Here is a 115,343-nt window from a genome sequence, read left to right on the forward strand (position 1 = left end):
GACGTGAAGGGCCGGGTGGTACCCAGCTCACCGGGGTCGACGAGGTCGTGGCGCGGATCCCCTCGGAGTTGCGAGGGTCGCAGGCGGCCGATCGCCGCCGCGATGGCCGGCGCCGCACCGTCTCCGGTGTAGGCGACTGCAACGACGACCAGGCCGGGGCCGAGGAAGCCCAGGGTCTGGAAGAGGGGGGATTGCCAGGTCGACTGCATGACGGCCAGGGCCATGAACAGGAATCCGCCGAGCAGGGCGCCGCTGACCGTGGTGATCCCGGCGATGACGAGGAGGAGGACGACCGGCAGGTTCGCCAGCATGCTGAACTCTCCGGCGTCGACCTGCTTGCGGTGCACGGCCAGTATCGCTCCGGCGAATCCGGCGACAGCGGACGACAGTGCGTAGACGGCCAGCTTGACCCGTGTGATGTCGATGCCCAGCGCCGCGCAGGCTGCGGGACTGTCCCGCACGGCGATGAGGCGCCGGCCGTACCGACTGGCGCGCAGGACCAGGAGTCCGGTGGCCAGGACGGCGAAGGATGCGGTGGTGAGGACCAGGAGCAGCCGGGCGGAGGTGAGGTGCCAGGTGGCGAGGACCTCCGGCGGGACGCCGATGGTGTTGCTGGAGGACTGGCCGAACAGTTCGGGCTGGGGGAAGATCAGCAGCTCCGCCATCCGCGCGAAGGCGAGTGAGGCCAGCGCCATGTAGAGGCCCTGGAGCCTGATGGCCAGCGACGCCATCGCGAGACCGGCCGTGACGGCGAGCACGGCCGCGGCGGCAAGGCCGAGCAGGATCCCGTTGTGGTCCGACACCCTCACCATGGCGAACGCGCCGATGCCCGCGAACGTCATCGGCGCCAGGGAGATCTCTCCGGCCCACCCGATCAGGGGGACCAGTGAGAGCATGATCAGCGAGGTGATGACGGCAAGGATGAGCCAATCGAGCGTCTCATCGGGGAGCACGAGGGCGAGGACGATCGAGAGCAGGATCAGAGCGGCCATGCCGAGGGCGCTGCTGCGCACACCCCGCACCCGGACCGGCGGGGCCCCCATGGGAATCCGGCCGAGCGGAATGCGGCGCTGCGGAAGCGCGAGCAGGACGATGAGGAGGAAGACGGTGGGGATCGCCGGACGGACGTTGCTCCACCTGCCGTTGAGGTCGAGGAACGTGATGGCGTAGGCGTTCAGCAGTCCGAGCAGGACGGCGCCGAGGAAGGTGAGGGGAAGGCTGCGCAGTCGGCCCAGGATCGCCGCCGCGAACGCATCGATGATCAGCAGGGTGAGCGGGACGACGGAGAACGGGATCTCGGGGGCGAGCATGATGCCGGCCAGGGCGGCCAGGCTCGATCCGAGGGCCCAGGCCGCCATGGTTGCCACGTTCGGTCTGGCCCCGTGCAGTGCGGCCAGCTCCTGGTCGTCCACGCACGCGCGCATGGCCACCCCGAAGCGGGTCCGGAACAGCAGGAGGCGCAGTGCGGCGGACACCAGCACGGCGAGTCCGATGGCGATCAGTCGGTGCCAGGTGACGACGATGCCCGCGAGGTGGAAGCCCGTGGTGCCGAAGAAGGGGGGAAGGCTTCGGCTGATCTCGGCGCTGGGCCAGAGCACGCCGACGATGCCGATCAGGGCGAGCATCAGTCCGACGGTCACCATCACCTGCTGCACCACCGGGGCGTTCCGGATGCGCCGCATGACGATGACCGCGCATCCCACGCCGAAGGCCGGGGCCGCGACGCCGAGGACGAGGGCCAGGCACAGCGGGGCCGGCCAGCCCTGGTTCACCCGGAGCTCCCAGTAGAGGAAGGCCATCAGCATGCCGATGGCGCCCTGCGCGAAGTTGAAGATTCCCGAGGTCACGTAGGTGACCACAAGGCCTGCGGCGGCCAGGGCGAAGATGGCTCCGACGGCGAGGCCGGAGACGGTGGCGGCGAACAGTGCAGGTCCGGTGAACGAGCCTGCCACCCAGGCCTGGGTGGCGACGAAGACGACCACGACCAGGCCGGCCACGGCGGCGGCCACCTTGTTCGCCGTGGTCCGTTCCCGGGCTCGCCTCGGGGGTCTCACTGTTCGAATGAGCGTTTCCTCATTCCACGGTCACGACATTGGCGGGGTCGCAGTTCAGGCCCTTGTCCGGATGGACCCGGACGAACTTTCCGTCGCGCACCTGCATGACCATGTAGCACGAGACCTCGGCCTTGTTCCCGATGTCCACCGGGCCCGTCATGCCGTCGGCGTCGAAGTCGTGGATCCCACGAATCGACTCCAGCAGGTTCGCCCGGGTGAGACCGTCGGGCCCCTTGACCGCGACGGTCTGCTCCACCGCCTCGCCGAACAGGAGACCGCTGATCCACGCGCCCTGACTGAAGCCGTTGACCGGTGCCTTGGGGTTGAACTTCTTGAGGGAGGAGATGAACGTCTGGAGGCCCGGATACTGGTCGGCCTCCTCGAAGGGCTCGAAGTAGTTGTAGACGTACTGCCCTTCGACGTCCGCGCCCCCCGTCCGCAGGAAGTCCGGGGTGTAGCACTGGAGCGAGCAGTCCCAGACGACCACCGAGTCGACGCCCTGGACCTTGGCCTCCCGGCGCAGGGCGACGGTCTGGTTGTAGTCGGTCCCCACCCGGACGTAGGTGGCACCGGAGTTCTTGATCGCCAGCGCGAAGGGGGCGTAGTCCGATTCGAGGCCAATGATCGAGAAGCTGCGCGCCTCGGTGAACCCGATCTGCAGCTGCCCCTTCCGGAACCCCTGGGCCTGCGCGAGAGCGCTGGGCGTTGCCGCGTTGTCGAGCCACACGCCGTCGCAGCACCTCTTGTCCTTGAACTCGGCGAGGTACCACCTCTCCGGTCCGAGGATCTGGCGGTGCGGCTGCTGCGACAGCAGCGAGAACGTGTTCGGTGCGGTGGCGTGTTCATCGGTCGGCGTCAGGTTCGCGAAGTCGGGGATTCCGCAGCCTGTCAGGTCGGCGACGTTGCTGTCGGCGATGGCGCTCGTGGCAACCATGGCCAGGTCGTTCTGGCAGGCCTGCCTCACCGCGTTGTGCCAGCCGTCCGCGGTGAGACGGGAGTCGTAGAAGTCGACGACCACCTTTCGTCCGGCGAGGCCGCCACCTGCGTTGACGTGCTCCGCCCACGCCCGCACTCCGTCCACCGCCGGCTGGAACAGCCCCGGGCGGACGGCGACGTTGACGTCGGCGACGACCCCGATGTGCAGTTCGGTCGGGGTGACGCCGGTGTCCGTCGCCTGTAGGGAGACGGAGGGCGACGGACTCGAGGAGGACTCACCGCTGCGGGTCGTGCAGGCGGCCAGGAGCAGGACCGCGACGACCGTCCAGAGCGACGAGCGGCCCACACGCGTAGACAGCATGGCTCCAGCGCTCCGTTCCCCTCGCCGACAGGTCGCGGCAAGGTTCCCGCAATCCGGCGCTCCGGCGAGGGACGCCACACCGGGATCACCCGTACAGCGGCGCTCCGTTTGACAACCCGTCCCCGGCGTAGGGCGCCGGGGACGGGTGGCGGCCTTGCTACGCCGCGAGAACCTCCGCGAGCAGCGGCGGGTCCGCGCCGGGCCGGGAGCAGGTGATGGCGGCCGTGAGAGCCGCGAGGTCCAGTGCGGCGGCCACCGCCGGGTCCAGTTCGGTGCCGCTCATGGCCGCCCGGAGGGTGCTCGGGTTCGAACCCAGCAGTCCGGCGGTGAGCAACCCTGCCAGGAGGCCTGCCATGAAGGCGTCCCCCGCACCGATGGTGTCGGCGACCTCGACTCGGCGCGCAGGCAGATCCCGCCGACCGGCCGGGCCCCAGTGGACGGTCGAGCCCTGCCCGCCCCGGGTGAGGACGACCATGGCGGGGCCGGAACGGGCCCATCGGGCCGCGACATCGGCCGGATCCTCACCGGGGTGCAGCCACGCCAGGTCCTCTTCGCTCGCCTTCACCACATCGGCCGAGGCGACCAGTCGCTCCACACTGGGGCGTTCGTAACCGGGTGGGCCGAGCAGCGCCGGCCGCAGGTTGGGGTCGTAGGAAACCGTGCGGTTCGCCCGGGCCGCGGCCACCATGTCCTCGACCCGGGCGCACCCCGGTTCCAGGGCGGTAGCGATCGATCCGGTGTGGAGGTGCCCCGGTCCTCCCGGGCCGTGCACGGCCGGCGGGTCCCAGTTGATGGCGAACCTGTAGGTGGCACCACCCTGTCCGTCGAGCGTCGCGGTCGCGGTGGACGTGGGACCGTCGGCGACCGAGCCGGGAGCGAGGCGCACCCCGCTGCGCCGCAGGTGCTCCTCGATCAGACGCCCGTGCGGGTCGCTCCCGATGTGGGTGACCAGTTCCACGGGGTGGCCCAGGCGGGCAAGGCCCAGGGCGACGTTGGCGGGGCTGCCGCCTGGGTGCAGGCGCTGCAGCCCGGTGGGTTCCTCCACGACATCGATCAGGGCCTCCCCCACCACGAGCACGTGCGGTCGGTTCAAGGGAGCACCTGGATCTTGCGGCCCTGGCCGGCCTTGAAGAGGTCCAGGGCCTGGGCGTAGTCGGCCAGTGGGAGGCGGTCGCTGATGAACACCTTCGGGTCCAGGACGCCGGAGGCGAACAGTTCGGCGGCCCGCTCGAAGCTGTGCAGCACGGCCATGGAGCCCGTGATGGTGATCTCGTGGTTGTAGATGCGGTAGGGCTCGATGACAGCCCGGGTCGCGTAGTCCGAGACACCGAACTGGAGGAACGTCCCGCCCTTGCCGACTCGCCCCAGACCGTCCTGGATCGCGGCAGCGCTGCCGGTGGCGTCGATGACGACGTCCCAGCCCCGCGGCCGGTCGATCTCGTCGGCGGAGGTCACCGCGTTGCTGCAGCCCAGGAGGCGGGCCGTGGTGAGCCGGTCGGCGTTGATGTCGACCATGTCGACGGTTGCGGCGCCCGTGCGCTTGGCGAGTTCGAGCATCATCAGGCCCATGGTGCCCGAGCCGTAGATCAGCACCCGGTCGGCCAGGCGGCTGCGCAGGACATCGTAGCCGCGGACTGCACAGGAGAGCGGCTCGATCAAGGCGGCGTCAGCCGTCTCCACATGCTCGGGGAGCACCACGCAGTTGGCGACCGGGGCTGCCACGAACTCGGCCGCGCCGCCGGGTACGGTGACCCCGATCGCGGCCCAGCGCTCGCACAGGTTCCCCCGGCCGAGCCGGCAGTAGTAGCACTCACGGCACGGCAGCGACGGGTCCACCGCGACCCTGGCGCCGATGCGGATCTCGGTGACGGCGCTGCCGACGGCCACGACCTCGCCGGCGAACTCGTGACCGGGCACGATCGGCAGGGTGGGTGCGAACTCGCCCTGGAGGATGTGGAGGTCGGTTCCGCACAGGCCGCAGGCCGTCACGGCGACCACCACGTCGCGGGGGCCCGGTGTGGGGTCCGCGACGGTGCCGAACTCGATCCGGCCGGGCTCGGCTATGACGACGGCCTTCACTTGACAGCTCCTAGGGACATGCCCTGGACCAGTCGGTCCTGGGCGGCGAATCCGGCGATGAGGACGGGGAGGGAGACCGCGAGGGCGGCGGCGCAGACCTTCGCCAGGAAGAGCCCCTGGCTGGTGACGAACGAGGTGAGGAAGACCGGTGCGGTGGTGGAGCGGACTCCGGTCAGCACCCGGGCGAAGAGCATCTCGTTCCAGCTGAAGATGAAGCAGATCAGCGATGTGGCGGCGATTCCGGGCGAGGCGATGGGGATGATGATCCGTCGGAAGACGGTGGGCAGGGTGGCGCCGTCTATCGCCGCCGCCTCCAGGATCGCGACCGGGATCTCGGCCAGGAAGGAACGCATCATCCACACGGCGATGGGTAGGTTCATCGAGGTGTAGAGGACGACGAGCAGCCAGATGTTGTCCAGCAGTCCCAGGTTCTGGGCCACCAGGTAGATGGGGAGCAGTCCCGCCACCGCAGGCATCATCTTGGTGGACAGGAAGAAGAACAGGACGTCCGACCACTTCCGTACCGGCCGCACCGACAGCGCGTACGCCGCCGGGATCGCCAGCACCAGCACGAGGAGTGTCGAGGCCACGCTCGCGGTGAGCGAGTTGACCAGGGCCGGCCACGGGCTGGTGCCGGTCGATGCGCCGAAGAACTCGCGATAGCCGTCCAGGGTCAGCGGCGCGGCCAGCGATGGCGGGTTGGTGGCCGCGTCCTCCTCGCCGTGCAGCGAGGTGAGGAGCATCCAGCCGATGGGCAGGGCGAACAGGATGCCCGCCGCCCAGGCCACCAGCCCCCACACGAAGCCGCTTCGGCGGCGGCCCGGGACCCTTCCGGCGCTGGTCAGGGTGGTCATGAGGTTTCCTCTCGCAGCAGGCCGGACACCAGCCGCAGGGCGAGCGTGGCCACGACGATCGTCCCGGCGACGACCACGACGCCGGCCGCCGAGGCCTGCCCGTAGTCGTGGGCCTTGTAGAAGCTCTCGTAGATCACGTAGGGCAAGTTGGCGGTGCCGAGGCCGCCGGAGGTGATGGTGAAGACGGCGTCGAAGTTCTGCACCACGTAGATGGAGCCGAGCAGAGCGGCCAGCTCCAGGTATCGCCGCAGGTGGGGCAGGGTCAGGTAGCGGAACGTCTGCCATGCGTTCGCGCCGTCGACGCGGGCGGCCTCGACCGCGTCCAGGGGCCTGCTCTGCAGGCCGGCCAGCAGGATGAGCATCATGAACGGCGTCCACTGCCAGATCAGGGAGACCGCCACGGCCCCCAGCGGCATGGAGCTGATCCAGTCCGGCTGGGGCGGGTTGTCGCTGCCGAACAGGCGCCACACGGCGGTCAGCAGGCCGTTGAGCAACCCGTACTCGGGGTTGTACAGGGCGTGCTTCCACAGCAGTGCCGAGGCCACCGGCACGACGAGGAAGGGCGCGATCAGCAGGGTTCGGACGGCTCCGCGGCCGCGGAAGCGGCGGTCGAGGAGCAGTGCCAGGACCAGGCCCAGGGCGAGGCTGACCAGCACGACGCCGGCCGTGAGCATGACCGTGGTCAGCATCGAGGAACGCAGGTCCGCGTTACTGAAGACCTCGCCGTAGTTGGCCAGTCCTGCGAACGCCCGCTGGTCGGGGTAGAGGGCGTTCCAGTCCATGAAGGAGATCGCGAGGGTGGCCACGAAGGGCAGCTGAGTGATGACCACCATGAAGACCAGCGCGGGCATCAGCGGCATGCGCGTGATCCAGGCGGCGGCCCGGCCGGCTCCGGGTGGGCTGGGTGCTCGGGAGGCCGTACGCGACGTCCGGCTCCGGGGAGGGTCGGTCAGGGTGCTTGCCACCGGTCCTCACCTGCTCCGGTAGGGCGTGGCGACCTTTTCCGCGAGCTGCTGGCCCTTGTCCAGCGCGGCGTCCACGGAGACGCGGCCGGCGATGGCCGAGGCGACCTCCTGCGACACCTTGGTGCCCAGGTCGGGGAACTCGGGGATGTCGACGAACTGGATGCCGGGCGCGGGCCGCGGCTGGACGCCGGGGTTGCGGGGGTCGGCTCCGGCGATCGCCGCTTCGGTGGCCTTCCAGAACGGTCCGGCCACCGCGCCGTACTCGGAGTTGCTGTAGGTCGAGGTCCGCTTGCCGGCCGGGACGCGGGTCCAGCCGAGTTCCTTGCCGACCAGTTCCTCGTAGGTACGGCTCGACGCCCAGGCCACGAACTTGGCGGACGCGTCCTGGTTCTTGCTCGCCTTCTGGATGCCCCAGGCCCAGGAGTACAGCCAGCCGGAGTTCTGGGTGCGCACCACCGGCGCGGGAGCGTAGCCGACGGCGCCCTTCACCTGTGAGTCCGTGCCTTCGAGCAGTCCGGCGGCCGACGTGGCGTCGTACCACATGGCGACCTTGCCCTGCTGGAAGGCGTTGAGGCACTCCGCGAAGCCTGCCTGCGGCGCGCCGGCCTCGCCGTGGTCGCGGACCAGGTTCACGTAGAAGTTCGTGGCTTCCTTGAAGGCGGGCGCGTTCACCTGGGCCTGCCAGTCATCGGTGAACCAGGTGCCGCCGAAGGTGTTGACCACCGTGGTGAGCGGGGCCATCACCTCGCCCCATCCCGGCAGGCCGCGCAGACAGATGCCCTTCATCCCGGGGTTGGCACCGTCCGCCTTGGCGGCGAGGTCGGCGACCTGCTGCCAGGTCGGGTGCTCCGGCATGGCCAGGCCCTTCGCCTGGAAGACGTCCTTGCGGTACATGAGGAAGGACGACTCGCCGTAGAACGGCTCCGCGTAGAGCTTGCCGTCCGCTCCGGTCAGGCTCGCCTGGACGGTCGGCAGGATGTCGCTCTGGTCGAATCCGGCACTCTTCGAGACCGTGTCGTCCAGCGGGGACAGCCAGCCGTTCTTCCCGTAAATGGGGGCTTCGTAGTTCGATATCGACGCGACGTCGTACGTGCCGGCCTGGCTGGAGAACTCCTGGCTGATCTTGTCCCGTACGTCGTTCTCGGGCAGCACCGTGAAGTTGACCTTGATGCCGGTCTCCTTCGTGAAGTGCGAGGCGGTGAGCTTCTGCAGGTCCACCATCTGGGGATTGTTGACCATCAGGACATTGACGGAGCCACCGCCTTCACCACCGGCGGACGGGCCTCCGGCCCCGGCGCAGCCGGACAGCAGCAGGGCGCTGCAGACACCCGCCGCGATCATGGCGGCCCCAGCACGGGCCCGGCTTCTTGCATTGTCGTTGTTCATGGGGATCGTCTCTCTGTGCGGGGGTGCGCCGGGGTGGCGGCGCGATGTTGGTGGGAGAACGCTGCGGCGATGGGTGGGCCGTCCGATTCAGACCCGTACGACCGTGGGTCCGAGCAGCGAGTAGCGGTGGGCCTCGGCAACCGACAGGCCCGTGTCGGTGATGACGGTTTCGAGTTGGCTGATTTCGGCGAACCGGGCGAAGCTGCTGACGCCGAACTTCGTGTGGACGCCGGCGAAAATGCACCGGCGGGCGGATTTGATGGCCTGCGCCTTGACATCCGCGACGACGGGGTCGGGGGTGGTGAGTCCGAATTCCCTCGATATGCCGTTGGCGCCCATCACGGCCACGTCGATGACGAACGAGGACAGCATCTGGGTCACCCAGGAGCCCACCGTGGCGAGGGTCCTGCCGCGGACCCGGCCACCCAGCAGGAGCACCGTGTTCTCGGGATTCTTGGTGAACGCCGCGGCGGTCGGCAGCGAGGCGGTGATCACGGTCAGCGGCCGGTCGGCAGGGATCAGTTGAGCCAGCAGCAGCTGGGTGTACCCCTCGTCCACGAAGATCGTCTCCGCCTGGCCGATCATGCGCGCCGCCTCGGCCGCAATGCGACGCTTGCTCTCCACGTGACGGGTCTCCCGCTGGGCGAGGTCGGTCTCGAACCCCGCGCTCTCCACCGGGTAGGCACCGCCGTGGGTGCGCTTCACCAGACCTCGGCGTTCCAGCTCCGTGAGGTCCCGCCGGATGGTCTCCGGCGCCACATCGAGGAGCTCGGCGAGCGCGGACACCTCGGACTGTCCGGATTCGCGGACCAGGGCGAGAATCCGGTGCTGCCGCTGCTCACCCCTCATGACCGTGCCTCCGCGTGACTGAAATGTGTCGAGGGGGTTTCGCCCCCGTTGCTTCCCTTGCGAGTTTTATACAGTCGGCTTTCTCGCCCGAGGCGCCCCACATTGGAATAAGATTTGCCCGTTTACGCCCGCATGTGACGCACGTCATGCGAGGTCAGGGCGGTAGTACCAGTTGTGGTTCAGCCCGCTTGCCGCTCCCTCGGAGTTTGTTTTCCTCCGCCGTCGCTGCCCGCTGCGGGCACGGGCGCCCCTCGCAGGAGTCGCAGGGACGCCACCGCACTCCTGTCGGCCCTGATCGGCGGGATCTTTCCGGGTCCAGGCCCCGTCCCGCACGACCTGCATGGATTGGGCCTACCCAAATCAGATGTTTTGGGGCAATCTGGACTAATACCAGCGCAGCCGAACCGTTGCCGAGCATCCCAGCCCTTGAGCCACCCCTAAGGCGTGGACCATGAAGCCCCAGGACCTCCTGCACACGCACATCGTCGCCTCCACCGAGACCGCGCTCCTGAAGCTCGCGGGCGAACTCGACATGGCCACGGCGCCACTCGTGGACCAGGCGGTTGCCGACTGCCTCGCCGGCGGCGTACTGCGGCTGAACATCGATCTCGCGGCGGTCACCTTCTGCGACGCCGCAGGGCTGCGGGCGCTCGAACGCGCGAACCGCGCGAGCGCCGCCCACTGCACGGTGTTCCGCCTGGCGGGCATACATCGCCGACTGCGGCGCACCTTCGGGCTCCATCTCGCGAGCGGCCTCATCGCTCCGGCGATGACCGATCTGACGCGGCTGCGCGGCGCAGCGCAGCGGACCACGGAGGACAGGATGGGCACCTCGACGCACGCGTGGGCGAGCCAGATCTGTCCCGCTCCGTGATTGGTCAGCAGCAGACGCGCGGCGGTCGCCGCCCGGGCGGGTGAGTTCCGGCCCGCCGGGACCTTCGGTCGGTCCGGAACGGCTCCCGTTTCCAACCGGCCGGTCCGCCCCGCACAACGCCAGGACGCCGGTCTTCGGACGTGTCCCGAAGACCGGCGTGGCCCGTCACTACAGATTCGCGCCGTCCGACCGGGTGGCCCCGGCGACGGGTCCACCGGACTGTGGTCCGCGAAGCTCACTTGACGGAGCCGGCCATGGCGCCTTGGACGAAGTAACGCTGGAACGAGAAGAAGACGATCACGGGGACCAGCAGGGAGAGGAAGGCGCCGGGGGCCAGCACGTCCAGGTTGCTGCCGAACTGCCGCATCTGCGACTGGAGCAGGACGGTGAGCGGCTGATTGTCGCTTCCCGCGAAGATCAGTGCCACCAGCATGTCGTTCCACACCCAGAGGAACTGGAAGATGCACAGTGAGGCCAGCGCCGGGGCAGCCAGCGGCAGGGCCAGGGTACGGAAGATCCGCCACTCGCCGCAGCCGTCCACCCGGGCGGCTTCGAGGATCTCGTGCGGGATCTCCAGGAAGTGCCCGCGCATCAGGAAGACGGCGAACGGCAACCCGTAACCGACGTGGAACAGCACCACCCCGGGGATAGTGCCGAACAGGCCCACTACGCCCATCAGCTTGGCGACCGGGATCAGCCCGATCTGGACCGGAACGACCAGAAGGCCGACCACCACCAGGAAGACGATGTCGCGGCCCGGGAACTCCAGCCAGGCGAAGGCGTATCCGGCGAGGGCGGCGACCGCCACGGTCAGCAAGGTCGCGGGGACGGCGATCAGGACCGTGTTCCAGAGCGCCCCGAGGACGTCGCCGCCCTGGAGGAGCGCGCTGTAGTTCTCGAAGCCCAGCTGCGACGGTGAGGTGAGGGCGGTCCACCAGCCGGAGCCCGCGCTGAGTTCCTTGGGGCGCAGCGATGAGAACAGCAGGCCAGCGGTCGGGGTGAGCCAGACCAGTGCGGTGAGCGCCAGGACCCCCTGCACGCTCCAGCTCCGGGTGAGCTTGACCAGTCGGGCTGGCAACGTCCCACGCCGCGTCGGGGGGGCATGGAGGGTGTCGTCGCTCATCGGATGCCTCCAAGGAGACCCCGGCCTTTGGGCCGGGGTGGGGGAACCTCCCGCTTGCGGGGGAGAATTGGCTTGCCCGCGTTGGGGATACCCCCTGCCGGAGGCCGGAGAAGGGTGCGGGGAAGTCGGACGGCAGTCAAGGCGACTTGGTGCGTTGATAGTTGATTGTTCGTCACGTGATCACAATCGGTAGTGTTGGCGTGTGATCCATGGGACCGTCCATGTGAAGCGGGCTTTTCAAGTACCGCTTCTATCCGACCGATGCGCAGGCGGCTGAGCTGTCGCGCACGTTCGGGGTGTGTGCGGAAGGTCTGCAACATGGCATTGCAGGCCCGCACGGAGGCGTGGACGCTGCGTGGGGAGCGAGTCAACTACGACGCCACGTCGGCAATGCTGACGGCGTGGAAGAAGACCGAGGAACTGGCCTACCTCCGCGAGGTGTCGTCGATCCCGTTGCAGCAGACGCTCCGCCACTTGCAGGGAGCGTTCGCCTGCTTCTGGACGAAGCGGGCGAAGTACCCGACGTACACCAGGTCCGCGTTCCGGTTCCGGGACGGCTCGCTGGCCTTGGCGAAGATGGCGCAGCCGCTGGATCGTGTGGTCCCGGCATCTTCCCGAGGAGGCGGTTCCGCCCACGGTGACCGTGTCCCAGGACGCGGCCGGGCGCTGGTTCATCTCCCTGGTGTGCGAGGACCGGCCGATCATGCCCGCCCCCGCGAACGCGGCAGTGGGCATCGATGCCGGGATCACCAGCCTGGTGACGCTCTCCGCCGGGGAGAAGATCACCAATCCGAAGCACGAACGCAGGGACCGCGAGCGTCTGGCCAGGGCCCAGCGGGAGCTGTCCCGCAAGGCCGAGGGTTCCAACAATCGGACGAAGGCCCGGCTGAAGGTCGCGCGGGTCCACGCCCGGATCGCGGATCGGCGCCGGGACTTCCTGCACAAGCTCAGCACCCGACTCGTCCGTGAGAACCAAACGGTCGTGCTCGAGGACCTCATCGCCCGGAACATGCTCAAGAACCGGCGGCTCGCCCGAGCCGTTTCGGACGCCTCGTGGACCGAGATGCGGTCCATGCTGGAGTACAAGGCCCATTGGTACGGCAGGGACCTGGTCGTGATCGACCGCTGGTTCCCCTCGTCCAGGCTGTGCTCGGTCTGCGGAACCCTGCAAGGCACGATGCCCCTCGACGTCCGCGAGTGGACGTGCGCCTGCGGCGCACACCACGATCGGGAGGTGAACGCGGCACTCAACATCCTGGCCGCCGGAATGGCGGTTACAGCCTGTGGATACGGTGTAAGACCTCAACGGAGTACTCCGGGCGGGCAGTCGTCGGTGAAGCAGGAAGTCGTCCCACCGCGGCGCACACGCGCAACGGCTCAGCCGCGAGGCTGAGGGGAACCCCCACCCTCCAGGGCATGGGGAAGTCAACGTCAGTTCCTCCGGAAGCGTCGGACGTTGAGGATCATGGCCGGCACCACCAGGAGCAGGAGCAGCACGCCGAGTGCGCTTCCGAGGCCCTGGTTGTTGCCGCCTCCGAAGGAGACCAGCCACAGTTGCAGGGCCAGGACGTTGGCGTCCTGTTGAACCGGGCCCGGCGCGATGATGTAGACCAGGTCGAAGATCTTCATGACGTTGATGACCATGGTCACGAGGACCACGCCGAGCACGGGTGCCAGCATCGGCACCGTGATGCGGCGGAAGACCTGCCATTCCCCCGCGCCGTCCATCCGGGCTGCCTCGAGGAGTTCTCGGGGGAGGTTGGCCAGGCCGGCGCCGATGATGACCATGGCGAAGCCGGCCCAGATCCAGATGTAGGCGCCGATGATCGCGGGAGTGATCAGTGTCGGGCCGAGCCAGTCGACGCCGTTGTACGGCAGGGCGAAGTCGGCCGCCGGGAGGACGACGGATGCCGTTGCTGTGGGCGCGGCGTCGAAGTGGAAGGAGCCGTCGGCCGCCGTCTTGGTGGCGGCTACCGTTCTTCCTTCGCTGAGCAGTTGGACGCTCACGTCGGGCAGCCCCTTCTTCCCGGGGTCCAGCTGTCCGGGTCTGCCGCCTCCGCCGGGGATGAAGTCGAGGAAGACGACGCCGTTCGTTCCGCCCGCTGCGGGGGGCAGTGCGGCCGGTCGGGCGGTCGTGGGCAGGTTGGTCGGTGCGACGCCCACCATCGGGAGCAGCAGCGTCCCGGAGCTCGCCGGGGCGCTCAGTGTTCCGTCCGGCCGCTTGCTCAGTGCGGTGTTGTCGCGCGGGTGGGCGCCCGGGAACAAGGCGTCGTCGTTGACGGTGTCGTGGATGGTGACGGCGGCGGCGTTGAGCACGCCGCGGTGCGGGTCCGCGTCGTAGACCAGGCGGAAGATGATGCCGGCGGCGAGGAAGGAGATCGCCATGGGCATGAAGACCAGCAGCTTGAACGCGGTGGACCAGCGCACCTTTTCGGTGAGGACGGCGAAGACCAGGCCGATCGCCGTGACCAGGGCGGGAGCGACGGCCACCCAGACGGCGTTGTTGCGGATCGCGGTGAGGGTGGCCTTGTCGTGGACCGCCTCTCCGTAGTTGCCGAGCCCGACGAAGTGGTCGCCGGAGGCGTCGTAGAGGCTGCGCACGACGGAGTAGCCGATGGGGTAGACCACCAGGGCGCCCAGGAGCAGGATGGCCGGGAGGATGAAGACCAGGGCCAAGGTCCGGCGCCGCCGCTTGGCGGCGGCGCCGGGGGTCTTGGACCGGTGGGAGGTCGTCGGCATGTCGTGATCAGCCCTTGTAGGCCTTGGCCGCGTCGGCTTCGAGCTTGTTCGCCGCGCCCTGGACGTCGGAAGGGTTGGCCAGGAAGTCCTGGAGGTCCTTCCACTCGCCGGAGCCGGCGGTGCCGCCGAAGGCCGCGGGTGCCTGGTCCGACATGTCGAAGCGGAAGGTGTCGCCGGCGTCGATCAGCGACTTGGCGAACTGGCGGGTGGTGTCGTCCGGGTAGAGCGAGAGGGCGACGGCACGGTTCGGGGAGAGGAAGCCGCCGGACTTGGCCCAGATCTCCGCTGCCTGGGGGCTGGCGAGGTATTCGACCAGCTTCTGGGCGGCGGTCTTGTTCTTGCCGTCCTTGAGGACGACCGCCGCGTCGCCGCCGCCCATCACGGGTGCCTTGCCCGTGTCCACGGCCGGGAAGGGGAAGACCTTGGCGTCCTGTCCGACGGTCTTCTTGAGGTCGCCGGAGATGACGCCGCCGACGAAGTCCCCCTCGTAGGTCAGGGCGGCCTTCGGCTGGGGGCCGAAGACCTGCTGCACGGAGGTCGGGAAGTCGGTCTGCAGGGCGCCCTTGGTGCCGCCGGCGACCAGGGCGGGATCGCCGAAGAGCTTGCCGAGTGTGGTGAGGGCCTTGATGACGGACGGGTCGGTCCACGGGATCTGATGCTTGGTCAGCTTGTCGTACATTTCGGGGCCGGCCTGGGAGAGGTAGACGTTCTCGAACCAGTCGGTGAGCGGCCAGCCAGCCTGGCCGGCGATCGAGAACGCGGAGGTGCCCGAGTCGGAGACGGCCCTGCTCACCTTGAGCAGTTCGTCCCAGTTGGCGGGCGGCTGGACACCTGCGATCTGGAGGGCGGCGGCATTGTACCAGACGGTGGACTTGTTGGCGGCCTTGAAGTAGAGGCCGTACTGCGTGCCGTCCACGGTGGCGAGGTCGGACCAGACGGAGGCGAAGTTCTTCTTGGCGGCGGCGGTGGTGGCCGGGGCGAGGGGCTCCAGCCAGCCCTGCTTGGCGAACTGTGCCAGCACGCCGGGCTGGGGCACCATCACGACGTCCATGGCGTCGCCGCCGGCGATCTTGCTGCCGACCAGGGTGGAGAGGTTGTCACCGGTGGATATGAAGGTGGTGGTGGCGCCGGTCTGGGCGGTGAAGGCGTCCAGCACCTTCTTGAAGTTGTCCTGCTCGGAGCCCGTCCAGACCGCGGCGACGGAGACCGTCTGGCCCTTCAGTTCCTGGCTTCCGGCGCTGGCGGTGCTGCCGGATCCGGTGCCACTGCCGCAGGCGGTGCCGGTGGCGGCGAGTACCAGGGCGACGGCCAGGGCGGTGGTGGTTCGCTGGAGCCTCATCGTTGAGTCTTTCCTTCGGGGGCTTGCGGGTGGTGGGTGTTCCGCCCGGGGGTGGCGCTGGTCCTCGGAGGTACAGGGCGTCAGGAGGTGGTGGTGGCCCACCAGGCGGCGGTCGCGGCCGGCAGGACGCCGGGCGGGCAGGGCCCGCTGGCGATCAGTGGGGCACCGTCAACGGGCGCGGGCACCGGGCCGACGCCGAAGTTGACGGCGCAGACCAGGCCGTCGCCACGGGTGAGGGCCAGCACGTCGGGCCCGCAGTCCAGCCACCGGATCGAGTCCGCGCCGAACTGCGGCATGGTCCTGCGCAGTTGGAGGGCCTCGCGGTACAGGTGCCAGAAGGATCCGGTGTCGGCGAGCACCCGCTCCGCGGTGTGGGCGGCGAAGTGTTCGGGCTGCGGCAGCCAGGGGCGGGCGGGTGCGTCGTCCGGGCTGAAGCCGAACGGTGCGTGGCCGCCGGACCACGGCATGGGGATGCGGCAGCCGTCGCGTATTCCGGTCCGGCTGCCGGTGCGGTGGAAGATCGGGTCGGTGATCAGTTCGTCGGGCAGGTCGGTGACCTCGGGCAGGCCGAGTTCCTCGCCCTGGTAGATGTAGGCGGCGCCGGGCAGTGCCAGCATGAGCAGCGCGGCGGCCGCGGCCCGGGCCGGGCCCGCGACCGGGTCGGTCCCGGCGAAACGGCTGACCGTGCGGACCTGGTCGTGGTTGTTGAGGACCCAGGTGACGGTGGATCCGGTGGCGGCGATGTCCCGGACCGCCTCGTCGACGACGCGCTGGACGTGCTCGCGGTCCCAGGGCGCGTGCAGCAGGTGGAAGAAGAAGGCCTGGTGCAGTTCGTCGGGGCGGACGTACTCGGCCTGCTGGGCGGGGGTGGGCACGGAGGCCTCACCGACCAGCAGGCGGTCCCGGCCGTCGCGGGCGGTGTACTCCTCGCAGATCGCCCGCCAGGCACGCCACACCTGGTGCACCTCGGGCTGGTTCCAGGCGAGGGGGTTGACGGAGTCGCGGGTGCGCTCGTCGGCCTCCGGGTCGGCGGAGTCGGGCAGCAGCGGGTGCTTGAAGAGCCCGGCGGCGACGTCGATCCGGAACCCGTCGACGCCCCGGTCGAGCCAGAAGCGCAGGATCCGTTCGAACTCCTCGGCTATGGCGGGGTTGCGCCAGTTGAAGTCGGGCTGCTCGGTCGTGAACATGTGCAGGTACCACTGGCCGGGGTTGCCGTCGGCTTCGACGACCCTGGTCCAGGCGGGGCCGCCGAACATCACCCGCCAGTTGTTGGGAGGGAGTTCGCCGGTTTCGCCGCGGCCGTCCGCGAAGTGGAAGCGGGCGCGCTCGTGGCTGCCCGGGGCCGCCGCCAGTGCCTGCTGGAACCAGGGGTGCCAGCTGGAGCAGTGGTTGGGCACGGTGTCCACCACCAGCTTGAGACCGAGCAGTCGGCACCCGTCGACCAGGCGCGCGAAGTCCTCCAGGTCGCCGTAGACCGGGTCCACCGCGCAGTGGTCGGCGATGTCGTAGCCGTGGTCGTGCTGGGGCGAGACGTAGAACGGGTTGAGCCAGACGCCGTCCACGCCGAGGCGCTTGAGGTAGGGCAGGCGTTCCCGCACTCCGGCGAGGTCGCCGATCCCGTCGCCGTTGGAGTCGCTGAAGCTGCGGACGTACACCTGGTAGATCACAGCGGCCCGCCACCAGCCCTTCCCCGGGAGGAGGGACGTGGTGGTGCGTGCCGACCGGTCGGGTGAGGTTCGGCGAACGGTCGGGCTGCTTCGTCCGGGGGCGCGGACGTGATCATCTTTCACCATCTTTCGGGGCCGCTGGACTCTGGGCTCGCCGTTGAGGGGCCCGAGCGACTACATGCATGTTAGGTATACAGCTGGGCGCACCAGTCTGTTAAGGGCCTAGGGCCCCCTATTTCAGCCAGGCTTCCGGAGCGCGGCTCACTCACGCGCTACCTAACGGTTATGTATTGGTGGTGCGTCGACTAACGGACGATGTCCCGTAGGTCCCCGGCGAGGCGGGCCAGCCCGTCCGCAGCCGTCCGGCGCCCGCGAAGCACCTCGTAGGCCGACTCGCTGAAGGCCAGGCTCAGCTGCTGGTACTGCGGTATCCCCGGCCGTGCCCCCGCCGACAGGATGGCCCGGCGCAACACGGGCAGGTAGGGGAAGCGGGCCAGCAGGTCCGGATCCGCGTAGAGGTCGGCCCAGACCGGCGGCAGCCCGCCCTCCGCCAGCACCCGGCGTTGAACCTGCCGCCCGGTGAGGTGTGCGATCAGCTCACGGGCCGTGCGCTGATGCCGTGAGAAGCGGCTGACGGCCAGACCGGAACCGCCGAGGACTCCGCTCCCGGGGCCGTGCGGTCCCGGCAGGGGAACGACGCCGAAGCGTCCGGCCACCCCCGAGCCGGATCCCTCCGCAGCCGGATAGACATAGGGCCAGTTGCGTAGGAAGAGCAGACGCCCGCTCTGGAACGCCTCCCGGGACTCCTCCTCCTGGTACTCCAGCGCCTCCTTCGGAATCCAACCCGCGCGCAGCCCGCCGGCCAGGAAATCCAGCCCTGTCCGCGCCTGAGCACTGTCGACCACCACCCCGCCGGATGCGTCGAGCAGGTCACCACCCGCTGAGCGCACCGCCTCCAGTGCGTTGACACTCAGCCCCTCGTACGGGCGCAGTTGGCCGCCGTACCCCGCCAGACCGTGAGCGGGGGCCACGGTCGCGGCCAGTCTCTCCAGCTCGGCCCAGGTGGTCGGCGGGCGAAGGCCGGTGCCAGCCAGGACGTCGCTGCGGTAGTAGAGCATCGCGGCGTTGGCGACGTACGGCACGGCGTACAGCGCTCCCGCGTACCGGCCGGCCGAGAGCACCGGCGGCAGGAAGTGCTCCAGCGGGAACTGCGCCGGGTCGAGCGGAGCGATCCAGCGCTGGGCTGCGAACTCGGCCGTCCAAACCACGTCCAGGTTGAGGACGTCGAACCGGCTGCCACCCCGTCCCAGTTCCCCCGCCAACTGCGCGTGCACCTCGTCGGCGGCCTCCGGCAGCTCGACCAGTTCCGCGGGCTCGCCGGGGTGGGCACGGTTCCAGTCGGCGAGCACGGCGCGCAGGTACCCGGTGGTGTCCCTCCCGGTGGCCAGGGTGACCGGACCGGCTCCGTCCGGGTCGCCGGCCCGCGCCCCGCCGTCCGCGAAAGCAGCCCAGGACAACCCGCCGGCAGCCGCCAGGAGCGACCCGCCGAGCAAGGCCCGTCCGAACTGCCGACGACCCGACTGCCGCCGGTCGTCGCGCACTTCGGCGGCCGGCCGGTTCGACATGGGAACCTCCCGAGCTCTCACAGGCGCCTGGGCACCGGCATTCACGTCTACATATACAACCCGAGCAGCCATGATGGACCCTCCGCCCCGTAATGTGTGCCCGAGGTGTGACCAGCGACCGAGAGGAGGTGGCGTTCCGGTGCGCCTACAGCTGCTGGCGCTGCTGGCCAGGCAGCCCGCCTACGGCTACGAGCTCAAACAGGACCTTGAGCAGACCTTCGGTGCGGCGTACCCTCAGCCGAACATCGGTCAGATCTACGTCACCCTGAACAGGCTGGAGAAGAACGGGCTGATCCGGGGCCGGGAAGTCCCCCAGGACGGCCGGCCCGACAAGAAGGTCTACGAGATCACCGAGGAGGGCACCAGCGAGCTCGCCCAGTGGTTCGCGGCACCCACCGAGGGCCCGCGCGTACGGGACGAGTTCTTCATGAAACTCATCCTGGCCCCCGGCACCGAGCTCGCCGACCAGCTGACTTTGATCAACAACCAGCGTCGACACTGCCTCACGGTCATGCGCGGGCTGAACCGGCTCGCCGGCGAAGACCGCGAGAACAGGGTCTCCCAGCTCCTCATCGAGGGCGCCGTCCTCCATCTGCAGGCTGACCTCGACTGGCTGGAACGCTGTCAGGAGGAGTTGACTTGAAGACCCCCGCACCGCTTCCGCCGCGGGCAGCCGACGACCTTCCCTCCCTGCTGGTCGCAGAAGGCCTCGTCAAGCACCATCTCAGCGGCACGACCGCCGTTCCCGCCGTGCGGGGCGTCGATCTGCGCGTGGACCGGGGCGAGTTCGTGGCCGTCACCGGCCCCTCCGGCGCCGGGAAGTCCACCCTGCTGCACCTGCTCGGCGGCCTGATCAGCCCCGACCAGGGCAGCCTGCGACTCGACGGCCGCCAGGTGGAACAGCTCGGCGAAGCCGACTGGGCGGTGCTCCGGCGCCGCCACTACGGCATCGTCTTCCAGAGCGGCAACCTGCTCTCCAACCTGACCGTCGCCGACAACGTCGAGTTGCCCGCCCTGCTGGCCGGCCTTCCCAGTCGCACCACGCGCACCCGCCGCCGCGAACTGCTGGACGAACTCGGCCTCGCCGACAAGGCGGCCAGCGGTCCCGGCTCCCTCTCCGGCGGCGAACGACAGCGGGTGGCGCTCGCCCGCGCCCTGGTCAACGACCCCGACCTCCTGCTCGCGGACGAACCGACCGGCAACCTCGACAGCCGCAGCACCCGCGAGGTACTCGCCCTGATCGCCCAGTACCACCGACGCGGCCGCACCATCATCCTGGTCACCCACGACGCCCGGGTGGCCAGCAGCGCCGACCGGGTGATCAGCCTGTTCGACGGCCGGATCGTGGACGACTGCCGGGTGGAGGACCCGCCCGAGGGCCACCGGTCCGTCGGCGTCCGCGGCATCATCGAACTCGGCGGCTGACCCGTGCGCACCGCCCTTCGCTGGATACGTGCCGATCTGCGCTCCCACCGGCTGCCCTCCGCCCTGGTCGTGATGGCAACCGCGGGCACCGTGGCCGCACTCCTGCTCGCCGCCATGCTGCTCGGCACCGCCGACCCCTGGCAGCGCCAGTTCCAGCAGGCCCAGGCCCCGCAGGTACGGATCGACACCGGACCGCCGCCCGCCGCGGACCAGGCCGGGGACGACGCCGCCCTCGCCGCGCTCTCCCGACTGCCCGGCGTCACATCCCTCACCCCCCAGCAGCACACGGCGGACGCAACCCTGATCGGCCTACGAAGGCCCGGCTCACCGCCGGAGGCGGGTACGGGCAGCGGCGACCGTCTTCCCCTCGTCCTGCGCGCGGACGTCCCGGGGGCGCCAAGGGCACTGATCACCGAAGGCCGCTGGCTGGACCCGACCGTCCTCAACGGCCTCGTCCTCGAACGCTCCAGCGCCGACGCCGCCTGGGCCCGAAGCGGCGACCAGGTCGCGGTGCTCGGAGCACGAGGTCAGCTCCTCAACCTCCAGGTGATCGGCGTCGCCGACAGCCCCGACCGGATCCGCTACCCGGAAGCCGGCTCGGGCCTCGGCTGGGTACTGCCCGAAACCCTCGACCTGGTCCAGCCCGACCCGGCCGCCCAGGGCCGCACCTTCGGCCTGCACCTCTCCGATCCGGACACCGCCAACTACGCCGCGCAGCGCGCCGTCAACACGATCGGCACCAACCGGGTGACCAAGCTCGCCACCTGGATGGACGCGCGTGCTTCCCGACAGCAGGACGACCAGGTGGTCGGCCTGTTGCTCGGGCTGTGCGGCCTGGCCGCCCTCCTGGCCGCCGCCCTGGCGGTCGCGGGCGCGGCCAGTGGCCGGATCCGCGGCCGGACCGGGGACATCGCGCTGCTCAAGGCGCTCGGCTTCACGCCCGGTCAGATAACGAGGATGTTCACCGGACAACACCTGATGCTGGCCGGCACCGGAGTGCTTCTCGGCGGTACCGCCGCAACCACGGTGGCGCGACTGTGGCCCGCTCTGGCCCACGGACCCGGCGCGCCGTACCGGGCGCTGCCCCTCGGCCTGCCGATCACCGGCACCGTCACCGCGGTGGCGCTGTCCGCCATCGGCCTGGGCGCGGCCCTGCCCGCATACCGGGCGGCCAAGGTGTCACCGGTACCGCCCGCCGACGACGCCCAGTTGGACAGCGGCACTCCGCGCCCCGCCCGCCTCGGGGCACTGCGGCGGCTTCCCCCGGCGCTGGTCCTCGGGCTCGGCAGCGCACTGCGCCACCGCGGGCAGAGCACCGTCACGGTGCTGCGCCTCGCCGTCCCGATAGTCGCCTGCACGCTCGCACTGAGTACCTGGGCCACCCTGGACGTCCTCGCCCAGACCTCCGGCGGCGGCATGACGGCAGCCACGCTCACGGTACGACCGGCCTCCGGCGACAGCACGGAGCAAACCGACGGGCTGCGCCAAGCCCTCGCCACCGACCCGGCCGCCACAGGGGTGTACCCCGGCACGGAACTGGAGGCGCTCGCACCCGGCCAGTCCGCCACGCTCACCCTGCGGGCACTCGGCACCACCGCCCAGCCCTTCCCGTTCGCGGTCGTCGAGGGCCGGGAGATCCAGGCGGCCGACGAGGCGGTGGCCGGGCAGGGCGCGCTGGACCTGCTGAACGCGGGAGTCGGCCAATGGGTCCGGGTGACCACCGCCGGAACTCCGCGCATCCTGCACATCGTCGGTCGCAACGTCGAGCCCGAGCGCGGCGGCCGCGTTCTCTCCACCAGCCTCGACACCCTCGACCGACCCGGCGACGCACCCCACCCCGCCTACTACCGGATGGTGCTGCGCTCCGGCAGCGACCCCGCAGAGGTCCAGCGCGAACTCCCGGGCCGAACCGGCCTCGGCGGACAGCTGGACATCCGGCCCACCCCCGACCCGGCCGCCAGGCTGGCGGTCCTGCGGGTGTCGGTCGTGGGGCTGGTCGTACTGCTGGCCCTGATCGCCCTTGCCGAGATCCTCACGGCCACCGCCGGCGGGCTGCGGGAACACCACCACGACCTCGGGCTGCTGCGTGCCATCGGACTGACCCCCCGTCAGGCCGGCGCGATGATGGCCACCCGGGGCGCCGCGCTCGCGGCGGGCGGAGTGGTACTGGGCACCGCGGTCGGCATACCACTGGCTCGTTGGCTGATCGACCTGCAAGGCCGGGAAGGGGGCATCGGCGAGGGCATCGCCCGTGCTCCGTCGATCGGTTCGCTGCTCGCCCTGGCCGCTGTGACGGCCGTGACGGCTGCCGCGCTCCCCGCGGTGGGGGTCGCCCGCCTGCCCGGTCGGCGCACCGAGCAACGCAGGTGACGCCGGCACCGAACCGGCAGGGCGTGTAACGGATTTCCTGCGTCCTACCGGGCCCCGCCACTGCCGGAGGCGGGTTCCTGTACAGCGAACAGGCCTGCTATCGCTGCTGCACAAGATCCGGGGTCCTCATCGGGAAGACCGGCACAACCATTTCCCCGTACACGTCGAGGGGCTGCCGGCTCGTCGCCAGGATCCGCAGAGGACACTCCCGAGCAATCCTCTCCGCCAGCACCGCACAGTCGTCCACCAGGTGCTCGCAGTTGTCGAGCACCAGCAGGACGCTTCGAGGCCTGAGGTGTTCGACGACTGTCTCGATCGCGGTCCGGGTCGACTGGTCCCGCAGGTCCAGCCGCTCGGCGACCCGGTGAGCCAGGAGTGACGCCTCACGCAGCTCGGCCAGTTCGACGAGGCACACCCCGTCGCCGAAGGCCCGTTGAACGGTCTCGGCAACCCGCCGGGCCAGCCGCGTCTTGCCCACTCCCCCGGGCCCGTGAGAGTCAGCAGATGGGAGGTCGCCAGCAGCTTCGTGACATCGGCAATCTGGCGGCGGCGACGGACGAAGCTGGTGGCATCCGCCGGCAGACGACCGGCACCCCGCTCACATTTGACGCGGACCCGAGAACCATAAAAATAACTCTACGTCCGCAACGAAGCTGGGCAAGCTGCCTGTCCTGCAACGATTTCTGTATTCCCGCAGGCTCCCTCTGGCTACGGTCCGTATCGGTCCTGCTCGGCGTCAGGACGTGCGAGGAGGGTCATCCCGCGCTGATGAGACGCCCGCGCCCATCCACATGCGCCCAGGGTCGGTCCCTCTCTCCACGGTCACACCGTGCCCGGTGCGATCGATCGCCGCCCACAGCACCCCTGCGGGGCACCTCTCACATACTGTCAGTAACCGATCCCTGATCGGATCGACTCAGCTTCATTGGCGCCCGGCTGGGCCCGTACCCGTAGCGCCAGGCACCGGCTGCTCGGCTCCGGGCTGGCCCTCGACCGATCTGCGGCCGACTCCTTTCATACCGACTGAGCTGCGACTTTACTCCCTGCACTACGCTGCATACCCGATCGGCTACCAGGAGCAAGGGGCGTCTCGTAGACCGACCACCACCTAGTACGCACGAACTCAGTAGACACCTACGTAGAACTCTCGATGTGACCGACCGTGTCCAGGGCCGAAAGTAAAGGCAAGAGCTCGAAGCATCACCCAGTCAGCGAGAACAACCACCCCCACACCTCCTGAGGTTGTGATCCCCATGACCAGCACCGGTCAGACCCCTCCCTCGCAGCAGGACTCAGGCTCCGAGCTCGTTCTGCCCCTGGCCCACGACGCCACCGCCCCGTCAATGGCCCGCCACGCAGCCCGAGGCTTTCTCACCGAGTCGGGACTGAACGAGGACGCCGTCTACGACGCCCTGCTGGTCATCTCCGAGATGGCGACCAACGCAGTCGAGCACGCCCTGCCGCCGGTCACCCTCCACGTGCAGCCCGTCCAGAACGACGGACACCCGGCCGTACGCATCGCCGTCACGGACGGCGGGCCGGCTGACGAACCCGGCGAATGGGCCGCCACCGGCACGACCGAGGAGCACGGCCGCGGTTGCACCATCGTCGAAGCTCTGGCGGCGCACAACGGCAGCGACTCGACAGAGGCATCCACTGCCTACTGGGCAACAGTGGAGTCCTGAGAGTCCGTACCCGGTCGCCACTTCTCCCGTCCTGTCATGCAGAGCAGACGTACCGAGCAGGCAGTCCTCACCTCCCACATCCAGGACCTCGGCGCAGGACCGTCCAAGCTTCACCGGCCGCGAGCCGAGCCCTGGCAGGACTCGGCAGCAGGCGTTCTCTCCACACACTGCCACCGCCCCGGGCTTCCAAACCCCCTCCCTCGGGAGGGGAGCCGCCACTTCACCACTCGGGTCACGGGCACACCGGCCCTGGAGTAGCGAGGTTCCGGATCGTCGACGGCACATGCTCGGGACTGCGTAACCCACCCCGCCGCTCGGAACCCATGATGCTCGTCGCCATGCCCGACCTCTTGACATCCTCCTCGTCCTAATGGACGGGGGTTCCTTTCGCGTGGGTCTGTACAGCCACTGACCGGTACAGACCCTTTCGCGTCTGCGGCACGGGCATCTGTGCCGGTCAGGTCGCCGAGGTGGGTTCTCCGTTCAACGGGCCGTGCCTGGCGTGGGATTGCCACGCCAGGTCTTACCGGCCGTGCAGGGGCGTTTGGCCTGTCCGCCTGCCCGGCGGCCAGGATGTTTCGAGCAGCGTTGAGGTCGCGGTCATGCAACACAGCGCACACCGAACAGGCCCACTCGCGCACGGCGAGGGGTTGGGGTCCGTCGCGGTGTCCGCACTGCGAGCTGAGCTGGGAGGACGGGAACGAGGGACGATGCCGATGGTGCGCCCGTATCGGGCGGCCTTGTCTTCGAGCAGCCGCCGAAAGGTGGCCGTCCGGCGTCGTGCACGGGCTTGGCCAGTCGGCCAGGGCCCAGGCCGCGCACGTTCAGGTCCTCCAGGTGGACGGCTTGGTTCTCGCCGATCAACTTGTTCGTCTGCTTGTGCAGCCAGTCGTTGCGGGTGTCGGCCATCTTGGCGTGCGCCTTGGCGGCCTTCCCGTCGGGCCTTCGCCCGGTTCTTGCTCCCTTTTGGCCTTGCGGGACAGTGCCCGCTGCGCGGCCTTGAGCTTCTTCTCGGTCTTGCGGAGGAAGCGCGGGTTGTCGATCACGGTGCCGTCCGGGAGGAGCGCGTACGTGGTCAGACCGAGGGCGATGCCGATCTCGGCATCCAGCCCGGGCAGGTTCTCGGGTTCCACGTCCACGACGAACGAGGCGTAGTACCGGCCCGAAGGGTCCAGCACGACCGTCACCGACGACGGACCGGACGGCAGCGCACGGGACCGCTTCACCCGCACGTCACCGATCTTCGCCAGGTTCAGATTCCCGTTGGACCGCAGGCGGAACCCGTTGCGGGTGAAGCGGAGCGACTGCCGACTGTCCCGCTTCGACTTGAACCGAGGCAGCCCGACCAGTCGTCCCCGGCGCTTGCCGGACACCGAGTCGAAGAAGTTGCGGTACGCGGTGTCCAGGTCACGCAAGGACTGAATCAGGGGATCGGCACCGACCGAGGCAAGCCATGCCCGCTCAGCGGTCTTCTTGCCGCCGTGACGAGCTGCTTCTGCAAGTCCGTGGACTTCGGATACGGCAGTCCGTCCTTACGGACCTGCTTCCGCGCCGCCAAGGCGTCGTTGTACACCACCCGAGCACACCCGAACGTCCGAGCCAGCGCTTGGCGCCGACCCGGCGTCGCATAGATGCGCTAGGAGTACCGGAGATATACAAGATCAACCTACCGGGAGCCACTGACAACCACTCACGTCAGAAATTCCGAAGATCACTCCGCCGCTTCACGGCTCCGAGCCAATCACCCAACCGCCCCGGCCTGAAGACCCGGGCATCCTGGGAGATCAAAGGTGAGCAGCCTCGGAGAATCCACACCGAACCGGTGAGCATGCCACAGGTCAGTCTTCATCCGAGTCTGAATTCTGGTTCCGCCCGACCTGGTGACCCCCGGCAGGGAATTCAAAATGCGGGTTGACGAAATAGAATGAACCGCTGTCCTCGCCGGCACGAAAATTGCCCGATCCGTAACCGGGGATAGGCTGCTCGTCGGCCCCGATAATGAAGGACCGGTCGATACCGCCCTCGAAGGCAACCTCCTCCTCCTCGCGGACGATATGCGGGTAGTCGTCTCCGTAGGTCATCTCGACATCGACCCCCTGCCCCGGCGCATCGATTTCGTAGTGGTACCCCCCGAAACGCCACAGATCATCCCTACGGCTCGTACTGACCCACTGAGAGCGATTGGGGCCGGTCCAGATATGGTCCATCAGGGTGACGTTCGAGTCCGGGATACGCGGTTGAAATCCGGTCTCGAATATTTCGTCGGGATTCCTGGTGTCATTCCTGTACAGCAGATCGTCGTCGTCGCGGACGACGTAGTGCTGATACATTTGAGAGTAGCCGGTATGGTCGTCACCTTCGCTCTCGCTCTCACTCTGGTGGTAATAGGTGTCGGAGCCTCCGCGGAGTCCGGGGCCGGGTGTCATGCCGAGGTTCTTTGCCAGGTTTCTGGCGGACTCCTCGCCGTCCCGGCGGAGAACGAAGGCCACTCGCTGCCTGTCTTCTTCGTGCAAGGCGCGTTCCCGTGTGGTGGCGGGGTCCGTTCCGATGAGGACCGGCGCTGCGACGAGGGGGTCCGTCCGGGACATCAGGTGCTGGTATTCCTGTTCGGGCAGCTTTCCCAGGGTGCGGACGATTGTGTCCATCGGGGGAAGTCCGAGCAGATCGTCGTTCAGTCGTCGATGTTCTGCTGGGTACGGTGTGCCGGCATGCCCGGTCGTGCCCTGGGCCGCAGGCTGCCACGCCGAGCCGTCTTCACGGGGCTCGGGGGCGGGGTGGTGGGTGGTGGGTGGGTGCTGGTCGTGGGGGGTGGCGGTCGGCTGGGTGGGGGTGTCCGATCGGGTGGTGCTGAGCGGTTGGTCGCTGGTCGTGGTGGTGGGTTCCTGCGGTCCGCCGTGCAGCAGGGCCCGCGCAGGGGTGTGGGCCGTGCTCGGCTCGTGCGACTGTGCGGCGGGCGCCGTGGGTAGTGCCTCGCGGGGTCCGGGCAGCGCCTGCTCCCACGCGGGCGGTTCCCGCACCGCGTCCACCGGCCGGGCCGGTGTCTCCACCACCGCATCCGCGGTCACCGCAACCGTCGCAAAGGCCTCCCTCGCTGGCGCACCGTCCACTCGGACACCCGGGCCTGGGGCCACCTCGCGAGGAGCGGCAGAGTCGGGGCCGGCGGCAGTGGAGCGGTCACCGGCAGCCACACTGACGGTTACGCCGTCCACGATCCCGGGTCTGCCGGTGGGCCAGCCGGTGTTCTCCGTGTGGTGCGTGGCAGTGTTGGTGGGCGGGCCGGCGTCCGGGGGTGTGGCCATCGCGCCGACAGGGGTGGTCGGCGCGATGGGGTGGCCGGCACGGGGAATGGAAACGTCCGGTCCGGTGATGTCCCGTGGGGAAGCCGTCTCCCCGGTCGGGTGCGGCGGTACCTCCCGCACACCGGCCGCGGCAGCGGGGGGCGGTGCGGGGGTCGTGATCGTGTCGCTCGTGCGGTCGGCCGGGTCTGTCGGTTCCAGGTGCGTCCACGACCGGGGGCCGCCTGTTGTGGTCGGCCTTTCGGAGATGGTCACTCCGACCTTGCGGGTGGCGACGAAGTCCTCCAACGCGGGCATCTCGTGCGCGCTGACGGGGGCGGCGAGGACGATCTCGCGCGGTAGCGCGGCCGCCGTCCGCGGTGCCCGCTGGAGCGCGCCCCACACCGACTCCAGCTGCCGCACCACCCCGCCGCCCGCCATGCCAGGAGTGCCCACCACCAGAGGCGGACCACCCAGCCCCGCACCCATGCTGCGGACCACGGACGCGAACGCGGCATCCCCCGGCCCGGCGCCGGCCGACTCCGGACGCGCCCACAACGCACCGCCCGACGTCTCCTCCAGCCACAGACCGTCCAGCAGCGAGAAGCCCACCCCCGAGTCCGGGACCGCCTCGGACGGCTCGAACCGCCCCCCGCCGTCGGCTCCCGGCAGCCGCGCCACCAGCGCCGCCAGACCCTCCGGCACCTTCCCCGCCCGCACCCCGCCGTGCCGACCGGCCAACGCCCCCACCACACCCTGCGCGAACGCCTCCGCCGTGTCCGTCACCGGCGCACCCTGCACCGCCCCCAACCCCACACCCGTCACCACACCCGACAACCCCTGCAACCCCATCCGAGCCGGCAGACTCCCCGTCCACACCGGCGCGAACAGCACCTCCCCACCCACCGGCGCCGACCGCCCCGCCCCGACCAACGCACCCCGCACCGCGACCTCCCCCCTCGCCGCCACCGCCCCCACACCCAGACCCACCAGACCCGCCAAAGCCCCCATCCCACCCGACATGAACAACTCCCCCACATCGAAGCGCCCACCGTGACCCCGCGCCAACACAAGCCCCTGCGACAACCCGTCCGCCGACATCATGAACAACGCACCCGCACCCGCCGCCGCCACAGCCCGCACCAACCACACCCCCACCCGCGCCAACAACTCCTGCGCGAACGCCTCCACCGCCGCCAACCACCCCAACGACGCACCACCCGTCAACGGCGCCACCGCCACCGCCCACCCGATCGACGCCGCCAACCACGCAGCAATCACCAAAACCTGGTACTTCGCCTTCTCCACCTGCGCAGCACTCTCCCGCACCCCACCCGCAACACTCCGCGCCGCATCCACGAACGCCCCGATCCCCGAATCCCGAAACACCCGCTCCATCAACGCGTCATGCGCCTGACGCGCATCCCCCTCCCAACCCCGCACACCCACCGACTGCCACACCAAAGCCCGCCCCAGACCCTCCGCATCCACAACAACCCGCTCATACACACCCGCCAACCCCCGCAGAACATCCTCATCCGCCGAAGGCCACACCCCCACCACATACTTCGCAACCACCCGCAACTCCAGCGGAAGATCAAGCGACACCCCACACCCCACCAACCACCCGCACCCCACACAACCCGCCGAAGCCCGACCCCTCGACGCCCCCGCCCCGCCGACAACCAACCTCAAACCACACGCAAGCCACCACACCAAAATCAACCGACGACACGTCAAAAACCCTCAACCGCAATACCAGTTCGACACCAAGCACCCACACCCAACATCACACCGGAGCAGACCATCAAGGCAATAGCAAACAACACCCTACCGACACACCAGGACCCACCAATAGAGCCCCAAGACCCAAAAATCGAGATCGCCCGCCCCACCCCCACCCGCGGGATACCTAAATCAAATTCCGGCGGGCTCAGAAATCAGCCGCCCTGCGACCCACCCCGACCTGCGTGGTCGAGGGACAAATAGAAGCCCTTTCTTTCAGCCTTCGAAGAACTCGGCTCCTTTTTCGGTGCGCGAAGATAGTCGCCCTGATCCCCGCGCATTCCAGGATGTATCCCAACGGGCGTTTTGTACCCCGTCGAGGCCGGACTCCTCCTCGACCGCATATCACCCGGCCCCCGCCCCGTCGTCGGCCCTGACAGGGCGCAATCTCCGCTGTGGCGGTGACTTCCGAAGGGACGCTGCGGGCATGGGTCCATGGGCCCGATTCCGGTGCTTCCTGCCGGTCTCTCCTTACGTTTCGCTCTGTCGGCTCCCTACATTGGACAGCCTCCGGTCCGAAGCCTGGGAACCCGAGCGTTATGGGGCCCGAGGTGAGGTCGGGAACCGTACGACGTTGTCAACCGGTGGAACTCTCCGCCCCCACGAAAGGGTCGACCGAACGGCCGCTTAGAGCGGTACGGCTGTCCGGCCCACCCCACGGCGCGGTCCGCCCGTGGCACGGGAGCCCCCGTGCCCGTTCGCGGCCCGCCCTCCTCCGATCGGAGACGCCATGCGTTCCACTCCTCCCCGTCGCATCGCCGGTATCGCCCTCGCCACCACCGCCGGTGTCGTAGCCCTGGCCGGTCCGGCCTTCGCCCATGTCACCGTGCAGCCCGGCAACGCCCAGCAGGGCGCCTACACCGCGGTGGACTTCCGGGTGCCGAACGAGAGCGACACCGCGAGCACGGTGAAGCTCGAGGTCAACCTGCCGATGGACCACCCGCTGGCCTCGGTCCGCACGCTGCCGCTGCCCGGCTGGACCGCCACGCTGGAGAAGTCCAAGCTCGACAAGCCGATCAAGGTGCACGGCAGCGACGTCAACGAGGCCGTCTCGAAGATCACCTGGACCGCCGACGCCGGCACCAAGATCGCCGCCGGGCAGTTCCAGGAGTTCCGGGTCTCGCTCGGCCCGCTCCCGACCGACACCGAGAGCCTGACCTTCAAGGCGCTGCAGAGCTACGACAACGGCGAGGTCGTCCGCTGGATCGACGAGGCCAAGGAAGGCCAGCCCGAGCCCGCCAAGCCCGCCCCGGTGCTCGCCCTGGCCAAGGCCGCCGCGGCCGCTGGCGCCTCGCCCGGCGCCGATCACGCCGACGCCGAGGCCACCACTTCGCAGGCCATCGCCAAGAGCAGCGACTCCACCGCCCGGTTGCTCGGCGTGGTCGGCATCGTCGTCGGCGTGATCGGCGCCGGCGTCGGCCTCCTCGGCCTGCGCCGCAAGGGCGACAGCGCCGCCTCCTGACCCTCCCCCGGCCCCGGCCGGGAGGTCCCCGCGTCGGCCGGGCCGTACCCACCTCGTACGGCCCGGCCAGTGAGACCAGCGCGCACGATCGGAACCCCGCAATGCCCCGTACCCCCGCCACCCATACCGGCGCAGCCCGCCGCACCGCACCGCACCTACTCGGCGCGGCCGCCGCCGGCCTGGCGAAGGTCTCCAAGGCCAAGAACTCCCCGTACGAGGGGACCGTGCTCGGCAAGCACTTCGACAAGCCCGCACTGGTGCTGGCGGGGAGGACGAGCTGGTCAAGGTGAGCAGTCCCGGGGCATCCTCGGTCACCATGCACCGTTCGACGGAGACCTCGATGGAGAGCGCCGGACCGCTGGCCGTCCCGGCCGGCGGCGCCCTGGAGCTCGCCCGGGGCGGGACGCACCTGATGATCATGGGGTGGTCGAAGCAGCCCGCCCTCGGTGACGTGATCGAACTCGACCTGACCTTCGCCAGGTCCGGCACCATCGCCGTCCGGGTGCCGGTCAAGCCGCTCACCTACCGGCCCGGCCAGCAGGACTCAGGAAACTAGGGGATTCGCCAGATGCCGAAGGCCAGCCACCGCAGGCTCACCGGACTGCTCGGGATTCTCGGCGCGCTGCTCGCGCTGATGGTCGCCGGCGCCGGGCCCGCCTCCGCCCACGCCACACTGCAGTCCACCGACCCGGCGCAGAACTCGGTGGTCGCCACCGCGCCGAGCTTCGTCACGCTGACCTTCAGCGAGAGCGTCTCGCTCTCCGGCGACTCGGTCCGCGTCCTGGACCCGGCCGGCCGGCCCGTCGACTCCGGCAACCCCGGGCACGCCGACGGCCGCGAGAACACCGCCCGGGTCGGCCTGAACAGCGGGCTCGCCGGCGGCACCTACACCGTCGCCTGGCGCGCCGTGTCGGACGACTCGCACCCGGTGGGCGGCGCCTTCACCTTCTCCATCGGCGCCCCCTCGGACACCTCGGTGTCCACCACCGCCCTGCAGCAGGCCAAGGCCGACAGCCTGGTCGCCGCTCTCTACGGCACCGGCCGTACCGTCGCGTACGGCGCCTTCGCGCTGCTGATGGGCGCCGCCGGCTTCGTCCTGCTCTGCTGGCCGGCCGGCGCGGCGGTGCGCACGGTGCAGCGGCTGCTGATGACCGGCTGGGTCGCGCTGCTGCTGTCCACCATCGCGGTCCTGCTGCTGCGCGGGCCGTACGAGCGCGGCTCGGGCCTCGGGCAGGCCTTCGACCTCTCACTGGTGCGCACCACCCTGGACGAGCGGATCGGCACCGCGCTGGCCGCCCGGCTGCTGCTGCTGGCCACCGCCGGCGTCTTCCTCTCCCTGCTGGTCGGCCAGCTCGGCGGCCCGGTGCCGGCGAAGGCCGACGGCGGGACGGACCCGGACACGCGCACGGCGACCGGCAGCGACACTGGCACCGGCACCGGCACCGGCACCGACACCGACGAGGACGCCGACGAGGACGAGCTGCGCCGGCTGGAGGAGCGGGCCGCCGAGCGACCGCAGCGTGAGGCCCGGATCGGTCTCGGGGTGGCCGGGCTGCTGCTGGCGGTCGCGCTCAGCGCCACCTGGGTCGGCGCCGACCACGCCTCGGTGGGCATCCAGGTCTGGCTGGCCCTGCCGTTCGGCATCCTGCACCTGATCGCGATGGCCCTGTGGCTGGGCGGCCTGGCCACCCTGCTGGTCGGGCTGCGGCACGGCCTCGGCGCGGAGACCGCCGACCGCTTCTCGAAGATCGCCTTCGGTTCGGTGGCGGCGCTCACGGTGACCGGGGTCTACCAGTCCTGGCGCGGGCTGGGCAGCTGGAGCGCGCTGGTCGACACCGAGTACGGCCGGCTGCTGCTGATCAAGGTCGGCTGCGTGGGCGCGATGCTCGGGGTGGCCTGGATCTCACGCTCCTGGGTGGCCCGGCTGCGCGCAGCCGACGAGGGCCGGGAGGTCGCCGCCGACGCCGAGCACACCCCGGTGGCCCGGCGGGTCGACGAGGCGGGCGGGACGACCGTGCAGGAGGCGCGGGAGCTGGTGGCCGCCGGCACCGGGAGCGGCGGCGCGGGCGAGGCGGCGGATCCGGACCACCGGGCGCAGCTGGAGCGCCAGCAGGCGGCCGAGCGCAAGGCCGACCGGGAACCGGGGTTCACCCCGGCCAAGGCCGGCCTGCGGCGCTCCGTCCTGGTCGAGGCCGGGGTGGCGGTCGCCGTCCTGGTGGTCACCACGATGCTCACCAACTCCCCGCCCGGCCGGGGTGCCCAGGCCGTCGCGGCCGTCGCGGAACGGCCCGCCGCGTCCGCCCCGGCGGGCGGCGCCGCCGGTGGGGCGCAGGCGCCGCAGACCGTGCCCGGGCAGACCATGGAGCTGAAGCTGCCCTACGACACCGGTGGCCGGACCGCCAACGCCAAGGGCACCGCCACCGTCACCCTCAACCCGGCCAGGGCCGGGGCCAACGAGGTGCACCTCAAGCTGGACGGCCCGGACGGCCGGCCGGTCGAGGTGCCCGAGGTGCAGCTCGCCTTCACCCTGCCGGACCGCGACCTCGGGCCGCTGCCGGTCGCCCTCACCGCGGAGGGCACCGGACGCTGGACGGGCACCGCGCAGCTGCCGCTGGCCGGCAACTGGGTGGTGTCGGTGGCGGTCCGCTCCTCCGACATCGACCAGGCCACCGAGACCAAGTCCCTGAAGATCGGCTGAGCACCATGACCAGCACGACCGACACCGGCTCCCCGCCCGCCGGATCCGGCAATCCGCGATCCGGTACCGCAGGATCCGACTCCCCGGGATCAGGCGGCCCCGGCGGCCTGCCGAGCGCGGCGGGGCCGGCTCAGCACCCGCAAGGTCAAGTCCCCGATGTCCCGCTACAGCGAGCGCCGCCACGACGGCCGCCCTGATCGCAGCCGCACCATCACCGATTTCACCGTCACTGTCCTCGAACCCGGCTCCGAACAGCCGGCTCTGCCCAGGGTCTCCCGCGACGACCGGCACACCGTCCCTGACCAACGTCGACGGCATCGCATTCTCGCCCTACTGCAGGACGACCCGACCCGGCTGTGGAGAGCCGCAGAGATCGCAGCCCGCTTCGGCGACATCCGGCTGGACACCAGTACCGGCAGCTCTCCCGGTGGGCCGACACTGGGCTCATCTCATCCACAAGATCGGCCCCGGTCTCTACGCAGCCACGACCTGGACCTCACCCCCCTTGACATCAGCACAACTCCGTTAATCCCGGCCTTGGGGACACCTCACCCCGATCGCCCGGCTGGAGCTGCGGCACCGCCAGCGCGCCTGCGCCGAGGACCACATCCGCGCCGCCGCGACACCGGCCTGCGCAACCTGCCCCACCACGACGCCGCCCAGAACCAAGGCCGGCTGGAGATCGTCCAGATCGCGCTGGACCTGCTCGCCTGGATGCCCATGCTCGCCCTGACAGGGTCCGCCCGTCGGTGGGAGCCCAAGCGCATGCGGCTACGGCTGTTCTCCGGCGCCGCCCAGCTCGTCATCACCGGCCGCCGTCACCACCTCCGCCTGGCCCGCCACTGGGGCTGGACCGACGTGATCACTGGCGCGTTGGAACGCCTGCATGCTCTGCCAGACCCCGGCCGACCAGCGAACGACCCACCCTGACGAGCAGCCGACCATCTCCGGAGCCGTGGAACCCGGCGCCCACCCGACGCGACAGCCGGGCCACCACCTCCCCGACAAGCCGAAACGGCCCGCCGGAATACTTGAGTGCCAGTGGTCCTCTCAACACCCCAGCTCAGGGGATGCGATGGACTTCGAGATTCGCGATCGCTCGGTCAACCCGGGGGCACGTGCCCTCACGTTGGAGCGGCGGATCTACCTTCAGCTCGTGCAACAGGGCGTGGAGTACAAGGAGGCGGCCCCGATCGTGGGAGTCGACCCGCGGACGGGCCGGAGGTGGCGCAACGGACGCAACGCGTCAGGCGGCACCGTCGCGGCACTGCCGATCGACACGTCAGGGGAGTCACCGAAGCCTTCGGCGACTCCCCTGGCCGGCGCATCCAGGTATCTCCGCGAGGCCGACCGCATCCACATGGCCGACCGGCTGCGAGAGAAGGCCACGGTCCGCGCCACGCTGCCGAATTGGGACGAAGCCCCTCCACGATCAGCCGCGAGATCCGCCGCAATCGACATCCGGTCAACGCCCACTACCGACCCCCTGCCGCCCAGGCCCGCGCTGCCCGCCCGCCGGCCTCGCCCCAAGCCCGGCAAGATCGGCCAGAACAGCGAACTACGGGACTTCATCCAGGACCACCTGACCTTGCGGTGGAGCCCAGAGCAGATCTGCCACATTCTTCGCCTACGGTTTCCCGACCGGCCGGACATGCACGTGACCCACAAGACGGTCTACCAGGCCCTCTACGCCCAGGGCCGTGGAGACCTCCTGCGGGAGCTGACCCGGGCACTGCGGACAGGCCGCGCCCGCCGCCGCCACCGCACGGCAAACAAGCGCCTGCCCCGCGCCGTCCGGGACATGGCCATGATCGGCGAGCGGCCCGCAGAGGCCGCCGACCGCGCGATGCCGCTGCATCTTCCCGCCGGCCACAGCGCAGCCCAAACCCGCAACGCTCTCATCGACATCATGAAGACGCTCCCGCCGCACGTGCGGCGGGAGCGTCTTCACCTGGGACCAGGGCTCGGAGATGGCCACCCACCGTGCGTTCACCATCGCCACCGATGCCCCGTCTACTTCTAACCCGGCGAACCCGTGGCAGCGAGGCTCCGATGAGAACACCAACGGCCTGCTCCGGCAGTACTTCCCCAAGGACACCGACCTGTCCGGACACACCCGCCACGAGCTGGACGCCGTCGCTGCCGAACTCAACAGCCGCCCACGCAAGACGCTCGACCGGGAAACCCCAGCCGAGCGCCTGTCTACTCGCGGCCTGATCAACCGACCCAGTGTTGCCCCTCGAATTCGCCTCAACCGACGGACCGTCACGAAAGATCGAGGTCAGTGAGTACACACGGGTGCGCCTGGCTTTCCGCCGGTTGGGAGGTCTACTCGCACTGCTCGCTGCCGCCACTGTAGCGGTAACCGAGTGTTCGGATAGCCTCGAGCATGCTCGGCGAGGCCTTGATTCCGGCCTTATCGAAGGGCTGCAGGATGTCGCCCGCCGAATTCATCGGGTATCCTGAAGCCGGTTCATAAGTGCTTCCGCAGTGGGTGCCCTGCCACTTATCCCACAGCCGGTCGACGTTGGCGTGGTTGAGGAAGAAGACCGGGTCGTTGGGCGAGACGGATATCTGCATCATGGTTCCCTTGAGCAGCTGCCCATCTGCGGTGAACCCGAGGAGACCCCCAGCCCAGGTATGCGCAGAGTTGTGCATCTTTGGAGGAATACTCAGATCGAACTCCTGCTCCATCACGCCGTCCGCCGAGCAGCTCGTCTTGGTTACTCCGCCCGGAGACCACCCTTCAAGGGCGTTGCGGAAGCTCACACTTGTATCGCTGTCAGTGTTGTAGGGTGCGGCGTCGTAGCGTGGAGCTGCCAGGGCTGCGTTCACGTCGGCCGCTGTCGGCAAGCTCGTGAAAGGAGCCGCTCCCATGTTACGCGTGATGTATTCGGTAGCCGACTCAGTTTCCTGGCCCATCGGATTGATGTTCAATTTCCACTGGCCCTGCCGGAAGGGTCCGGTGGTGACTGCGAAGCCCTTACTCGGGTCACCGTTCCCGCCCATCAGATCGGGTGAGAACACGGCAGCCGTGCTGGCAGGATCGGTCCAGTCCCAGTAAGGCACGGAGATGGACTTGCCGCTGACCTGGTCCAGGGCGCGCTCGAAGAGCCTTAGGTAGAGGCGGTGCCACGGAAGGAAGATGGGCCCGGAGTGACCCATCATCATGGGCATTGCCATCATGGGATCGCTGGGATCGCAGGTCATGAGCGATCTGTGCCACGCTACGAACTGATCGTAGTAGCTCAGATTTGAGTCGTAGGGGGATGGAGTTGCCTTCAATTTCAACAGCGCATCGACGAAATCCTTCTTTTCCTTGGCCGACAGGTCCTTTGCATTCTTGCGCACAAGAACGCCCTTCCCGGAAAGGTCGAACGACGACGGGCCCTCGCTCGCCGACGCGGGTCCGGACGCGGGCAATGCGGAGCCAGCGATCAGCGCAACCGAAGCGGCCAAGAGCAGCAGACGTCGGCGCGCTTGTGTGAGTTCAGGAAACGCACGTCTCATTGACATTGATGGCTCCGTTTCGTGGGCATTTTCACGGCATGCTCCAGTTCCTCGAATGCAATCAGCGTGAGGTTCCCCGAGATGCGGCGGGAGGTGACAGTGGGTGTCAGGCGACCGGTTTGCAGCGGCTGCGTGGTGACATTGAGCGCTCCGCAGACGAAGAACGTCAAGAAGTCGGGGGCGCGCGGTGAATTAGTTGGGCCCCTGGACCCAATGCGATCGGGTTACGCCCAGTGATGGCGACCTGTAAAGCTGGCGTAACTTGATAGGGTCTGGTTGAGGGCAGGGCTGTTTCAAAGTCCCGGCGATCAGGTGAACGTGCAGGTCACGGGCGCGTGAAGGAGGGGCCTCGGGCCGTTGCGCGTGCATCGAGACTCCGGTTGAAGGTATGACCTTGCCAGTCGCCCTGAACCGGAGCCTCGATGTGCCGCCGGTCTGCCATCGTCTGTCTCGTCAAGTAGCCTGTCCGTCAACCCGACGGTGGTGTCGGGCTGGTGGACAGGCTTGCGGTGCTGCCCGATCCGCGCGATCGGCGCGGACGGCGTCACCCGTTGCCGGGTGTGCTGCTGGTCGCTGCTTCGGCGGTCCTGGCCGGCGCCCGCTCCTTCCGGGCGATCGGGCAGTGGGCGGCGGCCGCGCCCCAGCACGCCCTCACCCGACTCGACGCCCGGACAGTGGGCCTGCTCGGGGTGCGGTCGCCCCGAGCGCGGCCACGATCCGCAGGGTGATCGGCGCGGTGTGCCCCGGTGGCCTTGCCGAGCTGACAGGCGATGATCCGACCGGGGCCGAGTCGCTCCCGGTGGACGGCAAGTCCGCCCGACGAGACGCCACCTCACACCCGGGCGTGGCCACGCCCGGTTCCTGGTCGAGGAGAAGAAGGCGCACTACCTGCTGATGGCGAAGGCGAACCAGCCCGTCCTGCATGCCCGCTGCGGTCGCTGCCCTGCTGCCGGGTGACCGCCCGTCACTACCAGCGCGGACGTGGGCACGGCCGCCGCGAGACCCGGGCCACGCACGTGCTGACCGACCGACCTCGGCCTCGACTTCCCGTACACCGTCCAGGCCGCGAAGATCACCCGCTACCGCACCGACTCCAAGACCGGCCGCCTCACCCGGCAGACCGTCTACGCCATCACCGACCTGACCCACCACCAGGCCTCACCGGATCGGGGCGCTCGCCCGCTCACAGTGGACCATCGAGAACCGGCTGCACCCGTCCGCGACACCGATTTCCGCGAGGCCGCTCCCCCAGCCTCCAGCCGGGAGGTACCCCCACGAAGATACGCACAGACGCGGCCCCGAGAACATGGCCACCCCGCGCAACCTGGGCAATCACCCTCCGCCGACACCGCCACACCAGCATCGCCGCTGGCCTCCGCCACGCCCCCTACAAGCCGTCTACCCGGCCGCTCGACCTGCCCGCACATCCCCTGACCAGGTCATTTACACGATCAGCAGGACTTTGAAACAGCCCTGACCGGCTGACCCATCAGTGCGCAGCTCTCCCAGGATCAGGCTGTCGCCTATGCCCTGGGGGAGGAGACCGATACCGGCGCCACGCAGTCGGAGGGGGAGGAACCGGCGCGTTGACCCAGCGGGAATGGCAGATAGCCAAGCTGCTCGCCGAAGGGCTGTCCAACAAGGAGACCGCCGAACGGCTGGTGATCACCCAGCGCACTGCCGAGACTCACGTCGCCGACATTCTCACCAAACTCGACTGCACCTCCCGGTCACAGGTGGCCGTCTGGGTCACCGGACATCGGTAGTCCGAGCGGACATCGTGGATGCCGGGCCGGTGGCCGTCGCCGTAGACCTCATGGCGGCCTGCGTCGACGGCCTGCTTCTCCACGGTCCGGACCCGCTGTCCGTCCTCGGCCACGATTGCGATGTGAACCGGCTGCGCCGTGCTGCCCGCGCCGGACACCCGGGAGTCGCGGGGAGAAAGAACCCGGCCGCTACTTCGGCAGAAGTTCCGCCGCGACCTTGGCGTCCTGTGCCATTTCGTTTGCGGGCCGGCGGTGGGCCTGCACAGCCAGCTCGACTCTCGACGCGACGCCGAGTTTGGCGAAGACGGCGGACAGATGGAACTGAACGGTCCTCGGTGAGAGGTACATCCGCGTGCCGATGTCCGGATTCGAGCGGCCGTCGGCCACGTGTCGGACGATGGTGCGCTCGGTCTCGGTGAGCGCCGGCCAACCCGTGCGGGGCTGCTCCTCGACGCGTCGCCTGGAACGGATGCCGAGCGCGGCGAGCGCCTCCTCGGCGCGGAGCGCGTCCCATCGGGCGTCGAGCCGCTCGTACAGCTCCAGGGCCCGGTGGAGGGTCTGGCGTGCGGGCCCGGCCTCGCCCCGGCGGCCCAGGACCCGTGCTGCGCACTCGAAGGCGTAGGCCTCGTTGAGGACATGGCCGGTGGTGCGGAAGCAGTCGGCCGAATCCCGGAGAACGTCCGCCTCCCCACGGAGCAGACCCACACCGAGCAGGGCCGTTCCGCGGGCATTCGAGGGTCGGGTGCCGGCTCCGGCCGTCAGCACGGCCGTGAGTCTTCGAAGCCGGTCGGTGTCCTCCAGATCCGCCGCCAGCCGGAGGGCGTCGGCGCACAGCCGGTACAGGAACGGCTGTCCCACACCCCCGGCACCGGACTGCCACATCTCGAAGAGCAGGTCGAGCGCCTTCTCGGGCTTCCCTTGCGCCTCCCAGGTAAGAGCCCGTGCCCAGCGGCGCAGGAACTCGTAGTAGCTGCCGCCGATGCTGTCATCGGGATGCTCCATGAGCTCGGCGTACGTCCCCGGGTCACCCCGGTGGACCGCGATCAGAGCGGCCTGGCTGCTCAGTGCCCCGCCCATGCCGAGCGGATCCACGGTCTCCCGGCCCGCGTTGACCTCGGCGAGGGCGTCGTCCCAGCGGCCCTCGATGAATCCCAGGCGAGCCTTGCCCAGGTGGTACCAGGTCAGCAGGGGGCAGCCGCCGGGTCCGGTGTGGCGCAGTCCCCGATCGAAGGCCTGGTGGGCCTCGTCGACGCGGTCCAACTCGATGAGTGCGAGGCCCCGGATGAAGTGCGGTGCGATGGGCAATTCCGGGCGTATGTGCTGGTTGCCGAGCATGGTGGCGGCGCGGTCCGCGAGCTCCAGCGCCTCAGTGGGGTGCAGGCTCGCCAGGCTGCTCAGTGCTTGCACGGCCACCCCGTGGGCGGCCACATAGAGGTCGCCCCGCAGGCCCGCCGCCACCGTGCGTCGTGCTGCCGACTCGACGTCGTCGAAGCGCCGCAGCGCGAGGTTGCACTGCGCGGTGAGTGCCTCGAACCGGGCGTCGTCCGGTGCGTGTTCGAGGGCCTTGCGGGCCTCCTCGACAGCCGTCTCGTAGTGATGCTGCTGATAGGCGCTCTGGGCCAGCACCCAGCGCAGTTCGGCTTCTTCGACGGGGAGGCAACCGGAAGCCAGGGCTGTCCGGGCCAGGTCCATGGCGCGGCCGGGTTCTCCCAGCCGGAGCAGGACCGCGGCAAGCTCCGCGCGGAAGGTCGATGCGAGGGTGGCGTCGGAGCCCACCGACTCCAGCGCTCGTTCGAGCAGCTCCGCGGCTACCAGCGGGGCCCGCATTCCCAATGCGTGCACCACGGCGGACAGCCAGGCCAGGGACTGGGGGGCCAGGGAGCCGCCGCCTCGGAGCAGGTACTCGGCCGCCCGCTCGGGCGGCGCGCCCGCAGCCGCGAGAGCCTGCCCCGCTTGGCGCCGGAGCGCGGAACGGACGGACGGTGTAACGCCCGCGACGAGCAGCTGTCGGACCACCCCGTGCCGGAACGAAAGGCTGTCCCTGCGGTTCTCCAGGACGCCGCCGTCCACCGCTTCGGCGAACGCCTCCCACACTTTGGTGACCGGCTGGCCGAGGATCAGGGACAGTTCCCACAGGTCCACGCGCGGGCCCAGAACAGCGGCCGTCCTCAGCGCCTCCCTGGCGCTGGGGGGGAAGGCCTCCAGACTCCGCAGGATCACCTCCGCCACGACCTCGGGAATCCCGGTGGTGGCGTTCCTGGCGTCGCCCGCGGCCGAATCGACGTCCGTGGTCGCGTCGACGTCCGTGCAGTCCCCCGCCGCATGGATCTCGCCGTACGTGTTGAAGGCGCGCACCATCTCGATGACGAACAGCGGGTTTCCTCCGGCGGCGGTCAGTCGGTCCAGCAGGACGGGGCCGGGCCGGGACTCCAGCAGCTCGCCGGCCAGCCTGGAGACATCCTCCTGCCCGAGCGGGCTCAGGTGGAGCGTCCGCGCAGCGCCGTCCTCAAAGCCCTGGAGCATCTCGGGCCGATCAGTGCGGCGGGCCGAGGGCAGCGTCAGGCCGAGCAGCACCGGCAGATGGTGGAGGGCGCGTTGCAGGCGGCCGAGCACCGCGAGGCTGAAGTCGTCGGCCCACTGCGCGTCGTCCAGCAGCATCACCACCGGCCCGTCGGCGCACCAGTCCTCCAGGAGGGCCTGGACGTTCTCGGCGACGGTGAACTCCCGGTGGAGGGGGGTGGATCCCGCGTCGCCCCGCAGTGATGCCCGCAGTGAGGAGATCTGGTCTCGTGCGGCGTCGTCGGCGGAGGAGGACAGGCAATCAAGGAGGGCCTGGAACGGTACGCGTCGCTCGAGTTCGTTCGCCGCGCTGTATAGCACCCTGACGTGCGCGCTGCGGCACTGGGCCGCGAAGGTCTCGAACAGGGCGGTCTTCCCGATCCCTGCTTCACCTTGGACCAGTACCGACTGCCCGCACCCGCCCTGCGTGGTGTCGCGGAGCCTGCCCAGCTCGGCCAGCTCCTGGTCGCGGCCGAACAGTCGTGTAGCCGTTTCGAGGGTGGTGCCCGTGTCAGCCATGTCGTTCCCAGCTCCGAGTATTTCGTGTGCTGTCGATCTGGAGGCGCAGCGCGGTGCGTACGGTCGCGGGCAGTGCGAGGAGCAGGGCCCGGTGCAGGAGGCGGTGGCGGAAGGCCAGTTCGTCTCCGTGGTGATGCAGTACTCCGTGGGTGATGGCCTCGTCAGCTGCGTTGAGGACTTCCGGGGTGGTTATGCGGAGTGCGGTGGCGAGTTCGTCCAGTGCTGCGGTGGGTCCGAGGACGGCCATCACTTCGAGGAGGTCGCGGGTGTGGTCGGGCAGCGGGTCCAGTTCGCGCAGGAGTGCTGCGAGGAGCTCCGGCGGGAGGCCGTCGGGCTCGTCAGCTTCTGCGGCCAGCGCGATGACGTAGCGCGCGATGCCTTCCGCCGGGGCGAGCCGGGCGGGCGGTACCGGTGCGCCGGCCGTCGCCCGGGCGAGCTGCGCCACGGAGCCTTCGTCGAGCCGGCCCAGCCGGATGCCGGTCCAGTGGGGCCCGCGCAGGTGCTGCCGCGTCGCCACCACGACCAGCAGCGGTGCCCCGGCAGCTGCCATGGCGGTCAGTACATCCAGGCTCTGCGCATCCGCCCACTGCGCGTCGTCCAGCAGGATGGCCACGGGGCCACCTCCGGCGGTTCGACGCACGGACGCCGCGACCGTCCCGGCGATCCGGTCTGTGACCTGGCCGGAAGCGCCCTGCCCCCGGCCCAGGGCCGCCAGCGCCCGCTCCGTGAACCGACCGCCCATGCAGGACGACAGCGCCGCCAAAGCAATGCCCTGCTCAAGCGGCAGCGCCGCACCCCGGAAGACCCTCACCCCAGCTCCACGGCATTCGAAGGCCAACGCGTCGAGGAGTAGGGACTTCCCCACACCCGCAACTCCCTCGACCGCGATCGCGCTGCCCCGGCCCACACCCAGGGAAGCCGCCGCCCCCTGAAGCTGCGCCAATTCCGTTCCCCGACCGATCAGTGCGGGTCGGCCGATCGATTGGTCGCCCTTGCCCGGGATCCGAAGGCCGGTGAACCCGAGCGGGACGTACTGCCTGGTGGGGGGAGCCACGTAGGTCGAGTGCCTGCGGGGCGACAGAACCTGAGTCTGAGTGGTCACGGATTCTCCTGGCGGCATCGGCGGGACGGGTTTTCCTGACACTCGCCATGCTGTCTTCCACAGGGGGGGTGCTTCATCGTCGAAGCTACGTAACCCACTACTGAGGTCCTGCGGCCTAGGTACGGCGCAGGGATCGGGCCTACAGACCCAAATTCGTACATGCGTTCGGATATGAGCCTGTTCGGAGAGGTCCTGCGTAGGTGCGCCCACCGCGACGACACCCGGTGTCCTCGGCCGGGACCTGTCCGTAATCGACGGCCGCTGGGGCCCAGGAGTACTGGTGCTCCGGGCCCAGGCCCCTACCGGGCTCGGCGGAAGCCGGACTAGCCTGCGACGGACCCACCCGGGGAAGGCCTCCAGAGGCAGTCGCGTGATGCCGGCCGGACCCGGGCAGGGTGGCGACACGTTGCCACCGCCGCACCGCCGCAGGCGTACACCGCATCGGCAGCCGGCGACACCCCCAGCACATACCGCTCGGTGTCGACCCAGGAGTCCCCCATGCAACGGAACCTCACACCAGCACCAGTCTCCAGGCCCGGAACGAGCCCGTACGGCTCGACGGCCAGACTCATCGCCTGCCGCTCCCAATGGCCCGGGAGCGTGCTCCGCCCCGACGCGCCCGGGTTCGAACAATCGGCGAAAGCATGGCTGTTCGACATCTGCCCGGCACGCTGGCAGTCCGAGCAACTCTTCCACCGACGCCCGGACGAACTCGCGCGGCTGGTGCGGCTGCACCTCGAAGCGCAGTTGGGCACCATCCAGGCGGCGCTGCGCCGAACGCGGGGGAGCCGTACATCACCGGACGTACAGGAGCTACTTGAGGTCTACCAGCGGGAGAGCGACTGGGTGGTCGCCATGCGCGACAGGGTCTGTGCGGTGGAGAGCGCACTCCAGGAACGCCGGGGCAGGATCTCGCAGTCGGACGCCAAGGCCATCAGGCGCGATGGCGGATGATTCGCGCGGGACCGCGGTGCAGGGTGACGGTGTCCGGCTTCCCGGCGCCGGCCACCCCGCACGACGGGGGCCCGCTACGGAGGAGCACACACCATGACCAACGTCGTTCTCTTCTCCGGATTCGGATCGCACGGCAAAGACGTGAACGAAGACCTCTTCGATCGCTGCCCCGACCTGGACTCGGCGGCCGCCGACATACTCGGCTACTCAATTCGGGACCGGCTCCGCGCCGACCGCGGCGCAGGCCCGCTCGACAGCCCGTCCAACCAGGTGGCCGCCTTCGTGGTCAACGCGATGAAGTACCACGCCCACCGTGAGGACGGCCTGACCCCCGACATCGTGATGGGCCGCGATCTGGGAGAGTACAACGCCCTGGAAGCAGCAGGCGTCCTCGACTTCGGAACAGGTCTGCGGCTGGTGCACCTGCGGGCCGAACTCGTCGGTAACGCCGACGGTGCCATGGCTGCCGTACTCGGCCTCACTCCCGAGGAGATCCGAGCCGTACTCCGGAGTGCGGGCCTACACGGCCTGGTGTTCACAAGCCTCAACACCCCCTACCAGAGCGTGCTCTCCGGCCGGCCCTCCGACATCGCGCGTGCCGAGGAGATCCTCCTGCGGGCGGGCGCGTACGACGTCAGACCGATCGCCATGGGAAAGCCCTTCCACTCCCCGCTGCTCGCCGCCGCCGCCGAGAAATTCCGCGATGCCCTGCGCGGTACGACCTTCGGACGGCCCCGCATCCCAGTCATCGCCAACTGCACGGCGCTCCCGTACCGACAGGAAATCACGGCCGAGGTCCTCGCCCGTCATATGCGGGAACCGGTGAGATGGCACGAATCCATCAGGTGGGTCGCCGACCGCTTCCCGCAGGCGGTGTACACGGCGGTCGGCGACCAGAGGCTTCTACTGAAAATGTTGCGCCAGATCTTCGCCGAATCAATCGGCCCGGGTCCGACGGGCGCCACCTCCCGATCGCCCGTGAGAATTCCGTCATACTGACACGTCGTCAAGGTGAACAGGGAAAGACCGGCCCGGTAGGTTCAATCACCTCCGCACTCCCAGGTTGCTCACGCCATCGGAAAGACTCCGGCTCGACGAGTACCCGACGACCCGCCGGCAGACAGCGCCCGCTTCCGGGCGCGGAGCCACAGCCGAAAGGGCGACCTGCGGCGAAACGGGCGAGGAAATGAGCCCGTGGACCCTATTGCCCCACGACGCCTGACTGTTGACTCATCCCTGGTGCAAGGAATCCGCTTGGCTGCTCCTCCGGGGCCTCTGTCGGAAGGCTTGGCAGGGTGCGTTCCCCACGGGAACAACTGACTCGCGGGTGGAGCCGCGCACCCCGTGCGGGTTGCGGGAGGTATGGGCCATCACTCCCCACGCGTCCCGATCAGCCGTGGCCTGGCCCCGCGCGGCCCAGGCCCAAGGAAGGCCCGAGGTGACTGGAAAAGAGACGCACACGAGGCTGGTCGCACTGAGTGCGGTCAGTGTTGCGGTCAGTGTTGCCGCTTTCCTGTGTCTGTCGGGGCCTGACCAGGCTGCCGCAGCCGACGTCAATCCAGCCCAGCAGGTGCTGGGCAACAACGGGAAACCGCTGGGAATCACCGCAGGAGGCAATGGAAGCACGGTCTTCATGCACCTCGTGGCGAGCGCGAAGTGCATAGCCGTGGGCTCCACGAAGCACGCGGTCAGGTGGGACTGCGACGGCGGGCGCGCCGAACAGTTCAAGCAGATCGACAACGGTGACCGCACCTGGTCCTTCTGGTGGGCTCCGTCCACCGGAGAACGGTATTGCCTCGACTCCCTGAGCGGGCAGCGCCCGAACGGGACGCAACTCGAACTCGTGGGCTGCAACGGAGGTGCCTCGCAGCGGTGGAAGATCGGCGCCCACGGAGAACTCCTGAGCGTGGCCAGCGCGGGCAAGTGCCTACAGGATCCGAACCCCGGATCCGTGAACGGCATTCGCCTCCAACTGTGGGACTGCACCGCCTATCCTCCCGCGCCCCAGCCCCCTGCTGCTGCGGCGGCACCGGCCCCGGCCGCCGGCGCTGTACAGGCGCCGGCGTCCTCCCAGGCCGCCGCCCAGAACACCCAGCGCTCCGCCCCGACCTCGGCTCCGAAGCAGGTCCCGGTCCCGAACCAGGCCCCGGACCCGGCCGCGCAGCAGGCCCCGGCCCCGAACGAGGCCCCGGACCCGGCCGCGGCGCCGGCGCTGCCCCCGGTCCCGGTCCCGAGCGAACAGCCGGGCACCCCACCTTCGCCGTCGGCACAGGACTCCGCCCCGGCACTGTTCGTTCCGGCGCCCGGAGCGGCGCCAAGTGACGATCCCGGGCTGGCCACCACGGCTTCCGGCGCGAGAACCAGGTGGTCACGGCCTCTCGTTTCCCTTGGCCTCATCCTTGTCGTGGCTGCCCTGGTGATGGCTCTGCTACTGGTCCGGGCCATGCCCCGCTACCTGCCCGCCGTGCGACGGATGAGTGCGGGGCTTGCGACCGGTCTGCCCGGTCGGTGGCGTGCCCTGCGAACCGGATCCACGATGGCGGTGAGCCGCTTCTGGGCTGCCCCGGCCGGACGGCTCCGCCCCGCGGGCAGGGCACCGGGCCTAGTTGCCGGGTCAGGACTGCCCCCGGCGACGGAACCGAATGCTCCGGTCACCGAGGAAGAGGCGACGTCCGGGAGCCCGGCCGCCAGCTCCGCGCCTGTCCCGGTGGCTGAGTCGGAGCCGGTGCCTGCCCCGGTCGCGGAGCCGGAGCCGGTGCCTGCTCCAGCGGCCGTGCCAGAACCGGATCCTGCCCCGCTGGCATCGTCCCCGTCCACCGTCGCGGGGTCTGCCGGTGCCGACAAGGGCGAACCCCTCAAGCGTGGCCCGCAGACCTCGGCGCCGGCCGAGCCCGTCCCAGCACTCGTACAGCTCCTGGGGATCGCGACCAAGGTCGGCAGCGAGATACCCGGCGGGGCCTTGCCAGGCACTCCGGGGCCCGCGGAATCCGAGTCCGGCCCGACTCGGGCTCTGCCCCAGACCGAAGCCTCACCTGCGGGCACCTCCGCCGGTGAGGCAGAGGTACCACCACAGCGGGCCCTGGCAGCCCCGACAACGGTACTGCCCGGACACCGGAGCACTGCAGAGAACCGCGCGAGCTTCCGGGAGCTCATGCAGCGCCGCTACGACGTGCATGCCCGGGCCATCCTCCAGACACTGGCGACGAACCCCGGCCTCAGGTCCACTGCCGTCGGCGCCTCCGCCGCCTCGGAGGACTCCGATGTCTGCGACCTGGCCGCTGTGCGGGCATTCGTCTGCGACGACTGGCCCGAGCAGCCCCAGGCAGCACAGATCGAAGCCTGGACCGCATGCGTGGTATCCGGCCTACGCATGCTGCCGACCTTCAGAGGAGTGACCTACGCCTGGTACAGCCGGGACGAGGCAGGAGTGTCCGCGCTGAGCGTCGGGCAGCTGTTCACCCCGGAGCACGTGCTGCGCACCCGTGTCCGGTCGGAGACGCTACCCGAAGGTTCGGAAGTCGAGGTCGTCGTGTGGTCGGAGAGCGGCCGCCGCACGGGAGTACTGCTCGCCGAGGAGAGCGGCGAGGAGATCCTCTTCCCCGCTTGGACCAGCTTCAGGGTCCTGTCATCCAGGGCCGGCAGAGGTGGCGCACCGGCACGCGTCCTTCTGCGGCAGCTCACCGCAGCCGAGGCCAAGGGGCTGTCCCGGGCACCGGGAGACGCCGATGCGGAGGTTCTGAAGGAGAGGGACGCCAAAGCACGCTCCGGTCTCCTCACGGCGATCGGCGAGCCGACGGTGGAGATCCAGGCCGGCGTCTCCGGGGCGGTCCGATGACTACCTCCCCGCCCGTCCCGTCCGTGGGCGGCCCGGGCGGTGCGACCGCCGGGTGACGGACCGCCCGGGGGTCTTGCCCACCGGTTGAGGTGAACGCCCGGCGATTCTCGGGGGCCGGCGGACGGAAGGCGCATCCTTCCGTCCGCCGGCCCCCGGACTTGTGTGGCGAGGGTTCGGGATCAGCCACCGGCGTGATGGCGGATGTTTCCGCAGGCGGTCGCCTCGATTCTGGAACCACCCGAACCTCTGGGCCCCAGGACACGGATTCCTGGGTCCACGGGTCGGGGACCGCCCGGTCCCGTTTCCACGAGTGGTCTCGATTGTCAGGAGCCGCTCTCCCAGGGCGCTGAGCCCCGGGTACGGAACGCAGCCACATCGGCCCAAGTAGAACCGGCGGACAGGTCCGCGGCGCTGCCCGCTCCCGGGTAACCGCCGCCCGACGCCTCCGACAGCCGAGTTGCTTGCGCCGCGCAGGCCCGAAGCCAGAAGGTACCCGCCATGATCGATGCCCTGCCCCGCAAACCGCTCCGAGTCATGATCGTCGATGAGAGCCCCGTGATCCGGATAGGTCTCCGGACCCTGCTCAACGCCGACACCCGGCTCACCATCGTCGGCGAGGCGACAAACGGACGGAAGGCGCTGATCCTGGCCCAGCAACTCAGGCCCGACGTGGTCCTGCTGGACAACTGTGTGCCGGATCACAACGGGCTGAACACACTGAGGCATCTCACCCCGATCTCCAGAGTGCTCGTGATGACCTACAGTCACGAGCCGCTCGCGGTGGAGTCCGCGATGCGACTGGGTGCCTCCGGCTACCTGGTCCACGGTGACTTCAGCCCTGACGAGCTCACCCGTGCCGTCCTGCGCGCCACCCCGGATCAAGTGCACCTCTCGCCCCGGGCCACGTCAGCCGTCCTCAGCCGACTTCATATGACGGTGCCCGCCCAGGCGGTGGCGCAGGATCCGAACGCTGACGCCCTGACACCGCGGGAACGGGAGATCATGGACCTCATCTCCCAGGGCCTGTCCAACTCCAGGATCGCGAACAAGCTCGTCCTGAGTGAGAAGACCGTCAAGAACCACGTCAACCACATCTTCGGGAAGCTCCACGCCGCGAACCGTGCCGAGGCCATGGCATGTTGGCTCGGAACGGCTGGCCAACGGGCCTATATCTGACGGGGGCGGGGCACCTGCGGACAGCTCCGTCCAGGCGCCGCGGCAAGATCCTGTCACGGTTCCCGGCCGGCGGATTCCACCCGATGTCAGGCCGATCACGCCTGGCGGCGACGGCCGAATCAGCGGAGGTGATTTGAAATGTGGAAGATGATTGAACGTCCATCGCTCAAGGCCGGACAGGTGGCGCGTGGGTCGTTCCACCGGCCCGCTGGACCTGCGGGTGTGCCGACCCTGGTCCTTCGGATGGTCCGATTCAGGTGCCGTGCAGGACTGCGGAGGATCCACACATGGCAGGGAACCGGTGTCCAGCTGCCAGCCGGGCCTGCTGGCGGGCGCCTCTCGCAGCCCGTTTCCACTCCTGGGCCGACCGCAGCCCACCTCCGAAGGGCCCTGGGCCCGTCACCCGAGCCCTATGTCCATTCTGCCCGACGACCCCGGGCACTGTGGCGCAGCGCGTAGGCGGCGGCCAGCGGCCACGGCTTCACCCAGCGGTCGCCGTTCCCGGCCGCCGAACCCAGCGGCTCCGGTCAGCAGGTTTCACCGGATCTCTCCCAGGAAGTCCCGGCCTTCAGGACTCCGTTGGGAAATTCGTATAGCGGGCTGGTCAGGCTGCCAGGTGGAGTGCGGCGAGATGTGAGGTTCGTGTTGTGCCGAGTGGTGTGCCGGTGAGCCAGGCATCGAGGCGGACGAGGTTGATCGCGGTGGCGGCGAGCACGTTGCCGAGGTGGGTTTTGGCCAGGCCGGTGTAGCGGGTGCGGCGGATGCCGGTGGTGCGGACGGCCTGGGAGACGGTGCCTTCGATGCCTGCGCGCATGTCGTAGCGGGCCTTCCATTCCTTGGTCTGCTGCTCGATGCGGCGTTGCTCCAGGACCTGCTGCTGCTCGCGAGGCAGGAGCGTCAGGGTGCGGCCGGCCGTACTTGCCGTTCGCGGCCTTGGTGCAGCGTGGCCGCAGCGAGCAGGGATCGCAGTCCCGGAGTGCGAAGTGCACCCGGGTGACCGGAGTTCCGCTGGGTTTGCGCTGGTCGGACCAGCTGACGCTGAGCGCTCCCCACGGACAGGTGACCTTCCGTGCGCTCCAATCGACAGTGATTCCCAATCGGGTTTGTCAAGAGCGTCGGTGACGCTTGGTGAGCGGGCTATGCCGTAGCGAGGTCGTGCCGGGGTGGCTCGACAGTAAACGTGCGGTGGTCGCGTATGAGGGCCCAGAGGACGTCGAGGCGGCGCCTGGCGAGGGCGAGGACCGCTTGCTTGTGGGACTTCCCCTCGGCCCTCTTGCGTTCGTAGAACGCCTTGGACGTGGGGCAGCAGCGGGCCGCGACCTGGGCGGAGAGGTAGAAGACTCGCAGTAGGCGGCGGTGGTAGCGGTGGGGCCGGCGCATGTTGCCGCTCACGCGTCCGGAGTCCTTGGGGACAGGGGCGAGCCCGGCGATGCCGGCCAAGCGGCGGGGGCTGCCGACAGCGTCCAGATCGCCGCCGGTGCATGCGATGAACTCGGCGCCGAGCAGGGTGCCGATGCCGGGCATGCTGGTGATTGCCTCGGCGTGCTCGTGCTCGCGGAATCGGGCCTCGATCAGCGCGTCGGTGGCGGCGATCTCCTCGTTCAAGGCCATCACCGCCCTGGCCAGGGTGTGCACCATGGCGGCGGCCGTCCTCTCACCCGGGATCACCGTGTGCTGGGCCTGGGCGGCCTCGATCGCGATGGTCGCGATGGTCTGGGCGTTTCGCGCTTTGCGGTTCGCAAGCCATGTGGCCAGGCGGGCGTGGCCGATCCTGCGCAGAGCGGCCGGGGTCTGGTAGCCGGTCAGCAGGATCAGTGCGGCCTTGCAGCTGCTGTAGTCGAAGGCGCGCTCCAGGGCTGGGAAGTACTCGAGCATCTGGCCCCGCAGGCGGTTGATCGCCCGGGTGCGGTCGGCGGTGAGGTCGTAGCGGCGCGCGGTGAGGATCCGCAGGTCAGAGGCGATCTCGTCCCATTGCTGCAGCGGCTGCAGGTCGCGGCGCATCCGCGCCTGGTCGGCGATGACGAAGGCGTCCTTCGCATCCGTCTTACCGTCACCGCGGTAGGAGCCGGAGGCGTGGTGGACGGTGCGGCCGGGGATGTAGAGCAGCCTCTGGCCGTGGCCGACCAGGAGCGCGATCATCAGCGCCGCGCCGCCGGCGTTCAGGTCGACCGCCCACGTCACCTGGCCTCCGTCGGCCAACTCAAGGACATCTCCGAGAAGCTGCAGCAGTTCGGGTTCGCTGTTGGGTACTCGCCGCGACAGCACCTTCGCTCCGTCGGCGTCGATCACCGTGCAGTGGTGCTCTGCCTTGCCTGCGTCCGTCCCCGCCCAGAGTTCGGGCATCCGCGCCTCCCCATCGATCCGTGTCCTGGCTCCCTGCAGACGACCACGCCGACGTGTCCCTACGAGGCGACTGCTCGCGCATCCCAATGAGTGGCCGTGTCGTCGCGGGGCACCGGGCGGCCAATCACTGAAAGCCACACCATCGACATGAGCCTTTTGAGCCACACCCGGACCCCTGGGTGTCCCGATCGTACGAAGGAGCGGAACGAACCCATCAAGAGGGTAGGGAGCCTTTTCAGCGTTGCTTCTCCAGGGTGAGGACGGCTTTGGCTGCTGACGTGAGGCGGTTGGGGCTGCAGCGGGCGTAGTGGAAGATGCGCCAGCGTTTGACGGTGGCGACGCCGCGTTCGACGGGGTACCGCAGTCGGGCGTGGGCCCGGTTGACTGACCTCTGCCCGGCGGTGAGCTCGCCGCGGGGTGGGCGTCTGGTCGGGACGGCGAACGTGCCGCCCGCGCCGGTGTAGGCCATGTCGGCCAGGGCGGGGATGCGGAGCCGGACGCAGGTCTTCACGATGCGGTGGCGACGGGCTGCGGTCAGGTCGTGGGTGCGGCCGGGCAGGGGCCGGGAGATCCACACGAGCCTTCCGTGAGGACCGGTGATGACCTGCAGGTTCACACCGTGGCGGCGGTGCTTGCCCGAGTAGTCGGCGCGGCCGTCGCCGACGCGGTCGCACTCGGCGAGGGTGCCGTCGACCAGGACGTACTCGGCGTCCGCCTCGCGCAGGGCCTGGGTCAGGCCGGGTGCCTGGCGGGCGAGGAGGTCGATGACCTGGTGGACATAGGCGTGGGCGGTGCCGACGCTGATCCGGAAGCCGGCAGCGATCTGCGCGAGGGTGTCGTGCTTGCGCGGGTACACCAGTGCGACCAGCGCGCGCTGTGAGGGGCGGAGCTTGCACCGGCGGTCACCCTCCCGGGTGACGATCAGCATGGTGACCCACTCAACGAGCGCGTGCGGCAGGTCCAGTGCGGCAGGATAGGTGACCACCAGGGCTCCCCGGTAGAAGAGTTGAGACGTCAGATGTCTCGCTCAACTACCTGGGAGCCCTGTCCGTTCTTCCCTCGTCCACGACCGCCCGGCCGTCACCCGATCGGTGGCCGCTCTGAAAAGGCTCAGTGAAGGCGCCTTGGGCGATGTGCTCGCCCTCATGCCGCTCGTGGACGGTGTCCGCTCCGACGGGCCCGAGCAGGTCGATGCCATGCTCGTCGCGGGCGCGAACGATGTGCGCGGCAGTGACGTAGCCGGCATCCACAATGTGCTCGTCCGGCAGTAACTCCCGTGCCGCCAAGCCATGATGGACCGCATCGGTCATCTCCGTGTCACCGACCGTCGCGTCCGTCGTGACAACATGAGTGATCACATGAGGGGCGTCCGGTTCGCAGGTTTCACTCAGATGGGTCTTGTAGCCGCACCAGCCCGAGCCCCGCTTCACGCTGTAACGGGCGTCCGGATCGTAGGGCGAGGCCAGGCGGTGTCTGCCCGGCGGGAGGTCCTTCGCCTCCCGCCAGCGCACTCCCTCACCGTCGCGGTGATACTGCTCGACCCAGGCCCGACGCAGGACCTGGACGGCGGGAACCTCCCGCAGCCAGCCCGGCGCACCGGGCGTAAAGGCGGCCTCCAGGAGTGTGAAGCCGTCCCGGCCGACCTGCTCGGCCCACTTCTGTCGGACGTTCTCGCCTTTGGGGAAGCGGTAGGAATCGATCCGGGCTCCGTAGCGCTCGGCCCAGGCGGCGGTGATGTGTCCCGCCAGCCACTGCGGGGCCGCCGCGGCCAGCGCTTCCAGGGCCGCCCGCAGGGTCTCGCCGACGAACTCCATCCGGTTCAATGTCCTCACCGCGGCGAAGACATGGGTGGAATCCGTCCGCTGGCGGCCACCGGCCCGTAGCAGCCCGAGCCCGGAGATCCGCTCCAGGACCAGGCCCAGGAGCCGCTCCTCCAGGCCGTGCCCGATCAGCCGGGCACGGAAGTCGCCCAGGACTGTGAAGTCAAAGCCGGGATCGTCAAGTTCCAGCCCGAGCAGGAACTTCCAGTCCATCCGGGCCCGCACCTGGTCGGCGGCCTGCCGGTCGCTGAGCCCCTCCGCGAACTGCAGCACCGACACCAGCGCCAGAGCCCCGGGCGAGATCGCCGGCCGACCTCGGACGGGGAACGCCTCCGCAAACGACTCGTCCTCGAACAGCGGACCAAGCGCTTCCCGGAGGCGGATCGCCAGCGTTCCCTTCGGGAACGAGGCCCGCACCACCCGCGCGGTCAGCTCCGGCACCCCGACATCCCGCCGCGACTCCAGCAACACCCGGCCCCCTTGATCGACGACAAGCCCGATCCTGGCAGCTGGACCATCCGCCATCACCGGTTTGCGGATTTCCCAACGGAGTCCTTCAGGCCGGGGAGGAATGGGTCCTGGCTCTGGGCCGCGAGGCGGCGGAGCGATCTTCGCAGGTTCTGACGTGGCCCGTCAGTGCCTGCCGGTGGGTTGGTCTTGCGCCCCTCGGATAGTCCTATCGCATCTACCCGACGGTGGGTCAGTGTGCTGCACCGATAGGGACGTTCGGATGTGCTCGGGTGGTGTCCTTTAACGATGTGAGGTGCCCCAAGGCCGGGAAATTAGCGTTTTTGCAGGTCATGCAAGCCCGTTTATGGGTTGAGGCGAAAGCGCAAGGGAGCTCGTTGGTACAGGCAGTCGACCAAGACAGCTTGCTCCATGCGGGTTCATTTTGCCCTGCCGTCCGCCCTCGGCGACGGCCGTCACCCGTACGGTGAGAGCTGACCGCCGTGGTGCCGTTCGAGCTGCAGGAACTGCGCAGCACACAGAGGGTGGCGAATTTGGGGGACGAGAGCCCGGGGCACCCGTCGCGCGGATACCAGCCGACGAGCCCCGTCGCGCCACAGCCCGTCCAGCCGTCTCTCACCCACATCGCCGTCGTACCGCCCGGGTTGCCCGCCCGTGCGATCCGCGTGGTCAGAGACGGGACTCGCTCACCGGAACGGGGACGGGGACGGAGAGACATCAGACATCTCGGCAACTGGATCAACCTACGAAACAGCCCCGAGCATCCCCGCTGATCATGCTCGCGCGCCGGGAACACCAAGATTCCCGACAGAGTCAAGCTCAGGCGCTCGGCCGGCTGGCGGCCCAGGAGGCTACCTGGGAACGCGTGGTGAACCCAAGTTTCGTCAGGATGTTGGCTACATGGCACTCGGCTGTGCGCCGGGCGATGACCAGCCGTTCGGCGATGCACCTGTTGGACAGGCCCTCGGCGAGCATCTGGATGACCTGCTTCTCTCGCTGGGTGAATGCAACACACTCGGCGGGGGGCGACTCGGAGTGTCCGGAGGTCTCTTCTCCCAATGCGTAGCTGATGCCTTTGTCCACGGGGAGCACGGCACCGCTGTGGAAAGCCTGTTGGTAGGCCACCTCGCCCAGGGCCACTTTGATCTGCTCCTCGACGGCACCATGCCAGTCCTGTAGAAGTTCGAAGCCGGCCAGCAACGGTCCGAGGGGCCCCAGCGGCTCCCACAGCACGCTGCTCACTCCCAGTAGCCGGGCAGCGCGCTCGGGGTCGCCGAGATCCATGGTGGACCAGGCCAGGTACTCCATCGCACAGCCGATGCCGAGCAGGTCGTTGAAAGGCTGCTTGCAGCGGATCGCCTCCCGCAGGTATTGGGTGGCCTGTCGGCCGTCGTGCTGACGCCATTCTGCAAGGCCGAGATAGGTCAGGCACCACGACAGGCAGTACTGCTCGCCGCTAGCCTTCAATTCTGCGGCGCACTCCTCGGCGATTGTGAGCGCGGCCTGGACCTGACCGGACATGCAGGAGGCCAGAGAAAGGATGACTCTTGCAACGATGACGTGCGGGTTCGGCTCGCCTAGGGCCTGCTCCAGCCGGATGCCCTCGTTCAGCAAGGGCACGCTCTGGTCGAGTCCCTCGACCCTCAGGAGGTGAGCGAATCCGGAAAGGTATATGGCATGCGCGTGCATAGCCGCATCGTCCAGCCGTCGGGCGATCTGTTCGCACTCACCGATCATGGCCAGCGCCGCGTCCTTCTCGCCGCCGACGATGAGGAGGTAGGCATAGACCCAGAGGCCTATCGCCCGCTCGGAGCTGGGCTCAGGCTGCGAGGCCAAGGTGCGCCTCAGCCAGTACTCGCCCTCTTTCTGCAGCCCTGACAGCATCCAGTAGAGCCACAGGGCGCCCGCCATATGGAGCCCTGTGCGCATCTCCGCCGGCTCACTGAGGCAGAACTCCAGCGCCGCGCGCAAGTTGGCGTGCTCCGCCCTCATCCTCACCAGCAACTCCGTCTGCCCGGGACCGAACCACTGCACCTGCAGTTGCTCAGCCTGCTCCAGGTAGTAGTCTCGATGCCGGCGGTGCAGCACTTCCTCCTCACGGGACTCCAGCAGGCGTTCGCGCCCGTACTGGCGGATGGTCTCCAGCATCCGGTATCGCACCCGCCCTGCGGTCTCCTCTCGCAACAGAATCGACTTGTCCAACAGCCCGGCGATGGCCTCCAGGACCTCTTCGGCGGGCAGACCCTCACCCGCGCACACGTGCTGGGCGGCCTCTAGATCGCAGCCCCCTGCGAATGCCGACAGCCGCGCCCACAGCAGCCGCTCGGTATCCGAGCACAGCTCAAAGCTCCAGTCCACCGCCGCCCGCAGCGAGCGGTGGCGCGGCTGCGCAGACCGATTTCCCCGTGTCAGCAGCGCGTACCGGTCCCCCTGGCGGGCCAGGAGCTCTTCCACCGAAAGAACGCGCATCCGCACCGCGGCAAGCTCGATCGCCAGAGGCAGTCCGTCCAGGTGCCGGCAAAGCGACGCCACCGCCTGCCGGTTGTTCTCGGTCACCAGGAAGCCGGGCACCGCTGCGGCGGCCCGCTCCGCGAACAAGGCCATCGACTCCGGGGTGGCTGTCGTGGTCAGGTCAGGGACGGGCAGCGTCGGCACCATGAAGACGCTCTCGCCATCGATGCCCATCGGCTCGCGGCTGGTAGCCAGGATCCGCAGTCGCGGACAGGCGGGCAGCAATCGGGCGACCAGCTCCGCGCACCCCTCCACCAAGTGCTCACAGTTGTCCAGCACCAGCAGCAGCTGCTTGTCCCGGAGGTAGTCCGTCAGCGCCGCCACTGGCTCCTGTGTTGGACTGCGCAGGCCCACAGCCTCCATAACCGTCAGCGCCAGCAGGTCCGTTTCTCCCACCTCCGCCAGTGGTGCCAGCCACACCCCGTCGGGAAAGGCTCGACGCAGCTGCCGCGCAACCTGCAGCGCCAACCGGGTCTTTCCCACCCCGCCCACTCCGGTCAGCGTCGCCAGCCGGGAGGAGGAGAGCATTTTCTTCACCTGTGACACCTCGCCCTGGCGTCCCACCAGAGACGTCACATCGACTGGGAGGTTGTCACGCACTGCAGTGGTCACGAGAACCGCCTCCAAACGGCCAAGACCGCAGCCCTTGCGCAGGCGTCAGGGCGACCGGCATGGAGACCTCTTCTAGGATCAGGGAAGGCGAGTCGACCGGCCTTGCCGGTAGTCCCTCCTCCATCCACGACCGTCCGGCCGTCACCCGATCGGTGACCGCTCTGAAAGGGCTCATTGCTTCCAATCCCCTGATGAGGTTCCGCGCTGCGGGCCGGTCGCCGGGTGGTACTGCGACCTGGCAGAAACGTTAGGAACAGGCTCGGGTCGCCTCCTGGGCGCACCGCCCAGTCGTAGTAATCACGCTGTGCAGCAGGCCACAGCCCCACTGACAGCCGACACGTGCCAGGACGTCGTTGAGCGGGTTCACAGGTTGGGAACCCGCTGGTGGCAAACACTTTGAGTGCTGTGAGGAAGACCCCGACTGACTTCGGCTTTTGCAACTGGATAGGTGCTGCTGAGTGGGGGCGTACTGGATCGCCGGTTGGTAGGGACCTGTGGTGATCAGGTGGTGGCGGGCATCCAGGGGCTGCCGTGCATGACCTGGACGCGGACGTCGAGCATCCGCTGGTCATGGCAGGCTGCGGTGGCGAGGTGGGTACGGATCGCGGCGAATTCCCGGGCCCCTTGCAGAGTGCGCAGGCATCCGAAGACCTTGATCCTCAGCTTGGCCATTCTGATCGTCTGCTCGGCCGGGTTGTTGTCGAACGGCGGGACAGGGCAGGTAGTCAGCCCGGTGGTCGCTCAGGCGCTTGAACAGGGCGTGGTGCTTGGCCTCGGTCTTCGATGCGCGGGTGGCGGTCGCCCTGACACGGTCGGCGACCGCTCGCCGCAGTCCCCGCAGCCCGCGGGTCTTCGCCTGCTCGTCGATCCGGTTGGCTCCCGCTGCGCTGGCGCTCTCGGCGGTGTTCTTCAGCGAGCGCGGCGTCGATGGCCCGGTAGGCCGCGCAACGCGCCGCCCGACCGCCGCGTTCAGGCACCATGACCAGCTCCCGCCGCCCTGGCCCAGTCGTAGAAGCGCTCGCCGTGGGAGCCCTTGTCGCCGGACAGACGCTTCCAGGCCTGCGGGGGCAACGCGGCGACCACTGGTCGACCCCGACCTCACGCCACCCGGTCGTGATGACGGTGTCGTTGACGCTGGTACCGCGTTGCTCGAGCCAGACCCGCAGGTGCTTGACCCGCTCGTAGGCCTCGTCCCCGGTCACCCACGCGAACGGAACCCCGACATCGATCGCACGCTGCAGTATCCATCGGAAGTGCGCGTTCTTCGTCGCGAACGGCCTTCATCGGGCACGCCGGCCGCCCGGCTCTCGGTCGTCCGTCTACGATGCCGGCAGGACAGCTCTCGGTCGACCAACGCGCGGCCCTTCGAGGAGGCGTAGGCCAAGAACGTGCCGACCTGGGAGTTCTCCGTCCTGCCCGCAGTCCCCGTGTACTGGCGCTGTACCCCGGCTGACCGCGAGCCCTTCTTCAGGAAACTGGTGTCGTCGCCGATCAGGATCCCGTCCTTGGCCCCGATCGTCTCCACGACGAAGTCCCGCACATCGTCACGCACCCCGTCCGCGTCCCAGTCCGTCTCACCCAGCAGACGCTGCATTCAGCTGATCGGCGCTGCGGCCGCGCCCGTAGACATGGCAGAACAGGCGGTCATCGCTAGTCCGCGCGTCGGGGCGGAGCCAGTTGGAGATATCGACGGCCAGGGCGAGGCGCCCGTCGGTGAGCCGGGGAATCGGTAGGGCGGCCAGTGTGCGTCGCAGCCGGGGCTGGCTCGAACCAGCCCCGGTCCAGCGGGGCGTACACCGCGCCGTGCCCGCGCCGGTGCTCGGCCACCAGCGTCTTGACCGGCCTGTCCGTGCACAAGAGCGCGTCGGTGAGCTCGAAGAGCACATCCGCTCGCTTGTACAAGCAGTCGTAGAACTCGACCCGAAAGCGGACATGATGCCCAACGCGTCACCTGCGGGCGCGCCGACGGGGAGACTCATGGGCAGCGGCCATTCTCTCGTGCTTCGTGACTCGACATCTCGAAGCGCGGCGAACGGCCGCACCCGCTGTCCCGGAGAGAACCGCAGACCAGCAAGTCGGGTGACCCGTGGGGTTGAATATCAAGCTGAGCTGAGAGTGCCCGGTCGTCGTCGGCACGGCACTCGGCCTGTCTGATCTTCCCGTCAGTGATGAGGGCCGCACGAGCGTGGCAGCTGGTCAGCCGCACCCCGATTCGTCTATGGCCATTCACCTAATTCCTTCGCCGACGGAGCAACCTGTCGCATCCCACTGCAGCAAGGATCAGCAAACCCTGCACAACCTGCAGATACAGGGTGTCCCAGCCCAACAGGTTGAACCCGTTACCGATCAAGGTAATGAGCAGTACACCGATCAATCCGCGCCAGATCGCACCTTCTCCGCCGAGGACGCTGGTACCGCCTACCACGGCGGCCGCTATCGCGGTCAGCTCCATGCCTGTGCCCATGTCCGCCTGCGCCGCTCCGCCACGCGCGGCGAGCACCAGCCCGGCCAGTGCCGCGCACACTCCGCTGATCGCGAAGACCGCGATTCGGACCTGGCCGACACGGATGCCGGACAGCCGCGCAGCCTCTTCGTTGCCACCGAGCGCATAGATCCGCCGGCCGAAGGTGGTCCGTGAGAGCACCGCCCAGCAAATCGCTGCGACCAGCAAGAACAGCAGCGACGCTGCGGTGATGCCGCCGAGAACTGTCGGCTGGCTGAGCGCCTGGAAGGCTCGGGCCTGTGTCTCGGGCGGATACACGATTGCACCACCTGTCAGCACTACGGCAAGCCCGCGGTAGGCGATACCCAGGGCGAGTGTGGCGATGAACGAATGGACCTTCAGCAGGATCACGACCAGCCCGTTGAGTACTCCGAGCACACCGCCGGTCAGCACCCCCGCAACGATGCCGGCTGGCACCCCGGCGTGGGTGGTGACCGTCACGGAGACGATCGCGGACACGGCCAGCACCGCGCTCATGGATAGGTCGAACGCGCCTGAGATGATGACGATGGTGGCGGCGCAGGTGAGCAGCCCGACCACCGCGGCCTGGTCGAGCAGGTTGACCATGTTGCCGGTGGTCATGAAGGTCTGGGTGGTCACGGACAGCGTGACCACGATCATCGCCACGATCAGCACGATCCCGAAGTCGCGCAGCCTGGTGAGTCTGCTATTGGTAGCCCGTTCAGCCGCTTCGGCCGTGCCGCCCTTCGGCTCAGCGGTGATGGCCATGCGTGCCTCCAGGCGGGCTGCGGGTTGAGGTGGTTCGGGAGATGTGTCCTGGACAGGCGGGCTGTCGGCGAAGGCCAGGGAGAGCACCTGTTCGCGTGTCGCCTCGCCGCGGGCGATCTCCGCGACGAACCTGCCGTGCCTCATGACCAGCACACGGTGCGCGAGCCCGAGCACCTCTTCGATCTCGGAAGAGACCATGAGCACGGCCGTTCCCTGGGCTGCGAGGTCGAGCAGGAGCTGGTGGATCTGGCGCTTGGCCGCCACGTCCACTCCGCGAGTCGGCTCATCGACGAGGAGTACCTTGGGCTGCTCGAGCAGCCACTTGCCGAATAGCACCTTCTGCTGGTTGCCGCCCGATAGTGTCCAGACCGGGCCGCTCAGGTCGGCGCCCCGGACATCGAGTTCTCGGAGCATGGATGCGGCGGCCGATGCTTCGGCGCGACGGCGAACGAAACCGCTGCGCTGGCGTGCGTCCAAGCTGGCCAGCGCCATGTTCTCGCGGACCGCGCTTCCCATGACCAGTCCCTGCCTCTTGCGGGACTCCGGGACCATGGCCATCCCTGCTCGCATGGCCTGCCACGGCGAGCCGCCCGGAACGGTGTGGCCGTCCACTTCGACGTGTCCGCTGTCACGCGGATCGGCACCGAAGAGCGCGCGCAGCATCTCTGACCGGCCGCTGCCGACCAGTCCGGCGATACCCACGATCTCGCCAGCTCGTACCTCCATGGACACGCCTTGGACCGCACTACCACGGCGCAGGTCACGGACTGCGAGGAGCACGGGAGCCGTGCTGGGCAGCGGGACCGGTTCGGGGTAGAGCAGGTCGATCGGGCGCCCGGCCATGTGCTCGACCAGGCTGTCCGGCGTCTGCTCTGATGCCGGTCCTGTGATCACGTGCTGGCCGTCCCGGAGCACGGTGATGTCGTCGCACACTGACAGCAGTTCGTCGAGGAAGTGAGATACGAGGACGATCGCCACGCCGTCGGCGGCGAGCTGCCGGACGATGTCCAGGAGTCGGTCCGTCTCCGTCTTTGTGAACAGTGCAGTGGGTTCGTCCATGCCGATGACCGAGGCGCCGGACGCCAGCGCCCGGAGGATTTCTACCTGCTGTTGCACCGCAAGTGGTAGGTCGCGTGCCAGAGCCGTCGGATCCAGCTCGAATCCGGTACGCCGCAGCAGCCGGACGAAGTCCCGGCTGTCGTGTCGCGCGGTGAGCCAACCCAGTCGGTTGCACCATCGGCCGAGGTAGACGTTGTCCAGCACGGTCATCGCCGGGACCAGCGCGGGTTCTTGAGAGATCAGCGCGAAGCCGTGCCGCAGGGCGTCTGCTGGCGAGCCGATGGAGATCGGTCTGTTATCCACCAGTACCCGGCCGACGTCCGGGGTCACCGCGCCGCACACTGCCTTCAGTAGCGTTGACTTGCCCGCGCCGTTCTCGCCGAGCAGCCCGTGCACCCGGCCGCCGTGCAACGTCATCGACACGTCACGCAGTACCGGTACGCCGCCGTAGGCCTTGCTGTACCGCTCGAGGTCGATTCTGACCGGGTGGGGCACCGGGTCTCCTCTTGCCCTGCCGGAGTGGCGCTTAGTCGTCATACTCACCCACGACGTTGGCGAGCGCGTCCTTAGTGCCGATGCCGCCGTTGGGAGCCAGGTCGGCCTCGACTGTGACTTCCGGAACGTCCTGTCCGCGTGCCTTCCCGAGCCCGACCTCAGCGGCTTTCGCGCCTGCGGTCTTCTCCGGGAGGTAGTAGGTAGCGAACCAGCGGCCTTCGCGAACGGCTGTGACCGCTTGTCGAGAGCCCCCGTTGGCGACGAGGAGTACGCCCTTGTCGTGGAGGACGCCCTCGGCGCCCGCAATGGCCTGCGAGGAGCCGATGACGACATCGACGCTGGGGTCGGACTGGAGCACGTCTTGCATGGCCTTGCGGCCGCTCTCCTGGGTGTAGCCACCCTCAAGCCGTGCGACCAGCTTCACGCCCTGCGCTTTCGAGAGGACGTCGACTGCGGCCTGAGTGCGTGCGTTGTCCAGCGGCAGCGTCCTGAGCCCCTCGAGGTAGGCCACCTCGCAGGGGTTGGCCTTCTTGCTCTCGCAGGCCTTCAGCGCGAGTTCGCCAAGCTTGCGGCCGTTGTCCACCGGCACGTCCAGCACTGTGATCGTGCCTGGGACCTGCGGCGTGGCGGTGTCGTAGCGGGTGCCTACCGGTGTGAACTCGGCGACCACCGTGATGCCGGCCGCGATTGCCTGCTTGACCGCGGGTATTACTGCCGCACCATTGTTGGCCTGCACGATGAACACATCGAAGCGTTTGGACGTCACCGCGTCCTGGATCTGCCTGACCTGGGTCTGGGCATCGAAGTTGGGGTCGAAGAACTCGGCGTCGGCGTCGTTGGCCCCGGCGTACTCCTGGATGCCGGCCCAGGTCGCCGAGGCGAAGGAGTTGGCGCGGGCGAATCCGAAGAAGGCAATGTGCTTGTGCCCTCCCGCGCTGGCCTCGGCCGATGATTGGGAGGTCGCGGTACCCGCGTCGTGTGCGGCACACGAGGTGCCCAGGAGCAGCCCACCGGCCGCCGCAGCAGACACAAGGGCCAGCCTCACTCTGTTGATCTTCACGTTCGCGTTCCATTCCGCTAGTGCACCCATGTGCCTTCGCTGGCCGCCGCCACGACCGTCTCGGAGCAAAGGTGACGGCCGGTCGCCGGTGGTGCTGCGACATGGCACAAACGTTAGGAACAGGCTCTGTCGCCTCCTGGGCACACCGCCCAGCTAGGGAAGCCGGAACTGTGCGACGGGCCACGGCTTCCCGCCTGCGGCCGCCGTATCAGGCTGAGCCACTTGGCCTACAGCAGCGGATCACGTCAGTCTACCGGCCCACTCAAGATTCGGACGGCATCGCAGGCCGGTGGGTGAGCCCACGGGCAACGGCGGGAGCAGACGCGCAGGGAAGGATTCTGGGACATGGAAACGCCGTTCACGCGAGAGCTAACCATCGTCAACAGGCGATGGTTCCGTCGTCATTGTGGACGGAACCATTCGAGCAGCTCGCCGGACAGGCCGTCGCCAGCAGCGACATTGGTGATGGTGAGGCCATCACGTGGTCGCACGGTCGCACCGCTTCCCTGCGCCCCTCGTCATCAGGCAGGTGCACCGGCGGCGCGCAGCGCTTCAGTTTCCTGCAGGTCGACCTCGAAAGTCGCCGGGTCGACGACGACGCCGTACTCGCGGCGCGATGCCTGCACAGATACGAAGCCGTTCCTGACGTCGCGGGCCACGCGCTCCGGCTCACGGTCGAACGGGTTGCCGTAGCCTCCGCCACCACCGGTGTTGTTGACCAGCACGTCCCCGGGCTCGAGGTGGTTGTAACTGCAGCCTTGGACGACCTCACGGTCCGTTCCTGGGTTGACGATCACGTGGTTGTTGCCGCCGACCCGTCCACCACCGATGGACCACGGGTTGGTCTTGGTCTTGTAGACGATGCAGATTCCCTTCGACTCGGCCAAAAAGCGGTAGCTCCTGCCCACCCCGACGCCACCACGGTGGCGGCCGGCTCCGCCGCTGTCCGGACGGTAGCCGTAGAACTCGATGAGCATCGGAGATTTCGTCTCGAGCACCTCGACCGGGTTGTTCCGGCACCCCGGCTCTGTTAAATGCATAATCCCGTCTTCGCCGTCACCTCCGGCGTGCGCACCGAACCCGACCGCCTCGTTGGTGGCTTCCACCCAGGGCTCACCGTTCCGGGGGTTGACCCCGAGTCCCATCATCGAGCAGACGTCGCCACCAGAACACGCCGGCACGAGGTCGGGCATGCCCTGCGCCAGTGCCTTAAGGATGACCTCACTGGCCAGGATTCCCGTCCACATGGTGAACGTGGGCTGCGGCGGTACGGCGTGCATCACCGACCCCTTCTCCGTCACGACTCGCAGCGCCCGGAAGTTCCCAGCCACAACGGGCGTGTCCGGCGTCGTCAGCGACTTGAAGATGAGACAGCAGAGAGCCTCGGTGAGCCCGCGGGGGACGTTGATCGGGCCCCGGACCCGCCGGTCGCTACCGCTCCAGTCGATCACCATCTCGTCATCGCTTATCGTGACTGTGACGTTCAGTTTGATCATCCGCTCCAGGTCGACCCCGTCGTGGTCCACGAAGTCGTACGCAGTCCAGGTGCCGTTGGGCAGCCTTTCAAGAGCCAGGCGGGCCAGCCGCTCACCGTGATCGTTGATCGCGTTCATCGCGTTCAGCAGCGTGTCGGCGCCGTACTTGTCGGCGATCTCCTGGGTGCGGCGTACCCCGGTGACGCAAGCCGAGACCTGCGCCTGGATGTCACCGATTGTCCGCTCCGGCAGGCGACTGTTGAACCGGATGATGTTGAAGACGTCACTGTTGGGGACACCTCGCCGATACAGCTTGCTCGCAGGGAGGACCAGCCCCTCCTGGTACACGTCCGTGGAGTCGAGGACATAGCCGGGGTCCTTCTGATTCAGATCCAGGACATGAACCCGGCAGGACGTAAAACCGATCAACCGATCGTCGTGGTGGATGGGGGCGAAGACCAGCGGGTCGAGCGTGTGCGCCGACGCCCAGTAGGGGTAGTTCAGGACGAAAACGTCGCCCGGATTCATCGCGTCGGCGCCAAGGAACTCGACCGCCTTCTTGATGCCGTAGTCGCTCGCACGAGTGAAGACCGCGATGCCCGGAGCGTCCGCAACCACGTCACCGTTCGGGTCGTGGATGCCGATGCCGTAGTCGTGAATCTCGTAGACAACGGTGTTGTACGCCGTCCGGCACAGGTTCCGTGCCATCTCGTCCGCAGCGGCCAGCAGGCCGTGCCGGATGATCTCGGTGGTGATCGTGCCGCTCATCGCTGGCCCTTCGCGGCGTGATGGCTGAGGCTGATGACCATTTCGCCCAGGGGGCCGACCTCGAGCCGGTCGCCGTCGTGGATCACTGTGGTTGCGGTGTGCTCGGTAATTACGGCGGGACCCGTGATCGCGTCGCCGGCGAGGAGGGTCTCGCGAACGTACAGGTCGTACTCGACCGCTGGCCGGTCCTCACTGAGGTAGACCGACCGTGTTCCGATGGCCTGTATGAGGCCGTCGGTCCGCCGCTCGATCAGCGGCAGCACGGGCTTGTCGACGTGGCCCAGGGCCCGGACCCGCAGCGTCGTAATCTCGACCGGGTCGTCCATGACGTGCCCGTACTGCCGCTCGTGCAACTCCGTGAAGGCTGCCTCGATGGCGGCCACTGTTTTCGCCCCGGTCGGGTGGGGCACCGTCACGGCGTGTTCCTGCCCGGCATAGCGGACGTCGAGCATGCGCACTATCGTGCGCCGGTCTGCCCCGAAGCCCTCTTGCTCAAGCAACGCGGAGGCCTTCTCCTCCATCGGGCGGTAGGCGGCCTCGACGTGCTTGGGCTGCAGGGACGCCAGCGGCATGAGATTGGTGCGCGAGAAGTCGTGCTGGATGTCGGCCATCAACATGCCGAAGGCGGAGAACGCACCCTGGCCCGGCGGCACAATCACCGTGGGGATGCCCAGTTCTTGCGCCACCTCGACGGCTACAAGGCCGCCGCCGCCGCCCGATGAGAGAAGGGCAAAGTCCCTGGGGTCACGTCCCAGGTCGACCGTGATGGCCCGGACGGCGCCCATGATCTTCATGGTCGAGATTTGCACGATGCCGCGTGCCAGCGCTCTCGCCGACAGGCCCAGCCGCTTGGCAACCGGTTGGAGGGCCTCCTCGGCCACGGCCGCGTCCAGAGTGAGCTTGCCACCGAGCCGCGAGTCCGACCCGAGGTAGCCCAGCGTCAGCGCGGCATCCGTGAACGTGGGCACGGTCCCGCCGCGACCGTACGACGCCGGCCCCGGGGACGCGCCCGCGCTCTGCGGACCGACCTGCAGGGCACCGGCCTCGTCGAGCCAGGCGACCGAGCCGCCGCCCATGCCGATGCTATGGATGTACAGGGAGGGAGTGTTGATGGGCATCTCCTCGAACTCCGCACCCTGCTGCAGCACCGGCTCGGAGTCGATGATCAACGAGGCGTCCAGGCTGGTGCCGCCCATGTCGATCGTGATCATGTTTGGCTGGTCGATCAGACGGGAGAGCGCCGCGGCACCGATAACCCCACCCGCAGGACCGGACAGGATCAGGTTTACCGGCTGTTCACGGGCCGATCGTGCCGTCATCGCACCACCACCGGACCTGGTCATCAGGAAGCGACCCTCGAAGCCTCCGGCAGCCAGCTCTTTCTCGAGGATCTCAAGGTACGTGCGAACGATGGGCTTGATGTACGCGTCCAGCACGGCGGTGCTGGTGCGCTCGTACTCCCGGTACTCGCGGGACAGCTCGTGCGACAAGGTGACCGCGACGTCGGGTGCGACTTCCGCCAGCACCTCACGCATGCGGAGCTCGTGCTGAGGATTGGCGTAGGCGTGGAGGAAGCTCACCGCCACCGACTCGTAGCCGCGCTCCGCTATCCGCTGGGCAGTCGTGCGCGCGTCTTGGACGTCAAATGGCGTGTGCACTGAGCCGTCGGCAAGGCTGCGCTCTGTCACCTCGAAAGTGTCATAGCGCTCAAGCAAAGGGATCGGCTTGCGGTAGGTGATGTCGTAGTTGACGCGGCGGTCCGTGCGACCGAGGAGGTAGACGTCGCGGAAGCCACGGGTGGAGATCACGGCCGTGCGCGCGCCGTTGCGGGTCAGCAGCGCATTCAGTCCCAGCGTCGTCCCGTGGCTGAAGGTGGCCACCTCGTCCATCGCAGCGCCGGCCTGCTCGAAGGCGTTGAGAACGCCACGCGTGGGGAAGTCGGGAGTGGTTGCGACCTTGTCGAAGATCAAAGCGCCGGTCTCGGGAATCAGTCCGACGACATCGGTGAATGTCCCACCCACGTCGATCGCAACTCGGCATGTCCTGGTCAATGGAACGTCCTTTGATACGCGGCACAGCTTCGGGAGCGGCCGTAGCACGATCGGGCAGTACGGGGCTCAGGATGAAGTCTGTCGTTGACGGCCCGGACGGGCCGTGCGTTGAGCACCTGCCTGAGGCGGGATTCCGTGCGGTTCGCACACAGCAGCACTCTGCTAACGCGCGGTCGCGCCAGCAGTGGCCCATGATTGGGAGGTGGTGAGCAGAATAGGCATCTGGGTCGGCGAACGTTGCGTGAGCGCTGTCTGCGTGCCCATGGCAGCTTCGCGGCCGGGGGTGACCCGCGCGATCTCGTCTACGGCCGGCAGGGCCCATAGGGGCCCATTGGCCGCAGAAGCAGCCGCGATATCACAGGTCCTCAGCGAGGTCGTCGCGGAAAATGCTCAGATCGCCGATCTGGTCATCGATCTCGGCGGACTGCTCGCCGCCTCTCTCAGGGAAAGGTCAGCCCTCCCTGTCGGGCGAGTCACCAGCCTTCGGATTTCACCAAGCCGAACGTCGATCCGGCAACCGCTGGCGAGCTGGCCTGACCACCTCGTCGCCCGGGTCGACGGAGGAAGCGTGCACATGGTCGGCGGAACGGACATGAACGGCGACCGTCCGGTCCCGATCGACTACGGTCTCGTCGATGAGGTGGTACGCCAGGCGGACGCTGCGCAGTCCGACAGCTTCGCAGTGGTCGCGGTCGGCGCCCTCATGGACGAGGAGATCGAGTTGCTGGTCGCCGACCACCTGGTGCGGCGCAGCGGCCGACCCGTCGTCCTGTCCCACCAGATAGGCGGCCTGCGCTTCATCGAGCGTGAGGCGTCGACGATCCTCAACGCGGCACTGCTTGCGCCGAGCAGCGTGTTGTTTGACCGGTTGCAGCAGGTTGTCCACGACGTTGCGCCTCGGTCGCGCCAGTCGTTCTTTCTCGCCGACGGCTCGCGTCTCGGGAGGGAGGAGACTCGCGCCTTTCCGATCCGCGCGCTCGGCACCCGCGCGGCCTCACTCGCGCAGGGCGCAGCGGCTTTCTGCGGCGTGGGTGATGCCATCGTCTTGGTATGGACACCCCAGCAGACGGAGTTGATGACGATCGAGCAGGGGTGTCTGCGAACCGAGCCGCTGCGCCAGCTCCCTGCCTTGCTGCCGGGGGTCCATCTGAGCCAACGTTTTGCTTCACGGGTGACCCTGTCACAAGACGTGCTCAGTGAGGCCATTGTTCCGGACCTCGTGCGTGCGGACCTGGCGCTTGTCCTGGTGCCGGCCATGTTCGACTGGGAGCCCACGTCGTGGCACGAGGAGGTGAGTTCCGCCTTCGAGGAGTTCGCCGCAGAGCTTGCGCAACGCTTTCCTGTCCTTCATGTGGTCAGGGAGGTCTCAGGGGAGCTGGCGGCTCTCGGTGCTGCAGCGGCACATCCACAGAGCGAAGTGGTTAAGCTCGCCGTCGTCGAAGGGGCCGAGGGCCGCGACAGTGCCCGCCAGCGCACTAGGACGATGGCGCAGAGTCGGGTGCTGGCCACGGACGCCCGTGTGAGGCCCCGCACCGTGACCGACACCGTAGCGCCTCTCTCCTTTCTGGAGTCGGGGCCCGTGCTCATGCGCGTGCACGTCGACGGCACGGATGAAGAAGCACCATGACTAGATGGCTGACCGCTGACGACTTCGACGACCTGCTCGCCGGAAGTCAGCTCGGTGTCTTCTCTGCCGCCAACACGTTTCCCGGTTCGATTTCGACGTGGGTCCGCGAGCTGATGCAGGAGCGCGGCCGGCTCTCCCTCGTAGGGGTAGAAGAGGCCCACACCGTCTTCGACGAGGACGCGGACGCAGTCACGGTCGGGGGTGTGGGCTCGCTGCCCGCGAATCTGGAGATACCATTCCGGGGCGACGAGCCGCGCATTGTGGTCGAGAGGATGACGCGAATCTACGGTCGCCCCTTTGTGGCCATTGCCGCATTGAACTCGGCCGGTCCGAACGCGCTGCTGGCGGTTGCGGCAGCGTGCAAGCTTGGTCTGCCATTGTTGGACTGCGACGGTCAGGGAAGAGTGCTGCCGCTAATCGACCAGACCACCTACGCACTCGGCGGTCTCTCGCCCAGTCCCCTGGTCGGTGTGGGACCGTGGGGCGATCTTGTCACCATCGAGTCACCGCGCGGTCGTGTCGAGACGCTCACGCGTGCTGCAGTTACCGCTGCGGGTGGCTGGCTGTTCTGCGCCCTCTACCCCGCACCGGTCAGGGACCTCACCCGCACTGGTATAGCGAACGCCATCTCGCGCTGTGTCGAGATCGGCGCCACGTTGCGCGGTGGGTCCACCGGCCCACGAGGACAACTGGCCCGGCGGCTCGGGGGCCGTCTCATAGGCCGCGGCCGGGTGCTCCAGATCGAACAGCACAGTGACGGTGGGGGCAGGACCCACCAGCCGGCCCAGCCCATCGGCATCCTGATCGAGGACAGTGGCCCCACGAAGTCATGGATCCGGCTGGAGGTACGCAACGAAGTGGTTCTTGCCACGATTGACGGCCGCATCATCGCATCCACCCCAGACACAATCTGCATGCTCGACCCGATCCGCCGCCGCACCGTCGACCTGATCGACCTCCAGCTGGGGGACGTCATCGATGTGCTGTTCCTTCCGGCCGATCCTGCTTGGCACACGCCGGAGGGACGCAAACTGGCAGGTCCGGAAGCCTTCGGCCTGCCCCTCGGATCGCTCAAACCGGTACTGTGAGTGAACGATGATATCCGCAGCAAGTGTGATTACCTGGGGTGAGCTGCTGCGCTCCGACGCGATGCGAAACACCCGGATACCGGTGGCCTCAGCGCTCGAGCGGGAGGTCCGGTCGGTGCAGCTCATCTCGGATCTGGAGGAGATCCACAGCTCCCGCCCAGGCACCGTGGTAGTGCTCCAGCTCCCCGTCGCACGCGCGCCGTGGGCGGTCGAGATCGCGGTCAGGTACGCCTGGGAACGCGGCGTTCGCTGTGTCATCGCACAGCTGGACGAGACTGCAGCACAGCCCGTCACAAGACTGGCAGAGCGTCTGGAGATGCCGGTGGGCTTCCACGACGGCGACCTCCCTGCCCTCGCCCTGCAGCTGTCCGCCCTCGTCACCCACCCCGAGGCGCTACGAGCTCGATTGGTGGCACGGTGCGCCACCCGGCTAGCGGAGCAGCGCACAGTGGCCGCGGGCCTCAACGTCTTGAACCAGGAGTTGCCGGGTGTGCAAGTGGGGCTTCACGGCCCACAGGGCGTGCTGATCGCGGGCCATCAGACCGGAGGGGCGGACGAAGCGCGCGTGATCAGGGTCCCTCTGGCGGTCTTGGACTTCCAGTCCGGTCGTGAGCTCGTCGCTGTGCTCACGTGGAGTTCGGCGACGTGGCGCGAGACGGTGACTCGGGTGCTCGAGATCGCGCGGACACATGTGATCGCCTACGAGGCGGCGACGCGTGTGTCATTGGCGACCCAGAACCAGCGCGAGCGCTGGGCACTCGACCGCCTCCTGGCCAGGCCGACCTCGCGTGAACCGGCCAGTGAGCTTGGTTGGGTGACCAGTGGCAGGCTCATCGGTGCGGTCTTGCTGCCCGTCGACCCCGGCCTGGCCGGAAGCGAGCAGCTGGGTCTGTCCCTGCGGTCATCATGGACGAGCCGTAAGTCTGACCTGGTCCCGGTGCCCTACGGCGAGGGCTGGGCCTTGTGGGAGACGTGGGACCTTCCCGACGATCTCCAAGAGCAGGAGGACGACGACCTGCTCCGCCAGCAACGAGCGACGGTAACCCAGCAACTGGTCAAACGGCTGATGCGCCAGCTGGGCCACCTGCATCTCGGAGTCGCCTTTTGTACCGGAGTCGGTGAGCCCGTCGACGGGGAAGAGAGCCTCGGCACGACGCTCGGACAGGCCATGCTCGCGGCCAGGGCCGTCCGGACATCTGGTCGAGTCGGCGTCATCCCGTTCTCCTCGCTCGGGGCCCGCGTCCTCTTGACGGCTGGATCAGGCCCGAACCTCCGCAGGATCGCACGGGACACCCTCGCAGAACTCATTGAGCGTGAGGAAGGTGATCAGTTGGTCGCCACGCTGGCCGCCTACCTCGACTGCGGGGGATCGACGAGCCGTGCGGCAGATCGCCTCGGCGTCCACCGCAATACCGTGACCGCGCGGATGGAGCGGATTCGCCGCACCAACCTCCCTGTCGATGACCCGGACCGACTCTTGGGGCTGCATGTTGCCTGCTACCTAGCTGAACTAGGGTCCGTTTCAGACGTCGATCAAGCTCTGTGATGATCCTTCGGTGGGACGTGGAGACCTGCTGTCCCTCGTGATCGATTGTCGGCGGCCGTGGCAAAGTCCAGGTGTGCGGCCAGTTGAGTCCCGGCTGATGGCCACCGGAAATCCAGGTGGATGGTCGTCCGGCCTGCGGTGTTCCTGATCGCTTCCTCAACTGAAGGAGACCCCTCCGTCCGCCTGCGTTCCGCGTAATTCAGCTGCCTAGAGTCACGAATCTGGGGTCTGACCTGCGCGGACATGGGTGAGGGCGCCTGAGAGTCGTTTCTCTAGGCGCTGGTGTTCGTGCTGGTCAGCGGGGTGCGGGTTCGAGGGCGATGATCTGCTTCGGTGCGGGGATGCCGAGCTTGGCCAGGAGGTCGGTCTGGGGCTTGGTGAGGGTGGTGACCTGTCGGAACAGGCCGGTAGGGCCGGTGAATGTGCCGAGGTGGAGCCGGTCGAGCTCGCGGCGGATCGTCGTCCAGGTCTCCTCGGTGGTGGTCTCGATGATGCGGATCAGCAGCAGGGCGAGCCAGCAGAGGACGACGTGTGCGCGTATCCGCTCCTCGAGCCGGTGATAGACGGGCCGCAGGTCAATGATCTGTTTCATGTCCCGCCACCCCCGCTCGACTTCGAGGAGTTGCTTGTAGCCGAGGGCGATGTCCTCGGCCGACAGATGCGGGTCGGAGCATCGCAGCAGGTACTTGCCGTCGAGGTTCTCCTCGGTCTTGATCTTCGCGGTGTCGACGCGGAGCTTGCCGGCCGGGGTGGTGCGGAGGTAGCGGTTGAGGCCGGGCTTGTCGGCGAGCTTGCCGCGGAGCTCGCCGCGCTTGAAGTCGCTGAGCTTGTCGGTGCCTTCGATCAGGGTCGTGAGCTGGGAGACGAGCTGTTCGCGTATGTGCTGGTCACGGGTGGCGGCTTCGGGGTTGTGGCAGATCACGAACCGTTCGGTCTCCGAGATCCGCACTTCCTTGACCCGCATGTTCCCGGTGATTTCGCTGTAGCGGCCCTGACGGGACAGGGCGGCCTTCACCTCCGGGCTGCCGGAGCGGAGTTTCTCGCCGACGATGTAGGCGTGGTCGCCCCGGCGGAGGTAGCGGCGGTTGCGTTCGCTGGAGAATCCCCGGTCGGTGACCCACACGATCTTGCTCAGGGTCCAGTCCCGCATGTCGTCCTTGACCTGCCGGATCAGCTTCTGGTCACCGGTGTTGCCGGGCCAGGACCAGACACGGACCGGGATCCCGTCCCTCGTGACGGCCATCCCGATCACGATCTGCGGCAAGTCGTCGCGGGAGTCCTTCGACTTGCCGAAGGTGCGGAACCCGGCCTGCTCCACGGACCCGCCGTCCTCCTCGGCGGTTGGGCGGTCGTCCGTCAGGAGGCGGCCCCGGTCGTCGCGGGCGGAGGGTTCGTCGGCCTCCTCCAGCTCGAAGTAGGTGCTGGTGGTGTCGAAGAACAGCAGGTCGACCTCGAGGTTGAGGAGGTTCGCGACCTCGTCGAACACCCGCTTCTCCAGGTCGTCGGTCACCTCGTGGAGCCAGTCCATCGCCCGGTAGCAGGCATCGTCGTCGGTGGCCGGCAGGCCCTCGACATGCACGTCGTGCGTGACCCAGTCCGCGGCGGCCAGCTTCGACGACGGAGCCAGGGCCCGGTTCGCGACCAGGGAGAACAGCACCCGCTCGGTCACCGACATGTCCCGGCGCCGGCCCCGTTTGGGCTGCCCGACCTGCCCGACGATCCTGTCGATCCTCAGCCTCCGCCAGAGATGATCGAGCACGTAGGTGCCGCCGAACGGGACCGACGAAACGAACTCCAGGTCACCCGCTGCCGTCGACGCCAGTGCCTCACCCGGCTCCAGCAGCCTCGATAGAGACGCGACCAGGCGTCTCACCGCGTCCCGGTCGAGGTCGTCCTCGCGGCCGAACGTGAACAGGACCTTCGGGACCGCCCGGCCCTTCACCGGATCCCACTCGTTGTGAGCCAGGTGCAGGTACCGGACCGTGCCGGACTTGTTCTCCCGTTTCGTCGTCTTCACATACACGACTCCAGACCCTACGGACCAACTGCACGTCAGCGCAGGCGAATCCGCAAAATCGCGTCTCTAGGCGAATCCGACCGCGTCACCAGCCCCCACCCAGCTGACCTGCACCTTCAACCCGGTAGGGACTGCAGAGCCCCTGAATTACGCGGAAGGCAGGGTCCGGTTTGCTGGTGTTTGCGAAGCAACAGCAACCGGCCGGAGAGGTCCTGTGACGAAGTCTGACAGAGAGATCATGGAAATCTTTGAGGCGTACGACCTGACCGAGACGGTCTGGTCGGCGGCCACCCTGACAGGGCACGACCCGAAGACGGTCAAGCGGTATGTCGAGGCCCGCGCCGGCGGGCGCAATCCGTATGAGCGCGAGCCGCGGCCGAAGATGATCGATGCGTTCCTGGAGAAGATCGAGGAGTGGATCGAGCAGTCCAAGGCGACGATCCGGTCCGATGTGGTCCACGACAAGCTCGTGAAGATGGGCTATCCGGGCAGTGCCCGCTCGACCCGGCGGGCGGTGAACGCGGCGAAGGCCGCGTGGAAGGCGGGCAAGCGGCGGACCTACCGACCGTGGATCCCCGAGCCCGGGCGGTGGCTGCAGTTCGACTGGGGCGGTGCGACACGAAGTCGCGTATGGCGAGTGAACTCGCAGATTGGAGGCCGGCAATGCCGGTTGCGTAGTTCCTGATCAGTGTTCGAGATCGGTCCCCTCCTCAACGTGCGTCCGCAGGTCCTGCCTGCCGGGGGTGCGGAGCTTGAGGAAGACGCCCAAGGGCCCCCGTTCTGTCCGGGGGAGCAACCGGGCAAGGGGAAGACCGGACGGGTGAACGTGAGTGAACCTCTGATGACACCTCGTCATCGCAAGCCTGGAAGACGGGAAGGACACCAGGTGATAGGGCCTGGCCGCTGGTGGAGGCGGCAAGCGGCGACCTCAGCGTCCCCAGAGGTTGCGTGAACACCGCTGGCCCCGGGGTTTAGGAGGCACCCACCCCGGTCGCATCTCACATACGCGGAACGTGGAAACCCCGTCGGGGTCCGAGCCGGTCATCCGGCCCGGTAGGCCGATCGCAAGAGGGGCGGAAGCCCCCGGCGGGACAGGATGCCCAAGAAGCAGATGCCGGTAGCCGAAAGGCGACGGGACTCGCGGCAACGGGCCGTCGCTCCAGGCGGCCGCCGAGGGAAACCGACCGGATGCCGGTCCTGCGACCGGGCCCGAAAGGGCGCTGACGTGGGCAGGTGAGCCTTTGAACAGATGGTCTTGCGACCTTGCGAACTGAGGGACAAGTTGGACACCGTTGAGGTGAACGGACCCGAGGGCGGTCTGGAGTGGGACGCCGTCGTCTGGCGGCACCACGAGGAGAACGTAACGAGGCTGCGGCACCGGATCTTCAAGGCGGCGCGGAACGAGGACTGGGCCCGCGTCCGGTCCTTGCAGAAGATGATGCTGGGCTCATGGTCGAACACGCTGATCAGCGTGCGACAGGTGACCCAGCGCAACACCGGGCGTCGGACGGCCGGGATCGACGGCGAGGTCGCCTTGTCGTCGCAGTCCAGGGCGGAGGTCGCGGAGCGAGTGCACCGTGACCGCTCGACCTGGGACCCGGTTCCGGTTCGACGCGTGTTCATCCCGAAGGCCAACGGCAAGCAGCGTCCGCTCGGCATCCCAGTGATCATGGATCGGTGCCACCAGGCACGGGTCCGCAACGCGCTGGAGCCCGAGTGGGAAGCCCGGTTCGAGTCCCGCTCCTACGGATTTCGTCCCGGTCGAAGCTGTGCCGATGCCATCGGCGCCCTCTACAACGCGCTCAAAGGGTCCCGGACCCAGCGGGTGTGGATTCTGGACGCCGATCTGTCGGCCGCGTTCGACAAGATCGACCATGTCCGGCTCCTGGAGAGCCTCGGTTCGTTCCCGGCCAGGGATCTGATCCGGGGCTGGCTGAAGGCCGGGGTGGTCGAGGAGGGCATGCTCGTCCGCACTGAGGAGGGAACTCCCCAAGGCGGCGTGGTCAGCCCCTTGTTGATGAACGTGGCCCTGCACGGCCTGGAGGAGGCCGCAGGGGTCCGCTACCGCGAGCGCGGCGTTCACGCCGGGATCGCGAAGGCGAACTCCCCGATCCTGGTCCGATACGCCGATGACCTGGTGGTCTGCTGTCATTCCGAACAGCAGGCCCAGCAGGTCAAGGCACGGCTCGCCGAATGGCTCGCGCCCCGGGGGCTGGTCTTCAACGAGGACAAGACGCAGGTCGTCCACCTCGAAGAGGGCTTCGACTTCCTGGGGTTCAACCTGCGCCGGTACCGGCGCGGGGATCGGCCCGGCAAGCTGTTGATCACACCGTGCCAGGACGCGGTCAGGCGCATCCGGAAGAGGCTCGCCGACGAGGTGCGTGCACTGCGCGGCTCGAACGCGATGGCGGTCATCGCCAAGCTCAACCCGATCATCCGGGGCTGGGCTGCCTACTACCGGGGGGTGGTGTCCAGTGCGCTGTTCAGCAGGCTGGACCACTACACGTGGCAACTCACCTACCGGTGGGCCTGCCACAGCCATCCCAACAAGTCGAAGAAGTGGATTGCTCGCCGCTACTTCGGCCGGTTCAACCGGTTCAGGAACGACTGGTGGGTGTTCGGTGCCCGCGATCACAGCGTGAACGATCGCGGGGACATCACCTTCCTGACCAAGTTCTCCTGGACCACCATCGTCCGGCATCAGCTGGTGACCGGTCGGGCATCCCCGGATGACCCGGACCTGGCCGACTACTGGGCCGCCCGACGACGCAAGGTGCCCCCTCCGCTGGACGGCTACAACCTGCGCCTGCTCTCCGAGCAGGGCGGTCGGTGCCTGCTCTGCGGAGACCACCTGCTCAGCCCCCACCAGCCCCCGCGGTCCCCTCGGGACTGGGAGCGGTGGTGGCTGAACGTCGTCAAACGGGCGATCGCCGCCGACTATCTCACCCACCATGGGCGGGACGGCCGATCGGACGGGAATCGAACGCGCCTCGTTCACGCCTCCTGCAACCGGAGCCTGATGGTCCGGCAGCGCAGGAGTTCGGTTCCATCCACCGCAATGCCCTCGGGGCTTGCTTGAGCCGAGGTGCGGGGAAACCCGCTCGCCCGGTTCTGAGGGGGCGGGGACGCAGCAATGCGTCCCCGCTACCCGACAGGGCCCGCGCATCGCGGGGCGGCGGACCTGGCTGTTCTGCGCGTGGCTGTCCTGGTCCCGCTTCCGGGTGGTGATCCCGGTCCGGGACTGCACGCTGGGCACCCTGGTCGCCTGCCTGGACACCACGTTGCGCCGTATCGGCGGGGCGCCGACCTACGTGCTGACCGACAACGCGAAGACCGTCACCGTCGAGCACATCGCCGGGATCCCGGTCCGCCATCCGCAGATGGTCGCCGCAGGTCGGCACTACGGCTGCCAGGTCGTGAGTTGCGTGCCCTACGACCCCGAGTCCAAGGGCGGGGCGGAGGCCACGGTCCGCATCGCGAAGGCCGACCTGGTGCCCACCGACGCGAACCTGCTGCCCGCCTACGACTCCTTCGCCGAGCTCGCGGACGCCTGTCTGACCTGGTGCGATGCGGTGAACACGCGCCGCCACCGAGCAACGGGACAGATACCCGTCGACCGCCTAGACATCGAACGCACCACGCTGCACGTCCTGCCGGCCGAGCCGCTGGCGCTCGCGCTGGGCGAGGAGCGGGTGGTGGGCTCGGATCGCACGATCAGCTTCAACTCGGTGCGTTACTCGACCCCGCCGGGTGAACCGCACCGGGTTCGATAGAGACTCGATTTCGTGTAAGGATTCGAGTCATGGCACGTCCCTCTTCCTACCCGCCTGAGCTGCGCCGTCGTGCGGTGCGCATGGTCGCCGAGGTCCTCGGTGACTACCCGAACGAGTCCGCCGCGCTGCGGGCCGTCGCGGAGAAGCTGGGCATCGGCTCCGCCGAGACCCTGCGCAACTGGGTGCGCCGGGACCAGGTCGACTCCGGACAGCGCCCAGGCACGACCATGGAGGAGTCCGCGCAGATCAAGGCGATGAAGAAGGAGATCGCCGAACTCAAGCGCGCCAACGAGATCCTCAAGGCCGCGGCGAGTTTCTTCGCGGCCGAGCTCGACCGGCCACACCAGCGCTCGTAGCGTTCATCGACGAGCACCGGGGCCGCTTCGGCGGCGTCGAGCCGATCTGCCGCGTGCTCACCGAGCACGGCTGCAGCATCGCCCCCTCCACGTACTACGCGCAGCACAAGCGCCTGGCCTCACCCGCAGCCCGCACCGTGCGCGACCAAGAACTCAAGGAGCTGATCAAGGAGGTCCACGACACCAACTACCGGGTGTACGGGGCACGGAAGGTCTGGCGGGAGCTGGGCCGGCAGGGCCACACGGTGGCGCGCTGCACCGTCGAGCGCCTGATGCGCGAACTCGGCATCACCGGCGCCGTGCGCGGCAAGAAGGTCATCACCACCATTGCCGACCCGACCACCGAACGTGCCCCGGACCTGGTCGACCGCGACTTCGTCGCCGGCGCGCCGAACCGCTGCTGGGTCGCCGACTTCACGCACATCACCACCTGGTCCGGCGTCGTCTACGTCGCCTTCGTCGTGGACACCTTCTCCCGGCGCATCGTCGGCTGGTCGGCCGCGACGTCCAAGGAGACCCGGCTCGTCCTGGACGCGCTGGACATGGCGCTGTGGCAGCGTGACCGCGACGGATTCCCTTACCAGCGTGGCGAGTTGATACATCACTCGGACGCCGGGTCGCAGTACACGAGTTTCCGGCTCGCCGAGCACCTGGACGCCGCCGGCATCGCAGCCTCGATCGGATCCGTCGGCGACGCCTACGACAACGCCCTCATGGAGTCCACGATCGGGCTGTTCAAGACCGAACTGATCAAGCCCCGGAGACCCTGGCGCACCCTCTCGCAGGTCGAACTGGCCACGGCCGAGTGGGTCGACTGGTACAACCACCGCCGACTCCACGGTGAGATAGGCCACGTCCCACCGGTCGAGTACGAGAACACCTACTACCTCACAGCCACAAAACCGCAGGTCACAACCACAACCTGAGATCTCTACCGAACCCGGGGCGGTTCACCCGAGCCAGCGGACTCCCGCCGGCCAAGTTCGAACGCATCATCCGACAGCAACGACAACAGGCCGTCCACCAGGACGAGACACGCATAGAGAGGACTTCACGAAACGAGGGGATGGACACCCTCATGTGAGCGTGCTGGCGAGGAGACCGGTGGCGCAGTCCGGTGTGAGTGTGCTCAGGTAACTGGATAGGTGGTTCTCTCCGGGCTGGTTGATCTTGGCGTCCGGTTCGTTGATCATGTGGGTCACGGTCTGTCGCGGGATCCGCTGCCCATCTACGAGGAGTTCGCCTCGCTGATCGTCGTGCTCCGGGCCGAGCTGGCGGCGGCGAGCGCGCGCATCGTCGAGTCGGAGCCTCGGAACGCGCAGATGGATGCCCGGCTGGGGCAGAACTCGAAGAACTCTTCGACGGGTTCGGTGAGAGGTCCGGGGAAACGGGCCGGGAGCAATCCCGGCACCGCGTCCCGGACAACTCGGCGACGAGGCAGGCTTCACCCGCCGACCGCCGAAGCGACAACGCGCCTGGGGCCGGCCCATCCGGCGGGCCGGGGCAATCGCAGCAGCATGGGCGAGAACGACTTCATCGCCCTGCTGGGGGCGTCCACCAGCTCGTCAGGGCACCACTCGTGCTGATCTGGGACCGGCTGAATACCCACGTCTCCCGCAGAATGCGCCAGATGATCGACGACCGGGACTGGCTGACGGTGTTCCTAATCCGTAGTGAAGGCGGTTCCAGATCACCCCGGTTTAGACCGTGTCCTACGTGGTGGTGGTCTCGTTGTATGGGTCATGGGGAGTGGTGAGTGGGGATGGATCGTTCCTGATGGATTGTGGGAAGTGGTCGAGCCGCTGCTTCCTGCTGCTCAAGTGCGCCAGCAGGGCGGTGGCACCGTTAACTTGGATGATCGGGCGGTGTTCGCCGCGGTGGTCTATGTGTTGACGACGGGGTGTGCGTGGCGGCATCTGCCACCGTGTTTCGGGGTGTCGAAGTCGACGGTGCACCGCCGCTTCACGATCTGGTCGAAGGACGGCCTGTGGGGCCGGCTCCGCAGGGTGATGCTGGAGCGCCTGGCCGACGCCGAAATCCTGGACCTGACACGGGTCGTCGTCGACTCCGTCCACGTCCGCGCGAAAAAGGGCTCTTGTGCTGGACCTGTGGGTCGGGTCATGCGAGTTGGCGTCGGGGCAGGGTGGGGCGGTTGCCGCCGAGGCAGAGCATGACGAGGGCGATGACGGCCTCGGCGGAACGGAAGCCGAAGCCTCGGCGGATGATCAAGCGGGTCTTGGTGTTCGTCGACTCGATCAGGCCGTTGGACAGCTTCTCGATGATCGCGTGGAGGATGGCCTCGTAGTGGCGCTTGATCTTGCGAGCGAGGTCGGTGAAGGCCGGAAGGCGGCACCGGGCGGCCCAGGACAGCCATCGGTCCAGGGCCTTCACCGCGGCCTGGACGCCCTCCTCGGCGGCGATCCGGTAGATCGTGCGCAGGCCCTCCTTCAGCAGGTAGGCGCGGTGCAGGCGGGGGTCGTTGGTCGCGATCCAGGCGAGTTTGACCTGCTGGCGGGGCGTGAGGTCCTCGGGGTTCTTCCACAACGCGTGGCGTGAGTGCTTGAGGCGGCGGGCGAGTTCGGGGTCGGCGGCCTCGCGTCGTGCCCGGTTCCACGCGGAGCGGCGTTCCTCGTCCAGGGCCTCGGTGGCCCAGGCCACGACGTGGAACGGGTCCATGGCGCGTACCGCGTTGGGAGCGCGCTCGGCGACCACGTCGGCGATCCACTCGGCGCCGTCGGCGCTGATGTGGGTGAGCCCGTGCGCGCGGTCGGCGCCCAGCACGTCGAAGAAGGAGCGCAGTACGTCCTTGCCGTGGCCGTCCGCCATCCACACCACCCGTCGGGAGTCGTGGTCGACCACGACGGTCATGTACTTCTGCCCGCGCCGGTAGGAGATCTCGTCGATGCCGACACGCCGCAGGCCGGCGAGCCGGTCGATCCCGGCGTCGGCGTCGGCCTGGTGGCGGGTGATGATCGCGCCGACCGTGCGCCAGGCAGTCCGCATCAGCTGGGCAGTGGCCGCCTTGGAGCATTCGGTGGCCATCCAGGCGACTTGCTGATCGAAGTCGCGGGTGTGCCCGGCGTCGTGGCGGGCCCAGGGGACGGCGGCGACCACCACCCCGTGCCGCCGGCAGGTCACCCGGGGCGCGTCGGCCTCCAGGTAGAGCTTGAGGCCGGCAGCGTCCAGGTGACGCCAGCGCCGACGCCCCGCACCGGCGTCGAACCCCGGACAGCGGCTCCCACAGATCCCGCAACGGCGACGCGCCCGAGACCTCGGCCGGACCGCGACCACGATGACCTGCGCATCTACCTCGAACCGCACGTCCTCCGGCACCGCCTGCTCGCATCCGACCAGCGCGTTCAATACCGTGGTGAACCGCACGCCGTTCTCCCTGCGCAAACCGATCTCGGGCCTCAACACCTCAAGATCTGCACAGGGGACGGCGTGTACTGCGTCAGGCGCTCCTCAGCGACCCACAGATGGAGCACAAGAGCCCGAAAAAGGGGGTGAACATACAGGTCCCAGCCCCGTCGACCGTGGAAAGCCCGGCTCCAAGGTGCACGTCCTGTCCGACCGCAACGGGCTGCCCCTCATCGTCGGCATCTCCTCCGCCAACACCCACGACCAGCACGGCCTGACGCCCCTGGTCGAAGCCCTCCTTGCGAAGCACGACCCCGAGCGAGGCCTGCACCTCCTGCCACGCAAGCTGCACGCAGACAAGGCGTACGACAACGCTGAGCTGCGGAAATGGCTCCGCCGGCAGCAGATCCTGCCCCGGATCGCCCGCAAGGGCATCGAGTCGAGCCAGACCCTCGGCCGCCATCGGTGGGTCATCGAACGCACCATGTCGTGGCTCACCGGCTACCGCCGGATCGCCCGACGCTACGAACGCGATCACCGCCATTACCTGGCCTTCTGCGACCTCGCCGCCGTCATCACATGCCACAAACGCCTGTCCAAGACCACCACATAGGACACGGTCTAAGCTTGTTCTTTTTGGTCCGGTGTCGAACATGGGGTCGTACACGGTCACTCACATGGGAGTTCGCCGCACGTCGGCACGGCCCTCGCCCGATCCTGTGCTCCTGCCAAGGAGTACACCGGATCACCGCGAGGGCCGTGCTTATGAGTGTGCTTCGGGTGCCCAGGAGGAGGCGTTCGCGGAGGCGTCACGCTTCCGGGGCACGTTCTACGGGTGCCTGTCCGACCGGCGTGACGCGCTGTTCGAGCTGACCGACGCGTTGCTGTGCTGGGACGGGCCCGTCGTCTCACCGGTGGAACTGTCGCTGGTGTCCGAGCACCGGCGCGGGCACGGCGCCCTGTACGAGGCGCTGAACCGCGGCTGTATCGATGCCCGGCGGCTCGGGCGTGCGCTGGCCGGGCTGCCGCAGCCGAAGGCGGCCGACGGGCGGCTGGTGCTGGCGGTGGACGTGAGCAACTGGCTGAGACCGGACGCCGAGTGCAGTGCGGACCGGCTGTTCTGCCACACCTACGGGCGTGGCCGGGACCAGCACCTCATGATCCCCGGCTGGCCGTACTCCTTCGTTGCGGCCCTGGAGACGGGCCGCACCTCGTGGTGCCAGTTGCTGGACGCGGTGCGGCTCGGTCCCGCGGACGATGTCGCCGAGGTCACCGCCCGCGAGGTCCGCCGGGTGGTCGAGAACCTGATCGCCGGCGGGCGGTGGCGGGAAGGGGATCCGGACATCATGGTCGTCTTCGATGCCGGCTACGACGCCCCGCGCATGGCCTACCTTCTCGACGGGCTGCCCGTCGAGGTCCTGGGGCGTCTGCGCTCGGACCGCGTCATGCGACGGCCGACGCCCTCGCTCAAGGAATACGCCCTGGCCTATCCCCGGGGCGGGCGATATCCGAAGCACGGCAAGGAGTTCCGCCTGGCCAAGCCGGAGACGTGGGGCGCGGCCACGACCCAGGTCACCGACCGCTACGGCGCGGCCCGGGCGATGGCCTGGGACCGCCTCCACCCCCGGCTCACGACTCGCGCCGCGTGGATCGACCACGACGGCGAACTCCCCGCCCTCGAGGGGACGTTGATCCGCCTGGAGGTCGACCGTCTGCCCGGCGGCGGCGATCCCCTGCCGGTCTGGCTGTGGTCCTCCGCCACCGGCCTGGAGGGCGCCGGCGTCGACCTACGGTGGCAGGCGTTCCTGCGAAGGTTCGACCTCGAGCACACGTTCCGGATGATCAAGCAGACCCTCGGCTGGACCCGGCCGAAGCTCCGCAGCCCCGAGGCGGCGGACCGTTGGACGTGGCTGATCATCGTCGCGCACACCCAGCTCCGCCTCGCCCGTCCCCTCGCCGAGGACCTCCGCCGACCCTGGGAGAGGCCCACCGAACCGAACAGGCTCACCCCCGCCCGGGTCCGTCGGGGGTTCAGGAACCTCCGCCCCGCCATGCTCTGTCCGGCCCGTGCGCCCAAACCCACCAGGCCGGGCCCCGGCAGACCGGCCGGCTCGAAGAACAGCCGATCCGCCACCCGCTACGACGTGGGAAAAACCGTCCGACGCCCCATGACCATCATCGAACGCGACCGAATCAGACCATAAAGAACAAGCTAAGGAAGGCGCTGCCGATGGCGCCAAATGGGCATGAGGAAAAGCGATGAGCACGGCACCCTCACAGATCTTGAAGCCTGAAGAACTCCATGATCCACAGATGCCATGCTCATCGCTTCATGTCCGAATGCGCCGCCCATGACGATCAGGGCCGTACCGGACATCCAGGGAACAGTCCGGGGTCCTGAGGCCGAAGCCCCGATCGGGGATGTCCGTCAATTGTCACCTACTGATGCCCGACCCGGACGAGTACCAATAGCTGGTTCCATAGTCGAACATCTCCACGGCACAGGCGGATGGATCTGTATGAGCAGCAACGACGTTATCGTAGTCGAAGATGTAGCTATTCACCTGACCGCTCTTGGAGTAGAAAGATCCCGGATCGTAAACCTTAAACCAAGAGCCATCCGCAAGGCAGTTCAGCCTGAAGTCGAGCCGCCTGGTACTGCCCTTGTTCGCGAAGGAAGCCCGCCACCCGTTCCACTGCAGGGTGTTGCAGAGATACCCTTGGAGTCTTCCTTGGTCTGCGTTGATGGACTTGCACTGCATCGTCCCCCACGGCGCGGCGGAGGCCGAGGGAGCCAGGGCGACACCGCCCCCTGCCACTAGGACAAGTGTCGTGGCGGCAGTGCCGAAAATTCGCGTCAGAGAATGCAAGGGTCTCCTTAATATGTCGAGCTGATGCGCCCATTGATCCTTCCACCTGCTGGCGCCGTCAAGGCCAGGGAGGGGCATTTGAGCCGCCGGCCCTACCGGATGGGGTCGAGAGACCCAGCCGCAAGGGTGCCGTCCTTCGACCAGATCGTGAACCGGCGGTGCACCGTCGACTTCGACACCCCGAAACACGGTGGCAGATGCGGCCACGCACACCCCGTCGTCAACACGTAGACAACCGCGGCGAAGACCGCCTGATCGTCCAAGTTGACCGTCCCACCACCCTGCCGGCGAACTCGAGCCGCAGGAAGCAGCGGCTCCACCACTTCCCACAAGCCGTCAGGAACGATCCATCCCCACTCACCACTCCCGATGACCCACACAACGAGACCACAGCCACGTAGGACACGGTCTTAGTGGGATCTGGGTCTGTCTGGTGTGACGGACACTGTTAGGTGTCGGTTGAAGATCTTCTGCGGCATCGACTGGGCCGAACCGCATCACGACGTCGCCCTGGTCGACGAAGTCGGTGAGCTGGTGGCCAAGCGCCGGATCAGCGACGACGCGGCCGGCTACCGGCTGCTGCTGGACCTGCTCGCCGAACACGGCGACAGCCCGAAGCACCGATCCCGGTGGCGATCGAGACCAGCCACGGCCTGCTGGTGGCCGTCCTGCGCACCGGCCGGCGTCAGGTGTTCGCGATCAACCCGCTCGCCGCCGCCCGTTACCGCGACCGCCACGGCGTCAGCCGCAAGAAGTCAAGTGGCCGACGCCCTGGTCCTGACGAACATCCTGCGCACCGACATGCCCATGCACCGGCTACTGCCGGCCGATTCCGACCAGGGCCTGGCTGTCACCGTGTTGGCCCGCGCCCAACAGGATGCCGTCTGGAACCGCCAAATGCTCGGCGGCCAGATCCGCTCGCTCCTGCGCGAGTACTACCCAGCCGCCCTGGAGGCCTTCCAGAGCAAGGCCGGCGGTCTCGCCCGATCGGATGCCCGCGCCGTGCTCGCTGCCGCGCCGACCCCGGCCCGGGCCGGGAAGCTCTCCCTGGCCCAGCTACGGGCCGCGCTCAAGCGCGCTGGCCGCCAGCGCGAGATCGACGCCGAGGCGGATCGGCTCCGCGAGGTCTTCCGGGCCGAGCACGCCCGCCGCCCCGAAGCGGTCGAGGACGCCTTCGGCCACCAGCTGGCCGCCCTGCTGAAGCAGTTCGACGCGGCCTGCCAGGCCGGTGACGACCTCGCCGAGGCGGTCGAGGCCGCGTTCCGTGAGCACCTGGACGCGGAGATATACCTGAGCTTCCCGGGCCTGGGCATTCAGCTGGCGGCGCGGGTTCTGGCGGAGATCGGCGACGACCGGACCCGGTTTGCCGACGCCCGCGGCTCAAGGCCTACGCGGGATCCGCACCCATCACCCGGGCCTCCGGCAAGAAGAGCTACATCGGCCGACGCATGGTCAAGAACAACCGGCTCATGCACGCCGGATTCCTCTGGGCTTTCTCCTCCCTCCAGGCCTCGCCCGGCGCCGACGCCCACTACCGCCGCCGACGCGACCACGGAGACTGGCACGCCGGCGCCCAACGCAACCTCCTGAGCCGACTGCTCGGACAGCTCTTCCACTGCCTCCAGAACCGCACGCTGTTCGATGAGAATCACGCCTTCACCTCCCTTGTCACGTCGTCCATCACGGCTGCCGCTTGACTCCTTAGCTCGCTGAGAAGTCCTACCTTCTGAGCGGGATGAGCGGGCCATTCGTTGGGTCCGGTCGCCCAGGGGTGCCGGGTGTGGCTGCTGAGATGTTGCCGACCGTGGCTTGCGAGACTTGGCCGCCCGGTGCCCCAACGACGACCCGGCCGCTCATTGGGAGTTGCGAGCACATCGCTGAGTAGGACAACGCCGGCGCGGTCGTCCGAGTACGAGACAACTTCGACGGCACCTGGAGCACGATGACCGGAATATGGGCGGGGATCGACGCGGGCAAGGGACACCACCATTGCGTGGCCTTGGACGCCCAGGGCGGCAAGTTGCTGTCGCGCCGCATCGCCAACGACGAGCCCGAGCTGCTGAAGCTCATCGCCGACGTCCTCGCTCTGGGCGAGGACGTGACCTGGGCCATCGACCTCGCCGACGGTGGCGCCGCGCTGGTCATCGCCCTGCTCGTCGGCCACGGCCAGCGCGTCCTCTACATCCCCGGCCGGACCGTCAACCGAGCCAGCGCCGGCTACCGGGGCGAAGGCAAGACCGACGCCCGCGACGCTGTCGTCATCGCCGACCAAGCCCGCATGCGCCGCGACCTGATGCCCGTCAACGTCGCCGACGACGACCTGACCGAGCTCAGGCTGACCACACGCCGTCGCACCGACCTGGTCTGCGACCGCACCCGCGCCGTCAACCGGCTCCGAGGCATGCTGACCAGCCTCTTTCCCGCCCTGGAACGGACGTTGGACCTGTCCAACAACGGTCCGCTGGTCCTGCTGACGGGCTACCAGACCCCGGCGGGGATACGCCGCATGGGCGCCAGCAGACTGGAGACCTGGCTCCGCAACCGCAAGGTCCGCGGCTGCGCGAGCCTCGCCCGGCTGGCCGTCGACGCCGCCGAGCGCCAGCACACCGCCGTCCCCGGCGAGAAGGCCACGGCCCGCATGGTGCACACCCTGGCCCGCGAGGTCATGGACCTGAACGAGAAGATCGCCGAGGCGGACGCGGCGATCCAGGCCGCGTTCCAGGCCCAGCCGCACGCCGAGATCGTCACCAGCATGCCCGGCATCGGCCCCCTGCTCGGCGCGGAGTTCCTCGCCGCGACCGGCGGCGACATGGCCCTGTTCGCGAGCCCGGACCGCCTCGCCACCTACGCCGGCCTCGCGCCCGCGCCGCGCGACTCCGGCAAGATCAGCGGCAACCGGCATCGCCCGACCCGCTACCACCGCGGGCTCCAACGCGTCTTCTACATGTCGGCGATGAGCAGCCTGACGTGCTGCCCCGACTCGCGGCGGTACTACGGAAGATTTCAAGTCCAGTGAGACGGTCGTGAGGCTATGAGGTTTGTGGTGCGGGCTCGCGGCGCTTGGCGGGGTCGTTGATCCACGCCGTCGGCGGGATCTCGGGTGGTCTGGGGCGGCGGCCGAAGCGTTCGGGGTGGCGTGCGTAGGCCTCGGCGAGGGTGACGGCCCGCTGGTCGCGGATCTCCTCGGCGGTGCCGAAATGGACGCTGGCGGGCGTGTGAAGTGCGATGCCCGAGTGCCGGTGCTCGTGGTTGTAGTACGAGATGAAGGCGTCGAACCATTCGCGGGCGTGGGCCAGGGAGTCGAACCGCTCGGGATAGTCGGCCATGTACTTGGTGGTCTTGAACTGTGCCTCGCTGTAGGGGTTGTCGTTGGAGACCCTGGGGCGTGAGTGGCTCCGGGTGACACCGAGATCGATCAGCAGCTGGGAGACCTTCTTGGAGGTCATGGAGGTGCCGCGGTCGGCGTGCACGGTCTCGGGGACGATGCCGTTGCGCGCGATGGTCTCGCGGATCAACTCCTCGGCCCGTTCGGCTGATTCGGCTGCCTCGACGGTGTGGCCGACGATGTAGCGGCTGAAGATGTCGATGATGACGTAGGCGTGGTACCAGATGCCCTTGCCGGGGCCGGCTGCTTTGGTGATGTCCCAGGTGAACACCTGGGATGGGCCGTCGGCGACGAGTTCGGGCACCGCCTTGGCCGGGTGGGTGGCCTGGCGGCGGCGCTCACCGGACTGCCCCCGTTCGCGCAGGATCCGGTACATCGTGGAGACCGAGCAGTGGTAGCGCCCGGTGTCCAGTTCGCGGGCCCAGATCTGCGCGGGCGGCAACTCGGCGTACTCGGGGCTGTTCATCAACGCCAGTACCGCATCACGCTCTTCGGCCGTCAGGGCCGACGGCTGGACCTGCGGGGACCTGGTCCGGCGCGCGGGCGGTGGCTTCAGCCTGCGGTAGTGGGTGGCCCGGGAGCGGCCGGTCAGCCGACACGCCGCCGTGGTGCCCAGCTCGTGTTCGACGGCGGTGAAAGCCTCGTCCACGACGGGATCGGCGGCGTGCCTCAGTCCGCGCTCTCGGAGATCATTTCCAAGAGCGCCGACGCTTTTCCCAGGACCTCCACCGCAGCCTTGTTCCGGGCGAGTTCCTTCTCCAGCCGTTCCACCTGCCGGCGCAGCTTCTCGTTCTCGACCTCGGCGGCGGACTTCTTCGGGCGCACCGGGCTCGTGCGGCGGTCGGCCAGGTTTTCCAGGGCGCCGGCATCGCGCGCGGCCCGCCATTCGGTGACGTGGGAGTGGTACAGGCGCTCGCGGCGCAGGACCGCACCCTTCTCACCCTCGGGCGCGGCGTCGTACTCGGCGACGATCCGCAGCTTGTACTCGGGGCTGAACGTGCGGCGCTTCGGCCTGGGAGCCGGGCTGGCAGCGGACGGATTGGTGCTGGTCATCAGGGGTGGAACTCCTACTCGGGGCCCTCTCAGGCTAACCCGCCAAAGCGGGATGTCTCACCCAAGGCTGACAGAGAGGGCTACGACCGCAAGCGAGCCGAAGGCAAGCGCCACAGCCAGGCCGTCCTGGCCCTGGCGCGTCGACGGGTCAATGTCCTGTGGGCACTTCTGCGTGACGGTCGGTGCTACCAACCTGCACCACCAGTCATCGCAGCTCCTTGACAAGCGGCATTGGGAAGTCTCCCTGCCAGCCTGCCGACATGACGGATGTGCGATCTGCCCAGTGACGTCCCTAAGCAAGCAACACGACGCCCATGGCTGCTGCCCCTGCCCTTGAGAAGCTGCTTCCATCACAGCAAGAGCCGCAGAGGTGGCTCCCCACCCGAAGGAGAGGAGGGGTCATGAGCACTCGCCGATCTCAGCTTGTTGAAGCCCCCGCGGTCCCCGTCAGCCGCAGGCTTCCCGCAGAGGCCTCCGCGGTCAAGACCGCTCCGGCTGACGCCCCGGCCCTGGCGACCACGCGCCAGGCGCTGATCTCCCTTCCGGCCACCGATGACCAGGTACGGACCGCCCGTAAGTTCGCCTCGCATGTACTGGGCCACTGGCTCCTGGCTCCGGACGATCGGGACTCCGCCGTCCTGATCATCAGTGAGCTCGCCACCAACGCATCACGCTATGGACGTTCAGAGATGACTGTGAGCCTGACCCTGCGCCAACAGATCCTGAACATCGCGGTTTCCGATACCGGACGCCCGTGCCCTACGAGCTCCGAGCCGGCGTGCGCCGATCCAGATGAGCACGGCCGCGGACTCGACATCGTCGAACTCCTCGCCCACTGGTTCGCCATTCGGGAGACGGACAACGGCTACCGTGTGGATGTCGACGTACTGCTCACTGACCTGGAGTCGTGAGCAACTGCGGTCGACCGCCTCTGTACTTCACGGCCAGGAGCAGAACTCACTCCGGAGGCCTATACCGATGCCGGTCAACGTCACCAGACGCGAGTCCTCCAGCACCCGCTTTAGCTCCGCCCGACGCCCGACGCCCGACCAGACTCGTCACATCGGCAGGAAGCCTGCCCGCCAAGACGTCCAAACCTTCCGAGCGTGGAGACATGGGTGCCCGGACCCAGCTGGTACCTCCCTTTGTGCTCCCGACGGCGCGGGGCCAATGCCGTCCGCAGCGAGGGTGGCCGCAGACGTCGCTCGCACCACCTGCCGCTGCCGGGCCACAGGCAAGAGGAGCCGCCGGCAGAATGCGTCGGAAAAGCCAGCGAAGTCCTGGCTTTTCTCGCCGAAATGCCCGGCGCGGGAGGCCTTCGAAGGCGTCTCCCCGCTTGGCGGCGCGGACGCGAGGACACGGCGCAACAGGCCGGAGAAGCCCCTTCCATGCCCAAGCTCCACGTGCTGTGATTCACCTCATATTCCAGACATTTGGCGCAGATCACTGACTACCGTAGCTTTAGCGCATATAGCAACAAATGATCGGCCACCTGCAAATGCCCAATCCTCGCTGGGGTGGTCGCGCTCATCCACAGCAGCGCAGGGCGGGTTCATCCGACTGACTGCCGGACCCAATCCGGGTTCCTGGAGTGAAACCTGGCCGGCATGGCGGGAAGCCTCCGAACTCGAAGCTCCGTTCACGGAGGAGGAATTCGCCATGACATCAGGAAACAGGCGACGCCGACCGTACGGCCGCCTCATGGAAGCATTCTTTTCAGAGCGGGAATTCTTCCCCTCTCGCAGTGGCGTCGGGACAGGCATCCGGCAGTCCTCCCCCGGTCGGTTCCGATCGGACACCGGTCGTCGTCGGCAGGGAGCAATCGCATGATCACCGAAGACCGCGGCACCGTCGCCAAGCTGGCCGCCCACTTCCGGACACCAGACCGGCGCTCGTACGTTCTCGACACCAGCGTGCTCCTGGCAGACCCTCTCGCCATGACGCGCTTCGAGGAGCACGAGGTCGTCCTGCCGGTGGTGGTGGTCACCGAGCTGGAGGCCAAGCGCCACCACCCCGAGCTGGGCTACTTCGCCCGCCAGGCACTGCGCCTGCTCGACGACTACCGGATCCGGCACGGCCGCCTCGACGAGCCGATCCCGGTGGGCGAACTCGGCGGCACCATCCGGGTGGAACTCAACCACTCGGACACGTCGATACTGCCCGCCGGCTACCGCACGGGCGGGGCGGACACCCGCATCCTCGCGGTCGCCCGCAGGCTGCAGGCCGAGGGGTACGACGTCACCGTCGTCTCCAAAGACCTCCCGCTGCGCATCAAAGCCAGCTCGGTCGGCCTGCTCGCCGAGGAGTACCGCGCCGAACTCGCCGCCACCTCCGGCTGGACCGGCATGTCCGAACTCCACGTCTCCGGCGACCAGGTCGACGCCCTCTTCGGCGCCGGCCACGACCACACCGTCGAGGTCGACGGCGTCGACGAGCTCCCCGTCCACACCGGACTCGTCCTCACCTCCGAGCGCGGCAAGGCCCTGGGCCGCGTCGCCGGCGACGGCCGCGTCCGCCTCGTGCGCGGCGACCGCGAAGCCTTCGGCCTGCGCGGACGCAGCGCCGAACAACGCGTCGCCCTCGACCTGCTCCTCGACCCCGACGTCGGCATCGTCTCCATGGGCGGACGCGCCGGCACCGGCAAATCCGCCCTCGCCCTGTGCGCCGGACTCGAAGCCGTCCTGGAACGCCAGCAGCACCGCAAGGTGATGGTCTTCCGACCGCTCTACGCCGTCGGCGGCCAGGAACTCGGCTACCTCCCCGGCTCCGAGTCCGAGAAGATGAGCCCCTGGGCCCAGGCCGTCTTCGACACCCTCTCCGCCGTCACCACCCCCGACGTCATCGAGGAAGTCATCTCCCGCGGCATGCTGGAGGTCCTCCCCCTCACCCACATCCGCGGCCGCTCCCTGCACGACGCCTTCGTGATCGTCGACGAGGCCCAGTCGCTGGAACGCAACGTGCTGCTCACGGTCCTCTCCCGGATCGGCCAGGGCTCCCGCGTCGTCCTCACCCACGACGTCGCCCAGCGCGACAATCTCAGAGTCGGCCGCCACGACGGCGTCGTCGCCGTCGTCGAGAAGCTGAAGGGCCACCCGCTGTTCGCCCACATCACCCTCACCCGCTCCGAACGCTCCCCGATCGCCGCCCTCGTCACCGAGATGCTGGAGGACATCCAGCCCTAGCCGGGCCACCGGTCCGGGGCTGCGGTCGACCCCAGACCGTTCGTGGCAAAACTTCCTTTCAGGTACCGATGTGTACGCCAGATTTCAGCTCTACCGGAGGAGGTGGGAGCCGTGACGGTGAGCCGTGACGCCTACGCCCGCAGTACCGACTCGCCGCGCAATTCGAGAATCCTCGAAGAGCGGATCGTCGAGCTCCAGACCAACCTGGCCGGCGTGACCGCCCAGAACGAACGGCTCGCCTCCACCCTTCGGGAGGCCCGCGACCAGATCGTGGCCCTCAAGGAGGAAGTGGACAGGCTGGCCCAGCCCCCCGCCGGATTCGGCACCTTCCTCGACCAGAACGAGGACGGCACCGCAGACATCTTCACCGGCGGTCGCAAGCTGCGCGTCAACGTCAGCCCGAGCATCGAGCTCGACGAGCTGCGCCGCGGCCAGGAGGTGATGCTCAACGAGGCCCTCAACATCGTGGACGCGATGGCCTTCGAGAGCATCGGCGACATCGTCACCCTCAAGGAAGTCCTCGAGGACGGCGAGCGCGCCCTGGTCACCGGGCACACCGACGAGGAGCGGGTGGTCCGGCTCGCCGAACCGCTGCGCGACATCACCCTGCGTCCGGGCGACGCCCTCCTGCTGGAGCCCCGCTCCGGCTACGTCTACGAGGTCGTCCCCAAGTCGGAGGTCGAGGACCTGGTCCTCGAGGAGGTCCCCGACATCGACTACCGGCAGATCGGCGGTCTGGCCAACCAGATCGAGCAGATCCGCGACGCGGTCGAACTGCCCTACCTGCACGCCGACCTGTTCAAGGAGTACGAGCTCCGGCCGCCGAAGGGCGTCCTGCTCTACGGCCCTCCCGGCTGTGGCAAGACGCTGATCGCCAAGGCGGTGGCGAACTCGCTCGCCAAGAAGGTCGCCGAGGTCACCGGCCGCCCGCAGGGGAAGAGCTACTTCCTCAACATCAAGGGCCCCGAGCTCCTCAACAAGTACGTCGGCGAGACCGAGCGGCAGATCCGCCTGGTCTTCCAGCGGGCCCGTGAGAAGGCCAGCGAGGGCACGCCCGTCATCGTCTTCTTCGACGAGATGGAGTCGCTCTTCCGTACCCGCGGCTCGGGTGTCAGCTCGGACGTGGAGAACACCATCGTCCCGCAGCTGCTGGCCGAGATCGACGGTGTGGAGGGCCTGGAGAACGTCATCGTGATCGGTGCCTCGAACCGTGAGGACATGATCGACCCGGCGATCCTGCGGCCCGGCCGGTTGGACGTCAAGATCAAGATCGAGCGTCCGGACGCCGAGGCGGCCAAGGACATCTTCTCGAAGTACCTCAAGGACTCGCTGCCCTTCCACCCGGACGACCTCAAGGAGCACGACGGCTCGGTGGACTCCACCGTGGCGGCGATGATCCAGGCGGTGGTCGAGCGGATGTACACCGAGACCGAGGAGAACCGCTTCCTGGAGGTCACCTACGCAGGCGGTGACAAGGAGGTCCTGTACTTCAAGGACTTCAACTCCGGCGCCATGATCCAGAACATCGTGGACCGGGCGAAGAAGATGGCCATCAAGGACTTCCTCGACCACGGCCAGCGCGGCCTTCGCGTCTCCCACCTGCTCGCCGCCTGTGTGGACGAGTTCAAGGAGAACGAGGACCTGCCCAACACCACCAACCCGGACGACTGGGCCCGCATCTCCGGCAAGAAGGGCGAGCGGATCGTCTTCATCCGCACGCTCGTCACCGGCAAGCAGGGCGCCGAGTCCGGCCGCTCCATCGACACCGTGGCCAACACGGGGCAGTACCTCTAACCAGGTCCCTCCCCGTTCCGCCGGCCCCGTCCGACTGTGGCGCCTCGCGGCCCCGCAGCCGGACGGCGGCTCTCACCTGCGGCCGTGCGGCGCGGAACTGCATCGAGAGCAAGGACACGTCCCCCGCCCCGTGCCCGGCATCGAGTGGGCGGGGACCGGGAACACCAGTCATACCGAACGAATGAGCGAGGTCAGGGATATGACGAACAAAGACACCGAAGGCGGCCAGCAGCGATCGAACCGCTCCTCCCAGGAGGTCGACGAACAGAATGCCGAGGCTCAGAACTCCCAGGATCTCCAGGAACGCCAGGAGAAGCTGAGCGACGACGTCGAATCGGTCCTGGACGAGATCGACGAGGTCCTTGAGGCGAACGCCGAGGAATTCGTGCAGCAATACGTCCAGAAAGGCGGCCAGTAGCGACCGGCCCGGAGCCCCTGGCAACCCCGGCCCACGCGAATCCACGGGTCCCGGGGGCCAGGGTGTTCAGTCGGCGTACTGCCGCCATCAGCCCCCTGGACTGCGACCGCACGCCCTGCCTCCCAGGACACCGCCCCAGGCCGGCGACGGACGAGACCGCGACCACCCTCCCCTGCCGAGCTGCCCGACCACTCCGGGCAGCTCGGCAGGGGAGGGCAATCGCGTGACCGATCCCGCTGGAACCGCCCGTGACAGTCACGTGCGGCGAGCCAGGGACCGGGCAGCCGGGCAGTGTTCGGGCCTGGACGCACCGGTCCGGGCGGGCATCCAGGCGGGTGATCACTTGATGGGAACCGTCCTCACGCCACCTGTCACCCCCACTACGCTCGGGTCGAGGCGCCCGGCAGCCGACGTCCTACCCGGTTCCCGGACCTTCGCGTGAACCGCCCGTGCTTCCCGGCCTCTTGATGTCCTGCCATTCCAGAGCTCACTGCCACCCCGCGATGGGCACTCGCACGCCATCGGGAATCTCCCGTGCGGGCCGCCACTCCAGCGGGTGCGCCCATGCTAGATGAGCGCCGGTCAGGAACATCGGGCCCGTAGGCCCAATCTTCCTGACCGGCACCGACTCGCCGGGCCCGCGCCGGAAGGCCGAGCCCGAAGTCAGCCAGCGGAGCCTCGTGAGACGAGGTCGGACAGCGCCGAGGACGGAGCGGGGGCGGAACCTCGGTCCGGCGGGGACGTGGTGGACGAGACTGCGCGGGAAGCCACAGCCGACTGCGACGGCCCGGACGGGAACGCGGCCGCGGTTGACGCGCTGGGAGTCCCGCTCACCCTCGCGGCTTGCGACGGCAACGCCGACACCACGGGGTCGGGCGACGCACCGGGTGTCCCGCTCACCCCCGAAGCCTCCGACGACGCCACGGCTGCGGACGACACACCCGATGTCCCGCTTGCCTTGGCAGCCTCCGACGGCAACGCCGACGACACCACCGGGACGGGTGACGCAGTCGACGTCCCACCCACCCCTGCGGCTTGCGACGGCAATGCCGGCGGCACCACGGCAGCCGGCGACGCACCGGAAGTGGCGCCCGAACTCTGGCCCGATCCCACAGGCGTGGCAGCCGCCGTGGGAGACTCCGGCGCCGGTGAGCCGCTCGGCGACGCGACGAGCGTGGGTGAAGGGATTTCCCGGGTCGCCGGTACGCCGACGGTGGCGGGTGCGGTCGGGCTCGCGGGAGGAGTGGACGGTGACGCGGGTGACGGCAGCACCTTCGACGAGGGCCCAGCAGTCGGCGTGATACTCGGGACGGCCCTCTGCGCAGGTATGCGCCTTGTCGCGGAGGGAGCGGTCGAAGGGGTCGAGGCGATCGCAGCGGCCTGCGGCACGCCGACGGCCGGCGCAGCCGACGGGTTTTCCGACACGGGGCCCGCGGCCGCCGTGCCGGGAGGCACCGACGCAGTCGCCACCAGGAGAGAGGGCGAGGAGGATGCGCGGGCGCTCTCGGTCAGGAACAGCCGATCCTGCCCACCGGGGCCGAGGAAAGGGAACGCCGGAGGAGTACGGACTGACGCGGCCTCCAGAGCCCGGTCCGGGTGCGGCGGCGGGCGAAGCGCCCAGGTGGTTCCAGTGACAGCGGCGGCGCAGGCGATGCCTGCTACGGACAACCGCCAGGACAGGGGCCGGCGCCGGCGGTGCTTTGCCTGGTTGCGCATACGTGACCGTCTACCTTTCATCCCCCTGTCCGATGGGCTTGAGCCGCCGAGGCGATGACCGCCGCGATACTCGGGAACTGCACGCCAGGCGTCGGCGAACCGGCCATGGCAAGATCCACCACACAGCGCTGCCCGCTGTCAGCCCCCCGGTCCCAGCAGCTTGTGCGCCCAGGCGGCACTGATCAGCTCCACCCGCGACCGGGCGCCCAGGTCGCGACGGAGCGCCTCCACGTGGCTGAGCACTGAGTCCACGCTGATGTGCAGGTACCGCGCGATGGCCGAGTACGACAGCCCCGATGCCATCATCCGCAGAACCTCGTGACGCCGCGGGGTGATGGCGGCGGGAGACGCGTGCAGAGGCACTCGCGGCGTTATCACACCTGCGCAGTAAGCCTCGTGAATCAGCTGCGCCCGGTCCCCCTTCACCTCGAACCGCGCGACGAGCCGCCGCACCGTGTAGGTGATCGTCTGAACCGAGTGGTTGAGGACCGTGGCCGCCTGCGTCAGCGTCATACCGGAGGCCAGCAGGGCGAGAACCTTCACCTGATGCTCGTCCAGGCCGATCCGGTTCGGATACACAATGGACACCGCTGCTCCTGACTCGTAGACGCGCGAGTGATCGTTGTTCCGTCCGTCCGGCACGTTTCGTGGCGGCGCAGCATCCATGTCGCCCCCCGTCCTCACGGTCCCGCCCTATCCGGCCATCTCGAACCGCTCCGCCATCCTGCGCAGCTCTCTGAGCGCGTAGAAGTTCCGGGACTTGACGGTGCCCGTGGGCACGCCGATGCAGCGTGCCGTCTCCGGTATCGAATGATCCAGATAGTGGAGCAGCATCAGCACCTCGCGGTGCGGGGCGGAAAGCTCGGAGAGTGTACTGACAAGATCAAGTGCGGCGTGGACCTGCTCCGTGCAGTCCTGCACCGCCGGTACGTCGTGGGAAGGATCGTTGGTTTCCTGAGGCCTGGCCTTTCTTGCCCTGGCCATGTCGATGAGGATGTTCCTGGCGACCTTCAGCAACCATGGCTTGAGAGTGCCCGTGCTCCGATCCAGTCGGTCCGCGTTCCGCCAGGCCCGGAGGAAAACCTCCTGCACGACGTCCTCGGCGGTCGCCAGATCCACCCGACCGATCTTCTTCACATACCGGATGAGAAACTCATAGTGGTCCCCGTACAGGCCCCCTATGAACTCGTCGTCCGCAGCCTCCTGCTTCGGTTCGGCACCCTGCGAATGAATCCGCATCAACTGGTCCTCTTTCCTAGGGCGCCGAGAACGCTGAGCGGATCCGAGGCTGCACCATCGGCCGGAGGCTCCCGAGGCACTCGATTCCCCGCAGCGGACGGCGTGCCCCGCTGGCTCCGGTCAGGCTGGACCGGGCGCTCCCGGCCCCGGAGCAACAGAACAGCTTCTCGTCCGAGCCAGGCCATCCGTCTCCGCGTCTCCCGCGTTTCAGGACAATTCCACCCTTGGCGTCCAGCCTTGGACAGGGCCCACAGGCCCAAGACCGGCTGCCCATTGCCGAGAGCGCCGCCCCGCTCGGCGGCTTCGAAGGTGCAGGTCATCGCCGGATCGAGCTGCTCGCTCCGCCGTATGCCCTGATGGCCTCCCGCCACCAGGCGCCTGCCGATCCCGTCCCTGTCGGCGGACGCGGATGAAGCAGTACCAGGCTCCGTCGAGCGGAAACCGATCGCCACGAACCGCAGGCGCGCCAACAGCGCTCTGGCGCCGCCTACAAAGCATGACGCAGACGCCCGGAAACGGTGGGTCTCTTCGGTCGCTGAGCGAAGATGCCTGGTCAGGAGCGTGTAGCACCGGCAGCAGCGACCGAAGCGACCGAAGGACGGGACTGCCGACGCAGTTGGAGGGGTGGCTCAGGTGGCGTCCCGGGTTGGCGGAGAACAGGTGTTGTGAACAGCGGACCATCCTGCGGTGATCCTAGAAGACCGACCAGCCGGTCGCAGTAGTCAACGCGTCCAGCGCGGCCACGCCCAGGACCGAGTTGCCGGTGGCATCCAGCGGGGGGCTCCATACACACACCGCACCGCGCCCTGGCAACACCGCCAGTATCCCCCCGCCCACCCCGCTCTTGCCGGGCAGGCCGACCCGGAATGCGAACTGGCCTGCGGCGTCGTAGGTTCCGCAGGTCAGCAGGACGGCATTGACCCTCTTCGCCTCGCTGCGTGTCAGCAGCCGCGACCCGTCCGCCCGTATCCCGTGGCGGGCGAGGAAGAGCCCGGCAAGGGCCATGTCACGGCAGCTCGCCGCGAGCGCGCAGTGCGCGTAGTAGTGGAGCAGCACACTGTCCACCGGGTTGCGCAGATTGCCATAGCTCGCGATGAAGTGCGCGAGCGCCGCGTTGCGGTGTCCGTGCAGGGCCTCCGACGCGGCCACAGACTCGTCGATGTCCAGCGTCTCGTTCCGTGACTCGGCTCGAAGGAAGTCCCTCACCGCCGTGCCGGCGTTTCCAGTCAGCTCCAGCAGGCGATCCGTCACCACGATGGCGCCCGCGTTGATGAACGGATTTCGCGGTATGCCGCTTTCACTCTCCAACTGCACCAAGGAGTTGTACGGGTTCCCGGAGGGTTCCCGCCCGACACCCTGCCAGAGCTGTTCCCCACCCTCCGCCAGGGCCAGGGCCAGCGAGAAGAGTTTCGAGACACTCTGGATCGAGAACGGCTGCTCCCAGTCCCCTGCCCCGTACACCTCCCCATCGACCGTCGCGATCGCCATCCCGAATGCCGTCGGATCAGCCACGGCCAATGCCGGGATGTAGTCCGCGACTCGTCCGCGCCCATGACCGCGCAGTGCCTCGGCCATCACTTCGTGCAGGAGCCCTTGGTAGTCCACGGGGGTCATTGTGTCCGCTCGGCGGCGGAGACGGTGAGGTACCTGCCTGGTCAGGTGGAGGTGCACAGGAGCAACGTCATGTCACTCAACGGTCGTACCGTTGCCGTCTTCGCTCTCGGCGGCACCATCGCCACCACCCCGTCCCCGGCGACCGGCGGGGTGCTCCCCGCCCTTCCGGCAAGGAACTGCTCGAAGCGTTCCGGGACTGAGCGCCCTGGGCGTAACGCTGCGCGTCCACGACTTCCGCCGAGTGGCCAGCGCCTCGCTGACACTGTCCGACCTCGACGCCCTCCATGCCGCCATCGCTGCTGGGCTCGACTCCGGAACCGTGGACGGTGGGGGTGGTCGTCCAGGGAACCGACATCATCGAGGAGACCGCCTTCCACCTCCACCTGCTGCACCAGGGCGACACACCCGTCGTCTTCACCGGAGCCATGCGGAACCCGAACATGCCCGACCATGCTCGACCATGGCGGGCCCGACGGGCCCGACGGGCCCGCCAACCTGCACGCCGCCGTCATCGCGGCAGCAGGGTCCCTGGCTGCGGGACGTCGGCTGTGTCGTCGTCCTCGGCGACGAGGTCCGCGCCGCCCGAAGGCCACACCGTCGGCACCGCGGCATTCATTGAGCTCTTTCAGACCCGAATCCGCAGGTAGTGGCGGAGGGTGGGGGCTGAGACGACGACAGGTGCACTGCCGGTTTGAGAAGATCGAGGTTCCTACGCCTAATCGACTCGAACACGAAAGTGCACCTGTCTGGTGAAGAAGATATCGCGTCGCCGCACCGCCTCCCGTACCTCCGGCAGGCGCTGGACCAGGCTGAACGCCCGGGTGGGTCCGGCGGACGAGTCGCTGACGGAGAACGGCGGCCTGGTACTCGTGGCCGAGCTTGACCGAGCGCTGAGTGTCACCGCCGCCCTTGACGCCGGGATCGGGCCGTTCAAGGAGCGCGACCGGGGCCTGTCCGGTGGCGAGTTCGCGTTGGCGATGGCGGTGGTGCAGCTGACCGGCGAGGACCACCTGGTCGGCTTCGACCGGTTGCGCGCGGACCGGGTGGGCGAGGGGCTGCTGCCCGCGCCCGTCCCGCCGTCCACGACGGCCGCCACGCTGGCGGCCCGTTTCGGTCAGGCCCAGCGCGAGGGTATCGAGCGGGCCTCGGCCCAGGTCAGCGCTCGTGCGCTCGCCGCACTGCCGGTCGGCGAGCGGGCCCGGATCCTGTCCGGGCCGGTGACGATCGACCTGGACGCGAAGGACATCGAGGTGTTCTCCACCCGCAAGGAGCAGGTCATCCGCTCCTACAAGGGCGAGGTCGCCGGGCGTGTGCATGCCGCGCACTGGGCCCAGGCCCAGGTGGTGCTGGTCTCGGACCTGCTCGACGGCCGCTCGGACGGCCGCAGCCAGTCCCCGGCCCAGATCGACCGGGCGGTGGACGCCGTGCGCGCCGCCGGCGCGAGGGGCCCGGTCCTGTTCCAGGGCGATTGCGGCTACTACGCGGGGAAGGTCGCCGAGAAGATCACGGCCCGCGAGGCCTTGTTCCGGCTCGGGGTGCCGCGCAGTCGACCGTTGTGGCGGGCGGTGGCCCCCGTGCACGACGACGACTGGATCGACGCTCTGGACTACCCGGCCGCGCAGGTCGCGTTGCTGGACTACGTGCCCACCGGATGGCCCGAGGGCACCCGCGTGATCGCCCGCCGGGTGCGTTACGACGCCGCCGAGTTGTCCGCGGACCCGCGCTCGCGTCGCTCGCGGACCGTCGGCAGGGACCAGCTCGCCCTGGTCCTGGACGGCCTGGAGGAACAGGCATACGCCTACTCGTTCATCGCCACCAACGAACCGCTGGACCTGGACCAGGAGGTCGCGGCGGCGGAGTGGGAGTTCCGCCGCCGCACCAAGATCGAGGAGCTCTTCCGCGACACCGCCCACGGAGCCGGACTGAACCACCTGCCCTCCGCATCGCACGCGGTCAATGCGATGTGGATGTGGGGCGCGCTGCTGGCCTACAACCTGTCCGCGTGGCTGCCGATGCTGGCCCCGCTCGGCGCCGCGAGGCGTCGCATCTCAACCGTGCGCCGGCTCCTGATCCGCCGCGCCGCCCGCTGGACGGCCACCGCTCGCCGCCACGAGCTCCACTTCACCGCCGAAGCAGGCCAGTTGATCGCCCGGGTGCTCGCCCGGATCCGCGCCCACCGGCACCCCTCGGCCGCCTGAACACCGCCCCGACCGGGCCCGAACCACCCGCACCAGCCCAGGAAGGCCGCCCACCCGGCACGACAGCCGGGCCACATGCCTGCCCCGACACAGCCCAACGGCACCGACGGCCAGCACGGAGATCAACTGACTGGCCGTCGGCCACTACCTGCGGATTCGGGTCAGAGCGGCCACCGATCGGGTGACGGAGCCGAGGCGGCAGCCGGCACGCCCGACCGCGATCCCGCTGGTCCGGGTGGCCGTCAACGGCGGATGCGGCTCCACCCTGCCGAGCAGCAGTTGAAAGGGCTCATTGGGACCTGATCCCCAGCGGTGACCTCAATCCGTACAAAGCCCGTCTGCTCCTGCACCGCCTGTTCTCCACCGGCTGCCGGGATCGGGAACGGATCACCCAGGCCTTCGCCGTGTTCGGTGACCGTCCCGCCGAACCCTGTCGCCCGCCTCACAGGGGAGGCCGGGCTGAGTACAAGCCGGTGGATGAAAGCGGCAGCGGATGCGACGACCTGAACCGGGGCCTTGTTCAGGGGTGGCGATGTGGGCGGAGACGAGGCCGGCGATGGCGAGGCGACTCGGACGCGCGCGGAGGACTCGTAAATGACTTGTCAGGCCCTGGAGCTCGTCTCGCCGGAGCCCCTCTCTGTCAGCCTTGGGTGAGACATCCCGCTTTGGCGGGTTAGCCTGAGAGGGCCCCGAGTAGGAGTTCCACCCCTGATGACCAGCACCAATCCGTCCGCTGCCAGCCCGGCTCCCAGGCCGAAGCGCCGCACGTTCAGCCCCGAGTACAAGCTGCGGATCGTCGCCGAGTACGACGCCGCGCCCGAGGGTGAGAAGGGTGCGGTCCTGCGCCGCGAGCGCCTGTACCACTCCCACGTCACCGAATGGCGGGCCGCGCGCGATGCCGGCGCCCTGGAAAACCTGGCCGACCGCCGCACGAGCCCGGTGCGCCCGAAGAAGTCCGCCGCCGAGGTCGAGAACGAGAAGCTGCGCCGGCAGGTGGAACGGCTGGAGAAGGAACTCGCCCGGAACAAGGCTGCGGTGGAGGTCCTGGGAAAAGCGTCGGCGCTCTTGGAAATGATCTCCGAGAGCGCGGACTGAGGCACGCCGCCGATCCCGTCGTGGACGAGGCTTTCACCGCCGTCGAACACGAGCTGGGCACCACGGCGGCGTGTCGGCTGACCGGCCGCTCCCGGGCCACCCACTACCGCAGGCTGAAGCCACCGCCCGCGCGCCGGACCAGGTCCCCGCAGGTCCAGCCGTCGGCCCTGACGGCCGAAGAGCGTGATGCGGTACTGGCGTTGATGAACAGCCCCGAGTACGCCGAGTTGCCGCCCGCGCAGATCTGGGCCCGCGAACTGGACACCGGGCGCTACCACTGCTCGGTCTCCACGATGTACCGGATCCTGCGCGAACGGGGGCAGTCCGGTGAGCGCCGCCGCCAGGCCACCCACCCGGCCAAGGCGGTGCCCGAACTCGTCGCCGACGGCCCATCCCAGGTGTTCACCTGGGACATCACCAAAGCAGCCGGCCCCGGCAAGGGCATCTGGTACCACGCCTACGTCATCATCGACATCTTCAGCCGCTACATCGTCGGCCACACCGTCGAGGCAGCCGAATCAGCCGAACGGGCCGAGGAGTTGATCCGCGAGACCATCGCGCGCAACGGCATCGTCCCCGAGACCGTGCACGCCGACCGCGGCACCTCCATGACCTCCAAGAAGGTCTCCCAGCTGCTGATCGATCTCGGTGTCACCCGGAGCCACTCACGCCCCAGGGTCTCCAACGACAACCCCTACAGCGAGGCACAGTTCAAGACCACCAAGTACATGGCCGACTATCCCGAGCGGTTCGACTCCCTGGCCCACGCCCGCGAATGGTTCGACGCCTTCATCTCGTACTACAACCACGAGCACCGGCACTCGGGCATCGCACTTCACACGCCCGCCAGCGTCCATTTCGGCACCGCCGAGGAGATCCGCGACCAGCGGGCCGTCACCCTCGCCGAGGCCTACGCACGCCACCCCGAACGCTTCGGCCGCCGCCCCAGACCACCCGAGATCCCGCCGACGGCGTGGATCAACGACCCCGCCAAGCGCCGCGAGCCCGCACCACAAACCTCATAGCCTCACGACCGTCTCACTGGACTTGAAATCTTCCGGCCGGCCGAGGCGTGGGGTTGTTGACAGCGGTGCTGCTGGGATCCCAAAGGCGCATTTGGGCCTGCGGACCCGGAGCCCCGCGCCCGGAGGATCTGGGTCTGCCTGCTGGCGGTGCTGCTGGGCTAGTGTCATGAGCAGAGGAGATCGATGAGCTTCCCCGGGTGTGCGACCGCGGATTCAGGCGATGTGGAGTTCGCCAGCACGTAGTCCATCACGAGTGGGCGCAACAGGGTCCGGTGTTACCTGTCACCGGACCGGGCCGTCAACTCTCCTTCGGCGCAGAACCCCATGCGTCAACTCCTGGACCGGCGGCGTGTCGTTCTCGCCCCCCGCAAGAGAACGACGCGCCGCTGTCCTGTCAGATGCCTCACCACCGGTTACGGGCCGTCGCCCGGTGCACCGGCCGGGATATGGACAGCCACCCGGCCGATGCACCGGGCGACGGCCCGTCCGTTCTACCGACACCGGCCAAACGACCGATTCTCCCCATAGGGGCGGGCGCGGTACCCAGGCGATCGGGTGCAGAGGAGCGGAGGGAGTCCGGCGCCGAAGGTGGCGCCCGGTACGGTTCGCCGCTGAGGCAAGGTCCCTGAAGCGCGGTGCCCACACGTGTCACTCGTCCCGCCCGATCGAGGTTGCACAGCCGGCGAGGCACCCATGGGGCAGGCTCATACGGCCGGTCGACCGCCTCCGCGTCGCTCCATCCGCTCAGCGCCCCAACGGCAAGGCGCGGGAACCACCGGTATTTCCGGTGCCGTAGTCATCGCCACCGGAAATACCGCTGGCCGAAGGCTGGGGGCGGACCACCGAGGCCGGCGGCACCAAGGTGCTCGGGCTGAAGTCAGTCTGCTCCGGGTGCCGTTCGCTCTTGTCGTCGAACGGTCGGCCTTCACAGGCCGCAGAAGCGGAAGCCCGGCGGGTCAGCGCCGAACGGGGCAGGGCTGCCCTCGACTCAACTGCCATAGACCGGGATCCACTCATAGCCGTGCCGTGGCAATCGACTTGTGTCGTCAGTGAAGGGATCGTCCTGCACCACGTCATCCCAGGGGTGGGGACGGCCCGCGTCCTGGGCCCGCCAGTACGCCAAGGTCCTCTCGATGGCCCTGGCCACCTCGCGCTCCTCCCACGCGGCCTGCAGAGCGGGCATGCCGGCGAGGCTGTCGCCCGGCTGATCCTGCTGATCCAGGAAGCGTCGGCTCACCAGAGGCAGCAGCGGGATCGGTGAGGGGCGGGGGGCGACGATCGGAACCTCCACCCAGGAGGCTGGAAGGTCGGCACGGACTGGGCCCTCACCGCCCCCGGCCTTGGCGCGCTTGAGGTAGTGCGCCAGGTAGGCCATTGGTTTGCGAACGATGGCCCTGGGCACGTAAAGGAGTTCGGAGGCGAGTTCACGAGGAGTGATGGCTTGGTCGAGCAACCGGTCTCGCAGGAGGTAGCTGAGGCGCCGGGGGCAAGCGGGACGTAGCCATGGAACAAGCGCCTGGAGAGTCCTGGTGAACTCGATGAACTCTCGGAGCCGGGAGGGTGTGACGGGGCGGGGGTCGTTGCTCAGGTCGCCTGACTCGTGATCATGCGCGCGTGCGCGTGTGTAGTTTGTAGTCCCACCTGCCTTAAGTGACTGTTCAGAACAAGAACCACCACGGGAAGGGGGTGATGTCACCCCCGCGTTCGGGCGTGTCGAACGGGAAGGCGAAGCTGCCCTGGCAAGGCGGGCCTCATGCCGTCGGCCTCGGTCGGTGACACCGACGACACGGGCCTGGTAGCCGAAGCCGCTGATGCGCCGACCGTGTGCCTGGTCGTAGGCCGGCGGAACAGCCATGGCGAAGAGCGTGCCGGTGCCCTTGTAGGAAGTGGGTTCCTGGCCCGGGTTGCGGGTTCGGAGGATGTTCGCCCGGGATCCGTGCTCGATCCACACGAGGAGCCCGAGTTCGCGCAGGACCCGGGTGTGGACGGCCACGCAGTCGACCGAGAGACCGAGCTGCTCTGCCAGGGCGACACGGCCGTAGGCAAGGTGTCCGCGGCGGTTGGACTTCGCGACGAGCAGTTCGGCGACGCGCAAGGTGGTGGCGTTCGCCCTGGGATGGAGGCCGGACTTGAGGGCCCATCGGAGCGCGCAGAGAAAATCCGCCGTTGAGGTGATGCCGCGGGAGGCGGTGTTGGTGATCTCGTGTTCCGCGGGGGAGGTGATGAGGTGGGGACGGGCCAGCCTGAAACGGGCTGGCCCGGGTACGGTATCGCTGACGGATCGTCGGGTTTCGGGCAGCACTGAACCTACTGCCTGGGCCGGTGTGATGTCGTTCTCCAGGAAGTGGAAAGGGGCATGGGATATCGGGCAGCGGCAGGGTGCTGGTGCCGCAACGGGACAAAACAACAGCGCCACGTGACCGGTCGGGGGTCACGCGCTGCCTGCTATTCGGTTGTAGGGGGTGTCACCTCCACGGGTCCGTGCTCGGTGGGGAAGCAGAGGTCAGCGCGTCCCGGAGGCAGCTCGCTGGGAGGTTGTGAAGCGGTTCGCTGCCGGCGGCATCGCGGGAAGTTCGAATCCCTCGGGGAGTTCGAGAACCCACGCCCCGATCGGAATCCGAACCGCGCACAGCCCTCCGATCTCGGTGAGGACGACCAGGGCCTCGGCCATCGTGCGGGTGATGCGTACATCGTTGGACATCAGCCAGAGCAGGGTGTCGGGGCCGAGCGCGGGGTCGTTCAGTGCATCGCGCGCCGCACCGATCACGACGCTCTGCCAGATGGCAACGTCGCGTGGCGCACTGCGGGACCGCCGTTCGCCGGGCCACACGATCTGGTCGGCCATGGCGAAGACGCGCACGACGATGACGTCCTCGCCGTCGAGTGCATCGGCGTTCACAAAGCCACGCTCAATCGCTTTGTTCGGCCAGACGCGGTTGACGTCCGCCGCTTTCGCAAGAGATGCAGGGGTAATCCGTCTGGCCAACGGGACCTCGACTTTCGCGACTGTGAGATGGGTTTCCACGTGAAGCGATCGTATCGCAAACCCAGGCTCTCACCTGCTACGTCGCATCATTCAACCTTGGCGAACCAGGAACCCCTGCCAGGATTTCTCGACATTTGCTTGATTAGTGTGTGCTACGGCGTGTCAATTGCTACCTAAGTCGATCAGAGGCTCCCTGGCTGGGTACCTACCGGGCTGGAGATATAGGCATGTCGATAGCTATCGACATGCCTACCGAAATACCTACGGGGAGGCCTACATAGATCCCTACCTGCATACTGTCATGGTATTCATGCAACCTACCGGCATCCATATAAGAGCTGGTCGGGCTTGCGTGAGGACCCCAAACCGCTGACTGCAGTTGTGGGGGCGCTCCGCCAGGCGGTTGGTGCGGCCAGGCCACGCAGCTGTTCACGCAGCGCTCGACGGGGATTCCCGAATGGGGCTGAGGTGGCGTTGGCCGAGTGCCTACGTCAACCTTCGAACCTGGTGAGCCACCGGAAGATGCGGCCTACTTGGAGTTCGCAACCGAGCAATGAAGGCGTGGACGAACAAATCCGGAAGCGCTGCCGCGGAAAATTCGGCCACCGTGGCGCGGACGCACGGCGTAGGTGCACTCCGACCGTCGCGCGCCTCGCGTATCACCCGCTCAACCTGCTTGTGGTTGACCGCGACGCCGGACGCCCGCAGCTCGGCGGTGACGCCCCTGGCACCCGCCACAAGGAGCATCGGAATTGGGGCGTGAGACCCATAGCCCGGCCCTCTCCCATGGGACACCATAGGCGCACCACACAGCGCGGTGACAAAGGCTGAACCACCCGGACGACCTGTTGCGCCCCAGTGCTCTGTACCGCAACCGCGCTGGAGGGAATTCCGTCCCTTCCGGCCGTGACTCGCCCCCCGGCCGATACCCGATGGAGGATCCATGACCATGGTCCGCATCAAGGCTCTCGCCGCCCTTGCCATTGTCGCGGGGAGCGTGAGCGGCGCATCGACCGCCGCTGCCGACACTCCGAGTGAGGTCTGCACCTCCCTGGACGGAGGGTCCCTCTGCATCCACGAGTACAGCAACGGCTACAACGTCTGGTTCGCGAACCCGGTGTGGGGGGCTAAGAAGACCCTCCGCCTCGGACTCCGATGCAACGACGGGTACCGCTACGACCAGGGAGCCTTCACGTCGATGCCGGGAACGAACAGGTCGTACTTCTTCGGGATCGGCCTGAAGGACTGGTGTGCTCCGTTGCTGTACGACGCCGCCGTGGGCGGCTGGTACGAGGGTCACTACGTGACGTGACACGCCATCCGGCGTCTTCCCGGACCGTCGCGGCTCATCGCCTCTCGGGCAGACGATCCCCAGAACCGGGGAGCCGCCGGTGGAGATTCAGGCTGTGCTGATGAACCGGATGAGGCTTCTCCCAGGTCGCCGTCGTCCACGAGGAAGGCACTTTCTGCGTGCACCCCACCCGGACGGCGGTGAAGCGCTCCGAGACATTGCCCCACCGGGACGCACCACGGGGGCGGCTCCACCGGCCTGGCCGGTGGAGCCGCCCCCGTTCCTGCCGGAGGGGCCCGGCAGGAACGCCGACGCTTCCCGTCCGCAGGTCGATGAGCACAGCCCTCGACGCGTCCGCGTGGCTCCGAGCTTGGTGCTCGCGGTGGCGGTGTGCCGTCCCGTTCAGGGGTCCAGCGGCGGGGTTGGGGCCTTCACGCACCCTACGGAGGGGTCAGATCAGCGGCCCCTCATTCTTCAGCGCTGTAAGGAACAGGTCCATCGCTGCGGAGTAGACGTGGACGGCGGTCCGGGCCCGTCCCACCATCCTCAAGTCATTGGGCAGTTTGGAGGCGATCTCGTAGATGCCCGGGCTCACCCGGTGGCTGGACTGTCGCCCGGCCGGCACGTCCCCCTCACGCCGCAGGAAGAAGTCCTCCGCCAGGGCCAGCTGGGCGCTGGTGTCACCCGGCAGGTACAGGCGCATCGCGGCATCCACGTACTGGGCCACCGTCAGTGGCCTCCCACTCCCCTCCCGGTCCTGCGCCACTCTTGAGCTCAACACCGTGACGAGGTCGGGGGCGAAACGGAAAGGAATGGTGTGCCACTGGTTCTTGCCGAGTTTCAGGTCCATCGTGCTTTCGGTCCAGGATCTCAGCACGGCCTGTCCCGCGGTGCCGCCGGCGCCTCGCCGTGGGGTCGGCTCCCTGCCCGTGCCGCCTTCCCCGCCGAGCCCAGGCATATCGGTGGCCCCGCCCTCGGGATCCGTGATGCCGTACCCCGACGACCGCGCCTGCCGCTCGTCGGCGGAGACGTGCGGGACACCCGCCACCACAGCATGAATTTCAGGGAGCGCCTGCCCATGCCGGCCCGCACGGTCCTCGTCCAGGGCGGGGACCACCGGACCCGCCTCGGGCGAGGAGGGATGCGCGGTATCGGGCTCAGGCGGAGCAACCCGGTGCCCGCTCACCACCGTCGCGGCGTCCGAGGCCGAACCGGCCGGCGGAACAGCCGCCTTCAGGAGGTCCTGGGCCTGCGGTGGGGAAAGCTCGACCGCAGGCTTCACCGCTGCCGCAGGCGGATGTCCGGCGCCCTCTCCAAAGGTTTTACCCGGAAGAACGGTCGGAGCAGGGGTCGCCTCCCCGGCGGCGTTCAGGTCGGGCCGCGCCGGGTCGGGAGACGCCGCCGGGGAGATGCCCGGGGCGAGCCACGGGCTGACATGCTGGCTCGAGAGGACTGCTTCCGCAGGCGCCACCGGTGGGACGACGTCATCGGGGAGCAGGGACGGGGCGCCGCTTTCTGCGGTGGCGACGGCGGAGACGCCCTGGCCGACGAAGGACCGGCTCACCAACTCGTCGACGTCACCTCCGAACACGTCGGCGCCCCGCTGTGCACGCGCCGCCTGCGCGCGGGCGGCGGCCCTGCGCGCGGCGGGCGTCATGCTGAGGCCGGCCGTCTTCTTCTTGGGCTTCTCAGGCATCGACTTCCTCGACCGCTACGGGGCTGGCAATCCTCCACTCGTCGCGAGGGCTGTCGATCCGCTCCAGGATTTCCTCGACCAGCGCGGTGTAGCGCTTGCCCGGCGGGTGGTTGGGGAACTGGACGACGACCGGTCCGGTCGGTCCGTAGCAGTCGGAGATCCGGACGTCGCTGCGGATGTCGGTGACGAACGGGGACAAGCCCTTGCTCGCCATGCCGTTCATCACGAAGACGTCCTGGGCGGTCCATTTCGACTCGGAGTTCGAGTCGTTGAGCAGCACGCCGAGGAACTGGGGGTTGCACTCGCCGCGGGTGAGCTCGTTGACCTTCTCCACGGTCGGCTTGATCACCAGTGCGCCCTTGACGGTCTGGCGCTGGGGGTTCATGACCGTGATGACGTAGTCGGCCGCGGCGTAGGCGATGGCGTTGAGGGAGGACATGGAGGGCGGCGTGTCGATGATGACGAAGTCGACGAGGCCGGTGAGGTGTTTGATGAGCAGTCGGCGCAGGATCGGCGTGGTGGTGAAAGGCTGGGTGATGAGCGCGTTCTGAGCTGCCGTCATGGTGCTCTCCTCGGAGGCGAGGAGGTAGAGGCGGCCGGCGCCGGCGAAGTCGCTCAGGATCTCGCTCTGGTCGAACATGATCTCGTCGAGCGGGGTGATGGGGATGCCCTGCAGGGCGTGCTGGAACACCAGGCCGAGCGAGCGCAGGATCCGCTCACCCTTCAGGTCGACTCCTATGGCCTCGCCGGCCTGTGCCTGCGGGTCGAGGTCGACGATCGCGACATCGAACCCCGCCATGGCCAGCCGGGTACCGACGTTGACGGTCGTGACCGTCTTCCCGATGCCGCCCTTCTGGCTGGCGATGGCGATGACGGTCATGGGGCGGTCCGCCACGTCCTCGTCGAGGGGTGGGGTGCCCGCCTGGTGATCAGCTGCCACGGTCTGTGCCTCTGCGATCTCGAGCTTTTGCTGTGGTGTGGACGCGTCGCGACACGTTGTCGGGCCACGAAGCGTCGCAGTCTTGAGGGATATCTGCCCGATCCACATGCAATCGAGCCCCGAGCCGAAGAGCTTCTGACGCTCTGCAGTTCATTGATGCTACGACGCGACAGGACACTAGCAGGCGATAGAAACACGGATACCGGATTCTTCTTGCGCGTGTGTGGGTGTAGGCCCAAAGGCTCAAGAACTTGGGCCCGGAGGCCTGACGGGGGATCAAATTCTCGAACATATGATCCGCCGTGAATCTTTTGCGCCACCGGGTAGTGCCGCTTCCACGGGCCCCGCTGCTCCGGCAGGGGGGTGTGCAACCACGCGGGTGATCATGGGATGCTGCCCGATGGGATCGAGCAGGTCCTTCGGTTCATCCGCTCGGCGGGTGCACCTGTCGAGCAAGCCGATCGCACGTCCATGGGTGCGCGGACGGATACCCGCGTCGTGGGATGCGTGCGGAGGTGGGTGCCTGAGGGGGTGCAGGTGTGCGTCTGCGGATGGCTACTCGCATCGCTACAGAGATGAATGGCTGCCGAGGTGCATGGATGCCTGGGTATGTCTGCGAGTGCCTATTGGAGTGTAGGTGTACATCCCTACACGCATCCCTACTTGGCTACTTGCATCCCTACAACGCTTCCTCGCCCCCGCGCGTCGGATGGCCGGGTGTAGCTACAGGCCTACATACCTGTCTGCCTACAAGCGAGCCTTCCGGTAATACTGCAGCGTGCTTTCGCGGGGCTCGCGGCCGATCCCGCAGCGGCGGTCTTGCCGGTCAATCTGCCTACCTGTATCCCTACAACACCAGGTAGAAGCATTCTCAGGTCGCAGTCACGGGAGTCGGGGAGCCGGCCGTCCGACCGCAGCGCCCCGCAGGCTCAGCCGAGGGGAACTTCTCCCTCAACGCCTCCGGGGCAGCACGTCACCTGCATCACCGTCGCCGCCACCGCGGGTGGATCGCGCGAATGTGCACTGGACACACCTCGGCCCTCGAAGAGTAGGCGTCCTGCCCAACGGCACGACGCACTGCGTGACTACTGTCGGTATCGCTCCATCCACGCAGCGGATAATCCGGGGATGTCGACCACGGGCCGACGGACTTCCCGGGGCCGGCCCAGTGGAACGAACGGAATCCGTGACCGCCCGTGGCCTCCGACCGAGACGCACTCGGGCAGACGCTTCAGCGGCCATGGGGAGCACTGCCGAACATGCAATGCCGCCGCTGCCGGCACGCGTCATGGGTCTCCCGGCTGCGGTCCGCTCAAGAGAGGAGGCTCGATGTCACCCGACATCGACAATGTCTTGGCCGCTGCTCGATCGCGCCTGCAGCACAACGGTACCGACCTTGCTGCCCGCCATACTTGGGAGGGACTTGTCGATCTTGCCGACACGTTGCAGGGCAAGGTGACCGCTCTGCAGGCGAAGATCGCGGATCTCACGCAGTGCCTCGATGAGGCCCGGCATGATCCGCTCACCGGCTTGCCCACCCGGGTAGCCTTCACCACCGCTGCCAGCGCCGTCATCACCGCCCACCCCGACGTTCTGGTCGTGATGCTTGATGCCGATGGGCTGAAACGGGCCAATGATGCCTACGGCCATGAGTTCGGTGACGTCCTCCTCCAGCAGTTCGCAGCCCGTCTCGTGGCCTGGGCCGGTCCCGACGCCGCCGTCGGGCGCCTGGGCGGGGACGAGTTCGCCGTCGTCCTTTCCCACCAGGACGGCAGCGACCAGGAACAGCGCCTGATCGCACTGCGGGCCGGTCTCTCCCAGCCCGTCCTACACGCCGGCCGTTCCCTCCGGGTTTCCGCGTCCATCGGAGCGAGTCGAACCGGTGAGTGCGGGCACCGGTCGCTGGGTGCGGCCCTGCGCCTCGCCGATCAGCGGATGTATGAGGAGAAGGGGCGCGGTCGCCGCGGACGCCGCGCGCTCCCGGCCCGGCCGCGAGTCTGCTTCGCGCATGACATGTGTCGGAGGACCGGCTTCCTGGGACTGACGGCACGTCATTTCCACGGTCGGGTGCTCCGCAGGGCGTAGCAGGCGATGTGCAGCGCCAACCGCTGTTCCGGCGCGTCCGGATCGACTCCGCAGGCACGGATGCGTTCGATCCGGCCCAACACCGTGTTGCGGTGAACGCCAAGTCTGCTGGCGGCCTGGCCGGTCGAGCCGGCGCAGTCCAGGAGCACGCTGAGCGTCTCGACGAGCACGTCGGTGCGGGGATCTGCCGCCAGGTCGGCCAGCAGTACCAGGGCTGCGTCGGCGATCTCTGCCAGGGGCAGCCGGGCCAGCACCACTCGCGGGCCCAGCTCGCCGTACAGTTCGACAGAGTTCTCGCCGTTCCTGCCTGCGACTTCGGCCGCCAGGTCCGCTTCGGCGACGGACTGGCGCAGGCCCTTCAGCCCCGTGGCGGGCTGGCCGATTCCCGTGGCCAGGGCGATCGGAATGCGGGCGCCGGCGAGGCGTCGGCGGATCAGGTCGGCCAGCAGGGCCGGGTCGGCGGACTCGCCGGTGAACCAGGTCACCCATCCGCGCGGCATCGGTACCAGCGGGAGCTGGGGGAACGCCTCCTGCCAGGCAGCGACGATTCCGGGAGTGATCGCGTCCAGTGCGCAGACCTCTCCCTCAAGGGGGCGCAGACACACGGCGACGTGGGTCCCGTCGAGGCGCCAGCCCGCCTCGCGGGCGATCTGCTCCACGTCGGTTCGACCGGCCGTGCTGTGCAGGGCCGGCGGGCCCTTGGGCAACGTTGCCTCCCCGTTCAGCAGAGCTTCCAGGAGGAGCCGGTCCTTGCTCGCCTGGTGGGCCGACGACAACTGCGCGTGGGCTATGGCTGCCGCCAGCGGAGCGCGTGCCACTCGCAGGATGGTTTCCACTGTCTGGACCCAGGAAGGCGAGGGGGTGGCAAGGTGCGCCACCAGCTCCGCCCAAGGGCGTCCGTCCGGGCCCGGGACGGGGACTCTCACCTGGTGCGGATCACCGGCTGGCCGGTTGTCGGCCGCCCGGCCGGCCAGCGTGTGCCCGTCGGGGGTCACCAGGACGACACGGACACCCGGTACCTCGTTGTTGATCACTGCCACGATGTCCTGTGGTCGGTGGCGCTCACCGAGGAGCACCGCGCAACGGGCGGTCAGGCGGCACCGGACCGCCTCGGTGTCCGCGATCGTCGCTGCGAGTTCGAGGGCCTGCTCGGCCGGATCATCCACGGTGAAGAGAGGGACCCGAAGCCGCTCCGCCAGCTGCTTGGTGGAGTCGGTGACGGAGATCTCCGACGGTGCCACCACGCAGGAGGCGTTGCGTTCCCAGGCGAACCGCAGGGCGGACTCCAGCGCCCAGACGCCGGGAGCCGCCGCCGGGTGCACCACCAGGGCGGTGTTGGGCGCGCACCGTCGGGCCTGCGCCAGGTCCGAGATCAGGCTGACGCCGGTGACATGCTGGTCGAGATGGGGTGCGGCCACCAGGTGCGCCCGGCCCAGGGGCCCGGAGTGCACCAGCTCCGCCACCGTCAGTGGGCCCGGTGGACGCTGGCGGTTCACCTGCGGCCTCCCTCACGGGGATGGCACACCGGGAACCCGAACGCGCGGGGCCCGGCGACTGCGAGACCCCGGGAGCTGTGCCACATGGGGGCCGCGGGGATGACCAGCACGTCGACGTGATCGCCGACGATCACCCCTTCAAGGCCCACCAGGCGCAGCTTCTGCCGGTCGAACAGGCAGAGTATGTCCGGTACCGCAGCTGCCACGGCGCCGTCGATCAAGGCGAGCAGCAACTCGTTCTGCGCCTCCAGGCGGACGGTCCGACCGGCCCTGCCGTACTCGTCGACCACGATGCTGGTCGGCATGGACGGGTAGTGCCGGGTGCCGACCGAGGGGCTGCTGTGGCAGAGTTCGCTGATCCGGCCGCTCGCCAGGAGACGGGCTCCCATGGTGTGTGCGAGGCCCGCGAGCGCGCTGCTACGGCCGGACGCCGTGGCCAGCAGACGGCCGGCGCGCAGGATCCGGCTGGTCGATCCGGTGATCGCCGCGTTGCGAAGCTCCCCGGCAGTCGCCGGATAGAGCGCGCAGATCATGAAACCACCTGACGCATCCACCACACCGCGCAGCAGCCGGTCGGCACGCTCCGACCGGGTGTCCAGCACGACCACGTCACCGCTCTGGCTCGCCCCGGCCAGTGGGGTGACGGGGAGTCCTCCCAGTGCGTACGTGGTCTGGTGGATCAGCGGGAGGATTCGGCCCATGCCGTCGCAGTCGACCAGCGGCAGCCCGAGCGCGGCGGCTGCGGCGATTGGGAAGAGGGCGTTGGGGCCGGCCGCGTTGAGCGACACGATCGCGTCCAGGCGCCGTCCGACGCGTTCCTCCAACGCTCTGACAGCCAGGGTGAATTCGTCTCCGAAGGGTGGCAGTTCGATCAACGGCGCGAACCCTCCGACGGCTCCCACTGCCGCGCACATGGCCTCCGGTGGAAGGGATGCGAGGTCGAGCAGCGGCACCGGTCCGTGTTTGCGCAGCAGCTGGGTGACGCACAGCGTCACACCGTCCACCCCTGCTGCGCCCATCGCCGAGCACAGGAGCTGGTTGCCCGCCACCATCGCCGGCACGTCCTGTGCCGAGATCGCCTGTACCGAGTCGGCCGTCAGGCGGTCCGGATCGATTCTCACGAGGTGGCCTCCGGTTCGCCGCCGCTGCCGGCCCGGATTTGGAGGCGGCAGATTCTCAGGTAGCCGACCGCTGCGGCGGTCGATCTGACGATGCGTTCGCTGCCAGGTCGCGCGCCGTTGGTCGCGACCTGGACCATTGCCTGCTGCTCGGCCTGGGACTGCACTTCGTCGAGTTCGTCCGACGCTTCGACCGGGACCAGCAGGTCCAGCCAGGCGCTCGGCTCTGTGCAGGCGGCTCCTACCGCCGCGAGATCGGCGTCCTGGCGAGTCAGCGTCAGCGTGTCGCCGTTGGCGGAGCAGAGCCGCTCGGCCACGTCGAGCCCGACCTCGTCGAGGGGGGCGATCACTTCTATCGGCTGCGGGTGCTCGGCGAGCCAGGTGGCGGCATCCGCGGCCTCGGCCACCGGTTTGACGGACACCACCGGCTGGGGCGTGGTGAGTCGTGCCCCGAACTCTCCTGACAGGTCGGATTCCACGTGGGGCAGGCCGTCGCGGACCTGGCCCACCAGGATGGTCGACCTTCCCGCCAACGCGATCAGGGCGTTCGGCCGCTCCGCCAGTACCGCGACGCCTGTCAGGGTGGTGGCGCGGGTCGCGGAGAGCCCCAGCACCGGCAGTCGGTGAAAGCGCCTCGCCGGGACACGGCCCCCGTCGGCGGTGGCGAACCAGCAGGAGACCCCCGGGCCGAGGCGGCTGGTGGCGGACTCGCAGGTCGTGACCAGCTCTTCGGCTGCGCCGAACAGCGCCGCGTTGACGATGGTGGTCGCCTCGCGTTCCAGCAGGCCCAGGCCGCCCAGCTCGTGGGACAGGCAAAGTCGCGCGTTCGGGAAGACCTCGAGTACCCGGGTCGCGACGCGTTCCTCGTGGGCTGCGGTGGCACTGGCTCCGGTGGCGGTGACCGCTAGGGCTGTGAGCCCGAGTGCTTTGGCCACGTCGGCGCAGTCTCCGGCGGCGTCCGAGTCCAGTCGGGCCAGCTCGGTGCCGAACAGGTCGTGGCCGCCCGTGACGCTTCCGCGCCAGGCGACCAGGGAGCGTACGAGATCCGAGGGGTGCGTTCCGGGGACGAACCCGCGCGGTGCGCGGGGCAGGATCCGGATGGCCGCCACCGACCGGACTTTCGGCACCGTCCAGCCGCCGGAGTGGCCGGCATGGCCATCATCGTCGCCGCTGCGGAGTGTCGCCTTCAGGACGGCGGAAACGTCCCAGGTCACCGACTCGACCGTGGACGCCTTGGAGCGGGCGAGGCCGCGGAGCAGGGCGTCCACCGTGGAGGATACTGATCCGGCCATGGGCACCGTGGCCGTGGCGAGGACCTGCCATCGGTCCAGCAGGACCCCGTACGCGTTCTCCCTACCCAGCCGCACACCGATGCGCATCGATCTCCCTCCACGAGCGGACGCCATCTCAGTCACGCCTGCGCAGCGTCTGGTCCACGCTGACGGCGCCAAGAATCAGCAGTCCTTCCAGGACCTGCTGATAGGTCGTGTCGAAGCCCAGCAGGTTGAA

At 68.5% G+C, this 115,343-nt stretch carries 81 protein-coding genes and 13 pseudogenes (2 of these 94 running past the window's edge); 44 read left to right on the forward strand and 50 right to left on the reverse strand.

Features of this window, described 5'->3' with window-relative positions; translation table 11 throughout:
• The 8 genes from OG689_RS40405 to OG689_RS40440 all read right to left on the reverse strand — a co-directional run.
• Positions 1–2,009, reverse strand: partial view of an ABC transporter permease gene (locus tag OG689_RS40405; RefSeq protein ID WP_266327992.1) — the 5' portion only. Its footprint begins 73 nt before the window's first position; 2,009 of the gene's 2,082 nt are visible here — the first part of the coding sequence; its start codon is at positions 2,007–2,009; its stop codon lies off the left edge, out of view.
• Between the two features lie 64 nt (positions 2,010–2,073).
• A complete protein-coding gene (locus tag OG689_RS40410; protein WP_266327994.1) occupies positions 2,074–3,351 on the reverse strand; it encodes an ABC transporter substrate-binding protein in 1,278 nt (425 codons plus the stop codon).
• Between the two features lie 157 nt (positions 3,352–3,508).
• Entirely contained in the window at positions 3,509–4,444 is a 936-nt protein-coding gene (locus tag OG689_RS40415) for a carbohydrate kinase (RefSeq protein WP_266327996.1), read from the reverse strand.
• Positions 4,441–5,430, reverse strand: coding sequence for a zinc-dependent alcohol dehydrogenase family protein (locus tag OG689_RS40420; protein ID WP_266327998.1), 990 nt, complete (start codon positions 5,428–5,430; stop codon positions 4,441–4,443). The genes OG689_RS40415 and OG689_RS40420 overlap by 4 nt, the downstream gene beginning before the upstream one ends.
• Positions 5,427–6,284, reverse strand: coding sequence for a carbohydrate ABC transporter permease (locus tag OG689_RS40425; RefSeq protein WP_266328000.1), 858 nt, complete (start codon positions 6,282–6,284; stop codon positions 5,427–5,429). The genes OG689_RS40420 and OG689_RS40425 overlap by 4 nt, the downstream gene beginning before the upstream one ends.
• On the reverse strand, positions 6,281–7,237 hold the full coding sequence (locus OG689_RS40430; protein ID WP_266328367.1) for a carbohydrate ABC transporter permease: 957 nt from the start codon (positions 7,235–7,237) through the stop codon (positions 6,281–6,283). Before OG689_RS40430 ends, OG689_RS40425 begins: the two co-directional genes overlap by 4 nt.
• An 18-nt stretch (positions 7,238–7,255) precedes the next feature.
• Positions 7,256–8,635 carry a sugar ABC transporter substrate-binding protein gene (locus OG689_RS40435; protein WP_266328002.1) on the reverse strand — a complete coding sequence of 460 codons (1,380 nt, stop codon included), beginning with the start codon at positions 8,633–8,635 and terminating at the stop codon, positions 7,256–7,258.
• Positions 8,636–8,722: 87 nt separating this feature from the next.
• A complete protein-coding gene (locus tag OG689_RS40440) occupies positions 8,723–9,484 on the reverse strand; it encodes a DeoR/GlpR family DNA-binding transcription regulator (protein WP_266328004.1) in 762 nt (253 codons plus the stop codon).
• A 451-nt stretch (positions 9,485–9,935) separates the two neighbouring features.
• Here OG689_RS40440 and OG689_RS40445 point away from each other — a divergent pair, with 451 nt between their 5' ends.
• Positions 9,936–10,358 (forward strand): STAS domain-containing protein, encoded by a 423-nt coding sequence (locus tag OG689_RS40445; protein WP_266328006.1) that lies wholly within the window; start codon positions 9,936–9,938, stop codon positions 10,356–10,358.
• Positions 10,359–10,593: 235 nt separating this feature from the next.
• Here the strand turns inward: OG689_RS40445 and OG689_RS40450 are convergent, their stop codons facing one another.
• Positions 10,594–11,481, reverse strand: a complete 888-nt coding sequence (locus OG689_RS40450; RefSeq protein ID WP_266328008.1) for a carbohydrate ABC transporter permease — start codon at positions 11,479–11,481, stop codon at positions 10,594–10,596.
• Positions 11,482–11,717: 236 nt separating this feature from the next.
• Here OG689_RS40450 and OG689_RS40455 point away from each other — a divergent pair.
• Positions 11,718–12,874 (forward strand): annotated as a pseudogene (locus tag OG689_RS40455) (RNA-guided endonuclease InsQ/TnpB family protein); the annotation flags it as partial.
• A gap of 38 nt (positions 12,875–12,912) precedes the next feature.
• Here OG689_RS40455 and OG689_RS40460 read toward each other — a convergent pair.
• The 4 genes from OG689_RS40460 to OG689_RS40475 form a co-directional block, all read right to left on the reverse strand.
• Positions 12,913–14,220: a carbohydrate ABC transporter permease gene (locus OG689_RS40460; protein WP_266328010.1), complete on the reverse strand. Its 1,308-nt coding sequence runs from the start codon at positions 14,218–14,220 to the stop codon at positions 12,913–12,915.
• A gap of 7 nt (positions 14,221–14,227) precedes the next feature.
• On the reverse strand, positions 14,228–15,559 hold the full coding sequence (locus OG689_RS40465; protein ID WP_266328012.1) for an ABC transporter substrate-binding protein: 1,332 nt from the start codon (positions 15,557–15,559) through the stop codon (positions 14,228–14,230).
• 80 nt (positions 15,560–15,639) lie between these two features.
• Complete coding sequence (locus OG689_RS40470; protein ID WP_266328014.1) at positions 15,640–17,352, reverse strand: alpha-amylase family glycosyl hydrolase; 1,713 nt, start codon at positions 17,350–17,352, stop codon at positions 15,640–15,642.
• A gap of 179 nt (positions 17,353–17,531) precedes the next feature.
• On the reverse strand, positions 17,532–18,851 hold the full coding sequence (locus OG689_RS40475) for an ABC transporter substrate-binding protein (protein WP_266328016.1): 1,320 nt from the start codon (positions 18,849–18,851) through the stop codon (positions 17,532–17,534).
• A 139-nt stretch (positions 18,852–18,990) separates the two neighbouring features.
• Here OG689_RS40475 and OG689_RS40480 point away from each other — a divergent pair, with 139 nt between their 5' ends.
• From OG689_RS40480 to OG689_RS40490, 3 genes are read left to right on the forward strand one after another with little or no spacing between them, the layout of a single operon-like run.
• On the forward strand, positions 18,991–19,494 hold the full coding sequence (locus OG689_RS40480) for a PadR family transcriptional regulator (protein WP_266328018.1): 504 nt from the start codon (positions 18,991–18,993) through the stop codon (positions 19,492–19,494).
• A complete protein-coding gene (locus tag OG689_RS40485; RefSeq protein ID WP_266328020.1) occupies positions 19,491–20,276 on the forward strand; it encodes an ABC transporter ATP-binding protein in 786 nt (261 codons plus the stop codon). The genes OG689_RS40480 and OG689_RS40485 overlap by 4 nt, the downstream gene beginning before the upstream one ends.
• A gap of 3 nt (positions 20,277–20,279) precedes the next feature.
• Positions 20,280–22,646, forward strand: coding sequence for an ABC transporter permease (locus tag OG689_RS40490; protein WP_266328022.1), 2,367 nt, complete (start codon positions 20,280–20,282; stop codon positions 22,644–22,646).
• A 97-nt stretch (positions 22,647–22,743) separates the two neighbouring features.
• Here OG689_RS40490 and OG689_RS40495 read toward each other — a convergent pair.
• Positions 22,744–23,127, reverse strand: a pseudogene (locus OG689_RS40495) (AAA family ATPase); the annotation flags it as partial.
• Between the two features lie 772 nt (positions 23,128–23,899).
• Here OG689_RS40495 and OG689_RS40500 point away from each other — a divergent pair.
• Positions 23,900–24,331 (forward strand): ATP-binding protein, encoded by a 432-nt coding sequence (locus tag OG689_RS40500; protein ID WP_266328024.1) that lies wholly within the window; start codon positions 23,900–23,902, stop codon positions 24,329–24,331.
• A 110-nt stretch (positions 24,332–24,441) separates the two neighbouring features.
• Here the strand turns inward: OG689_RS40500 and OG689_RS40505 are convergent.
• The 5 genes and pseudogenes from OG689_RS40505 to OG689_RS40520 all read right to left on the reverse strand — a co-directional run.
• Positions 24,442–24,981 (reverse strand): annotated as a pseudogene (locus OG689_RS40505) (zinc ribbon domain-containing protein); the annotation flags it as partial.
• Positions 24,932–25,243: pseudogene (locus OG689_RS44965) on the reverse strand (hypothetical protein); the annotation flags it as partial. The pseudogenes OG689_RS44965 and OG689_RS40505, both read right to left, overlap by 50 nt.
• On the reverse strand, positions 25,192–25,758 hold the full coding sequence (locus OG689_RS40510) for a transposase (protein ID WP_323189405.1): 567 nt from the start codon (positions 25,756–25,758) through the stop codon (positions 25,192–25,194). The pseudogene OG689_RS44965 and the gene OG689_RS40510, both read right to left, overlap by 52 nt.
• Positions 25,755–25,964, reverse strand: a complete 210-nt coding sequence (locus OG689_RS40515; protein WP_323189406.1) for a helix-turn-helix domain-containing protein — start codon at positions 25,962–25,964, stop codon at positions 25,755–25,757. The genes OG689_RS40510 and OG689_RS40515 overlap by 4 nt, the downstream gene beginning before the upstream one ends.
• 205 nt (positions 25,965–26,169) lie before the next feature.
• Positions 26,170–29,214, reverse strand: coding sequence for a hypothetical protein (locus tag OG689_RS40520; RefSeq protein ID WP_266328026.1), 3,045 nt, complete (start codon positions 29,212–29,214; stop codon positions 26,170–26,172).
• A 907-nt stretch (positions 29,215–30,121) separates the two neighbouring features.
• On the opposite strand from OG689_RS40520, the gene OG689_RS40525 reads away from it, so the two are divergent.
• The 6 genes and pseudogenes from OG689_RS40525 to OG689_RS40550 all read left to right on the forward strand — a co-directional run.
• A complete protein-coding gene (locus tag OG689_RS40525; protein WP_266328028.1) occupies positions 30,122–30,853 on the forward strand; it encodes a YcnI family protein in 732 nt (243 codons plus the stop codon).
• 101 nt (positions 30,854–30,954) lie between these two features.
• A complete protein-coding gene (locus OG689_RS40530) occupies positions 30,955–31,143 on the forward strand; it encodes a hypothetical protein (protein WP_266328030.1) in 189 nt (62 codons plus the stop codon).
• Between the two features lie 26 nt (positions 31,144–31,169).
• Positions 31,170–31,409 (forward strand): copper chaperone PCu(A)C, encoded by a 240-nt coding sequence (locus OG689_RS40535; protein ID WP_266328032.1) that lies wholly within the window; start codon positions 31,170–31,172, stop codon positions 31,407–31,409.
• Between the two features lie 12 nt (positions 31,410–31,421).
• The gene (locus tag OG689_RS40540; protein WP_266328034.1) at positions 31,422–33,551 is read left to right on the forward strand and encodes a FixH family protein; all 2,130 of its coding nucleotides are present in this window, start codon (positions 31,422–31,424) and stop codon (positions 33,549–33,551) included.
• Positions 33,552–34,104: 553 nt separating this feature from the next.
• Positions 34,105–34,481: pseudogene (locus tag OG689_RS40545) on the forward strand (transposase); the annotation flags it as partial.
• 145 nt (positions 34,482–34,626) lie between these two features.
• Positions 34,627–35,752, forward strand: a pseudogene (locus tag OG689_RS40550) (IS30 family transposase); the annotation flags it as partial.
• 127 nt (positions 35,753–35,879) lie between these two features.
• Here OG689_RS40550 and OG689_RS40555 read toward each other — a convergent pair.
• A complete protein-coding gene (locus tag OG689_RS40555) occupies positions 35,880–37,067 on the reverse strand; it encodes a tyrosinase family protein (protein WP_266328036.1) in 1,188 nt (395 codons plus the stop codon).
• Positions 37,068–37,570: 503 nt separating this feature from the next.
• On the opposite strand from OG689_RS40555, the gene OG689_RS40560 reads away from it, so the two are divergent.
• Positions 37,571–37,789, forward strand: coding sequence for a transposase family protein (locus OG689_RS40560; protein ID WP_266328375.1), 219 nt, complete (start codon positions 37,571–37,573; stop codon positions 37,787–37,789).
• 858 nt (positions 37,790–38,647) lie between these two features.
• On the forward strand, positions 38,648–38,827 hold the full coding sequence (locus OG689_RS40565) for a LuxR C-terminal-related transcriptional regulator (protein ID WP_266328038.1): 180 nt from the start codon (positions 38,648–38,650) through the stop codon (positions 38,825–38,827).
• Between the two features lie 189 nt (positions 38,828–39,016).
• Here OG689_RS40565 and OG689_RS40570 read toward each other — a convergent pair whose 3' ends face one another.
• The gene (locus OG689_RS40570) at positions 39,017–41,905 is read right to left on the reverse strand and encodes a LuxR family transcriptional regulator (RefSeq protein WP_266328040.1); all 2,889 of its coding nucleotides are present in this window, start codon (positions 41,903–41,905) and stop codon (positions 39,017–39,019) included.
• Positions 41,898–43,025 carry an ATP-binding protein gene (locus tag OG689_RS40575; RefSeq protein WP_266328042.1) on the reverse strand — a complete coding sequence of 376 codons (1,128 nt, stop codon included), beginning with the start codon at positions 43,023–43,025 and terminating at the stop codon, positions 41,898–41,900. The genes OG689_RS40570 and OG689_RS40575 overlap by 8 nt, the downstream gene beginning before the upstream one ends.
• 582 nt (positions 43,026–43,607) lie before the next feature.
• Here OG689_RS40575 and OG689_RS40580 point away from each other — a divergent pair.
• From OG689_RS40580 to OG689_RS40595, 5 genes and pseudogenes are all read left to right on the forward strand, one after another.
• Positions 43,608–43,961 carry a hypothetical protein gene (locus tag OG689_RS40580; RefSeq protein WP_266328044.1) on the forward strand — a complete coding sequence of 118 codons (354 nt, stop codon included), beginning with the start codon at positions 43,608–43,610 and terminating at the stop codon, positions 43,959–43,961.
• Between the two features lie 93 nt (positions 43,962–44,054).
• The gene (locus OG689_RS40585; protein WP_266328046.1) at positions 44,055–44,960 is read left to right on the forward strand and encodes an acyltransferase domain-containing protein; all 906 of its coding nucleotides are present in this window, start codon (positions 44,055–44,057) and stop codon (positions 44,958–44,960) included.
• 634 nt (positions 44,961–45,594) lie between these two features.
• Positions 45,595–45,936: pseudogene (locus OG689_RS45100) on the forward strand (ricin-type beta-trefoil lectin domain protein); the annotation flags it as partial.
• 1,176 nt (positions 45,937–47,112) lie between these two features.
• Complete coding sequence (locus OG689_RS40590) at positions 47,113–47,796, forward strand: hypothetical protein (RefSeq protein ID WP_266328048.1); 684 nt, start codon at positions 47,113–47,115, stop codon at positions 47,794–47,796.
• A 498-nt stretch (positions 47,797–48,294) separates the two neighbouring features.
• On the forward strand, positions 48,295–48,972 hold the full coding sequence (locus tag OG689_RS40595) for a response regulator transcription factor (protein ID WP_266328050.1): 678 nt from the start codon (positions 48,295–48,297) through the stop codon (positions 48,970–48,972).
• A gap of 604 nt (positions 48,973–49,576) precedes the next feature.
• Here OG689_RS40595 and OG689_RS40600 read toward each other — a convergent pair.
• The 12 genes and pseudogenes from OG689_RS40600 to OG689_RS40655 form a co-directional block, all read right to left on the reverse strand.
• Positions 49,577–50,179: a transposase gene (locus OG689_RS40600; protein ID WP_266328377.1), complete on the reverse strand. Its 603-nt coding sequence runs from the start codon at positions 50,177–50,179 to the stop codon at positions 49,577–49,579.
• Complete coding sequence (locus OG689_RS40605; protein WP_266328052.1) at positions 50,110–51,315, reverse strand: IS110 family transposase; 1,206 nt, start codon at positions 51,313–51,315, stop codon at positions 50,110–50,112. Before OG689_RS40605 ends, OG689_RS40600 begins: the two co-directional genes overlap by 70 nt.
• Positions 51,316–51,550: 235 nt before the next feature.
• Positions 51,551–52,300: a transposase gene (locus OG689_RS40610; protein ID WP_266328054.1), complete on the reverse strand. Its 750-nt coding sequence runs from the start codon at positions 52,298–52,300 to the stop codon at positions 51,551–51,553.
• A 46-nt stretch (positions 52,301–52,346) separates the two neighbouring features.
• A complete protein-coding gene (locus tag OG689_RS40615; RefSeq protein WP_266328056.1) occupies positions 52,347–53,606 on the reverse strand; it encodes a transposase in 1,260 nt (419 codons plus the stop codon).
• 816 nt (positions 53,607–54,422) lie between these two features.
• Positions 54,423–56,726, reverse strand: a complete 2,304-nt coding sequence (locus OG689_RS40620) for a LuxR C-terminal-related transcriptional regulator (protein WP_266328058.1) — start codon at positions 56,724–56,726, stop codon at positions 54,423–54,425.
• A 501-nt stretch (positions 56,727–57,227) separates the two neighbouring features.
• The gene (locus tag OG689_RS40625) at positions 57,228–57,398 is read right to left on the reverse strand and encodes a hypothetical protein (protein ID WP_323189403.1); all 171 of its coding nucleotides are present in this window, start codon (positions 57,396–57,398) and stop codon (positions 57,228–57,230) included.
• A gap of 526 nt (positions 57,399–57,924) precedes the next feature.
• Positions 57,925–58,320, reverse strand: a complete 396-nt coding sequence (locus OG689_RS40630) for a transposase (protein WP_266328060.1) — start codon at positions 58,318–58,320, stop codon at positions 57,925–57,927.
• A 4-nt stretch (positions 58,321–58,324) separates the two neighbouring features.
• Positions 58,325–58,705: pseudogene (locus OG689_RS40635) on the reverse strand (transposase); the annotation flags it as partial.
• 251 nt (positions 58,706–58,956) lie between these two features.
• The gene (locus OG689_RS40640) at positions 58,957–61,512 is read right to left on the reverse strand and encodes an ATP-binding cassette domain-containing protein (protein ID WP_266328062.1); all 2,556 of its coding nucleotides are present in this window, start codon (positions 61,510–61,512) and stop codon (positions 58,957–58,959) included.
• Positions 61,513–61,543: 31 nt separating this feature from the next.
• Positions 61,544–62,572, reverse strand: coding sequence for a sugar ABC transporter substrate-binding protein (locus OG689_RS40645; RefSeq protein ID WP_266328064.1), 1,029 nt, complete (start codon positions 62,570–62,572; stop codon positions 61,544–61,546).
• 521 nt (positions 62,573–63,093) lie between these two features.
• Entirely contained in the window at positions 63,094–64,815 is a 1,722-nt protein-coding gene (locus OG689_RS40650; protein WP_266328066.1) for a hydantoinase B/oxoprolinase family protein, read from the reverse strand.
• Entirely contained in the window at positions 64,812–66,866 is a 2,055-nt protein-coding gene (locus OG689_RS40655; RefSeq protein ID WP_266328068.1) for a hydantoinase/oxoprolinase family protein, read from the reverse strand. Before OG689_RS40655 ends, OG689_RS40650 begins: the two co-directional genes overlap by 4 nt.
• 331 nt (positions 66,867–67,197) lie before the next feature.
• On the opposite strand from OG689_RS40655, the gene OG689_RS40660 reads away from it, so the two are divergent.
• The 3 genes from OG689_RS40660 to OG689_RS40670 are packed head-to-tail and all read left to right on the forward strand — an operon-like array spanning position 67,198 to position 71,127.
• Positions 67,198–68,493: a hypothetical protein gene (locus OG689_RS40660; protein WP_266328069.1), complete on the forward strand. Its 1,296-nt coding sequence runs from the start codon at positions 67,198–67,200 to the stop codon at positions 68,491–68,493.
• Positions 68,490–69,581, forward strand: a complete 1,092-nt coding sequence (locus tag OG689_RS40665) for a DUF917 domain-containing protein (protein ID WP_266328071.1) — start codon at positions 68,490–68,492, stop codon at positions 69,579–69,581. Before OG689_RS40660 ends, OG689_RS40665 begins: the two co-directional genes overlap by 4 nt.
• Before the next feature lie 7 nt (positions 69,582–69,588).
• Positions 69,589–71,127 carry a helix-turn-helix domain-containing protein gene (locus tag OG689_RS40670; RefSeq protein ID WP_266328073.1) on the forward strand — a complete coding sequence of 513 codons (1,539 nt, stop codon included), beginning with the start codon at positions 69,589–69,591 and terminating at the stop codon, positions 71,125–71,127.
• A gap of 295 nt (positions 71,128–71,422) precedes the next feature.
• On the opposite strand, the gene OG689_RS40675 is transcribed toward OG689_RS40670, so the two are convergent.
• Positions 71,423–73,144 (reverse strand): IS1634 family transposase, encoded by a 1,722-nt coding sequence (locus OG689_RS40675; RefSeq protein WP_266328075.1) that lies wholly within the window; start codon positions 73,142–73,144, stop codon positions 71,423–71,425.
• Between the two features lie 238 nt (positions 73,145–73,382).
• Between OG689_RS40675 and OG689_RS40680 the strand changes: the two genes are divergently transcribed.
• The 6 genes and pseudogenes from OG689_RS40680 to OG689_RS40705 form a co-directional block, all read left to right on the forward strand.
• Positions 73,383–73,829 (forward strand): hypothetical protein, encoded by a 447-nt coding sequence (locus tag OG689_RS40680; RefSeq protein ID WP_266328077.1) that lies wholly within the window; start codon positions 73,383–73,385, stop codon positions 73,827–73,829.
• Between the two features lie 612 nt (positions 73,830–74,441).
• On the forward strand, positions 74,442–76,223 hold the full coding sequence (gene ltrA, locus OG689_RS40685; RefSeq protein ID WP_266328079.1) for a group II intron reverse transcriptase/maturase: 1,782 nt from the start codon (positions 74,442–74,444) through the stop codon (positions 76,221–76,223).
• A gap of 142 nt (positions 76,224–76,365) precedes the next feature.
• On the forward strand, positions 76,366–76,917 hold the full coding sequence (locus OG689_RS40690; protein WP_266328081.1) for a hypothetical protein: 552 nt from the start codon (positions 76,366–76,368) through the stop codon (positions 76,915–76,917).
• Between the two features lie 29 nt (positions 76,918–76,946).
• Positions 76,947–78,199, forward strand: a protein-coding gene (locus OG689_RS40695; protein ID WP_266328083.1) for an IS3 family transposase whose coding sequence is annotated in 2 segments (ribosomal slippage) — positions 76,947–77,229 and positions 77,229–78,199 — 1,254 coding nt in all. Because the reading frame shifts where the segments join, the coding sequence is not laid out codon by codon here.
• Between the two features lie 219 nt (positions 78,200–78,418).
• Positions 78,419–78,859 (forward strand): hypothetical protein, encoded by a 441-nt coding sequence (locus OG689_RS40700; RefSeq protein WP_266328085.1) that lies wholly within the window; start codon positions 78,419–78,421, stop codon positions 78,857–78,859.
• A 156-nt stretch (positions 78,860–79,015) separates the two neighbouring features.
• Positions 79,016–79,366 (forward strand): annotated as a pseudogene (locus tag OG689_RS40705) (transposase); the annotation flags it as partial.
• A 25-nt stretch (positions 79,367–79,391) separates the two neighbouring features.
• Here OG689_RS40705 and OG689_RS40710 read toward each other — a convergent pair.
• On the reverse strand, positions 79,392–80,654 hold the full coding sequence (locus OG689_RS40710; RefSeq protein ID WP_266328087.1) for an ISL3 family transposase: 1,263 nt from the start codon (positions 80,652–80,654) through the stop codon (positions 79,392–79,394).
• Positions 80,655–80,769: 115 nt separating this feature from the next.
• Between OG689_RS40710 and OG689_RS40715 the strand changes: the two are divergent.
• Both OG689_RS40715 and OG689_RS40720 read left to right on the forward strand, forming a co-directional pair.
• A pseudogene (locus tag OG689_RS40715) lies at positions 80,770–81,246 on the forward strand (IS5 family transposase); the annotation flags it as partial.
• A gap of 226 nt (positions 81,247–81,472) precedes the next feature.
• Positions 81,473–82,837 (forward strand): NF041680 family putative transposase, encoded by a 1,365-nt coding sequence (locus OG689_RS40720; protein ID WP_266328381.1) that lies wholly within the window; start codon positions 81,473–81,475, stop codon positions 82,835–82,837.
• Between the two features lie 794 nt (positions 82,838–83,631).
• Here OG689_RS40720 and OG689_RS40725 read toward each other — a convergent pair.
• A pseudogene (locus tag OG689_RS40725) lies at positions 83,632–83,874 on the reverse strand (transposase); the annotation flags it as partial.
• An 88-nt stretch (positions 83,875–83,962) separates the two neighbouring features.
• Here OG689_RS40725 and OG689_RS40730 point away from each other — a divergent pair.
• Positions 83,963–85,200, forward strand: a pseudogene (locus tag OG689_RS40730) (IS110 family transposase).
• Positions 85,201–85,445: 245 nt separating this feature from the next.
• Entirely contained in the window at positions 85,446–86,519 is a 1,074-nt protein-coding gene (locus OG689_RS40735) for an IS110 family transposase (RefSeq protein WP_266328089.1), read from the forward strand.
• Positions 86,520–86,532: 13 nt separating this feature from the next.
• On the opposite strand, the gene OG689_RS40740 is transcribed toward OG689_RS40735, so the two are convergent.
• Together OG689_RS40740 and OG689_RS40745 are read right to left on the reverse strand one after the other, a co-directional pair.
• On the reverse strand, positions 86,533–87,537 hold the full coding sequence (locus OG689_RS40740; RefSeq protein ID WP_266328091.1) for an IS3 family transposase: 1,005 nt from the start codon (positions 87,535–87,537) through the stop codon (positions 86,533–86,535).
• Between the two features lie 20 nt (positions 87,538–87,557).
• Positions 87,558–87,941 (reverse strand): hypothetical protein, encoded by a 384-nt coding sequence (locus OG689_RS40745; protein WP_266328108.1) that lies wholly within the window; start codon positions 87,939–87,941, stop codon positions 87,558–87,560.
• 81 nt (positions 87,942–88,022) lie between these two features.
• Between OG689_RS40745 and OG689_RS40750 the strand changes: the two are divergent.
• From OG689_RS40750 to OG689_RS40775, 6 genes and pseudogenes are all read left to right on the forward strand, one after another.
• Positions 88,023–88,163: pseudogene (locus OG689_RS40750) on the forward strand (IS110 family transposase); the annotation flags it as partial.
• 179 nt (positions 88,164–88,342) lie between these two features.
• Entirely contained in the window at positions 88,343–88,852 is a 510-nt protein-coding gene (locus OG689_RS40755) for an ATP-binding protein (protein ID WP_266328093.1), read from the forward strand.
• Between the two features lie 915 nt (positions 88,853–89,767).
• Positions 89,768–91,123, forward strand: a complete 1,356-nt coding sequence (locus tag OG689_RS40760) for a PhoH family protein (protein WP_266328095.1) — start codon at positions 89,768–89,770, stop codon at positions 91,121–91,123.
• Positions 91,124–91,165: 42 nt separating this feature from the next.
• Positions 91,166–92,917: a proteasome ATPase gene (gene arc, locus OG689_RS40765; protein WP_266328097.1), complete on the forward strand. Its 1,752-nt coding sequence runs from the start codon at positions 91,166–91,168 to the stop codon at positions 92,915–92,917.
• A gap of 199 nt (positions 92,918–93,116) precedes the next feature.
• Positions 93,117–93,335, forward strand: a complete 219-nt coding sequence (locus tag OG689_RS40770) for a ubiquitin-like protein Pup (protein WP_266328383.1) — start codon at positions 93,117–93,119, stop codon at positions 93,333–93,335.
• 742 nt (positions 93,336–94,077) lie between these two features.
• Positions 94,078–95,109: a hypothetical protein gene (locus OG689_RS40775; protein ID WP_266328099.1), complete on the forward strand. Its 1,032-nt coding sequence runs from the start codon at positions 94,078–94,080 to the stop codon at positions 95,107–95,109.
• An 80-nt stretch (positions 95,110–95,189) separates the two neighbouring features.
• On the opposite strand, the gene OG689_RS40780 is transcribed toward OG689_RS40775, so the two are convergent.
• The 3 genes from OG689_RS40780 to OG689_RS40790 all read right to left on the reverse strand — a co-directional run bounded on the left by OG689_RS40780 (position 95,190) and on the right by OG689_RS40790 (position 97,895).
• Entirely contained in the window at positions 95,190–95,639 is a 450-nt protein-coding gene (locus tag OG689_RS40780) for a helix-turn-helix transcriptional regulator (protein WP_266328101.1), read from the reverse strand.
• A 105-nt stretch (positions 95,640–95,744) separates the two neighbouring features.
• On the reverse strand, positions 95,745–96,290 hold the full coding sequence (locus OG689_RS40785) for a sigma-70 family RNA polymerase sigma factor (protein ID WP_266328103.1): 546 nt from the start codon (positions 96,288–96,290) through the stop codon (positions 95,745–95,747).
• 693 nt (positions 96,291–96,983) lie between these two features.
• The gene (locus OG689_RS40790; protein WP_266328105.1) at positions 96,984–97,895 is read right to left on the reverse strand and encodes a glutaminase; all 912 of its coding nucleotides are present in this window, start codon (positions 97,893–97,895) and stop codon (positions 96,984–96,986) included.
• Between the two features lie 293 nt (positions 97,896–98,188).
• Here OG689_RS40790 and OG689_RS45105 point away from each other — a divergent pair, with 293 nt between their 5' ends.
• The 4 genes from OG689_RS45105 to OG689_RS40805 all read left to right on the forward strand — a co-directional run bounded on the left by OG689_RS45105 (position 98,189) and on the right by OG689_RS40805 (position 102,222).
• Positions 98,189–98,551 carry an asparaginase domain-containing protein gene (locus tag OG689_RS45105; RefSeq protein WP_354536925.1) on the forward strand — a complete coding sequence of 121 codons (363 nt, stop codon included), beginning with the start codon at positions 98,189–98,191 and terminating at the stop codon, positions 98,549–98,551.
• Between the two features lie 102 nt (positions 98,552–98,653).
• Complete coding sequence (locus OG689_RS40795; RefSeq protein ID WP_266328106.1) at positions 98,654–100,102, forward strand: IS1380 family transposase; 1,449 nt, start codon at positions 98,654–98,656, stop codon at positions 100,100–100,102.
• 711 nt (positions 100,103–100,813) lie between these two features.
• Complete coding sequence (locus OG689_RS40800) at positions 100,814–101,197, forward strand: hypothetical protein (RefSeq protein ID WP_266328108.1); 384 nt, start codon at positions 100,814–100,816, stop codon at positions 101,195–101,197.
• 20 nt (positions 101,198–101,217) lie between these two features.
• Positions 101,218–102,222, forward strand: coding sequence for an IS3 family transposase (locus OG689_RS40805; RefSeq protein ID WP_266328091.1), 1,005 nt, complete (start codon positions 101,218–101,220; stop codon positions 102,220–102,222).
• 988 nt (positions 102,223–103,210) lie between these two features.
• Here OG689_RS40805 and OG689_RS40810 read toward each other — a convergent pair.
• Both OG689_RS40810 and OG689_RS40815 read right to left on the reverse strand, forming a co-directional pair.
• The gene (locus tag OG689_RS40810) at positions 103,211–104,524 is read right to left on the reverse strand and encodes a hypothetical protein (protein WP_266328110.1); all 1,314 of its coding nucleotides are present in this window, start codon (positions 104,522–104,524) and stop codon (positions 103,211–103,213) included.
• Positions 104,525–104,725: 201 nt separating this feature from the next.
• Complete coding sequence (locus OG689_RS40815; RefSeq protein WP_266328112.1) at positions 104,726–105,247, reverse strand: hypothetical protein; 522 nt, start codon at positions 105,245–105,247, stop codon at positions 104,726–104,728.
• Positions 105,248–106,151: 904 nt separating this feature from the next.
• Here OG689_RS40815 and OG689_RS40820 point away from each other — a divergent pair.
• Positions 106,152–106,520 carry a hypothetical protein gene (locus tag OG689_RS40820; protein ID WP_266328114.1) on the forward strand — a complete coding sequence of 123 codons (369 nt, stop codon included), beginning with the start codon at positions 106,152–106,154 and terminating at the stop codon, positions 106,518–106,520.
• Between the two features lie 430 nt (positions 106,521–106,950).
• Here the strand turns inward: OG689_RS40820 and OG689_RS40825 are convergent, their stop codons facing one another.
• Together OG689_RS40825 and OG689_RS40830 are read right to left on the reverse strand one after the other, a co-directional pair.
• Positions 106,951–108,195, reverse strand: a complete 1,245-nt coding sequence (locus OG689_RS40825; protein WP_266328116.1) for a hypothetical protein — start codon at positions 108,193–108,195, stop codon at positions 106,951–106,953.
• Positions 108,188–109,135: a ParA family protein gene (locus OG689_RS40830; RefSeq protein WP_266328118.1), complete on the reverse strand. Its 948-nt coding sequence runs from the start codon at positions 109,133–109,135 to the stop codon at positions 108,188–108,190. The genes OG689_RS40825 and OG689_RS40830 overlap by 8 nt, the downstream gene beginning before the upstream one ends.
• A gap of 1,329 nt (positions 109,136–110,464) precedes the next feature.
• Between OG689_RS40830 and OG689_RS40835 the strand changes: the two genes are divergently transcribed.
• Positions 110,465–111,220: a GGDEF domain-containing protein gene (locus OG689_RS40835; RefSeq protein ID WP_266328120.1), complete on the forward strand. Its 756-nt coding sequence runs from the start codon at positions 110,465–110,467 to the stop codon at positions 111,218–111,220.
• Here the strand turns inward: OG689_RS40835 and OG689_RS40840 are convergent.
• The 4 genes in view from OG689_RS40840 to OG689_RS40855 are tightly spaced (at most 28 nt apart) and all read right to left on the reverse strand, a layout consistent with a single transcriptional unit that may run on beyond the window.
• Entirely contained in the window at positions 111,187–112,716 is a 1,530-nt protein-coding gene (locus tag OG689_RS40840; protein ID WP_266328122.1) for a PucR family transcriptional regulator, read from the reverse strand. The two genes, OG689_RS40835 and OG689_RS40840, sit on opposite strands and share 34 nt — an antisense overlap.
• Entirely contained in the window at positions 112,713–113,837 is a 1,125-nt protein-coding gene (locus OG689_RS40845) for a DUF917 domain-containing protein (protein ID WP_266328124.1), read from the reverse strand. Before OG689_RS40845 ends, OG689_RS40840 begins: the two co-directional genes overlap by 4 nt.
• Positions 113,834–115,213 (reverse strand): hypothetical protein, encoded by a 1,380-nt coding sequence (locus tag OG689_RS40850; RefSeq protein WP_266328126.1) that lies wholly within the window; start codon positions 115,211–115,213, stop codon positions 113,834–113,836. Before OG689_RS40850 ends, OG689_RS40845 begins: the two co-directional genes overlap by 4 nt.
• Positions 115,214–115,241: 28 nt before the next feature.
• Positions 115,242–115,343 carry the 3' end of an ABC transporter permease gene (locus OG689_RS40855; RefSeq protein ID WP_266328128.1) on the reverse strand. The gene runs 897 nt beyond the window's last position, so the window shows 102 of its 999 coding nt (coding positions 898–999); its start codon lies beyond the right edge, outside the window; its stop codon occupies positions 115,242–115,244.

The sequence above is a fragment of the Kitasatospora sp. NBC_00240 genome (genome assembly GCF_026342405.1).
Taxonomy (GTDB): domain Bacteria; phylum Actinomycetota; class Actinomycetes; order Streptomycetales; family Streptomycetaceae; genus Kitasatospora.

Excerpts from the sequence above, each read along its gene's own strand:
- OG689_RS40410 (WP_266327994.1), bottom strand. The coding sequence starts at position 3,351 with ATGCTGTCTACGCGTGTGGGCCGCTCGTCGCTCTGGACGGTCGTCGCG.
- OG689_RS40425 (WP_266328000.1), bottom strand. The coding sequence starts at position 6,284 with ATGACCACCCTGACCAGCGCCGGAAGGGTCCCGGGCCGCCGCCGAAGC.
- OG689_RS40435 (WP_266328002.1), bottom strand. The coding sequence starts at position 8,635 with ATGAACAACGACAATGCAAGAAGCCGGGCCCGTGCTGGGGCCGCCATG.
- OG689_RS40440 (WP_266328004.1), bottom strand. The coding sequence starts at position 9,484 with ATGAGGGGTGAGCAGCGGCAGCACCGGATTCTCGCCCTGGTCCGCGAA.
- OG689_RS40445 (WP_266328006.1), top strand. The coding sequence starts at position 9,936 with ATGAAGCCCCAGGACCTCCTGCACACGCACATCGTCGCCTCCACCGAG.
- OG689_RS40450 (WP_266328008.1), bottom strand. The coding sequence starts at position 11,481 with ATGAGCGACGACACCCTCCATGCCCCCCCGACGCGGCGTGGGACGTTG.
- OG689_RS40460 (WP_266328010.1), bottom strand. The coding sequence starts at position 14,220 with ATGCCGACGACCTCCCACCGGTCCAAGACCCCCGGCGCCGCCGCCAAG.
- OG689_RS40465 (WP_266328012.1), bottom strand. The coding sequence starts at position 15,559 with ATGAGGCTCCAGCGAACCACCACCGCCCTGGCCGTCGCCCTGGTACTC.
- OG689_RS40470 (WP_266328014.1), bottom strand. The coding sequence starts at position 17,352 with ATGGTGAAAGATGATCACGTCCGCGCCCCCGGACGAAGCAGCCCGACC.
- OG689_RS40475 (WP_266328016.1), bottom strand. The coding sequence starts at position 18,851 with ATGTCGAACCGGCCGGCCGCCGAAGTGCGCGACGACCGGCGGCAGTCG.
- OG689_RS40500 (WP_266328024.1), top strand. The coding sequence starts at position 23,900 with ATGACCAGCACCGGTCAGACCCCTCCCTCGCAGCAGGACTCAGGCTCC.
- OG689_RS40525 (WP_266328028.1), top strand. The coding sequence starts at position 30,122 with ATGCGTTCCACTCCTCCCCGTCGCATCGCCGGTATCGCCCTCGCCACC.
- OG689_RS40530 (WP_266328030.1), top strand. The coding sequence starts at position 30,955 with ATGCCCCGTACCCCCGCCACCCATACCGGCGCAGCCCGCCGCACCGCA.
- OG689_RS40535 (WP_266328032.1), top strand. The coding sequence starts at position 31,170 with ATGCACCGTTCGACGGAGACCTCGATGGAGAGCGCCGGACCGCTGGCC.
- OG689_RS40540 (WP_266328034.1), top strand. The coding sequence starts at position 31,422 with ATGCCGAAGGCCAGCCACCGCAGGCTCACCGGACTGCTCGGGATTCTC.
- OG689_RS40555 (WP_266328036.1), bottom strand. The coding sequence starts at position 37,067 with ATGTCAATGAGACGTGCGTTTCCTGAACTCACACAAGCGCGCCGACGT.
- OG689_RS40570 (WP_266328040.1), bottom strand. The coding sequence starts at position 41,905 with ATGGCTGACACGGGCACCACCCTCGAAACGGCTACACGACTGTTCGGC.
- OG689_RS40575 (WP_266328042.1), bottom strand. The coding sequence starts at position 43,025 with ATGCCGCCAGGAGAATCCGTGACCACTCAGACTCAGGTTCTGTCGCCC.
- OG689_RS40585 (WP_266328046.1), top strand. The coding sequence starts at position 44,055 with ATGACCAACGTCGTTCTCTTCTCCGGATTCGGATCGCACGGCAAAGAC.
- OG689_RS40590 (WP_266328048.1), top strand. The coding sequence starts at position 47,113 with ATGCAGCGCCGCTACGACGTGCATGCCCGGGCCATCCTCCAGACACTG.
- OG689_RS40595 (WP_266328050.1), top strand. The coding sequence starts at position 48,295 with ATGATCGATGCCCTGCCCCGCAAACCGCTCCGAGTCATGATCGTCGAT.
- OG689_RS40605 (WP_266328052.1), bottom strand. The coding sequence starts at position 51,315 with ATGCCCGAACTCTGGGCGGGGACGGACGCAGGCAAGGCAGAGCACCAC.
- OG689_RS40625 (WP_323189403.1), bottom strand. The coding sequence starts at position 57,398 with ATGGCCAAGCTGAGGATCAAGGTCTTCGGATGCCTGCGCACTCTGCAA.
- OG689_RS40630 (WP_266328060.1), bottom strand. The coding sequence starts at position 58,320 with ATGCAGCGTCTGCTGGGTGAGACGGACTGGGACGCGGACGGGGTGCGT.
- OG689_RS40650 (WP_266328066.1), bottom strand. The coding sequence starts at position 64,815 with ATGAGCGGCACGATCACCACCGAGATCATCCGGCACGGCCTGCTGGCC.
- OG689_RS40665 (WP_266328071.1), top strand. The coding sequence starts at position 68,490 with ATGACTAGATGGCTGACCGCTGACGACTTCGACGACCTGCTCGCCGGA.
- OG689_RS40670 (WP_266328073.1), top strand. The coding sequence starts at position 69,589 with ATGATATCCGCAGCAAGTGTGATTACCTGGGGTGAGCTGCTGCGCTCC.
- OG689_RS40680 (WP_266328077.1), top strand. The coding sequence starts at position 73,383 with ATGGAAATCTTTGAGGCGTACGACCTGACCGAGACGGTCTGGTCGGCG.
- OG689_RS40735 (WP_266328089.1), top strand. The coding sequence starts at position 85,446 with ATGACCGGAATATGGGCGGGGATCGACGCGGGCAAGGGACACCACCAT.
- OG689_RS40745 (WP_266328108.1), bottom strand. The coding sequence starts at position 87,941 with ATGACCAGCACCAATCCGTCCGCTGCCAGCCCGGCTCCCAGGCCGAAG.
- OG689_RS40755 (WP_266328093.1), top strand. The coding sequence starts at position 88,343 with ATGAGCACTCGCCGATCTCAGCTTGTTGAAGCCCCCGCGGTCCCCGTC.
- OG689_RS40760 (WP_266328095.1), top strand. The coding sequence starts at position 89,768 with ATGATCACCGAAGACCGCGGCACCGTCGCCAAGCTGGCCGCCCACTTC.
- OG689_RS40770 (WP_266328383.1), top strand. The coding sequence starts at position 93,117 with ATGACGAACAAAGACACCGAAGGCGGCCAGCAGCGATCGAACCGCTCC.
- OG689_RS40785 (WP_266328103.1), bottom strand. The coding sequence starts at position 96,290 with ATGCGGATTCATTCGCAGGGTGCCGAACCGAAGCAGGAGGCTGCGGAC.
- OG689_RS45105 (WP_354536925.1), top strand. The coding sequence starts at position 98,189 with ATGCCGCCATCGCTGCTGGGCTCGACTCCGGAACCGTGGACGGTGGGG.
- OG689_RS40800 (WP_266328108.1), top strand. The coding sequence starts at position 100,814 with ATGACCAGCACCAATCCGTCCGCTGCCAGCCCGGCTCCCAGGCCGAAG.
- OG689_RS40820 (WP_266328114.1), top strand. The coding sequence starts at position 106,152 with ATGACCATGGTCCGCATCAAGGCTCTCGCCGCCCTTGCCATTGTCGCG.
- OG689_RS40825 (WP_266328116.1), bottom strand. The coding sequence starts at position 108,195 with ATGCCTGAGAAGCCCAAGAAGAAGACGGCCGGCCTCAGCATGACGCCC.
- OG689_RS40835 (WP_266328120.1), top strand. The coding sequence starts at position 110,465 with ATGTCACCCGACATCGACAATGTCTTGGCCGCTGCTCGATCGCGCCTG.
- OG689_RS40850 (WP_266328126.1), bottom strand. The coding sequence starts at position 115,213 with ATGCGCATCGGTGTGCGGCTGGGTAGGGAGAACGCGTACGGGGTCCTG.